The 94095-nt window shown below is 44.2% G+C and carries 84 protein-coding genes; 45 read left to right on the top strand and 39 right to left on the bottom strand.

Features of this window, described 5'->3' with window-relative positions; translation table 11 throughout:
- The 5 genes from VTH8203_RS04985 to rlmM all read left to right on the top strand — a co-directional run.
- A partial coding sequence (locus VTH8203_RS04985; RefSeq protein WP_167385790.1) for a transposase occupies positions 1-196 on the top strand: 196 nt, incomplete at its 5' end.
- 417 nt (positions 197-613) lie between these two features.
- Entirely contained in the window at positions 614-1522 is a 909-nt protein-coding gene (locus tag VTH8203_RS04980) for a transcriptional regulator GcvA (protein ID WP_096992672.1), read from the top strand.
- The gene (locus VTH8203_RS04975; RefSeq protein WP_096992671.1) at positions 1515-2138 is read left to right on the top strand and encodes an alpha/beta family hydrolase; all 624 of its coding nucleotides are present in this window, start codon (positions 1515-1517) and stop codon (positions 2136-2138) included. Before VTH8203_RS04980 ends, VTH8203_RS04975 begins: the two co-directional genes overlap by 8 nt.
- Positions 2131-2547 (top strand): DUF423 domain-containing protein, encoded by a 417-nt coding sequence (locus VTH8203_RS04970; protein WP_096992670.1) that lies wholly within the window; start codon positions 2131-2133, stop codon positions 2545-2547. The genes VTH8203_RS04975 and VTH8203_RS04970 overlap by 8 nt, the downstream gene beginning before the upstream one ends.
- Entirely contained in the window at positions 2544-3635 is a 1092-nt protein-coding gene (gene rlmM, locus VTH8203_RS04965; protein ID WP_096992669.1) for a 23S rRNA (cytidine(2498)-2'-O)-methyltransferase RlmM, read from the top strand. The genes VTH8203_RS04970 and rlmM overlap by 4 nt, the downstream gene beginning before the upstream one ends.
- A gap of 14 nt (positions 3636-3649) precedes the next feature.
- Here rlmM and xni read toward each other — a convergent pair whose 3' ends face one another.
- From xni to queF, 5 genes are all read right to left on the bottom strand, one after another.
- On the bottom strand, positions 3650-4432 hold the full coding sequence (xni, locus tag VTH8203_RS04960; RefSeq protein WP_096992668.1) for a flap endonuclease Xni: 783 nt from the start codon (positions 4430-4432) through the stop codon (positions 3650-3652).
- A 63-nt stretch (positions 4433-4495) separates the two neighbouring features.
- Positions 4496-5857: a nucleotide 5'-monophosphate nucleosidase PpnN gene (ppnN, locus tag VTH8203_RS04955; RefSeq protein WP_096992667.1), complete on the bottom strand. Its 1362-nt coding sequence runs from the start codon at positions 5855-5857 to the stop codon at positions 4496-4498.
- 237 nt (positions 5858-6094) lie between these two features.
- Positions 6095-7663 (bottom strand): GGDEF domain-containing protein, encoded by a 1569-nt coding sequence (locus VTH8203_RS04950; RefSeq protein WP_167385789.1) that lies wholly within the window; start codon positions 7661-7663, stop codon positions 6095-6097.
- Positions 7664-7767: 104 nt separating this feature from the next.
- Positions 7768-10038 carry a tetratricopeptide repeat protein gene (locus VTH8203_RS04945; RefSeq protein ID WP_096992665.1) on the bottom strand — a complete coding sequence of 757 codons (2271 nt, stop codon included), beginning with the start codon at positions 10036-10038 and terminating at the stop codon, positions 7768-7770.
- Between the two features lie 28 nt (positions 10039-10066).
- Positions 10067-10912 (bottom strand): NADPH-dependent 7-cyano-7-deazaguanine reductase QueF, encoded by an 846-nt coding sequence (gene queF, locus VTH8203_RS04940; protein WP_096992664.1) that lies wholly within the window; start codon positions 10910-10912, stop codon positions 10067-10069.
- 109 nt (positions 10913-11021) lie between these two features.
- On the opposite strand from queF, the gene syd reads away from it, so the two are divergent.
- Both syd and VTH8203_RS04930 read left to right on the top strand, forming a co-directional pair.
- Entirely contained in the window at positions 11022-11567 is a 546-nt protein-coding gene (syd, locus tag VTH8203_RS04935) for a SecY-interacting protein (protein WP_096992663.1), read from the top strand.
- A 2-nt stretch (positions 11568-11569) separates the two neighbouring features.
- Positions 11570-12346, top strand: coding sequence for a Zn-ribbon-containing protein (locus tag VTH8203_RS04930; protein WP_096992662.1), 777 nt, complete (start codon positions 11570-11572; stop codon positions 12344-12346).
- Between the two features lie 85 nt (positions 12347-12431).
- Here VTH8203_RS04930 and VTH8203_RS04925 read toward each other — a convergent pair whose 3' ends face one another.
- Genes VTH8203_RS04925 through metN form a run of 3 tightly spaced genes read right to left on the bottom strand, consistent with a single transcriptional unit; the run spans position 12432 to position 14977 of the window.
- A complete protein-coding gene (locus tag VTH8203_RS04925; RefSeq protein ID WP_096992661.1) occupies positions 12432-13241 on the bottom strand; it encodes a MetQ/NlpA family lipoprotein in 810 nt (269 codons plus the stop codon).
- A 34-nt stretch (positions 13242-13275) separates the two neighbouring features.
- Positions 13276-13953, bottom strand: a complete 678-nt coding sequence (locus VTH8203_RS04920; RefSeq protein ID WP_096992660.1) for a methionine ABC transporter permease — start codon at positions 13951-13953, stop codon at positions 13276-13278.
- A complete protein-coding gene (metN, locus tag VTH8203_RS04915) occupies positions 13943-14977 on the bottom strand; it encodes a methionine ABC transporter ATP-binding protein MetN (protein ID WP_096992659.1) in 1035 nt (344 codons plus the stop codon). Before metN ends, VTH8203_RS04920 begins: the two co-directional genes overlap by 11 nt.
- Positions 14978-15176: 199 nt before the next feature.
- Here metN and gmhB point away from each other — a divergent pair, with 199 nt between their 5' ends.
- The 5 genes from gmhB to treC all read left to right on the top strand — a co-directional run bounded on the left by gmhB (position 15177) and on the right by treC (position 20494).
- Positions 15177-15728: a D-glycero-beta-D-manno-heptose 1,7-bisphosphate 7-phosphatase gene (gmhB, locus tag VTH8203_RS04910; protein ID WP_096992658.1), complete on the top strand. Its 552-nt coding sequence runs from the start codon at positions 15177-15179 to the stop codon at positions 15726-15728.
- Between the two features lie 96 nt (positions 15729-15824).
- Positions 15825-16193 (top strand): MliC family protein, encoded by a 369-nt coding sequence (locus VTH8203_RS04905; RefSeq protein ID WP_096992657.1) that lies wholly within the window; start codon positions 15825-15827, stop codon positions 16191-16193.
- Positions 16193-17140, top strand: a complete 948-nt coding sequence (treR, locus tag VTH8203_RS04900) for a trehalose operon repressor TreR (RefSeq protein ID WP_096992656.1) — start codon at positions 16193-16195, stop codon at positions 17138-17140. The genes VTH8203_RS04905 and treR overlap by 1 nt, the downstream gene beginning before the upstream one ends.
- A gap of 176 nt (positions 17141-17316) precedes the next feature.
- Positions 17317-18741, top strand: a complete 1425-nt coding sequence (gene treB, locus VTH8203_RS04895) for a PTS trehalose transporter subunit IIBC (protein WP_096992655.1) — start codon at positions 17317-17319, stop codon at positions 18739-18741.
- Between the two features lie 79 nt (positions 18742-18820).
- On the top strand, positions 18821-20494 hold the full coding sequence (gene treC, locus VTH8203_RS04890) for an alpha,alpha-phosphotrehalase (RefSeq protein WP_096992654.1): 1674 nt from the start codon (positions 18821-18823) through the stop codon (positions 20492-20494).
- A gap of 49 nt (positions 20495-20543) precedes the next feature.
- On the opposite strand, the gene VTH8203_RS04885 is transcribed toward treC, so the two are convergent.
- Positions 20544-21143 (bottom strand): YitT family protein, encoded by a 600-nt coding sequence (locus VTH8203_RS04885; protein ID WP_096992653.1) that lies wholly within the window; start codon positions 21141-21143, stop codon positions 20544-20546.
- Between the two features lie 348 nt (positions 21144-21491).
- Here VTH8203_RS04885 and glyA point away from each other — a divergent pair, with 348 nt between their 5' ends.
- Entirely contained in the window at positions 21492-22742 is a 1251-nt protein-coding gene (gene glyA / locus VTH8203_RS04880) for a serine hydroxymethyltransferase (RefSeq protein WP_096992652.1), read from the top strand.
- An 80-nt stretch (positions 22743-22822) separates the two neighbouring features.
- On the opposite strand, the gene VTH8203_RS04875 is transcribed toward glyA, so the two are convergent.
- From VTH8203_RS04875 to leuS, 13 genes are all read right to left on the bottom strand, one after another.
- Positions 22823-23152 carry a hypothetical protein gene (locus VTH8203_RS04875; RefSeq protein WP_096992651.1) on the bottom strand — a complete coding sequence of 110 codons (330 nt, stop codon included), beginning with the start codon at positions 23150-23152 and terminating at the stop codon, positions 22823-22825.
- A gap of 151 nt (positions 23153-23303) precedes the next feature.
- Positions 23304-24269 (bottom strand): lipoyl synthase, encoded by a 966-nt coding sequence (gene lipA, locus VTH8203_RS04870; protein WP_096992650.1) that lies wholly within the window; start codon positions 24267-24269, stop codon positions 23304-23306.
- 4 nt (positions 24270-24273) lie between these two features.
- Positions 24274-24915 (bottom strand): lipoyl(octanoyl) transferase LipB, encoded by a 642-nt coding sequence (gene lipB / locus VTH8203_RS04865; RefSeq protein WP_096992649.1) that lies wholly within the window; start codon positions 24913-24915, stop codon positions 24274-24276.
- Between the two features lie 175 nt (positions 24916-25090).
- Positions 25091-25369 (bottom strand): DUF493 family protein YbeD, encoded by a 279-nt coding sequence (ybeD, locus tag VTH8203_RS04860; protein WP_096992648.1) that lies wholly within the window; start codon positions 25367-25369, stop codon positions 25091-25093.
- Between the two features lie 143 nt (positions 25370-25512).
- A complete protein-coding gene (locus VTH8203_RS04855; protein ID WP_096992647.1) occupies positions 25513-26691 on the bottom strand; it encodes a serine hydrolase in 1179 nt (392 codons plus the stop codon).
- Between the two features lie 100 nt (positions 26692-26791).
- On the bottom strand, positions 26792-27592 hold the full coding sequence (locus tag VTH8203_RS04850; RefSeq protein ID WP_096992646.1) for a septal ring lytic transglycosylase RlpA family protein: 801 nt from the start codon (positions 27590-27592) through the stop codon (positions 26792-26794).
- A complete protein-coding gene (gene rodA, locus VTH8203_RS04845) occupies positions 27592-28713 on the bottom strand; it encodes a rod shape-determining protein RodA (protein WP_096992645.1) in 1122 nt (373 codons plus the stop codon). Before rodA ends, VTH8203_RS04850 begins: the two co-directional genes overlap by 1 nt.
- Positions 28710-30593, bottom strand: a complete 1884-nt coding sequence (gene mrdA / locus VTH8203_RS04840; RefSeq protein ID WP_096992644.1) for a penicillin-binding protein 2 — start codon at positions 30591-30593, stop codon at positions 28710-28712. The genes rodA and mrdA overlap by 4 nt, the downstream gene beginning before the upstream one ends.
- 11 nt (positions 30594-30604) lie before the next feature.
- Positions 30605-31075 (bottom strand): 23S rRNA (pseudouridine(1915)-N(3))-methyltransferase RlmH, encoded by a 471-nt coding sequence (gene rlmH, locus VTH8203_RS04835; RefSeq protein ID WP_096992643.1) that lies wholly within the window; start codon positions 31073-31075, stop codon positions 30605-30607.
- 4 nt (positions 31076-31079) lie between these two features.
- Complete coding sequence (rsfS, locus tag VTH8203_RS04830) at positions 31080-31397, bottom strand: ribosome silencing factor (protein ID WP_096992642.1); 318 nt, start codon at positions 31395-31397, stop codon at positions 31080-31082.
- A gap of 70 nt (positions 31398-31467) precedes the next feature.
- Positions 31468-32487, bottom strand: coding sequence for a DNA polymerase III subunit delta (holA, locus tag VTH8203_RS04825; RefSeq protein WP_096992641.1), 1020 nt, complete (start codon positions 32485-32487; stop codon positions 31468-31470).
- A gap of 19 nt (positions 32488-32506) precedes the next feature.
- A complete protein-coding gene (locus VTH8203_RS04820; protein WP_096992640.1) occupies positions 32507-33073 on the bottom strand; it encodes an LPS-assembly lipoprotein LptE in 567 nt (188 codons plus the stop codon).
- Positions 33074-33206: 133 nt separating this feature from the next.
- The gene (gene leuS / locus VTH8203_RS04815) at positions 33207-35780 is read right to left on the bottom strand and encodes a leucine--tRNA ligase (protein WP_096992639.1); all 2574 of its coding nucleotides are present in this window, start codon (positions 35778-35780) and stop codon (positions 33207-33209) included.
- 182 nt (positions 35781-35962) lie between these two features.
- Between leuS and VTH8203_RS04810 the strand changes: the two genes are divergently transcribed.
- On the top strand, positions 35963-36433 hold the full coding sequence (locus VTH8203_RS04810) for a zinc ribbon-containing protein (RefSeq protein ID WP_096992638.1): 471 nt from the start codon (positions 35963-35965) through the stop codon (positions 36431-36433).
- 95 nt (positions 36434-36528) lie between these two features.
- Here VTH8203_RS04810 and cysZ read toward each other — a convergent pair whose 3' ends face one another.
- Positions 36529-37287, bottom strand: a complete 759-nt coding sequence (cysZ, locus tag VTH8203_RS04805) for a sulfate transporter CysZ (RefSeq protein ID WP_096992637.1) — start codon at positions 37285-37287, stop codon at positions 36529-36531.
- A 162-nt stretch (positions 37288-37449) separates the two neighbouring features.
- Between cysZ and zipA the strand changes: the two genes are divergently transcribed.
- The 5 genes from zipA (at position 37450) to VTH8203_RS04780 (ending at position 43429) form a co-directional block, all read left to right on the top strand.
- Complete coding sequence (gene zipA, locus VTH8203_RS04800; protein WP_096992636.1) at positions 37450-38436, top strand: cell division protein ZipA; 987 nt, start codon at positions 37450-37452, stop codon at positions 38434-38436.
- Between the two features lie 65 nt (positions 38437-38501).
- A complete protein-coding gene (ligA, locus tag VTH8203_RS04795; protein ID WP_096992635.1) occupies positions 38502-40505 on the top strand; it encodes an NAD-dependent DNA ligase LigA in 2004 nt (667 codons plus the stop codon).
- A gap of 480 nt (positions 40506-40985) precedes the next feature.
- Positions 40986-42149, top strand: a complete 1164-nt coding sequence (locus VTH8203_RS04790; protein WP_096992634.1) for a porin — start codon at positions 40986-40988, stop codon at positions 42147-42149.
- A 73-nt stretch (positions 42150-42222) separates the two neighbouring features.
- Positions 42223-43011, top strand: a complete 789-nt coding sequence (locus VTH8203_RS04785) for a DUF2057 domain-containing protein (RefSeq protein WP_096992633.1) — start codon at positions 42223-42225, stop codon at positions 43009-43011.
- Positions 43012-43036: 25 nt separating this feature from the next.
- On the top strand, positions 43037-43429 hold the full coding sequence (locus VTH8203_RS04780; RefSeq protein ID WP_158296055.1) for a MerR family transcriptional regulator: 393 nt from the start codon (positions 43037-43039) through the stop codon (positions 43427-43429).
- 513 nt (positions 43430-43942) lie between these two features.
- Here VTH8203_RS04780 and VTH8203_RS04775 read toward each other — a convergent pair.
- On the bottom strand, positions 43943-44740 hold the full coding sequence (locus tag VTH8203_RS04775; RefSeq protein ID WP_158296054.1) for a TraB/GumN family protein: 798 nt from the start codon (positions 44738-44740) through the stop codon (positions 43943-43945).
- A 584-nt stretch (positions 44741-45324) separates the two neighbouring features.
- Between VTH8203_RS04775 and VTH8203_RS04770 the strand changes: the two genes are divergently transcribed.
- The 3 genes from VTH8203_RS04770 (at position 45325) to VTH8203_RS04760 (ending at position 47259) form a co-directional block, all read left to right on the top strand.
- Positions 45325-46047, top strand: a complete 723-nt coding sequence (locus VTH8203_RS04770; protein ID WP_096992630.1) for an oligogalacturonate-specific porin KdgM family protein — start codon at positions 45325-45327, stop codon at positions 46045-46047.
- Between the two features lie 466 nt (positions 46048-46513).
- Complete coding sequence (locus VTH8203_RS04765; protein ID WP_096992629.1) at positions 46514-47014, top strand: hypothetical protein; 501 nt, start codon at positions 46514-46516, stop codon at positions 47012-47014.
- Between the two features lie 44 nt (positions 47015-47058).
- A complete protein-coding gene (locus VTH8203_RS04760; RefSeq protein ID WP_096992628.1) occupies positions 47059-47259 on the top strand; it encodes a hypothetical protein in 201 nt (66 codons plus the stop codon).
- A 44-nt stretch (positions 47260-47303) separates the two neighbouring features.
- Here the strand turns inward: VTH8203_RS04760 and VTH8203_RS04755 are convergent, their stop codons facing one another.
- Together VTH8203_RS04755 and VTH8203_RS04750 are read right to left on the bottom strand one after the other, a co-directional pair.
- Positions 47304-47753, bottom strand: coding sequence for a DUF411 domain-containing protein (locus VTH8203_RS04755; protein ID WP_096992627.1), 450 nt, complete (start codon positions 47751-47753; stop codon positions 47304-47306).
- A 58-nt stretch (positions 47754-47811) separates the two neighbouring features.
- A complete protein-coding gene (locus tag VTH8203_RS04750; RefSeq protein ID WP_167385788.1) occupies positions 47812-50541 on the bottom strand; it encodes a heavy metal translocating P-type ATPase in 2730 nt (909 codons plus the stop codon).
- A 163-nt stretch (positions 50542-50704) separates the two neighbouring features.
- On the opposite strand from VTH8203_RS04750, the gene gltX reads away from it, so the two are divergent.
- Positions 50705-52132, top strand: coding sequence for a glutamate--tRNA ligase (gltX, locus tag VTH8203_RS04745; protein WP_096992625.1), 1428 nt, complete (start codon positions 50705-50707; stop codon positions 52130-52132).
- 113 nt (positions 52133-52245) lie between these two features.
- Here gltX and dxs read toward each other — a convergent pair whose 3' ends face one another.
- From dxs to xseB, 3 genes are read right to left on the bottom strand one after another with little or no spacing between them, the layout of a single operon-like run.
- Positions 52246-54111, bottom strand: coding sequence for a 1-deoxy-D-xylulose-5-phosphate synthase (gene dxs / locus VTH8203_RS04740; RefSeq protein WP_096992624.1), 1866 nt, complete (start codon positions 54109-54111; stop codon positions 52246-52248).
- Between the two features lie 22 nt (positions 54112-54133).
- Positions 54134-55018, bottom strand: coding sequence for a (2E,6E)-farnesyl diphosphate synthase (gene ispA / locus VTH8203_RS04735; RefSeq protein ID WP_096992623.1), 885 nt, complete (start codon positions 55016-55018; stop codon positions 54134-54136).
- Between the two features lie 20 nt (positions 55019-55038).
- The gene (gene xseB, locus VTH8203_RS04730; protein ID WP_096992622.1) at positions 55039-55281 is read right to left on the bottom strand and encodes an exodeoxyribonuclease VII small subunit; all 243 of its coding nucleotides are present in this window, start codon (positions 55279-55281) and stop codon (positions 55039-55041) included.
- 343 nt (positions 55282-55624) lie between these two features.
- On the opposite strand from xseB, the gene pomA reads away from it, so the two are divergent.
- From pomA to VTH8203_RS04705, 5 genes are all read left to right on the top strand, one after another.
- The gene (gene pomA / locus VTH8203_RS04725) at positions 55625-56389 is read left to right on the top strand and encodes a flagellar motor protein PomA (RefSeq protein ID WP_096992621.1); all 765 of its coding nucleotides are present in this window, start codon (positions 55625-55627) and stop codon (positions 56387-56389) included.
- Positions 56390-56428: 39 nt separating this feature from the next.
- On the top strand, positions 56429-57373 hold the full coding sequence (locus VTH8203_RS04720) for a flagellar motor protein MotB (RefSeq protein WP_096992620.1): 945 nt from the start codon (positions 56429-56431) through the stop codon (positions 57371-57373).
- A 520-nt stretch (positions 57374-57893) separates the two neighbouring features.
- The gene (locus VTH8203_RS04715; protein WP_096992619.1) at positions 57894-59576 is read left to right on the top strand and encodes a type I secretion system permease/ATPase; all 1683 of its coding nucleotides are present in this window, start codon (positions 57894-57896) and stop codon (positions 59574-59576) included.
- Entirely contained in the window at positions 59573-60877 is a 1305-nt protein-coding gene (locus tag VTH8203_RS04710) for an HlyD family type I secretion periplasmic adaptor subunit (RefSeq protein WP_096992618.1), read from the top strand. The genes VTH8203_RS04715 and VTH8203_RS04710 overlap by 4 nt, the downstream gene beginning before the upstream one ends.
- A 19-nt stretch (positions 60878-60896) precedes the next feature.
- Positions 60897-62120, top strand: coding sequence for a calcium-binding protein (locus VTH8203_RS04705; RefSeq protein ID WP_096992617.1), 1224 nt, complete (start codon positions 60897-60899; stop codon positions 62118-62120).
- A 212-nt stretch (positions 62121-62332) separates the two neighbouring features.
- Here the strand turns inward: VTH8203_RS04705 and VTH8203_RS04700 are convergent, their stop codons facing one another.
- On the bottom strand, positions 62333-63646 hold the full coding sequence (locus VTH8203_RS04700; protein WP_096992616.1) for a hypothetical protein: 1314 nt from the start codon (positions 63644-63646) through the stop codon (positions 62333-62335).
- Positions 63647-63999: 353 nt separating this feature from the next.
- Between VTH8203_RS04700 and phaZ the strand changes: the two genes are divergently transcribed.
- The 3 genes from phaZ (at position 64000) to thiI (ending at position 68227) form a co-directional block, all read left to right on the top strand.
- Positions 64000-64872 carry an intracellular short-chain-length polyhydroxyalkanoate depolymerase gene (gene phaZ / locus VTH8203_RS04695; RefSeq protein WP_208617717.1) on the top strand — a complete coding sequence of 291 codons (873 nt, stop codon included), beginning with the start codon at positions 64000-64002 and terminating at the stop codon, positions 64870-64872.
- 54 nt (positions 64873-64926) lie between these two features.
- Positions 64927-66474: an alpha/beta fold hydrolase gene (locus VTH8203_RS04690; RefSeq protein ID WP_096992614.1), complete on the top strand. Its 1548-nt coding sequence runs from the start codon at positions 64927-64929 to the stop codon at positions 66472-66474.
- A gap of 304 nt (positions 66475-66778) precedes the next feature.
- Positions 66779-68227, top strand: coding sequence for a tRNA uracil 4-sulfurtransferase ThiI (thiI, locus tag VTH8203_RS04685; RefSeq protein ID WP_096992613.1), 1449 nt, complete (start codon positions 66779-66781; stop codon positions 68225-68227).
- A gap of 88 nt (positions 68228-68315) precedes the next feature.
- Here the strand turns inward: thiI and VTH8203_RS04680 are convergent, their stop codons facing one another.
- Complete coding sequence (locus VTH8203_RS04680) at positions 68316-69083, bottom strand: DUF1853 family protein (RefSeq protein ID WP_096992673.1); 768 nt, start codon at positions 69081-69083, stop codon at positions 68316-68318.
- Between the two features lie 84 nt (positions 69084-69167).
- On the opposite strand from VTH8203_RS04680, the gene VTH8203_RS04675 reads away from it, so the two are divergent.
- Entirely contained in the window at positions 69168-69926 is a 759-nt protein-coding gene (locus VTH8203_RS04675) for a Nif3-like dinuclear metal center hexameric protein (protein ID WP_096992612.1), read from the top strand.
- Between the two features lie 75 nt (positions 69927-70001).
- On the opposite strand, the gene VTH8203_RS04670 is transcribed toward VTH8203_RS04675, so the two are convergent.
- Entirely contained in the window at positions 70002-71291 is a 1290-nt protein-coding gene (locus VTH8203_RS04670; RefSeq protein WP_096992611.1) for a citrate synthase, read from the bottom strand.
- Between the two features lie 395 nt (positions 71292-71686).
- Here VTH8203_RS04670 and sdhC point away from each other — a divergent pair, with 395 nt between their 5' ends.
- The 8 genes from sdhC to sucD all read left to right on the top strand — a co-directional run bounded on the left by sdhC (position 71687) and on the right by sucD (position 81282).
- Positions 71687-72079 (top strand): succinate dehydrogenase cytochrome b556 subunit, encoded by a 393-nt coding sequence (gene sdhC / locus VTH8203_RS04665; RefSeq protein ID WP_096992610.1) that lies wholly within the window; start codon positions 71687-71689, stop codon positions 72077-72079.
- Complete coding sequence (gene sdhD / locus VTH8203_RS04660) at positions 72073-72420, top strand: succinate dehydrogenase, hydrophobic membrane anchor protein (protein WP_006074263.1); 348 nt, start codon at positions 72073-72075, stop codon at positions 72418-72420. Before sdhC ends, sdhD begins: the two co-directional genes overlap by 7 nt.
- Entirely contained in the window at positions 72421-74187 is a 1767-nt protein-coding gene (gene sdhA, locus VTH8203_RS04655; protein ID WP_096992609.1) for a succinate dehydrogenase flavoprotein subunit, read from the top strand.
- Between the two features lie 15 nt (positions 74188-74202).
- Positions 74203-74913: a succinate dehydrogenase iron-sulfur subunit gene (locus VTH8203_RS04650; protein ID WP_096992608.1), complete on the top strand. Its 711-nt coding sequence runs from the start codon at positions 74203-74205 to the stop codon at positions 74911-74913.
- A gap of 102 nt (positions 74914-75015) precedes the next feature.
- A complete protein-coding gene (sucA, locus tag VTH8203_RS04645; RefSeq protein ID WP_096992607.1) occupies positions 75016-77826 on the top strand; it encodes a 2-oxoglutarate dehydrogenase E1 component in 2811 nt (936 codons plus the stop codon).
- A 28-nt stretch (positions 77827-77854) separates the two neighbouring features.
- A complete protein-coding gene (gene odhB, locus VTH8203_RS04640; protein WP_096992606.1) occupies positions 77855-79060 on the top strand; it encodes a 2-oxoglutarate dehydrogenase complex dihydrolipoyllysine-residue succinyltransferase in 1206 nt (401 codons plus the stop codon).
- Positions 79061-79243: 183 nt separating this feature from the next.
- Positions 79244-80410 (top strand): ADP-forming succinate--CoA ligase subunit beta, encoded by a 1167-nt coding sequence (gene sucC / locus VTH8203_RS04635; protein ID WP_096992605.1) that lies wholly within the window; start codon positions 79244-79246, stop codon positions 80408-80410.
- Positions 80410-81282: a succinate--CoA ligase subunit alpha gene (gene sucD / locus VTH8203_RS04630; RefSeq protein WP_006074269.1), complete on the top strand. Its 873-nt coding sequence runs from the start codon at positions 80410-80412 to the stop codon at positions 81280-81282. The genes sucC and sucD overlap by 1 nt, the downstream gene beginning before the upstream one ends.
- 59 nt (positions 81283-81341) lie before the next feature.
- On the opposite strand, the gene znuB is transcribed toward sucD, so the two are convergent.
- Both znuB and znuC read right to left on the bottom strand, forming a co-directional pair.
- Complete coding sequence (znuB, locus tag VTH8203_RS04625) at positions 81342-82127, bottom strand: zinc ABC transporter permease subunit ZnuB (RefSeq protein ID WP_096992604.1); 786 nt, start codon at positions 82125-82127, stop codon at positions 81342-81344.
- A complete protein-coding gene (znuC, locus tag VTH8203_RS04620) occupies positions 82124-82906 on the bottom strand; it encodes a zinc ABC transporter ATP-binding protein ZnuC (RefSeq protein WP_096992603.1) in 783 nt (260 codons plus the stop codon). Before znuC ends, znuB begins: the two co-directional genes overlap by 4 nt.
- A gap of 81 nt (positions 82907-82987) precedes the next feature.
- Between znuC and znuA the strand changes: the two genes are divergently transcribed.
- Both znuA and VTH8203_RS04610 read left to right on the top strand, forming a co-directional pair.
- Positions 82988-83875 (top strand): zinc ABC transporter substrate-binding protein ZnuA, encoded by an 888-nt coding sequence (znuA, locus tag VTH8203_RS04615; RefSeq protein ID WP_096992602.1) that lies wholly within the window; start codon positions 82988-82990, stop codon positions 83873-83875.
- Between the two features lie 309 nt (positions 83876-84184).
- Positions 84185-87526, top strand: coding sequence for an AraC family transcriptional regulator (locus tag VTH8203_RS04610; RefSeq protein ID WP_096992601.1), 3342 nt, complete (start codon positions 84185-84187; stop codon positions 87524-87526).
- Here the strand turns inward: VTH8203_RS04610 and VTH8203_RS04605 are convergent.
- Genes VTH8203_RS04605 through VTH8203_RS04595 form a run of 3 tightly spaced genes read right to left on the bottom strand, consistent with a single transcriptional unit; the run spans position 87523 to position 90070 of the window.
- Positions 87523-88461: a 5-oxoprolinase subunit C family protein gene (locus tag VTH8203_RS04605; protein WP_096992600.1), complete on the bottom strand. Its 939-nt coding sequence runs from the start codon at positions 88459-88461 to the stop codon at positions 87523-87525. The genes VTH8203_RS04610 and VTH8203_RS04605 overlap by 4 nt on opposite strands.
- Complete coding sequence (pxpB, locus tag VTH8203_RS04600) at positions 88446-89144, bottom strand: 5-oxoprolinase subunit PxpB (protein WP_096992599.1); 699 nt, start codon at positions 89142-89144, stop codon at positions 88446-88448. Before pxpB ends, VTH8203_RS04605 begins: the two co-directional genes overlap by 16 nt.
- Positions 89141-90070, bottom strand: a complete 930-nt coding sequence (locus tag VTH8203_RS04595) for a 5-oxoprolinase subunit PxpA (protein WP_306346031.1) — start codon at positions 90068-90070, stop codon at positions 89141-89143. The genes pxpB and VTH8203_RS04595 overlap by 4 nt, the downstream gene beginning before the upstream one ends.
- Before the next feature lie 371 nt (positions 90071-90441).
- Here VTH8203_RS04595 and VTH8203_RS04590 point away from each other — a divergent pair, with 371 nt between their 5' ends.
- The 3 genes from VTH8203_RS04590 to VTH8203_RS04580 are packed head-to-tail and all read left to right on the top strand — an operon-like array spanning position 90442 to position 93166.
- Entirely contained in the window at positions 90442-90672 is a 231-nt protein-coding gene (locus VTH8203_RS04590; protein ID WP_096992597.1) for a FeoA family protein, read from the top strand.
- Complete coding sequence (feoB, locus tag VTH8203_RS04585) at positions 90669-92939, top strand: Fe(2+) transporter permease subunit FeoB (protein ID WP_096992596.1); 2271 nt, start codon at positions 90669-90671, stop codon at positions 92937-92939. Before VTH8203_RS04590 ends, feoB begins: the two co-directional genes overlap by 4 nt.
- Positions 92936-93166 carry a FeoC-like transcriptional regulator gene (locus tag VTH8203_RS04580; RefSeq protein WP_096992595.1) on the top strand — a complete coding sequence of 77 codons (231 nt, stop codon included), beginning with the start codon at positions 92936-92938 and terminating at the stop codon, positions 93164-93166. Before feoB ends, VTH8203_RS04580 begins: the two co-directional genes overlap by 4 nt.
- A 52-nt stretch (positions 93167-93218) precedes the next feature.
- Here the strand turns inward: VTH8203_RS04580 and VTH8203_RS04575 are convergent, their stop codons facing one another.
- Positions 93219-93722 (bottom strand): YqhA family protein, encoded by a 504-nt coding sequence (locus VTH8203_RS04575; RefSeq protein WP_096992594.1) that lies wholly within the window; start codon positions 93720-93722, stop codon positions 93219-93221.
- Positions 93723-93907: 185 nt separating this feature from the next.
- Positions 93908-94095: transposase (locus tag VTH8203_RS04570; protein WP_279627165.1), on the bottom strand; the 188-nt coding region annotated here is incomplete at its 5' end.

Genomic DNA, 94095 nt, shown 5'->3' with positions numbered 1-94095 from the left:
CAAAGAAGGCATCTGTAACTTTGCAAAGTATGACCGACTAACCAGCTCTATAATCGAGGCTGGCAATGTATCAATAGGATTGTTGCGTAGAAGAGCTCGCGGGATAAGAGATACCGAATACTTCAAACTGAAGATTAAACAGCTTTCAGTACCTGAGGTAAGTTCAATATTATACCCTTCTGTCAAGCTCATCTAAGCGGAGAAGAGCCTGTAATCCTAATCTGATAGATTAACGATTAGTTCTACTATTAATAATAATGTAATAAACGGTCGCCAGTGGCGGCCGTTTTTTTATGCAAGAGTTTCGAATAAAACGCAGACAAAAAAACACCGCCATTTAGGCGGTGTAAGAAAATTTGACAGACAGGTCAAAATACGGGAAGTACACACATCAACTAGGGGATAACTAGCCAAAGTGTGGTGGTAGAATCTACCTAACTCGAAAATCGAGATTGCAAACACAACATCGCAAGCGCAAGTCAATTGATTCTAAAGAGAATCAAGCCGTTCAGACCCGCGTTTGCGGGATGAAATATAGAATTTCTCTGGCTGTTCGGCAATGGACAATTTATAATGTTTCAGATTAAAAAAACTAATGCTTTAGAGAGTCGCTATGTCTAGACGTTTGCCCCCCCTAAACTCGCTAAAAGTTTTCGAAGCTGCAGCGCGCCATTTGAGTTTTACTCGTGCAGCGGAAGAACTGTTTGTAACCCAAGCTGCGGTCAGCCATCAGATTAAAGCCCTTGAAGAGTTCTTGGGATTAAAACTCTTCCGTCGCCGCAATCGGTCATTGCTATTGACTGAGGAAGGGCAAGGTTACTTTCTCGATATTAAAGATATATTTACCTCTTTGGCTGAAGCAACGGATAAAGTACTGGAGCGCAGTGAAAAAGGGGCATTGACCATCAGTTTGCCACCGAGTTTTGCGATTCAATGGTTGGTACCAAGACTTGCGGACTTTAATGACCAAGAGCCTGATATTGACGTACGTATTAAAGCCGTGGATATGGACGAAGGCTCGTTAACCGATGACGTGGATGTAGCCATTTACTACGGCCGAGGTAACTGGCCAGGTTTGCGCGCTGACAAACTCTATCAAGAGTTTCTCGTGCCGCTATGTTCTCCAGCGTTATTACTTGGTGTGAAACCGTTAGACAAACTGTCTGATTTATCTCAGCACACCTTATTGCATGATACCTCCCGCAAAGATTGGAAGCAGTTTGCGAAACAAAACGAAATTGATGGTGTCAATGTTAACCATGGCCCGATCTTCAGTCACTCTACTATGGTATTACAGGCTGCGGCTCATGGTCAGGGGATTGCACTGGGCAACAATGTATTAGCGCAACCAGAACTGGATGCAGGGCGATTGATTGCTCCGTTTGATGAGGTGTTGGTGACTAAAAACGCGTTTTACGTTGTCTGTCATGAAAAACAAGCCGATATGGGGCGTATTGCGACTTTTAGAGATTGGATGTTAGCTAAAGCACAAAGTGAGCAAGAGGAACTACTGGATGAATAAAATTGTGTTTGATGGCCCGGAAGATGGCCCGCTATTTTTGTTTGCTCACGGTGCTGGCGCTGGAATGGACCATGAGTTTATGCAAGATGTGTCGACTCGATTGGCAGAAAAAGGGGTGCGTGTGGCTCGCTTTAACTTCCCTTATATGGAGAAGCGCGCGCTAGATGGAAAAAAACGACCACCAGATCGTGCCCCTAAATTGTTAGAGGCGATGACCGCGGTTATAGAGGAAGTTGCTGACGGTCAGCCGATAGTTATTGGTGGTAAGTCGATGGGAGGCCGTATGGCGTCCATGCTTTCCGAACACCCTATGGTGAAATCCATCGCCTGCCTTGGTTTTCCATTCCACCCTCCCGGTAAGCCAGAGAACTATAAAGGTGCTCATTTAGCGACGATAGAAAAACCAATCCTTATTATTCAAGGTGAACGAGATACGTTTGGAAAATTTGAAGAGTTTGAACAGTTCGAGTTTTCTAATCAGGTGTCTAGCAGCTTTATTCCTGATGGGGATCATAGCTTTAAACCGCGTAAGTCTTCAGGGTTTACGGAAGCTCAAAATCGGCAGTTAGCGGTGGATCGCTTGGCGTTGTTTATCAAGGGGATATCGGATGTCTAGTCGTCTTTTGGTCATTATCGCTTCTCTTTCTGGTTTCCTTAGTGTTGGACTAGGTGCGTTTGCCGCCCACGGTTTGAAAAAACTCCTTTCACCTTATTTAATCGGTGTGTTTGAAACCGGTGTGACCTACCAATTTATTCATAGTCTGGCCATTTTGTTGTGTGCACTGTTGGCGTTCATCGCTGGCAATTCGAATGCTAGAAAGGCATTTCATCGTGCAGCGATTTGCTTTATCATCGGCATCCTTTTCTTTAGCGGTAGTCTGTACGCCTTAGCGCTAACTGGGGTGAAGTGGTTTGGGCCTATCACTCCTATGGGCGGCGTGATGTTTATGCTAGGTTGGTTATTCCTTGCCTATGCTGGATATCAGATGACTGACGAAACAACCAAAGATGGAGTCAATCAGTGAAACAAGTAATGCTTTATTGCCGCTCTGGATTCGAAAAAGAGTGTGCAGGTGAGATTCAAGACAAGGCGAATGCGATAGAAGTCTTCGGCTTTCCTAGAGTTAAGAATAACTCTGGCTATGTAATATTTGAATGTTACCAAGCAGGCGATGCAGATAGATTGATTCGTGAAATTGATTTTCAGTCACTGATTTTTGCTCGTCAAATGTTCGCCATTGCCAGTGAGCTAGAGTCACTCCCAGCAGAAGACCGTATTACTCCGCTTCTCGAGTCACTGGAGTCCATCGAGTCGTTTCCTCGTTGCGGTGATTTACGTATTGAGACCCCAGATACCAATGAAGCGAAAGAACTACTTAAGTTCTGCCGTAAGTTCACGGTACCGGTTCGTCAAGCGATGCGTGGTAAGGGCTATCTGTTCAATAAAGAGCACAGCAAGAAGCCAGTGCTGCATATTTGCTTTATTCGTTCTGGACACTGTTTTGTCGGTTACTCCTATCCAGAAAACAGCTCAGCGTTTTTCATGGGTATCCCTCGTCTTAAGTTTCCTGCTGATGCGCCAAGTCGCTCAACATTAAAGCTTGAAGAAGCATTCCATGTCTTCATCCCGAAAGAAGAGTGGGACACTCGATTGGCATCAGGTATGTGGGGTGTTGATTTAGGTGCTTGTCCAGGCGGTTGGACGTATCAATTAGTGCGTCGTTCGATGTTTGTTCATGCTATCGATAATGGCATGATGGCAGACAGCTTGATGAATACGGGGCAAGTTAAGCATCATCAAGTCGATGGTTTTAAGTTTGAGCCGCCACGTAAAAATGTCACGTGGTTGGTGTGTGATATGGTGGAGAAGCCAGCTCGGGTTGCTCATCTGATGGGTGAGTGGTTGATACGTGGCTGGGCCAAAGAGACTATCTTTAACCTCAAGTTACCAATGAAGGGTCGCTATGATGAGGTTCTTCAAGATATTGAAAACCTTAAGATGTTCTTAATCGAAAACAAGGTGAAGTTTAAGCTTCAAGCTAAGCACTTGTATCATGACCGTGAAGAGATCACGGTGCACATTCAAGTGCTATCCAACATCTCACCTCACTAAAGCGTGTTGAGGGCTTAAGACTGAGTGCTTGAGCCCTCAAATCGAATATCCTGTAAATTAAAGCCTAATTCAATGTCGGTTTTGAGTGCCGCAACCTGCTTACACTTTCTTGCCATTTCAATATGCTCATCCAACTTTTTGCGGTATTTGGCCGCCAATGTTTCTGAGGCATACGCCGACTCAATATCTTGGAATTGATTGAGGATTTCCTTCGCTGCCTTAGGGCCTATTCCTGGCACACCTGGCACTTGAGATGAACTGATCCCGGTTAACCCCCAATAGTCGGCAAGCTGCTCAGGTTTGACACCAAACTCTTGTTCAATAAACGGAGCATCTAGCCAACGGTGTTGGAAGTAATCACGAATTTGTAACGTTGGCGAGAGTATCTGGCAATAGCCTTTGTCAGTCGAAATAATAGTGACAGTCTTGTTGTGGCTGGCCACTTTGACCGCTAATGTGGCTACCAAGTCATCAGCCTCATCGCCCTCTGACAGCAAAGAATCGATACCTAATTGCCACCATGCATCCTGAATCTTCTCCAAGCCATTGAACAAAGGCTCGGGCATAGGTTTACGGTTTTGTTTGTATTCTGGAAGAAGCTCAGCTCGCCATCCTCGGTCTTGTTCATGGTGATCAAAGACCGCGATGATGTGCGTCGGGTTAGCCTCATTTAAAATGCGATGTAAGGTTCTTGAGGTGGTTTGAATGGTTCTGTCGATATCTGTTGGGTCGGGTTGAACCGCATGTACTCGGCGGATGAGATTGAGTGCATCGATAATAACGAGATGAATTGACATAAATTTAAGGCCACTTGAGAACGTGGCCTTATTGTAAATAATCTTCGGTTGAGTTTCAGTGTTTTATTCGCCGTTAGCGATTCGGTAACACGGCACATATTCCGAACCAGGTAATTTCATTCGCTGCTGCGCTACGAAATCGCCTAACAGTCGGTCCATTTTTCTCATTAACGCCTTATCGCCGTCAATGATAAACGGCCCATGTCTTTCGATCTCTTTGATACCTTCCGCTTTTACATTACCGGCGACTATTCCTGAGAATGCTTGACGTAACGTCGCAGCAAGGTTTTCTGGTCGCTGATTTAGATGTAAATCGAGTTCTGCCATATTCTCATGAGTTGGGTCGAATGGCAGCTGGAACTCCGGCTCAATATGCAATGACCAGTTGTAGCTGTAGGCATCACCGGTTTGTTTGCGATGTTCTTTCACTTTAGGCATCGCTTGCTTCATGATTTGTGCGGCTTTCTCTGGATTATCGATGACGATCTGATAATACTTGGTCGCTTCCTCACCCAACGTTGAACGCACAAACTCATCAATTGAGCGGAAGTAGGCTTCGCTCTCTTTTGGCCCTGTGAGGACGATAGGCATAGGTTGGTCGGCGTTCTTAGGGTGCATCATGATACCAAGGATATATAACAACTCTTCTGCCGTACCTGGGCCGCCTGGGAAAATAATGATGCCGTGGGCAATTCGAACAAACGCTTCTAAACGTTTTTCAATGTCAGGCATGATGACCAGTTCATTGACGATAGGGTTTGGTGGCTCTGCCGCAATGATTGATGGTTCGGTTAGACCAAGATAACGTTGCTCGGTATAACGCTGTTTGGCATGACCGATGGCAGCGCCTTTCATCGGGCCTTCCATGGCGCCAGGGCCACAGCCAGTACAAATATTAAGCTCTCGCAGACCAAGCTCGTTACCAACCTCGCGAGTGTATTGGTATTCGGTCGGATTGATGGAGTGTCCGCCCCAGCAGACGATTAAGTTAGGCTCGATACCCGGAATCAAGGTGCCCGCATTACGCAAGATACCAAACACTAAGTTGGTGATATGAGTAGCGTTGGTCAAATTCAATCGCTGACTATCGGCTAAATGCATGTTGACGTAGACGATGTCGCGAAGCACTGAAAAGAGGTGTTCTTGGATACCTTTGATGATTTGGCCGTCCACGAACGCATGTTCCGGCGGATTGGTTAATTCGAGCTTGATGCCTCGCTCACGGCGCATCACATTGACATCAAAAGTTTGATACTTGTCGAGCAGCTCTTTTGAGTTATCGGTATGGCTGCCTGAGTTGAGCACTGCTAGCGTACAGTTTCGGTAAAGCTGGTAAAGGTCACTAGAAGCGGTTTTTTTAAGACGCTCTACTTCTAGCTGAGACAGCAGATCCATACTCCCAGCAGGGCTAATATGTGTGATCATAGGCATTTCCTTTTCTAGAATCGAAAGCGATTGGTGTCTCGCGACTGTCTTTATTTATGGGTAGAAAGCTCAGAATCAAATATCAGACAGTGGAGCAATCGCCTTAGTTATTCATGTTGTTATAGTTATTGGCTGTGAGTTTAGCTGCGATCACATGGTGCGGTTAACTACACAGACAACTATTAGATTAGCAAATGTGAGGCAAGTTTCTATAACTATTTGAAAAATATAAGAGGTCTAAGGTTTCCAAGCCAATTGGTTAGGGCCTAACTTTTGAGTATGAGCAATGGTTTTGTGCAAACGCTCAAGGACTTCATCAGGGGTGTCGTTATGGCTAAAGGCTGTGCTTGCGGCTGATAACGTGATAGTGATCAGCTTATCACGGAATTTAAAAGGTAAGTTGCTGATTTTATTTTGTATTTCTCTAACTTTTGCTTGGCAATGTGCTTCATTTTGCTCAGGCATAATCAACACAAACTCTTCGCCAGAGAAGCGAGCAACTGTATCGGTTTTTGCAACGGTGCTTGAAATAGTTTTAGCGATAATTTTCAGAGCCTTGTCTCCAGCACTATAGCCGAAGTTATGGTTGATGCTCTTGAATTTATCGATATCAAAGATAATGACCCAAAGCGGGTGCTGATTTTTAAGCCAGCGACGATATTCGATCTCAAGTTTATCCAGCAAAGCAGTGCGGTTGTAGACCTTAGTTAGAGGGTCTAGCAGCATGCGCTTCGATTGATCTTCTAGACGGCGTCGATAGTCTTGCGTTACATCGTAAAGGGACTCAAGTTGGTTGTTGCTGTGCGTCATTCTATCTAAAAGAGCTTGTTCTCGCGCTTCGGCATGTTGCAATCGCTCGGTTAGCGACGCGAGCTGAGCAAACAATGGATTCATGGTTCGCTTAGCGTCTTCTGCATCTTGTAAGTTTGCGAGGCGATGTTGACCTGTTGTTACTAAGTCACTGAGCTCTTTACTCATTATTTGACGCTGTTCGTAGTAGATCTGATTCTGGTCGAGGTTTTGAGCATGACTTCTCAATGAAGAAGACAGGGAGGTATTGACTCGCTCCAAGAATTGCTCGGAGGTGCGACGCTCGTACTTGGTGGCGTCGATAACCAAACGTAATACTTGCAGTGTCAGCTCAAGTAGGTTGTTACCTGAAGCATCAGTAAGTAGCTTAGAACGAATCTCGAACAGTTGCTCGCCGGGCTCTCCATCAAAATCAAGCTCGGTAATTAAGTTTTGCAGCTCATCACCCAACGTGAGTAACAAGGCCGCATCCGCACTGAACTCAGGTTCTTTGGTCATTAAGGCTGAATTAGAGGTGATGATCTTAATCGCGCGTTCATAAATGGCTAGAAGCTTTACCGCGTTGTCGGTCAATTTGAGCGAGTTAGGGTCGTTATAGGCGAGGATCGCACGTAAATCACGTTTGATTTGCGCAGGAAGTCCAGAGACACGCTGTAATGTTTCTCCGCTGCGTTGGGTTTGCTCTTCCAGTGAGTTGTGTTGTTTTTCCATGGTAACTGCCTTTTGACCGATCAGGCGATCCAAAATTGCAAACTTAGGCACCAAGCTACTGATGTCTTTGTTATGCTCTAACTCATGGCGTAATTCAATCAATTTTTCGTCAATTCGCGAGTGCGAACCGATATGGGCATGGCTAAGCGTAGCAATAAATCGTTTGAGAATAGTTTGCTCGCGACGAGATTTCAGCGATGCGTCACGTTGAGCAACACGTAATTGCTCCAACTGCATTCTAAGCTGGTGGAGATTCTCCATTGTCTCGCTATCCTGTGAGCCCATAAATCCTATAAAAATAAACTAGTTGTCAAACTTATTGAAGTATTGATTGATAATATCAAAAAACATCACAACGTCACGTAATCTTGCATTCAAGTGCAGGATTTTTACTCACTAGTCAGTATTTTTTTGAACCCGTCCTCATTCTGAGAGGATGAATGGACTTTTATTAGTCCTTGTTTTATCGCGGTTCGACACGCTTGTCGGATATCTTCAGTTGCCAAACTGGCAGCAGGAGCGTTGTCTATCGCCTTTAAATAGACCCAATGACTCTTACTTTCTTTCATACTAACGTCTCGCGCCATATATGTAGCGATGAGTAAGATATCCAACAGTTCTTTGTCATTAATAGCCGTGTAGGCGCGTGGCAAAAACGGATAATTAGCCATACCCACGCGGACGATGCGATTGATGTGTCGATTTGGCTCAAATTCATCTACCCAGCTTTGAATTTCTTCAAACAAACTCTCAGCAGTGCGAGGCTTAATACTCGGTTCGATATAAAGCAGGTTAGCGTCTGAGAAATGGTAAATACGTGCAGGGTTCTCTATCTTGTTGCGAATAAACTCACCAAATGCACGTTCCAATTCCAAGCCTGATTTATACCCGTTTTGGAGGTACATGTTTCTTAGGAATGGCAGGTCTATCATGACAAAGCGAAGGCGGTCACTCAGGGGCTCGTGAATAAGCTCCCCAACTTGCCATTGTTCGAAATGGCTTTGAGTACGTAGTAATGAACTTGGTAATTTGGCGTTCAGTAGACGTAGATTTGGTAAACCGGATCGAGCATGAGAAAACAGGGTATCATTAAGCTCCTTAAGTTCCGCTTTATTACGTCGGGAAACATAGAACAAACGAAATGCTATAAGAGCTATGACGGACAGAGCAAAGAATAGACCCAAAGCGACTTTTTGGAATTTCTTTTGCTTTTCTAGCGCTTCTTTCAGCTTCTGATCTTGGGCTTCGTAATGCAGACCTTGTTCGACAAACTGCTTTTGTTTTCTAAAGGCATCTTCGCTGATTTGGTTGAGCTGATCTTGTTGGTGAATACGTAGCGAATTTGCTTTCTTGATTTCTGCTAACGCTTCTTGGTAATGACCTTGTTGCTCATAGCCCAGTGCAAGTAATTGGTGCGCTTGCTGTTCAAGCGACGTTTGGTTAAGTGATCTGCTTAGCTCAAGCGCTATGGTTGCGTGTTCGATCACTTTATCTTTTTTTCGTTGTTGGTACGCCAGACCTGCGTAAAGCAGCGCAGCGCGTGCTTTGAGTGCCGGATAATCGGCATAGCTGAGCAAGCTTTCTGCCCGGGTCAGGTACTGCTCGGCTAGCGGATAGTTATAGAGCTGCAAATAAGTCGATGCCAAGCTAATGCGAATATCGATCACTTTCTCAATGTTTTTATCTGTTGCCTGATGATCGATAACATTGAAGTAATGAACCAAGGCTAAATTGTATTTCCCTTGAAGAAAATAGATATCGCCCATGAGTTTTAGCACGTCAGCTAAGATCGGTGCTTCAGGATAATTCCCGTAAAAGTCGGCCGCTTGTGATAAGTGCTCAAGAGCTTTGTCTAAAACCCGACGCTGCATGAATAGTTGTGCTAGAAGCTGATTAATGTGGGCTAATTGATCGCTGCTATTTAGCTCGATGGCAGTCCAGTAGGCTAATAGCAGTTCGGATAGTGCCTCGTTATAACGTCGGTAACGAAGAAAGTGCTCCCCATAAGCGGTATGATATTCAACCGCCCACTTTGATAACTTAGCTTGAGGGATGAACGCATTCGCCTTCTGATACATATGATTGGCGAGCTCGTATTCATTTTCTGCCGACGCTATCTCAGCTTGCAAGATCTTAATGCGATAACTGGTACGATTGGCAATGCTCTGTCCCTTACGGATGGTTTCAAGATCGTTCTCAATATGTCTGAGTGCATCCAGTGCCCTTGCCCCTTCGCCATCGCTAAGCCACAATAGGCGTGTGTTGAGGATACGAACATCCAGCTCTAAAAACAGTAGATGATATTGCTTCGTTATGGCTTCGGCTTTATCCAAGCCCTGCAAGGCTTCACGGACGCGACCTAAGTTGAATTCAGCTTGAGAAGCGATGATCAACGCGTGCACCGTACTAATGGGGGTTCGAATGCGTTGGTCGGTATCGTCGCGGGACAAGTTAGGTAAGCGATCATCATTGGGCTCTGATAAGCTTCGATTTGTTAGATAGTCATTGGCGATCTCTAGCGCTTTGCTAGGCTCTATCTCGACCCACTTATCCGCTTCAACCAGAATGGGAGAAGTAAACGAGGAAGAGGCGTTTGCTAGTACTAGATGACTTAAAAGTGCTGCAAAAACCCCTAATACAACCCAAAATTTAGAGCCCATGAATGTGTCCATTTCCTGAAGTTAGAGGTTACTGTCTTGCCATACGAGCATTATGCTCAGGAGCCTGATGTTGATTTGAGCGATAGGGATTAATATCCAAGCCACCACGACGTGTATATCTTGCATACACGGTTAACTTAGTCGGGTTATAGTATTGCATCAAATCCGTGAAAATTCGCTCAACGCATTGTTCGTGGAACTCGTTGTGTTCACGAAATGAAACCAAGTAGCGCAGCAGGGCCTCTCGGTTAATCTTGGCGCCTTGATATTGTATTTCAACACTACCCCAATCAGGTTGGTTGGTGATCAAACAGTTCGATTTAAGCAAGTGACTATGAAGGGCTTCTTCGACCACTTCATCACCCGCTGCTCCTTTAAGCAGTTCTGCATCAAACTCGTAGTTATCGATAGTAATATCTTGGTCATCAATACAGTCACCTGCCATACCCACAATCTTACTGTTTTCGAAATCGGCAACCGGAATCAATGTAACGCTGACGGTTTCGCCAGCGCAGTTTGAGAGGTCTGTGGCCAACGTCGTTTGTACTTGTTCCCAAGAGTCAAAGCGTGTTTGGTTGTAGCTGTTTAAGTACAGCTTAAATGACTTGGATTCAATAAGGTTGGCGCTGGTTGCTGGAATGGAGACTTCACCGATCGCAACTTGAGGTAATCCCTTTGCGTTGAGCCATGAAATTTCATACAAAGTCCAAATATCACACCCTTGGAATGGTAATGTGTCTCCAAGCTCAAGGTCATCACGATTTAAGCTTCTTGGTACCGGTTGCAGTAAACTGGCATCGTAGTGATTGGCGTACTCGGTTTTTTGACCAAGGGTGAGACCTGAAAGCTCTTTAGCGTTGGAATATTTGCTCATAATTGTGTGATATTTCGATTAGAATAAGCTGAATTTTACGAGATCCCTGAATCGCTGTCATCCTTTGTCGCGGCAAAAGGCGTTACAAGCAAGGGCAACCGGAGAGAATATGAATCAAAGTGTACAACAAGCTTTGGAGGCGTTTTCAAAACGCTATCAACAAGCATGGCAAGAAAAACATCAAACGCTTCCTGCAAGTGAAGAACTGCATGGATTGGTTTCACCATGTATTGATAGCAAAGACGAACAACAGGTTTATTGGACATCTTGCCTTCGTGACACTCCTGAAATGCTTGAAAATATAGAGCAAGGGATCGAGTTAGGCCTTCATGATGACATCAAAGCGTTCTATGGCCATCAATACAGTGCAGATATGGAGGCGACGTGGCAGGGTAATGAATTGACGTTACTTCAAGTTTGGAGTGACGACGATTTTACTCGCTTGCAAGAGAATATTTTGGGCCATTTAGTCACACAAAGAAGGTTGAAACTTAAGCCTACGGTGTTTATCGCTGTCACTGATGCTGATATGGATGTGATTTCAATCTGTAACATCACTGGAAATGTGATTCTTGAGCGTCTAGGGACTGACAGACGAGATGTTGTGGCCGATGATATTGCCACCTTCCTTGATGGATTGGAGCCGAACGTTTAATTATGTATGTCGTTGAGCTTCATTTTGAGTGTTTTGATAACACTACGATCAGTGCCGTAGAAAAAGGCATTAATAGCCTGATGGATGCGCTGCGTTATAACGGCCAGGTCTTAGGTCGTGAATTTCCAATCGTCATGGGAGAAGGGGAGTTTTTTGTTCGAGCAGTGTGTCCTGAGCAAGAGAGCCTGCACCCCAAGCACCATTCTGATTTTGTCAAAGTCTGCCTAAAGCGGTTATCTGATGCTTGTTTGTTGGCACCTAAAGTACGATTGTTAGGGCGTGATATTAACTCAGAGCAAGCAGCGGAAGAGGAAGTACCGAGTTGGCAGGTGCTTTATACTACCTATGTGCATACTTGCTCTCCACTTCGCAGTGGTGAGACTTTATTGCCTATTCCGCTCTATCGAAATCCTCCCACGTTAAATGGCGATCATAAATCGGTCATTAAATGGCAAACTGAATGGCAAGCTTGTGATGAAATTCAGATGGCGGGTGGATGTAAAGCGGAGCACGCGGCTTTGCGAGAGTTATCGGACATTGGTAGCGATATTTTCCGCCGCGGTTGGGATATTCGTGGACGTATTGAATACATCACGCAGATTCCGACCTATTACTATCTCTACAAAGTAGGCGGGAAAGATCTAGCAGAAGAGCAAGCGCGGAAATGTCCTAAATGTGGTGGTGAATGGTTACTTGATGAGCCTCTGCATGACATTTTCTATTTCAAATGCAATGCCTGCCGAATTGTATCGAATATCTCTTGGGATCATCTGAAGTAGAACCGTTTGCATTCAGGATGTAGAACGTAAAAAGGTTGAAGCGAGATGCGTCAACCTTTTTTGTATCTGAGTTAAAAGCGAATGATTACCAGCCTTTAACGACACCACCTTTGAAGATGTCAGAAGCCGCATTGTAGACTTCGTCAGTTTGGTATGCTTTTACGAAGTTTTGTACGTTCTCAGCGTTTACGTCGTCCTCACGTGCCACGATGAGGTTTACGTATGGAGACTCTTTGTCTTCAACGAATACACCGTCTTTTTGAGGAGTCAGGTCAATGGAGCTGGCATAGGTCGTGTTGATGACAGATAGAGCAACGTCATCCAGTGAACGAGGTAACTGTGCAGCATCTAGCTCGACGATAGTGAGGTTTTTTGGGTTACTTTCAATGTCACGAACAGTCGCTAATAGGCCAACACCATCACGCAGTGTGATTAAGCCTTGCTGCTCAAGCAGTAATAGTGAACGACCTAGGTTAGTGGGATCGTTTGGTACTGCGATGCGAGCGCCATCTTCGATTTCATCCAAAGATTTTACTTGCTTTGAGTAACCTGCAATTGGGTAAACGAATGTGTTACCAGCGATAGTCAGCTTGTAATTACGGTCAGTCACTTGTTGATCTAAATATGGCTTGTGTTGAAAAGCGTTAATATCGATGGAGCCATCATCTAGCGCTGCGTTTGGCGTTACGTAATCGGTAAAGGTAACGAGTTCCACATCGAGGTTGTATTTTTCTTTAGCGACTTTTGCAGCTACTTCGGCTACTTGCGCTTCTGCGCCCGCCATGACACCTACTTTGATTTTGTTCGTGTCGGCTTCTTTCTCACCACAACCCGCTAGAACCAGCGCCGATGCCGCGGCTGCGATTGCAAGTAAATTCTTAACATTGAATTTCATGACTCTCTCCTTGTTATAAACCTAAAACTTCAATTTATCTGTGGTCGACACGGAGTACGATGGTATCGCCAATCGACTGAATAATTTGCACCAAAACAATAAGCATGACGACAGTAACAGCCATGATAACTACGTCATATCGGTGGAATCCGTAACGTATTGCGACATCACCAAGACCACCGCCACCCACTGTGCCAGCCATTGCTGAGTAGCTTACAAGAGTTACTAATGTGATTGTCACTGAATTGACAATAGTCGGTAATGCTTCAGGAAGCAGTACTTTAGTAATAATTTGATAAGGCGTCGCTCCCATAGATTGTGCGGCTTCCACTAGACCTGTTGGTACTTCAAGCAAGGCCCCTTCGATCAAACGAGCAACAAATGGAATGGCACCCACTGTTAATGGAACGATAGCGGCTGTTGTGCCGATAAAAGTGCCAATTAGCATTTTCGTCACTGGAATAATGGCGACCATCAATACCAAGAATGGCACAGAGCGACCTACGTTTACGATAGCGCCTAGCACACGGTTTAGGCGTGGATTTTCAAGCAACCCACCTTTTTTAGTGGTATGCAGTATGACCCCTAAAGGAATACCGACAGCAAAGCCAACAATACCAGCCACAGCGACCATGTAGAGTGTTTCCCATGTGGCGCCAAGTAGTAGGTTACTATTAAGTGATAGCCATTCAGAGACAGTATTAAAGGACATAACCAAGCACCTCTACTTTTACATTGTGATCGCGAAGGTATTGGATGGCAGCATTATCATCGCTTTCATTACCGAATAGCTCTGCTACCATCATTCCGAATTTAACCCCACCGGCGTAATCAAGATCTGAACTGAGAATGCTCACATCTATATTGTATTTGCGTGCTATTTGCGTCATCAGAGGAGCATCGACGGTTGCTCCGGTGAACTCAAGGCGAACTAACGGGTAACTGCCTTCAACACGCTCATTCTGTAAGCGAACTCGGTAATCTTCTGGGATAGAAAGGTCGAGTGTGGAGCGAATAAACTCGTGCGCTAACTCAGTTTTAGGATGAGCAAAAATGTCACCTACCGTGCCTTTCTCGACAAGGCGGCCATCACCAATAATCGCGACTTCATGGCAAATGCTTTTGACCACATCCATTTCATGTGTAATGAGCAATATGGTGATCTTGAGCTTACGGTTAATTTCTTTAAGCAGTTCAAGAATAGATTGAGTCGTTGCTGGATCAAGGGCACTTGTGGCTTCGTCACAAAGGAGTACTTTCGGATCTGAGGCCAATGCACGAGCAATAGCAACACGTTGCTTTTGTCCACCACTGAGATTCGCCGGATAGGTATCGCGTTTATCAGCAAGACCAACGAGCTTGAGCAGTTCTGAGACTTTGCGTTCGATGGCCGTTTTAGCTTTGCCTGCCAGCTCAAGAGGTAAGGAAACATTCTCAAACACCGTACGCGACGAGAGAAGGTTAAAGTGCTGGAAGATCATACCAATGTTGCGGCGAGTTTCACTAAGCTCAGACTTAGAGAGCTTAGTCAGATCAATGCCATCAACAATCACTGAGCCAGACGTTGGTGCTTCTAACATGTTAACACAACGGATAAGGGTACTTTTTCCTGCGCCGGATGAGCCAATCACACCAAAAATGGTGCCTTCCGCAATGTGAAGGTTAATATCAGACAAAGCGTTGATTTCCTTTGTCCCCTGATAAAACACTTTGTTTACCTGATTAATTTCGATCATCTAAGCAACCTAAATCTAATGAGTAGCATAAAAGTTTGAACTCCGTCTCAATTGATAGAAGATGCTATGGGTTTCACTGATTTGTGTCAATAGATATTTTTACGTCTAGACGTCTAAACGGCATTTTCATAGTGATGTGGATATAAAAGCATGTAATAATTCATGTCATTAGCACTTATCTATAGCAAGAGAGTAACCTGTGGCAAAACCGGCTGTGTTTTTAGACCGTGATGGCGTTATCAATATCGATCACGGCTATGTAAGCGATGAGCATGATTTCGAATATATTGAAGGCGTGTTTGAAGCAACTAAAAAGTTGCAAGAGATGGGCTACATGTTGGTGCTTGTTACTAACCAGTCTGGCATTGCGCGTGGCATGTTCTCAGAAGATCGCTTTTTGTCTTTAACTCAATGGATGGATTGGAATTTCTCTGATAATGGTGTTGAGTTTGATGGTATTTATTATTGCCCTCATCATCCTGAGCATGGCGTAGGTGACTACAAACAAGATTGTGACTGTCGCAAGCCAAAACCGGGCATGTTCATTTCAGCAAGAGATTTTCTCAAAATAGACATGGCTAAGTCCGTGATGGTGGGTGACAAAGCAGAAGATATGATGGCAGCAGAAGCAGCAGGTGTGGGGACTAAGATTTTAGTACGTACAGGTAAACCTGTTACTGAGCGTGGTGAATCTGTTGCGACCGTGGTACTTGATAGTATTCGCGATGTACCTGCTTATCTGGCTAAATAGCGATCTTTGCAACGATCCATGGTTGCAAAAAGCGATTGTTACAAAACGATAGTTACAAAGCGATAGTTACAATAAGCGTTAGCTTAGAAAGGAGAGATGATGTTTTCAATTGTGCAAAAAACGTTATTGCTTGTTCTCACAGTGAGCGGATTAGCCGCGTGCAGTAGCAATGGTCAAACGCAAGCCGACACGAGTCGTTATCATGTACTGCAGTATCAGTGTGATAATCAAAGCTTCCAGGTTACACAACTTTCTAGTGAACAAATTTTATTGTTAATCGACAATACTGAGTATCAGTTACAGCGAGTTCGTTCAGCTTCTGGTGTGCGTTATGCCCTAGACGGAGAGTCACAAGAAGATTCGAATATTGAACTGTTCAGCAAAGGGCGAGAAGGCATGCTGACAATGAATGGTCAGACGGATAAATCTTGCCAAATGATCACACGCGGTATTCCTCAAGGCTAATGAGTAAAAAACTGACCATACTTGATATTGCGAAACTATCGGGAGTCGGAAAATCAACCGTCTCTCGTGTTTTGACCAATGATCCCAAAGTAAAACCTGAGACACGCGAGAAGGTGGAGCGCGTCATTGCCGAGCATGGCTACGTTCCGTCTAAATCAGCACAGTCAATGCGCAGTGGCGGAACTCAGAAAGTCATTGGTGTGATCATTTCGCGCTTAGACTCTCCATCTGAAAACAAAGCCGTCAGTAGTATGCTAAAGGTCCTTTATGGGGCTGGCTACGATGTGGTGATCATGGAAAGTCAGTTTGATCCCTTAAAGACGAACGAGCATTTGAGTGTTTTGCGAAAGCGCAACGTTGATGGTGTGATTGTGTTTGGCTTTACCACATTAGATCTTGATGTTGTGGCGAGTTGGGATGAGAAGGTCGTGGTGATTGCGATGGATACCGATCGAGTATCGTCGATCAACTATGACAATGCAGGGTTGATCCAAGCTGTTCTGGATAAGCTTAAAGCTCAAGGCGTCAGCCAACTTGCATTTATTGGTGTGGATCCCAATGATAAAACGACAGGGTTAGCTCGTTTAAACGCTTATCAAGCTTGGTGTGAAGAGCAGCAACTGCCAATTTGCTTCCGCACTGGAGCGCTTCATCACGAAAGTGCCTACTCGTTAGTGGATGATGTCGTGACTGACTCTTTGCAAGCGATTGTTTGCGCAAGTGATACTCTAGCGCTCGGTACCATTAAACGTTTACAAGAGTTGGGAAGAGAAGACATTATTGTCACAGGTATTGGTGGCAATGAGCTACTGTCGTTTTTATTTCCCAATATCTACAGCATTGACCCTGGCTATCACCAAGCCGGTGAAAAAGCGGCTAACTTATTGATTAAACAATTAAAAGGCGAAGCCATCGTCTCTCATCTCACCCAAGAAGCTATCTATTAGTCGCGTTTTAACCGCTATTCTTATCGTTTTCTATTGATGCATTTCTCTACGATTATTGTGATCACTCTCAATCTATGGTAATGTTCCCATTTAGCGCGTTACGGTATTATTCATACAATGAGACACATGGACGTCTGTTATCCAACGTCTCTATATCAGTAAAAGGTGTACATACGATGAGCAAGATAGCGAAGCAAGACATTGCAGCCATCATCGAAGGAGTCGGCGGAGCCGATAACATTGCCAGTGTTAGTCACTGCTTAACTCGTTTGAGATTTGTCCTCAACGAGACAGCGAAAGCAGATAAGGCCGCACTAGAAAACTTAAAAGTTGTTAAAGGTTGCTTTACAAATGCTGGTCAATTCCAAGTGGTCATTGGTACTGAAGTCGATGAAGTTTATAAATTGCTTATAGACATGGCAGGCAAAAAAGCCGCATCTAAAGACGATGCTAAACTCGCTGCTCGCCAAAATATCAACATTCTCGAGCGTGGTATCTCGCACTTAGCCGAAATTTTTGTTCCTCTTTTACCTGCGATTATCACTGGTGGTTTGATTCTTGGTTTCCGAAATGTGATTGGTGACATTCGCATGTTCGATGGCAAGACGCTGGTTGAAATCAGTCAATTTTGGGCCACTGTTCACTCGTTCTTATGGTTGATTGGCGAAGCTATCTTCTTTTTCTTACCAGTCGGTGTGTGTTGGTCGACAGTCAAAAAGTTGGGAGGCACACCAATTTTAGGTATTACTTTGGGTGTGACTTTGGTGTCACCACAGTTAATGAATGCCTATTTAATTGGTAAGCAAGCACCTGAAGTCTGGGACTTTGGATTGTTCGTGATAGAGAAAGTCGGTTATCAAGCTCAGGTTATTCCTGCCATGCTAGCCGGTGTTGCTTTGGCTGTCATCGAAACTAACCTTAAGCGTATCGTCCCAAGTTATTTATATCTGGTTGTGGTGCCTTTCGTTTCGATCATTTTATCTGTGATTTTAGCGCACGCACTTATTGGCCCATTTGGTCGTGTGTTGGGTGATGGCGTCGCTTACGCTGCTAAAGCTGCGATGACGGGTGACTTCGCAGTTCTTGGTTCTATGGTATTTGGCTTCCTATACGCACCACTTGTGATAACGGGTATCCACCACACGACTAACGCCGTTGACTTACAACTCATGCAAGATCTTGGTGGTACACCAATCTGGCCTTTGATTGCCTTATCAAACATTGCTCAAGCTTCTGCTGTTGTTGGCATCATCATTATTAGTAAGCGCGAAGGTGAACGAGATATCTCTGTGCCTGCTGCGATCTCTGCCTATCTAGGGGTAACAGAACCAGCAATGTACGGTATTAACCTGAAATACAAATTCCCGATGTTGAGCGCGATGATTGGCAGTGCACTTGCTGCAGCAATTTGTGGTAGTGCTGGCGTAATGGCAAATGGCATCGGTGTTGGCGGTCTACCAGGTATTCTTTCTATCCAACCTCAGTATTGGATGGTGTATCTCATGGCAATGTTAGTAGCAATAGCGGTGCCGATTGTGTTGACTTTGTTCTTGTATAAACGCGCTCAGTCAAAAGGTGAGCTAGAGCTTGCAAGCGCATAATTCCCGCGTATTAGTGGCTCAATTTGAGCCACTGTTTTCTTTTTATTTCTTTTTGTATTGGTAAGTGAGATTGAAATCGATGAGTCAACAAGACTGGTGGAAAACCGCCACTATTTATCAAATCTATCCGAAGAGTTTTTGTGACAGCAGCGATAAGGGAATGGGGGATATCAAAGGCATTACCTCAAAGCTCGACTACCTTGGACTACTCGGTGTTGATGCTATCTGGCTAACACCAGTGTACGCCTCTCCGATGATTGATAACGGTTACGACATTGCTGACTATTACGCGATTAACCCTGATTTTGGCTCGATGGAGGACTTTGATGAACTTTTAGAGCAAGCTCATCAAAAAGGCATTCGCATCATCATGGATATTGTAGTGAACCATACATCCACACAGCATGAATGGTTTCAGTCGGCTTTGGGAGACAAGCAAAGCCCTTATCGTGATTATTATATCTGGAAACCTGGTCGTAATGGCCAAGCTTCAAACAACTGGCAGTCAAAATTTGGTGGTTCTGCATGGGCGCTAGATGAAGCGACCGATGAATACTATTTGCACCTTTTTGCTAAAGAGCAGGCCGACTTGAACTGGGAGAACCCTGCGGTTCGAGAAGACGTGAAACGTGTGATTGAGTTTTGGGCGCAAAAGGGCGTGGATGGTTTCAGGCTAGATGTCATTAACCTGATTTCAAAGCAACAAGATTTTGCTGATGATCATATTGGTGATGGCCGCCGCTTTTACACTGATGGCCCTAGAGTGCATGAATATTTGCAAGAGATCAGCGAAGCGGTATTCCAAAAGTATGGGTCGGTGACGGTTGGTGAAATGTCTTCGACAACCCTTGAGCATTGCCAGCAATACAGTGCATTAGATAATAAAGAGCTGTCGATGGTGTTTAACTTCCATCACTTGAAAGTGGATTATCCAAACGGAGAGAAGTGGACCAAAGCGGATTTTGACTTTGCCCAGCTTAAGCAGATTTTCAATCACTGGCAAACGGGGCTCAATGGCAAAGGTTGGGGAGCGCTGTTTTGGTGTAACCATGACCAGCCACGTATTGTTAGCCGCCTAGGCAATGACACTCGTTATCACAATGAATCGGCAAAAATGCTCGCAGCCTCTGTTCATTTGATGCAAGGAACGCCATACATATTCCAAGGTGAAGAGATTGGCATGACTAACCCGGGCTTTACCGAGCTGAGTCAGTATCGTGATGTAGAAAGTTTGAATATGTACAAGCTAATGGTTGAAGAGGGTACAACGTCTCATGATGAGATGATGGCTATCTTACAGCAAAAATCACGTGATAACTCTCGCACACCAATGCAATGGAATAGCAATACTAATGCAGGGTTTACCTCAGGAACCCCTTGGATTGGTATCGCTGAAAATTACCCAGAAATCAATGCTCAGACGGCGCTGCAAGACCAACAATCCGTGTTTTACTTCTACAAGGAACTTATCCGTCTTCGCAAAACAGTGCCTGTGATAACTGATGGTAGTTATACTGATATGTTCCCAGAACATGAGCAGGTGCACGGTTATCTGCGAGAAAACACAGACACTATGTTGCTGTGTCTCAATAACTACTTTGGAAAAGAAACTGAAGTCGCTCTGCCTGAGTCTTTTGTTGCGCTAACAGGGCAACAAATCTTGAGTAACTATGGTCTAGAAGGGACAGTAACGCTTGACAAAAAAATGGTCATGAAGCCGTATGAGACGGTCGCTATTTTGATTAACAAGTAGTAAATCTTGCCCTTCGCTAAATTGAGAGGAAAGCGAAGGGCTTCGAGGTTTAACCGTAAGTCACCACGTAGCGCGTAGGCTTATGGTTCATCGCAAGAACAAGGTTTAGCATCACGGCCCCTAAGATGGAGGTCATAATAACGCTCGGCGAAACAAAAAAGAACGATGCAATCAGAATCGAACAATCAATGGCCATTTGCGTTTTCCCTACTGAAATACCGAACTTGTCTTGAATAAACAGGCAAAGCACATTGAACCCACCAAGACTTGAGCGATGTCGGAAGAGAATCAACATACCGAGTCCCATCAACAAGCCGCCAGCAATGGCACAATAAATATCGTTAATATGATCCAGTGACACTACGCGATACATATTGTCCGTAATAACAGAAACTAAAGCACCAGAAATAGCGCTGCTTGCTGCGAAACGTTTACCAAACCGTTTCCACGCTAAAAGGTAAAATGGTGTGTTGAACGCAAAATACAGTGTGCCGAAAGAGACGGGCACAAACTGGCTGACAAGAAGTGCTAGTCCTGTAGTACCACCGGTCAATAGTTGAGCGGACTGGAGCAAGAAAATACCTTGAGCCACAATAAATGTGCCAGTCAGTATTGCCATCCAATCTTCTCTGCGTGAGTGTTTTTGCATCAGTTAAAAATTCTTCTTAGTAATAATCGCTGCAATAGTATTGAAAAGATGATCTTTTCGGTAGCTTGAAGGCGAAATTTACGGTAAACCTATGTAATTCAAATTTTACACTGTGTAAATGGAATTATTGACACCTAGTGTACTCATTGTCGTACTAATTGAGGCGCCCATGATGATACCTAAGGTTCACTATGAGAAAACTGCATGAGAAATTTCCAATTTTCTCTTTATGACATAGATCAAATTATGTATGATGCAAGTCATCAAATGTGGTGACGAAAACGTTTGCTTTTGGTCATTGTGTGGTTTTTTTGAAACTTTCAGAACAATCTGAGTCAGGAGATACAGATGCTTAAGCGTGATATGAACATCGCTGATTACGATGCGGAGCTATTTGCAGCTATTCAAGAAGAAACCCTTCGTCAAGAAGAGCACATCGAGCTTATCGCTTCGGAAAACTACACCAGCCCTCGCGTAATGGAAGCGCAAGGCTCTCAGCTAACAAACAAATATGCTGAAGGTTATCCGGGCAAGCGCTACTACGGTGGTTGCGAGTACGTCGATAAAGCAGAAGCACTGGCTATTGACCGTGCGTGTGAGCTATTTGGTTGTGAGTATGCGAACGTTCAGCCTCACTCTGGCTCTCAAGCGAACAGCGCAGTTTACATGGCTCTACTTAACCCTGGCGATACCGTTTTAGGTATGAGCTTGGCTCACGGTGGTCACCTAACTCACGGCTCACCAGTTAACTTCTCTGGTAAGCACTACAACGTGATTCCTTATGGTATTGATGAAGCTGGTCAAATCAACTACGACGAGATGGAACAGCTTGCACTAGAGCATAAGCCAAAAATGATCATTGGTGGCTTTTCTGCATACAGCCAGATCGTAGATTGGGCACGCATGCGTGAGATTGCCGATAAAATTGACGCGTATCTGTTTGTTGATATGGCGCACGTAGCGGGCCTTATCGCTGCTGGTGTCTACCCAACACCTGTTCCTCATGCACATGTTGTGACAACCACGACACACAAAACACTAGCGGGCCCTCGCGGTGGTCTAATCCTGTCTAACGCAGGTGAAGATATGTACAAGAAGTTGAACTCAGCTGTGTTCCCTGGCGGTCAAGGTGGTCCTTTGATGCATGTTATCGCTGGTAAAGCGGTAGCGTTCAAAGAAGCCATGGAGCCTGAATTTAAAGAGTACCAAGCTCGCGTGGTTAAGAATGCTAAAGCGATGGTTGCTCAGTTCCAAGAGCGTGGTTACAAAATCGTATCTAATGGCACTGAAAACCACCTGTTCCTTGTTGATCTAATTGACAAAGACATTACAGGTAAAGAAGCTGACGCAGCACTAGGCGCAGCTAACATCACGGTAAACAAGAACTCAGTACCTAACGACCCACGTAGCCCATTCGTAACATCTGGTATCCGTATTGGCACTCCAGCGATTACTCGTCGCGGCTTTACTGAAACGGACGCAACTGAGCTTGCTAACTGGATGTGTGATGTACTAGACAACATCAACGATGAGTCAGTGATTGAAGCGACAAAAGTTAGAGTACTAGAGATCTGTAAACGCCTACCTGTTTACGCTTAATAGATTTATCTAAGAAATAATAAAAGCGAGCTTTGAGCTCGCTTTTTTGATCTTGTATCCGTTTAAAAAGTAAACGCTAGCTACTTGTTGATATTCAGTAAAGTTCCAGATTTACACTTGAACGAATAGTACTTGCGACTTTCACTAAATTGTCCCAAGCCTTCACCATTACAGTAATCAATATTAATGTCACGCATGATATCCAGCGTTTTCTCGCTGTTCAGTGCGAATTTAGCGCCGTCTTTACAAACGATACGAACTCGACCATCGTCGCTCACCGAGTATAGATTTACCTCGGTATTACACAGCTCAAATGACGCCTCTAAGTAGTTGTCTTGTTGCGTATTCTGCGCACAACCACCAATAATAGTAGCGGCTAAAATAGGCAGACTAACTTTAAGTAACTTCATGCTACATCCCTGATTGAATCTTATTTTTATTTAATCCTACCTAAATATCGCGAAATTGCGAGTATGAGATTGTCATCTTGGCGAGTTTTCTTAAAAAAACACGGATGGCTCTAAGAGCGAATCCGTGTTTAACAAGCAAAGAAAAATAGAATTACTTAATTTCTACGCCTTGAGCCTGTAGGTCTGCATGATAAGAAGAGCGAACAAATGGCCCACATGCAGCGTGGGTAAAGCCCAGTTCCAACGCAATTTCTTTTAGCTCATCAAACTCTGATGGTGGCACGTAGCGCTCAACAGGTAAGTGGTGACGACTCGGCGCTAGGTACTGACCAAGCGTTAGCATAGTAACACCGTGCTCGCGAAGATCTTTCAGTACTTCTACGATCTCTTCTTTCGTTTCACCTAAGCCCATCATTAGGCCCGATTTTGTTGGGACATCAGGGTGCATCTCTTTAAATTTCTTGAGCAGTTGCAGTGACCACTTGTAGTTTGCACCAGGACGCGCTTTACGATACAGACGAGGAGCGGTCTCTAAATTGTGGTTGAAGACATCGGGTGGGTTGTCTTTCATCGCCTCAAGCGCAACATCCATACGACCACGGAAATCTGGGACCAGTGTTTCAATACGGATTTCTGGGTTAAGTGCGCGGATTTCACGGTTACAGTCAGCAAAGTGTGTCGCGCCACCATCACGAAGATCATCACGGTCTACAGAGGTCACGACGACGTACTTAAGCTTCATGTCTTTGATGGTTTGTGCCAACTTCTTAGGCTCTCCGGCTTCAGGCGCGTTAGGGCGACCATGGGCGACATCACAGAAAGGGCAACGACGAGTACAAATGGCACCAAGAATCATAAATGTTGCCGTACCGTGATTGAAGCACTCCGCTAAGTTAGGGCATGACGCTTCTTCACAAACAGAATGCAGATCATTTTTACGCATTGCGGACTTGATATCCTGAATGCGCTGGCTGTCTGCCGGCAGTTTGATCTTCATCCATTCTGGTTTACGAAGGATTTCTTTTTGCTCAGTTGGCATGTTCTTCACTGGAATCAGTGCCATTTTGTCAGCGTCACGGTACTTAACGCCTTTTTCCATTTGGATAGGTTTGCTCATCGTCTTATGCTTCTTCGCTGAATTCTACTTGCTCGTAATCAAGTATTGTTATGAGTGCTTTGATTAATTGGTCTTCTACGACGGACACTTGCTGTGGACCGCCTAATTGGCTGACCTGAACCATTTCCATGCCGGCATAGCCGCAAGGATTAATTCTTAAGAATGGGGTGAGATCCATATTGACGTTGAGTGCCAGTCCATGGAAAGAGCATCCTTTTCGGATACGTAAGCCCAACGAACAGACTTTTTTATTGTCGACATAAACCCCAGGAGCATCGGGTCTCGCTGCTGATTCGATATTGTATTCTTTGAGTGTCTGAATCACGAGGTTTTCAATGTGAGTTACCAACTCTCGGACACCAAGTTTCTTGCGGCGCAAGTTAATAAGAAAATAGGCGACCAATTGACCAGGGCCATGGTAGGTAACTTGTCCGCCACGATCACTTTGAACTACGGGAATATCACCAGTGTTGAGTAAGTGCTCAGCTTTACCTGCCTGTCCTTGGGTGAAGACAGGGTTGTGTTCTACTAGCCAAACTTCGTCACGCGTTTGCTCAGTGCGATTATCCGTGAACTCATGCATTGCTTTCCAGACTGGCTCATAGTCTTTTCTACCAAGCTTTCTTACAACTAGTTGATTTTCCACTAATCGCTCCGCTACCACTTAATAAAGTATTCGCATTATAAACATGTTGGTGGTTTTGAACTACCAATAAATAACGAATTATTAACGACTGACGGTGTCAATGTGGCTAGGTTTCTGATATTTAAAAAGAAAGCAGCCTAAGCTGCTTTCAAAAAAAATTTAAAATTTAAAACTTTTATAGAACCATACGAACAATATCGATATCACCAAGCTCTTTATACAAGGTTTCTACCTGCTCGATTGAGGTGGCAGTAATGTTGATTGATACTGCGTGGTAGTTACCTTTTGCGCTTGGTTTGATAGTTGGGCTGTAGTCCCCTGGCGCGTGGCGCTGGATTACTTCCACTACCTTTTCAGGAAGTTCTGGCTTAGCGTAACCCATCACTTTGAATGTAAAAGAGCAAGGGAACTCTAGTAGGTCTTTGAGTTTTGCATCAGAGTTGATGGTCAACATATTAGGGACTCCAAAAAATACCAATTCGTTATAACGATGCGAATAGTAATGCCTTATGTGGATGATCTCAAGCCAACAAAAATTAAAGCCGCACAATGCGGCTTTACTGAGACTTGATTACGGTTAACTCAAGCGTTAGCGTCTTAGAACAAACTCTTGAAAAGTAATACGATGTAATCCCATAAACGACTGAACAGGCTACCTTCTTGAACATTCTCAAGAGCAAGTAGTGGATATTCAGCAACATCTTCGCCGTCTAGTTGATAGTATAGCTTACCAACGACATCGCCTTTAGATATTGGTGCTTCAAGTTGTTTTTCAAGTACGAAGCTGGCTTTTAAATTCTTAGCTTGACCACGTGGCAATGTGACGAAAGTATCTTGGTCTACACCAAGCGCTACGGTATCTTTGTCACCCATCCATACTTTTTCTTCCACAAAGGTTTCATTCGCTTTGTGCGGGTTAACCGTTTCAAAGAATCGGAAGCCGTAGCTTAGTAGCTTTTTGCTTTCTGATTTACGTGCATTCGCACTCTTTGTACCCATCACAACCGCGACTAAACGCATTTTGCCTTCGGTTGCAGAGCTGACCAAGTTATAGCCAGCCTGACTGGTATGGCCGGTTTTGATACCGTCAACGTTCATGCTCTTATCCCAAAGCAAGCCATTGCGGTTGTATTGAGTAATGCCGTTGTAGGTAAATTTCTTCTCGGCGTAAATACGGTACTCGTCTGGAACGTCACGAATCAGCGCGCGACCAAGGAGTGCTAAGTCGTACGGAGTAGAGTATAAGTTAGGGTTGTCTAAGCCATGAACATTGGCAAAATGAGAGTTGTTCATGCCAATCGATTTTGCCCATGCATTCATCAAATCGACAAACGCATCTTCTGAACCTGCAATGTGCTCTGCCATGGCGACACAAGCATCATTGCCAGATTGGATGATGATGCCTTTATTCAATTCAGCAACGGTAACTTTTGTACCTACTTCGATAAACATCTTCGATGAATCAGGGAAGTTTTTTGCCCATGCATTTTTACTGATGGTCACTTCATCTTCTGGCGTGATGTTACCGCGCTTTAGTTCTTGGCCGATAACATAACTGGTCATCATTTTTGTCAGGCTTGCTGGGTGAAGTTGAGTGTTCATCTCTTTTTCAGCAAGGACTTTGCCTGAATTGTAGTCCATCAAAACGAAGCCTTTCGCTGCGATTTGAGGTGCATCCGGCATAACAACAGGAGCCGCAGAAGCAGAAGTTGCTGCTAAAGTTGCGGTAAGAGCGATGGAAGTTAGAAGTTTCATAGAAGGTTTATTCTTATTCATTTGAATACAATTTTTGTTTGTTGTCCGTATATTAACAGAACGGTCCAGGCAAACTAGATAGCTTACACTAAGTAACAACCGTTATTTATGTCAATGATGTTTACATTTTTTTGACGAAAGCTGAGGAGTAGCCAATCTTTTTCACTTGTTCGAGAACATCTTGAGTCTGCTTATAGTCTTTGAATGGACCTAGCATCAGACGGTAGTTGCTATTAATAGGTGTTAGAAATGTATCCACTGCTAGCTTTTGACCGAGTTCTTTCGATAAAGTTTCGATGCGATCTTTATGCGGAGAGGCCGCAACTTGTATCGTGTACTCAGGGTGCTTTTCTGCTTTGTGCTGACTGGTTGAGCGCTCAACAATGATGACTTCAATTTCAACGTTTGCTGTACCCGTCTTAATGACATCCAGTTTTTTCGCCGCCGCGTAACTTAGGTCAATGATTCGTCCCTCATGGAAAGGGCCACGGTCATTGACGCGCACGATGGTTTCTTTGCCGTTGTTTAGGTTGGTGACTTTGACATAGCTGGGTAACGGTAAGGTTTTATGCGCAGCTGACATCGAGTACATATCATATACCTCACCATTTGAGGTCAAGTGGCCATGAAATTTTTTACCATACCAAGAAGCTTGGCCACGCTCTTTAAATCCGGCTGGATCTTTAATCACCTTGTAGCTTTTTCCTCGCAAGGTGTAATTTTTGTTACCGCCTAAACTATAGGGCTCATATTTGGGTTGAACGCCTTCGATGTGGTCAACGGAGATAGGACTTGAAGGCGCGACATCATCGGCTAACTCGTAGCGACTATCGGATGATGAACAACCAGCCAGGGCGACCAATCCTACTGTAAAGCAAAGCAATGCCTGATAGTGACGGTAGTGGGAAGAAAATCGGTTCATTACGTTGCCTTTGAAAATGCCTTTCTGTGCGTGTGAATAGACATTAGGATGCCGAAACCAGCCATCAGGGTCACCATTGAGGTGCCACCATAGCTGACAAGAGGTAGAGGTACACCTACCACGGGTAATATACCGCTTACCATACCAATATTTACGAAAACGTAAACAAAAAAGCTAAGCACGATACTGCCTGCCATCATTCGACCAAATGCAGTTTGGGCTGAACTGGCCAAATATAAGCCACGCCCAATGATGAACAGATACAGAGTCAGGAGGAGCAAGATGCCTATCATGCCCCATTCTTCGGCGATGACGGCAAAAATAAAGTCAGTATGCCTTTCTGGGATGAACTCAAGTTGTGATTGAGTGCCTTGCATCCAACCTTTTCCACTAATGCCCCCAGAGCCGATGGCGATTTTACTTTGAATAATATGATAACCGGCACCAAGTGGGTCTGACTCTGGGTCGAATAAGGTTCTAACGCGGACCTTTTGGTATTCACGCATCAAAAAGAACCATAAAACCGGGATAAACCCGCCAAGTGCGACCATTGCACCAATGATAATTTTCCAGCTAATACCAGCAAGGAAGATAACAAAGATCCCCGAAGCCGCAATCAGAATGGAGGTCCCTAAGTCGGGTTGCTTTGCAATGAGTATGGTTGGTACAAACACCATCACCAGCGACATGACTAGCGTTTGAAAAGTAATCGGTAGTGAGCGTTTACCTATATACCGGGCAACCATCAGAGGCACTGCAAGTTTGAGTAACTCAGATGGCTGGAAGCGAATAAACCCAAGATTAAGCCACCTTTGCGCGCCTTTGGAGGCTTCCCCGAAAAACAGCACCCCCAACAAGAGCAAGACACCGATAAAAAACATGAAAGGGGCCAGTGATTCATAGGTTCTTGGTGATATCTGAGCGAGCACAATCATCACCGCTAGCGCTAAAACCATGCGCATGGCCTGTCGGTCCATCATTGCCAAACTTTGTCCACTTGCGCTGTACATCACCACAAGACCAAAGCCCATTAACGCCAAAATCCCTAACAGTAATGGCAAGTCGATATGGAAACGTTCGAATAGAACTCTATTTTGTCCGGTTGATGGATCAAATCTCATTCTTCTTCACTCTTTTCGTCTCGAAGGGCTAAGTCAAACAGCTGTCGCACTACTGGCGCGCCGTTTGAAGAACCGCCACCCGCGTTTTCTAGAACAACCGTCACCACCACTTCTGGCTTTTTGAAAGGGGCAAAACCTGTAAATAAGGCGTGGTCTTTCAAGTGCTCTTCTAGCTCTTCGGCGTTGTACTCTTGGTCTTGAGCTAGGCTAAAGACTTGAGCAGTACCAGACTTACCACCAGATTGGTAAGGCATGTTCTTAAAGGCACGTCTTGCGGTTCCCTTAGGGCCGTGGTTTACCAAACGCATCCCTTCAAGCGCAATATCCCAGTAGCTTTCTTTCACACCAGTAATGGGTGGACGAGAATCAACTTCTGCCATGGTTTGATGTTCAAAGCTATCCCCATTATCAATTGTTGCACGTAATAGATGAGGAGAAAGTACTTCACCATGATTAACGAGTACGGATGTTGCTTTGGCAATTTGCATTGGAGTGGCTGTCCAGTAACCCTGACCAATACCTACTGGAATCGTATCGCCTTGATACCATGGCGTTCGGTGACGAGCCATTTTCCATTCTCTTGTTGGCATATTGGCTTTACTTTCCTCGTAGATATCAATACCGGTATAGTCACCAAAACCGAACATCATCATCCATTTGGATAGCCTGTCTATGCCCATGTCATAGGCGATTTGATAGAAGAAAGTATCCACAGACTCTTCAATAGCTTTGAGAATATCGACCTTACCGTGACCCCAACGAAGCCAATCGCGGAATGGGCGAGTTTTCGAATTTGGAATGCGCCAATATCCTGGGTCATTCCGCGTTGTTTGCGGTGTAATGACCCCTTCTTGAAGTGCACCTACCGCAATAAAAGGTTTTACTGTGGAAGCTGGTGGATAAATACCAAGCGTTGCACGATTCACTAACGGACGGTTTTTGTCTTCGAGCAACGCTTTATACGCTTTACTAGAGATACCGTTAACAAAGGCGTTCGGATCGTAGCTTGGGCTTGAAACCATCGCAAGGACGCCATTGTCATTTGGATCTAATACGATCGCAGAGCCACGACGTCCCGCCAACAGCTTATGGACCTTAAGTTGCAACTTGATATCGAGGTTTAACACGATATCTTTACCAGGAATTGGTGGCACAAATTTCAACGTGCGTAGTACACGACCGCGGCTGTTCACTTCTACTTCTTGATAGCCCGCCGTACCATGTAGAATTTCTTCGTAGTAGCGTTCTATACCTAATTTACCGATATCACGCGTGGCTTGGTAGTTCGCTTCTCTTTCTTCACGCACAAGACGACGCATATCGCGATCATTGATTCGCGATACGTAACCAATTACGTGGGTTAGCACATCACCAAAGGGGTAGTAACGCTTCAGGCTTGCTGTTATCTCGACGCCAGGAAACTTATGTTGATTGACAGAAAATACAGCCACTTGCTCTTCTGTTAGTTGAGTGAGCAGCGGGATAGACTTGAAGCGACGCGTGCGCTTTCTATCTCGATCAAACGCTTCAATTCGATCTTCAGGAATGTCTAAAAATTTGCGTAGTCCTGCAATGGTTTCATCCATATTTTTCACCTTTTCAGGGGTGATTTCTAAGTTGAATACCGGACGGTTTTCCGCCAGCAGGATGCCGTTTCTATCGTAAATAAGGCCGCGATTAGGTGCGATTGGCACCACTTTTATGCGGTTGTCATTCGAACGAGTCTTGTAGTCTTGATACTGATTAACTTGAATATTGTAGAGGTTTGCAACAAGTACTAGCATCATGGAGATGATAAATACAAATGCAACAACAGCACGGCTTTTGAACAGCCGTGCTTCTGCCTGATGGTCCCGTATCTGGCTACGTTTACGTCTCATCACTTGTAGGCTTACTCTCTATGGTAAGGATGGTTTGCAGTAATTGACCAAGCTCGGTAAAGGCTTTCTGCCATTACAATTCTCACGAGTGGGTGAGGTAGAGTAAGCGCGGAAAGGGACCAGCTTTGGTCGGCAGCAGCCTTACAAGCTGGAGCAAGTCCTTCAGGGCCGCCAATCAAAATAGAAACGTCACGTCCATCAAGCTTCCAACTCTCGAGTTGTTCCGCAAGTTGTGGGGTATCCCATTTTTTTCCAGGAATATCTAATGTCACGATGCGATTGCCTTTTGGAACCGCGGCCAACATTGCTTCCCCTTCTTTTTGTAAGATGCGGGCAATATCAGCATTCTTACCTCGTTTGCCCGCAGCAATCTCTACCAGTTCAAGTGGCATATCATGTGGGAAACGACGTTTGTATTCTTGAAAGCCTTCTTCGACCCATTTCGGCATTTTTGTACCGACAGCGATGAGTTGGAGTTTCAACGTATTAGCTCCAAAGCTTTTCTAATTGGTAAAGCTCGCGGTGTTGTTCTTGCATAACATGCAGCATGGTTGAACCCATGTCGAGAACGACCCATTCGCCTTCTTGTTCTCCGTCAACACCAAGAGGCTTCATACCTGCTTTCTTTATTTCAGAAGCAACATGATCGGCAATTGAAATAACATGTCTTTTGGACGTACCAGTGCAGACAATCATAAAGTCAGTCACGGTTGACTTACCTTCAACATCAATCGTTACGATGTCTTGTGCTTTCATATCGTCGGCTTTGTCGGCTAGAAATAGTTTCAACTCTTCGCGTTGCAAAAGATTTTCCTCGTTGTTCTTAAATAGGTTGAGCGAGATAGCTCAATTGACCCGCAATTATACCACGAATTTATGGATGTAAAGACAGGCTGCTGTCAGTAGCGCTAAGATTGAGCGTTAGCTGGTGTAGAAAGGGCCATGGACTCATCTCATACTGGGTCTTTACTTGGACCTCAATAGAAGCGAGTAGTTGCATGGCTGGTTTTAATCGCGTTGCGGTCAGTCGCTGCAGCGCCGCGCTATAAAGTGGTTTTTTATTTTGCCATATTCTAAAGCTATCAAAGACTTGGCTAAGCGAAGATTGGCTTAACATCTGCTGCATTTTTATCAGCTGTTGCAATTCTTTTTGTATCGAGCGTAATAAGATAACCGCCTCAATACCTTCAGCCTCTAGCTGCGACAAAATCCGGTTAGCACGTTTGGGCTTTCCTTCTAAGATCGCATCTATCCAATGGAAGACCGTAAAATGGTTATGGCGACTTAGTGACTCTTGCACTCGAATTAAGTTGAGTTGTCCATCTGGGTAAAGTAGTGACAGTTTTTCTAAGCTCTGAGAAAGGGCAAACAAGTTACCCTCGTGCCATTGGCAAAGTAGCTGTACCGCCTCGCCATCAGGCGTTAATCCTGAAGCATGACATCGTCTCATCACCCATTGCGGCAGATGTTTTATATCTGGTGCGTTGCAGCTGACCAAACAACCATTTAATGCTTTGAACCATTTTGCAGACTCTTGAGCTTTCGTCAGCTTGCTTCCGCTGATGAGGACAACGATATCTTCGTTGAGATGCGCTGAAATTTCTGATAATTGCTTGGCAATCGCAGCACTAACACCTGATTCAGGAATAAATAGCTCTATGATTTGCTTTGACGAAAACAGACTCAGTGCTTGAGTACAATCATAAACATCATTCCAATCGAGTGCGCTATCCACTGAGAAACGATAGTGCTCCTCAAAGCCTAACTGTCGAGCTTTAGCGATAATTAAATCGCGGCTTTCTTGAACAAATAATGGTTCGTTACCAAAAATAAGGTAGCAGCCATGCCACTGACGAGTCAGTGTTTCTACAAGGCGGTCGGCAAATACTCTCACGTTGCTTTACTCTATGGCACTAGGGTTGTGACGACGCTGGAGTGTCAGATTTAACGGTCTTTTGTTGCGCTTCGTATTGCTCAATTTCGGTTTTTAAACGTGCCATTTGACGCATCATTTGTTGGGCTGAGAAACTTCTCATTTCATCTTCAATCAGCGATCTTTCTTCAGATTTTGCCAATGCTGATAGAGGGTTATCTAAGTAACTACGTGTGATTTGCGCAGAGAAGTCTTTGGAACCAAGGCCGGGTACGGTAACGCGATAAGTGACGACATAAGTTAATTCTTTTTCTGCCGCTCTCGTGTTTTGATACAAAGACAGCGTGCGGTCACTGATTGACTCACCGGTAATGTGAAGGTTTGGAATATCAGGTTGAGGTTTAACGATCTCAATTTTGCTTAATCGCAGTTGCTCTTTTACCAAACGGGTGATTTTGCCATAGGGATCAAAGCTGGTGACGGATATTTCTTTAATACCTTCGGGCACATTGTACTCGCCACGTAGGTGGAATCCACATGCGGTGAGTAAAGTCGATAAGAAGAGGACTAAGCTGAGTTTTGCTGTTTTATTTTTTAATAGGCGCATAGTGATCGCAGACTCTGTTAAAAAGGCTTATGTGAGTTCCAGTGATTCGGGAAACTTAAATAAAACTTTTGCTAGGTTGTAAAAGAGTCGCGAAGTCTCCTTCGCGACTCTTAATATCATAAAGAGAACGGCATTAATTAGCTACAATATTCAGTAGCTTACCAGGTACGTAAATCACTTTACGGATGGTTTTTCCGTCAATGAATTTCGTTACGTTCTCATCGTTTAGACCAAGCTCTTCAACTTGCTCTTTCGTAGCGTCAGCGGCCACAGTCAATTTAGCGCGAAGCTTACCGTTGACTTGAACAACGATGAGTTTTTCGTCTTCAACAAGCGCTTTCTCATCAAATGTTGGCCAAACGGCGTTATCTATATCTGCATTGCCTAACGCTGCCCACATCTCAAAACAGATGTGTGGAGTAATTGGGTAAAGCATAGCAACGACAGCATTTAGTGCTTCATCTAAAATGGCACGATCTTGAGCGTTATCTTGAGGCGCTTTCGCAAGCTTGTTCATTAGTTCCATAATGGCAGCAATTGCTGTGTTAAACGTCTGACGACGATCAATATCATCCGTTACTTTGGCAATAGTCTTATGAACATCACGGCGCAGAGCTTTCTGATCGGTAGAGAGAGCTGAAACATCGACAGCCTCTGCAGTGCCTTTTTCTGTATGCTCTTTTACAAGCTTCCAAACACGCTTAAGGAAACGGTTAGCACCTTCTACACCAGACTCTTGCCACTCTAGCGTCATGTCGGCTGGTGATGCGAACATCATAAATAGACGTACGGTGTCAGCACCGTATTTGTCGACCATCTCTTGCGGGTCAATACCGTTATTCTTAGACTTCGACATTTTGATCATGCCCGAGTGCTCTACGTCACGACCTTGATTGTCTGTTGCTGAAGTAATGCGGCCTTTACCGTCACGTTCAACTTTTACATCAGTAGGTGCAATCCACTCTTTTGTACCTTTTTCATTAGTATGGTAGAAGGCGTCAGCAAGCACCATACCTTGGCAAAGTAGTTTCTTGAATGGTTCGTCTGAGGTGACATAACCAGCATCGCGAAGCAATTTGTGGAAGAAACGAGAGTACAGTAAGTGCATACATGCGTGCTCGATACCACCGATATATTGGTCTACTGGTAACCAATAGTTCGCTTTTTCTGGGTCCAAAATGTCGTCAGCTTGCGGAGAGCAGTAACGCGCATAATACCAAGATGACTCCATAAAGGTGTCAAAGGTGTCTGTTTCACGTAGTGCAGGTTCGCCGTTGAACGTCGTTTTTGCCCACTCTTTATCTGCTTTGATTGGGCTAGTTACGCCATCCATCACCACATCTTCTGGAAGGATCACAGGAAGTTGCTCTGCTGGAACTGGATGAACTTGGCCATCTTCAGTCGTGACCATCGGGATTGGTGCACCCCAATAACGTTGACGAGATACGCCCCAGTCACGTAGACGGAAGTTGACGGTTTTGTGTCCTTTACCTTCGGCTTCTAGCTTGGCAGAAATGGCATCGAATGCCGCTTGGAACTCGAGTCCGTCAAATTCACCTGAGTTAAATAGAACACCTTTCTCCGTGTAAGCCGCTTGTGAAATATCAAGCTCGCTATCGTCAACAGGTTTGATCACAGGAAGGATGTCTAGGTTGTACTTAGTGGCAAACTCGTAGTCACGCTGATCATGACCCGGTACCGCCATAACAGCGCCTGTACCGTAGTCCATTAAGACGAAGTTAGCGACAAACACTGGTACTTCACGACCATTTAATGGGTGAATTGCAGTTAGGCCTGTTGCCATCCCTTTCTTTTCCATCGTTGCCAATTCAGCTTCGGCAACCTTGTTATTCTTACATTCATCGATAAATGCAGCTAACTCTGGATTGTTTGTAGCGGCAGCCGTTGCCAATGGGTGACCTGCTGCGATACCCACATAAGTAACACCCATTAGAGTATCTGGACGAGTTGTATACACTTCTAGGTCTTGGTGGCCTTGCACTTCAAACTTAAGCTCGACACCTTCAGAGCGTCCAATCCAGTTGCGCTGCATGGTTTTTACCATTTCAGGCCAACCATCAAGATTATCTAGATCGTCTAAAAGCTCTTGAGCATAAGCGGTAATTTTGATGAACCACTGAGGGATTTCTTTTTGCTCTACTGGAGTATCACAGCGCCAGCAGCAGCCATCTTCAACTTGCTCATTCGCTAGAACAGTTTGGTCGTTAGGACACCAGTTAACAGATGATGTTTTTTTGTACACCAAGCCTTTTTCGTAGAGCTTGGTGAAGAATTCTTGCTCCCAACGGTAGTACTCTGGAGTACATGTTGCGAACTCACGATTCCAATCGTAGCCAAAACCGAGCAATTTAAGCTGGTTTTTCATATACTCAATATTTTCATAAGTCCATGGAGCAGGTGCGGTGTTGTTTTTCACTGCAGCGTTTTCAGCAGGCAAACCAAAAGCATCCCAACCAATTGGTTGCATTACGTTTTTGCCTTGTAGACGTTGGAAACGAGAGACCACATCACCGATAGTGTAGTTACGCACGTGACCCATATGCAGTCGTCCACTTGGGTAAGGGAACATAGACAGACAGTAGAATTTTTCTTTATTTGGGTCTTCACTTACAACAAAAGTTTTATTGTTGTCCCAGTGCTGTTGAACATCACGTTCAATATCTTGCGGGTTATATTGTTCTTGCATCGATGATTTCCGGTTATCATGGAATTTGTGATTTCTGTTACCACAGAAACTATTAGATCGTCATAGAATACCTAAAGGAAGCTCGGTCAACAATAGTCAATATCCCCTTCGTCGGGGATGACACGGTGTACTTAACGGTTATTACTACTCGTTCTGCTACTTTGGTGAATATAGGGGGATGTATGCCTAAGCGTAAAGCCAGTTATGAAGAAATGATTGAAGATGTGGTGGACAACCTTAAACACAGTCCTGAAGAGCTACAGCATGTACTTGAAAAGTCGGGGCAAGTGGTTGAGGCTGCCAACGATATGACTAAAGACGAAATGGCATTAATCTCTGCTTACGTCAAATCAGATTTAAAGGAATTTGCTGAAAATTATGAAGAGAGTAAAAGTGGCCCATTTTATCTGATGATTGCCAATTCAATTTGGCAAGGACTACTTGATATTACCGATAAAACAAAAGTGGAGTGGGTTGAGCTGTTTCAAGACCTCGAACACCAAGGCGTCTATTCCTCTGGTGAAATGATAGGTTTAGGTAACTTAGTGTGTGAGCAGTGCGGACACAAAACAGAATATAACCATCCTACGACCATTTCTCCTTGCACCAAATGTGGCCATAAAACCTTTAGTCGTCAGCCACTAAAACCATAACGTCGCGTTAGAGCGAACGTAGAGATCGTATTGATAAGATACGGTCTCTACATCAGGATAACTTTAATGCTCTTGGTCTAGTGACACTGCAATACTTACTGGTATTGCGGTTTGAATTCTTGTACCCACATCGCGGTAGCGCCGCATACCGATACAGGTACAATGAACAGATTCAGTATTGGTATTGTGGTAAAGACCGAAACTAGCATGCCAAAACTGTATGCTTTTCCCTGTTTTTGTTTCATCGACATACGCATATCGTTGAAGGGTATTTTGTGGTTATCAAAAGGATAATCGCAGTATTGTATTGCGAGCATCCAAGCGGTAAAAATAAACCAAAGGAATGGTCCTATAGTTTGACCAAGTGCGGGAATCAATAATAGCAGAAATAAGCCAATAGCCTTGGGTAGGGTGTACATTAGCTTACGCCATTCACGAGCCATGATTCTAGGTACATCCTTGACTACACTCATTAGCCCTTCTTCTGATACCTTTTGGCCTGTCAGCATTTCTTCTACTTTTTCGGCCAATAGTCCGTTAAACGGCGCTGCAATAAAATTGGCCAACGTACTAAAGAAGTAAGAAAAAGTCGCGAGTATTGTCAACGCTAGCAAAGGCCAAAGAACGTAGCTAAGCCAAGACAAAAACTCAGGCAAGTAGCCTAGCCAGCCTTCAATCCAGACATTTAGATGGGAGAAAAGGTAATACATGGCTGAACCAACTAACACGATGTTAGCGAGTAATGGAAGCAACACATAACGACGTATGCCGGGAGTAAAGGCGATTTGAAAACCTTGATGAAAGTAACCGAATCCGGTCTTGGCTTTGTTCAAAATATGTTTCCTTTTTACCATTTGCTACAGTTGATTCTTAGCGACTATATCAAAAAAGACTTAAGGAAATCACAAACTTCTTATACTAAGGTGTTCTAATAGTCTATAGAGTTTTGGTAAAGTAGAGCGAGTTGAGGTGTGTTCACCTCTTTAAGGACTATTTTTTAACGTTGAGAGCAAACAATGCAGGAATTGCGATTCGTACTCATTATTGTCGGTGCCCTAGCTATCGCGGCGCTGCTGTTCCATGGCCTTTGGTCTAGTAAAAAAGAAGGACAGAAGAAGTTCGGTGACAGGCCGTTAGGAAAGTTGGATGACAAAACTGAGCAAGAAGACGAATACATTGCGCCAGAAGACGATTTCGAAATCATAAGAAAGACGCGTAATGAGCCTGATTTCGGTTTGAAACAACAATCAACTTATGACCCGCTGGATGATGTATCGAGTCATTCGGAAAAGAGTTTCGATCTTGAAGACAGCGTCGTTGATGAACCTAACGTTGCACAGGAAGCAGAAAAACCACAAGTCTCTTCGCTGTCGGAAGATAATGAAGAAGAGTTACCCTCTTTTTCTGCGAAATCTGATGAAGAATTTGAAAAACTGGAACCTCAGTTTGATCTCAATAAAATCGATGATGTGGCGGAAGAGCTCGAAAGCAAGCCTGAGCCTATCGTATCATCCAATCTGGCGTCAGCGCCAGAACCAAGTGCCCCAACACCGCCTGAAACAGAGCCTCAAGAGCCAGAAATGCAAGTCATCGTGATGAACGTACACTGTGCTGGCTCGGAAGAGTTTATTGGCACTAAATTGTTTGACAGTATGCGTCAAAATGGGCTTATTTATGGTGAAATGGATATTTTCCACCGTCACGCAGACTTGTCTGGAACCGGTAAAGTATTGTTCAGTGTCGCCAATATGATGCAACCAGGCACACTTCAGCACAATGATCCTGCAACCTTTACCACCAAAGGTATCTCGTTCTTCATGACTTTGCCTTGTTTTGGTGAAGCTGAACAGAACTTCAAACTGATGCTAAGAACAGCGCAACAAATTGCAGATGATCTCGGCGGTGATGTTCTTGACGATAACCGTAAATTGATGACGCCGACAAGGCTCGATGCTTATCGTAAACAAATTCAAGATTTTAACGCGGCGAAAGCCAGCGTATAGTCTTCCACTTAGTTAGAGAAAAGGCTCCTCAGGAGCCTTTTTTATCCGTACGACCAAGGTATATCATGTCGCAACAACGATTAAATGAACTGAAAGAGCAACTTCACTATCATGGCGTGAAGTATTACGTCGAAGACCGTCCTGAAATTCCAGATGTCGAGTACGACAGATTGATGCAGGAGTTGCTTGCGATTGAATCAGCACATCCAGAGTGGGTCAGCGTTGATTCACCAAGTCAGCGAGTCGGTGGGTTACCACTGGACAACTTTACTCAAGTAAAGCACGAAATTCCTATGCTTTCGCTTGATAACGCTTTTTCGGACGACGACTTAGACAGCTTTAACAAGCGTATTTGTGAGCGATTAAACCGAACCGAAATTGGCGCTTATTGCTGTGAAGTGAAACTCGATGGGTTAGCGGTGAGTTTGCTCTATGAAAATGGAGTGTTGGTTCAAGCCGCAACGCGAGGTGATGGTACGACGGGGGAAAACATTACTGAAAATGTGCGTACAATCAGTGCGATTCCCCTGAAGTTACAAGGCAATGATATTCCAGCACGCATCGAAGTACGTGGCGAAGTCTTTATGCCAAAAGCGGGATTTACCAAACTGAACGAGTTGGCGGCTAAAAAGGGTGAGAAAGTATTTGTTAACCCAAGAAATGCATCAGCAGGGAGTTTGCGCCAGCTGGATTCTCGAATCACGGCAACGCGTCCTCTGAGCTTTTACGCATACAGTCTAGGGGTGGTAGAAGGGACATCGCTTCCAGCCAGTCATTATGAGCGCTTTCTTAAACTGAAAACGCTGGGCTTTCCAATGGGACCTGAAACGAAGCGCGTTAGTAATATTGAACAAGTTAAAGCCTATCATAAGGCGATACAAGACAAGCGTGATGATCTTGAGTACGAGATAGATGGTGTCGTCATTAAAGTGGATGATATTGCGCTTCAAGAACAATTAGGGTTTGTTGCTAGGGCACCTCGCTGGGCTATCGCCTATAAATTTCCCGCTCAAGAAGAGATTACGGTACTAAACGCAGTCGATTTTCAAGTTGGGCGTACGGGGGCTATTACGCCAGTTGCTAAACTAGAGCCAGTGTTTGTTGGTGGTGTGACGGTGAGTAATGCCACCTTGCATAACGCCGACGAAATCGAGCGCCTGGGAGTGAAAATTGGAGATAGTGTTATTATTCGCCGTGCAGGTGATGTCATTCCGCAGATTGTTTCCTATGTTCCCGAACGTCGACCTGTCGATGCGAAGGCGATTGTATTTCCGCTAGAGTGTCCTGTGTGCGCTTCTATGATAGAACGCATTGAAGGAGAAGCCGTAGCGCGCTGTACTGGTGGGTTAGTGTGTCAAGCGCAGCGTAAAGAAGCGTTGAAACACTTTGTATCTCGTAAGGCTTTAGACGTTGATGGTCTTGGGGAGAAAGTCATCGAGCAGTTAGTCGATAAGGAAATGGTTGAAACACCAGCCGACCTGTTTAAGTTATCTGCAGGACAACTCACTATCTTAGAACGCATGGGGCCTAAGTCGGCACAGAATGTCGTGAATGCTCTGAATGTTTCAAAACAAACAACGCTTGCTCGATTCTTATATTCTCTAGGGATTCGAGAGGTAGGGGAAGCAACCGCGGCCAACCTATCAGCCCATTTTAAAACGTTAGAGAAGGTGATGAATGCCAGTCATGAGCAACTCATCGAAGTACCAGATGTTGGTGACATTGTGGCTAAGCATATTAGGTTCTTCTTTGCCGCTGAATCAAATCAAACAGTTATTGAAGCCTTGATCGCTGCGGGTATTCATTGGCCAGATGTCGAGGCTCCGGCTGACAATGTTCCACAACCGCTAGCGGGTAAGATCGTGGTATTAACAGGCTCATTATCTCAATTAAACCGTAATGATGCCAAAGCAGCACTTCAAGCTTTAGGGGCAAAAGTTACCGGAAGTGTTTCTAAGAAAACGGACATCTTATTTGCGGGTGAAAACGCAGGTTCTAAGCTCGCAAAAGCACAAGAACTTAATATTGAAATTAAAACCGAAGATGACTTAATCGAATTAATAGGTTAACTGTCTGTCGAATCTTAAAAGAGCTCCTATATGGGGCTCTTTTTTTGCGAGTAAGTTCAAATTAGAAGTTGAATGTACGGTGGATAGTAAAAGCAACTTTCTAAAAAGCACTTTTTTATTTAATTTCTTTAAATAAAAAAGTCATGCGAGCTACATCACTAATTCTGAATGTCGTTAATTTTTAAGTTATTGAAAATTAACGATGTAAAGCATTTTATTCTTGCTCTGATTAAAAAATAAGATCTTCATCAATAAGCATGATGAAAGTTTGTTGTGCGTCATATTTTTCTTAACGTAATTGATTTTGAAATTGATAATTTTCTCCGCGAAGTTAGTCTTGTGGGTATGGATACACAAGGTGTAGACAGGAAAATTAACCAGTCTATTTGGTTAAATAAATAAGGAAGTATTTCACCCTTCGGCGGCCAACTTAAGGGTTAAATATAAAAAACAGCTATATCCATTTTTAGGAGTTATTCCATGGAAAAAATGTTTAGACGCACTCTTATCGGTGCAGCAGTGGCGTCAATGGTATCCTTCTCAGCAATGGCTGATGAGGGGGCTGGTGGTCAAGTTGGTATCAACTCTGATTTTGATGTTGAGGTGTATGGGGTTGCCGCGATATCTGCGGTGAATTACAACGTTACTGATAACAAAGATGACAGTGCCGGTTTTGCGATTGAAAACGAATCTCGAATTGGTTTTCGAGCGTCTGGTGACATGACAGATAGTATTCGAGTGACTATGCAGATTGAGTCTGGTTATGTTGATAACACGGACTGGGCACATGGTGGAGTTTCTGGTGGTGTGCTCGGTTTCCGTGATACCTTCATCGGCTTATCTGGCGACTTTGGTAATGTACGAATTGGTCGTGTATTAACACCACTTTACGAGATCGTTGACTGGCCATTCTCAAACCCAGGTCTTGGCTCAGTGTTTGACTGGGGTGGTATTAATGCTCACTATGATCGTCAATCGAACCAAGTACGTTATGATTCACCAAAGTTTGGTGGGTTCACTTTTGCAGCTTCAGTCGGTCGTGATGACAACGCCAATGGTGGTGGCGCTGCGACACGTGATGCTTATTTTGCTGGCGCGAATGCACGTTACGCATTTGAAAAAATAACACTAATGGGTGCCGTTGAAACTGGAAAACGCCCAGGAAGTACCACCCCTGAATCATGGCAAATTGCGCAAGAAGCAGGGACTGATGACAATGGTGATGTGTATAATCCAGGTGACTCCTATTATACTAAAGCTTCGACCACTGCTGATACGGATACTTTAGCGTATATTGTTGGTTTCGAGGCGGCTCTACCAGCTGGCTTTGGGCTTGCCGCTGCTTATAAAAATGAGCAGTTGAAACAAAGTGGTGTAACTCACGACCAAGGTTCATATTCGGTAATTGGTCAATATTGGAATGGTCCAATTGGATTTAAATTAGGTTATGCTGCTAACCTTGACTCGAAAAAAGGTGGAGTTTCTCAGGATGACGCAGAAAGCACCATCTCTGGCCAGTTGATGGCAGTGGTTAACGGTTTTGTCCCTTATGTACGTGTTGCTCAACGCACAACGAATATCAAGGATAGCACGGACAATCGTTCAGATATCGTGACTCGCGTGGGTCTTGAGTACGGTTTCTAAGCGTTATAAAAATAATCATGAGATTGAGCATTAGCTATTTTAGCTGATGCTCTTCTTGTCAAAGGAGAGAAATATGTTCAGAAGTCTTGTAGTAGTTATTTCGTTGTTGTTAGGAGCGTGTTCCTCTCTTGATTCAGATAGCGACTTTTCTCAGTCTGTAGAAACAGTGGACTATAAAGGGGGGCAAACTCGTGTAGTTGGTAAAACCTACACACCAGAAACCATCTCTAGTAACGGTGGTGATATCGTCAAATCACAAGTGGTTGTAGTGCTAAATAGCAAAAACAGTCAACCTAATGAGCTCGCTGGTTTTGTTAATATGGAGGTAACGTATTTTAAATCGTATAACGAGTTTGAAAAAGCTTCATATTTAGGTAGAACCGTTGATCTTATCCCTATTAAACCCTCTACAAGCACATGCTCAGAGCACTGTACAACGTCCCAATATTTTTCTTTCCCAATCGACAAAGCAGCGGTCGATAGTATCGATAGGGGCGACTTCGAATTTGAATTGATAACTAACAGTCGTTATGAAGTTACCTTTACCATTGCGTCGGGCTATATGAAAGCGCTACGTAATGAAATGGAATCCCAAACCCAAAATACGGGTATATTAGCGTCACGTGTTATCGTCAACGACAATCAATCAACATCAAAATCATTAGAAATGATTCAGTATTGGTATGAAAGAAGTACCGATCAAGATCGAGAGAAGTTTATTGATTGGGCGGTGCAAAATCGTAAAAATGGTAATGCTGAAGAGACATTTACATCACAACCTGCACAAATGATGCAATATTGGTACAATACCGGATCTAAAGAAGAGCGCCAACAAGTCTTGGGTTGGGTGCTCTCGCTATAACGAGTGATAGCTCGGGGGAGTGGAAGTGAAGATAGGTCAGGTTTCAGAAATTACAGGATTAACGACCAAAACAATCCGCTTTTATGAGGAACGGCAAATTATCTCCCCGCCAAAGCGAACAATTAATGGTTACCGCTTTTACACGGATGAGCATGTACGTGAGCTAAGTTTTATTTCCAACGCAAGGAAGGCAGGCTTTTCTCTCGATGAATGTCAGTATTTGTTATCGCTGGAAAAAGATACTCACAGAAGGAGTGAAAGCGTTCGACAATTTGCATCAGACAAACTGCTAGATGTTCAAAACCAGATTGAGGCGTTGAAAAAGGTTGAGAAAAGGCTGGCTGAGTGGATAAAGGCATGTCCAGGTAACGAGCAAAGTTATTGCCCTATCATAAATAAGTTGAAAAAGGGGGGGTAACTACCCCCCCTTGCCTACTCATCGCTATTAGTATCTAGCGCTACCATTGGCTAATTGGCAGTATAGTTGCTGTGTTCTCACAACGTTGCCATCAGGTAAAGTGCACTGTACGGTGTACCCTAACACATTTCCTGATCCGTTATGGTTTGATGCTGTCGCTGTAATTGGTAGTGACAAAGCTAAAGTTGCAAAAAAAATAGCTATTTTCATGATTTCGTCTCCATTTTTTCTGATAGGATCTTCTAAATGCAAACTTAGTATGGTATAGGCTCATCGAATAGCAAGAAAAAAAGATGGGCTAAGATAGGCTACGTTGATCTCGATCATTACGATAAAGGTTTGAAACGCAGTTTCTGTATTGAGTTGTTTGACGGATATTGGCGAGATAATGCGGCGCTAACGTTAGGGCGGATCTTAAAATGTGATGTCACGTATTCACTGTCGCGCAAACCATAACACGCACCACCTTTAGTCGAGAGCAATGACGATTTTCATTAATATAAGAGAGGCTTCCTAAGAGTCAGATGAAGTAGAGCAATGAGCTCTACTTGGGGTCGACATCAGAGAAATGTCGTAGCCTAGCTGTCTAAGTAACTCAATGACACTGTGTTCACCAACAAGGTGCATTGCTCCCACTGCAACAAAATAGGTGCCGACTGGGTAGTCTTGACTTAAAACTTTTACCCAACGCTCATTTCGCTCAAAGATAAATGATTGATAAAAAGCTTCATTATAGGTCACTGTTGCTAACACTGCCTCGAGGTTCTTTATGTCTCCCATACGCCAAGATTCGACTAAGCATCGGATACTTGCTTCACTATCTGACCACTCTTGGAGCGTTTGTTTCAGCATAGCTAATCCATGATCAGGCTGAGTGACGAATAAATCGATTTGAAATTGTAAGGTCTCTAATCCCACTATTGGTAATTGATGAGTGTTTGCCCAACGGACAAACTGCATATCAATGCTGAACTCAGGTTGGTAGTTAAGAGATTGGAATTGCCATTGCTGTAAGGTGAGTGCTGCTTGCCAAGGTGGTAAACTCAATATTGTACTTGGGACTAGGGAAGCCTGTTTGATGATTGCAATCAATGCTGCCAAGTGTTCCTCGTCTAACATTTGCTTAGCGCTTGGTTGTGGCTTTTGTGGGAAACGCACTTTTTCATTTAAACGCGTTTCAACGATCAGACTATCTGCCTGGCTCAAAGCTTCTGTCACTTTTCTAGAAAATGGGTCGAGTTTAGTATCCCCAACATGAATTGTTCCCATAAGATAGAGGCGTTGTTCCCCTTTATCTGCTTGCCAAAGCAATGGCTCTGCATTAGAACAAAGTGAAACCAATAACAAAAGACCGGTAAATGAGGGCCTCAAGTAATTTATCACTGTATGAGCCTGAATATCTCTAGGCAATTTATCCACCACTGTCTGAACTAGGGTTGTGTATCCAGACTATCACAATTTAGGGGGGTACAAACGACAACATTGATAGATAGATTCACCATGTTGGGTTGTTTTTTTATCGAACCAACTATTTTTTTAATGCGAATTAAACACTGTTTTAAATCTAAAATCACGTTTGATATCACGATTTTATAAGACAATTTTGAGTCTAATGATGGTATTTACGACATTTTCTCTATCACATTGGCTTTTTAAACATTGTTTTTGTGATTTTTGTCATAGTTAATTTTAATTGAGTTATTTAGGGTTCTTTATTTTTTTATTTAAACATATGATTTTAAGGGTTTTATTTTTTTTGTTGTTTTTTATTGTGATTTTGATCACTGTGGAGAGGTGATTATTTGTCAGCGCGAATTAAATCTAGTTATAGTGTGCCCAAGCCAAACGGCAGCAACATAAGCTGCTTAAAAACTAAAGCATACATAGGTGTTACAATGAAAAAAGTTCTCGCTCTTACTGCTCTTGCAGTTGCATCAACTAGCGCTTTCGCTGGCTCGTCTTACGTAACGGGTAATGTTCAGTTTCACGATTCATATTTACAAGGGTCAAAGCAAACTTCGACACTAGAAGCGGGTCATACGTTTGACTCAAATACAACGCTTTTAGTTGAATTTGATGCTATTCCTTTAGGGAAAACGCAAACACCAGAGGCGGGCAAGAAAGGTCCTCTACCAGCTACTACTTTGGGCATAGAGCAGGTGTTTAACGCAACAGACCACCTTTGGTTTGCAGCAGGTTACCACCACTTGATTCAAGACGGTGAAACGATTCAATACCGTCCACTAATCAAGATTGGCTATAACTTCGATAATGGTCTGTCTTTGAGCAACCGTACTCGTATGCACATCAACAACCAACTCGATGGTCAGACCCGCAGATCAGATAGCGATGTTCGTTTAGATAACAAAATTGCTTATCAGTTTGCAGACCAACCACTTGCACTTTCGTACAACAACGTATATGTGGTTGCAGGTGATAAAGATGCATTCGGTCACGATAAAGTAAACACGATGGATCATGAGCTTCGTGCAACTTGGACTCGTGACGGTGTACAGCCATATTTTGAGTTCCGTAGCCAAGCTCACGGCCTGAAGAATGCAGACGGTGGCAGTGCTGTAAACAACGCTGTTGTATTCGGTGCTTCTTACGGTTTCTAAGCGACGCAAAGATTGTTAAGATTTCCATATTTGGGGCTCCGTAAGGAGCCTTTTTTTATCTTTATGATTTGATGAGCTCGATTGGCGATTTAGGATGAGATACAACCGGCATTTTTCAAGATAGTTGTCATCATTCGCTTATTTATAAAGACCACTTCAATAACCTGAACTTGGTCCAGCACTTTAGTTAGTTTTAATAAATTTGGTTTTTGCTCAGGTAATTTTACCTTTCTCGTTTTAGGCTGATTTTTGGTCGAACTTAGTGTTTTTTCAGACCAGAGTATGTGATCTTCACACGGTTTGCTTACATCGCTAGATATGAGAGGCTCTATTTCATTGATTTAACGTTATTTGTCTGATTTTTGGACAATTTTTATCTTACAAAACGATGACTTTGTAAAGATTTGCTATAGGGGATGGTGGTAAGGAAGATGCAGGCTCTTCCACACTATTTAGGATCCAAACTTTGCGTCATACATCGTTGTTATTATTAGCCTTAGGTTCTAAGGCCGCATTTGCGGCATCATCTTATATTGAAGGACATATTCAATTTAATAGTACGTATCTTTATGATTCAAAAACCACAGCTAAGATGGCTGCTGGTCATACTTTCGATACAGATACGACCGTTAAATTCAAAATTGAAGATATTGCAATTGGAGCCACACCGCACAGCGATAGGCACCACCATCACGATATGTATTATGGACATAGCGTCAGGGCACCCTTGCTGACATTAGGTGTGGAACAAAGGTTTCAGATGTCAGAGAGTTTTTGGTTAGGGGCGGGCTATAACCATTTAATGCAAGTAGGTGAAACGGTGCAATACCGACCGTTGTTCAAGATAGGTTATGACTTTGAGCAAGGGCTATCCCTAAGTCACCGCACGCGAATAGAAGTGTATGCCCAGAACGACCGCTGGGAGAATAAGCCAGCTACGGATTATATCGCTTTGATAATAAAATAGCGTATGCCTTCCAAACACATCCAGTGAAGGTGCACTATAACAATGTGTACCATGCTATTGGGGCTTATACGCCTTATTATCCATATTCAGATAATGCAATGGATAATGAGTTTAGACTCACACTAACGAAGTATGCGTTTCAGCCTTATTTTGAATATAAGAGCCAAGGTGAGTTCAAAACATCACGTTATGGGCGTGGAGTAGCAAACAGCGCATTTTTGGTCGGTGGAACCTATAACTTCTAATAACGAGAAGCGCCATAGTGATTACTATGGCGTTGACCTATGGTTTACATATTGTATGCACGGAAGCTGAAAACTTGGCCTTTTTCGTCATAGGCATAAACATGATAAGGGTCTTTCTTATCACCATATTCCATACCAGGAGAGCCAACAGGCATGCCCGGAACGGCAAGACCTTTTGCGTTCTTAGGAGGATTATCTAGGAATGCTTTAATGTCATCGGCTGGAATATGGCCTTCGAACACATAATCGCCAATAACCGCAGTGTGGCAGGAAGCGAGTTCCGGCTTGATGCCTAGCTTTTCCTTAATAGGGTTCATATTTTTATGCTCTTCAACCGTGACGTTAAATCCGGCATCCTCCATATGTTTAACCCAGTCTTTGCAGCACCCACAATAGGGTGATTTGTAAGTGAGCATATCTGTGGCAAACGCCGAGCCTGTCACCATTGCAAACGACAATGTTGCCAGTTTGAAGAGACGTGTTTGCTTTGACATATTGATTCCTTATTGACGAGTAACTATTGGCTTAAAAATCGTTAAATTGTGACGAAAATTAGCCTTTATATTGAAAGTTTCTGAGTCTATTCGCGTTGCTGACAACGGTAATAGAAGACAGGGCCATTGCTGCTCCGGCAAAAACAGGGCTGAGCAGGAAGCCAAATATTGGGTAAAGAATCCCAGCGGCAATGGGAATCCCTAACGAGTTGTAAATAAACGCACCAAACAGATTTTGCTTGATATTCTTCACCGTAGCTTTGGATAAAGCGATGGCGTAAGCGACAGTGGCTGGGTTACTGTTGAGTAAGGTCATTGGCGCACTCTCAATCGCGACGTCACTTCCTGATCCCATAGCAATACCAACATCAGCTAGCGCTAAAGCAGGGGCATCGTTAATACCGTCACCTACCATAGCGACATGACCAAATTTGGCTCTGAGCGATTCGATATGCGCGGATTTTTCATCAGGTAGAACTTCAGAAACCACTTCATCAATACCCAGTTGTTTACCTATAACGTCAGCAACATGGCGGTTGTCACCAGTAAGCATGACGGTGTGAATACCTTGATGTTTTAACGACGCTACCGCAGAGGCTGTCTCTGGTTTTAGATCATCGGCAATCGCAATGACGGCGACGGCACTATTGTCAACGACAACCACGACAGGTGTAGCAGCGAGTTTTGCTGCGGCATCGAGTCCGTTTTGAATTGGTGCTACATCGATGCTTAACGTTTGTACGTGATTAAGAGACGCAATGGTCACGTTTTTACCATCGACAATCCCTGTTACCCCTTTACCTTTCAGGTTTTCAAATTGTTGTGGTTCACTAACTTCAATAGCAGTCCAATAGCGAGTAACCGCTTTAGCTAAAGGGTGCTCAGAGCGTTTTTCTAATGGTAATACCATTCGCGCCAGAGCTTGCTCTGTCATATTTGGCGCAAATACTCTTTGTACCGAAGGCTGACCCATTGTCATGGTGCCTGTTTTGTCGAACACGACAACGTTCACTTTACTCAGTTTTTGCAACGCATCAGCATCCTTAATTAACACACCGGCTTGAGCGGCTTTACCTATTCCAACGGTGATAGATAACGGTGTGGCAAGGCCTAAAGCGCATGGACAAGCAATAATCAACACTGTGGTGGTAACAACAAGCATGTAGCTCGCTTTGGGTTCTGGACCAATGAAGAACCATACCGCCGCCGCGACTATGGCAATCACTACTACAACCGGGACGAAGACGGCTGAAATAGAGTCGGCTAGTTTCGCAATTGCAGGTTTGCTACTTTGCGCTTCTCGGACCAAATTAATAATGCGAGACAACATGGTGTCAGCGCCTACCCCAGTTGCTTTGATCACCAAGCTACCGTCAGTATTTAACGTACCGGCAGAGACGAAGTCATTGATGTCTTTGGCAGCGGCAACGGGTTCTCCAGTAAGCATTGACTCATCTATATAACTGTGACCTTCAACCACTTCGCCATCAACAGGCACTTTTTCTCCTGGCTTTATTCTCAGAAGCATCCCAAGGTTAATATCCGATACCGCTATTGATCGGTCCTGACCATTGATAATGGCAGTTGCATAGTGTGGTTGCAGATTCATCAATGCTTGCAGCGATTCATTGGTCTTAGATTTGGCTTTCGCTTCAATGTAATGACCGAGGGAAATAAGACCGACAATCATTGCACTCGCTTCAAAATAAACATGCCGAGATTGATGTGGGAACCAACTTGGCTTGATGACCACTAACATAGAATAAAACCATGCTGCGCCAGTACCTAAAGCGACCAGTGTATCCATAGTGGCGCGTTTGTGCTTCAGCGCTTTATATGCGTTGACATAAAAGTCACGACCTGAGGTAGCGAGCAGCCATAGACACACAACACCGATAACCCCCCAAGCCATCTGGTCAAGAGGGTTGCGGATCATCATGTTCCCGCCTAAGACCCCCCACAACATTAATGGTGCACCTATCGATAATGCAATGATGGTATGTTTTTTCTGCTTAGCTTGATGAGCTAATAGCGTTTGTTGCTGTTGGCTCTGACTTGCGGCTAGATCTTGAACCAATTCAGCCTGATAGCCGGCCTCTGAAACGGCTTTAAGCAAGGCACTATTGATCGTTTCAGCGGTTTCACTACTTATTACCATCGCGCTCTGTTCGGCAAGGTTGACTCGAGCACTTTCGACACCATCTACGTTAGCCAGAGCTTTTTCTACTGAGCTAACACAACTGGCACATGTCATTCCTTGAATAAGGTAGTGAAGACGATGACTTCCTTCAACCAGTGGTAAATCTGTCTTTGGCGCTGTGACTGTTGACTGAGGGCTCGTTGATTCAGAATCGGTGGTATTGGTTTGTGGCGTAGAGTCTGCTTCACTAATGGTATCGATGTCCACTGATTCTGCCTGATAACCAAGCGCCTTGATGCTGTCAATGATGGTTTGCGGATCGACTAATGTTGCGATAAGCAGCTCGTTTTTTGACAGCGCAATAATGTCACTGTTATCGAATAAATCGAGTTGAGCGCGCACCTTAGCGACACATTTACCGCAGTTCAGACCCGATAACTTGAAATGCCACATTGGTGTAGCTTGGTAGTTAAGCGATTGAACGATATCAATAATGTCTTTGGTATCAGATGGTGTCATAACAACCAGCCGTTCTGTAGTCAGTGTTTCTACATCAATAGATAGAGAAGAGGCATTGAGTGCTTTTTTCAGCTTATTCACGCACCCCATACAGGAAAGTCCTGAGAGTTTTAGCGTTATGTGATTCATAAAACACCTCGAATATGAGTTTGACTATTACTAACGATAAACCTTACCGCAAGGGTAAGGTCAAGCTATTGATTGTAGATTTAGCTTAAGGTGATAAAATAGCGCCCAAATTTGCAACGCACGATGACAAGCATCGTGCGACGTTGACAACAAGGTACATTCGATGACGGTTAAAACACGTTTTGCTCCTAGCCCAACAGGCTATCTTCATGTCGGTGGTGCACGTACTGCACTCTATTCTTGGCTATACGCTAAAAACCAAGGCGGTGAATTCGTTCTGCGTATCGAAGACACCGATCTAGAGCGTAACTCACAACAAGCAGTGGACGCGATCTTGGAAGGTATGCAGTGGATGGGATTGGAATGGGACGAGGGTCCGTATTTCCAATCTAAGCGTTTTGACCGTTACAACGAAGTGGTTGATCAGCTATTAGCAGAAGATAAAGCATATAAGTGTTATGCATCCAAAGAGCTGCTAGAAGAGATTCGTGCAGAACAAGAAGCGAACAAAGAAATTCCGCGTTATGACGCTAACCACCCAAAAATTGTTGCGGCTAATGCGGCAGCAAAAGATGGCGATCCATGTGTTATCCGTTTCCGCAACCCAAAAGAAGGCAGTGTAGTATTTGATGATCAGATCCGTGGTCGTATCGAGATTTCTAACAGCCAAATGGATGATTTGATCATCCGTCGTACTGACGGTGCACCTACGTATAACTTTGTAGTTGTTGTGGATGACTGGGATATGGGTATTACTCACGTTGTTCGTGGTGAAGATCATATCAACAACACGCCTCGCCAAATCAATATTTATGAAGCACTTGGTGCGCCAGTACCAACGTTCGCACACTGTGCAATGATTTTAGGTGATGATGGCGCAAAATTGTCTAAGCGCCACGGCGCAGTATCAGTAATGCAGTACCGTGATGAAGGTTATTTACCAAACGCCTTGAACAACTATCTAGTGCGACTAGGCTGGTCTCATGGCGATCAGGAAATCTTCTCTCAAGAAGAGATGATCAATTTCTTCTCTTTGAATGCCATTTCGAAGTCAGCCTCTGCGTTCAATACTGACAAACTAAACTGGTTGAACAACCACTACATTAAGACTTCTGAGCCAGAATATGTGGCGAAGCATCTACAATGGCATCTTGATGAGCAGGAGCTCAACACAGAAAATGGTCCTGCAATTACTGATGTGATTAAACTCGTGGGTGAGCGTTGCAATACATTGGTTGAACTTGCTCAGCAAATTCGTTACTTCTACGAAGACTTCTCTGAATTCGAAGCGGGCGCAGCGAAAAAACATCTACGTGGTGTTGCGAAAGAGCCGCTAGAAGCAGCGTTAGCGAAAGTAGAAGCTTTAGAAGAGTGGACGACGGACAACATTAAAGATCAAGTCATCACAGCAGTTTGTGACGAGTTAGAAATTGGCATGGGTAAAATCGGTATGCCTCTTCGCGTTGCTGTAACCGGCGGTGGTCAATCACCATCTGTGGATGCGGTGATGGAACTGGTTGGTAAAGAGCGTGTGATTGCTCGCATTAAGATGGCGTTAGCATTTATTGCAGAGCGTGAAGCGAACGCTTAATCGCGGTTGCTAGGCGATATCAAAAAGACTGCAATCCTTATTGCGGTCTTTTTTTATTGCTGAAGAAACAAAAAAGCGGCCTAAAGCCGCTTTAAGTGTGAAAATGAGTCAGGTTATTTCACCAGATAGTCACGAATGGACTTTTCAATCCCTGTCGCATCCAGTCCAAGTTCAGCGTGCAGTTCATCTTGAGTGCCTTGGGCAACGAACTTGTCAGGAAGGCCTAGGTTAAGAACTGGCTTCATTAACTTCTCACGCATCATAAACTCAATAACACCAGCGCCAGCGCCACCGGCAATTGCGTTTTCTTCTAACGTGACAATCACATCGTGGCTGTCACACAGCTCTCGAACTAGCGCTTCATCTAGCGGTTTTACAAAGCGCATATCGGCAACGGTTGCATTGAGATTTTCCGCCGCGACAAGCGCGTTATCTAAGAAAGTACCGAAAGATAAGATGGCCACCTTACTGCCTTGACGGGCGATGCGGCCTTTACCAATTTCTAGCGCAGTAAATACCGCTTCTGGTGTTGTTCCATTGCCACTACCACGCGGGTAGCGTACGGCACTTGGCCCATCATGAATATGACCTGTGTAAAGCATCTGACGACACTCATTCTCGTTACTCGGTGCCATGATGACCATATTAGGAATACAGCGCATAAAGCTTAAATCGAACGCTCCTTGGTGCGTTTGACCATCTGCACCGACTAACCCAGCACGGTCGATCGCAAACATCACAGGGAGATCCATAATTGCGACATCGTGGATCAGTTGATCATAGCCGCGTTGCAGAAAGGTGGAGTAGATCGCAACGATCGGGCGATTTCCCGCGATGGCCATACCGGTAGCCAGTGTCACGGCGTGTTGTTCGGCAATAGCAACGTCGAAATACTGATTCGGGTACTCTTTTGAGAAGCGAACCATACCTGAGCCTTCACGCATTGCCGGAGTAATCGCCATTAGCGACGGATCTTTAGCGGCCATGTCGCAAAGGAAGTCACCAAAGATCTTTGAATAGGTTGGCTTACTTGAGCTGCTTTTCGGCAAACAAGAGTGCGAAGGGTCGAATTTTGGTACGCCGTGATAACCAATAGGGTCCTTTTCGGCAGGCTCGTAGCCTTTACCTTTTTTGGTCATAATGTGTAGGAACTGCGGACCTTTGAGCTCACGCATGTTCTTTAGCGTTTTGACCAATTCATTGACATCATGCCCGTCAACAGGGCCGATGTAATTAAAGCCTAACTCTTCAAACAACGTGCCCGGAACGATCATGCCTTTCAGGTGCTCTTCAGTTCGACGAACTAGCTCTTTAATTGGCGGTAATCCGGATAGCGCTTTCTTGCCGCCTTCGCGAATAGAGGTGTACAGACTGCCAGATAGCACTTGAGCCAGATGGTTGTTAAGCGCACCAACGTTCTCTGAGATAGACATTTCATTGTCATTCAAAATGACAAGCATATCTGGATGGACATCACCCGCGTGGTTCAGTGCTTCAAACGCCATTCCAGCAGTAATCGCACCATCACCAATAACGCTCACGACTTTCCGGTTTTTACCTTCTTTCGCAGCGGAAATAGCAATGCCAAGCCCGGCGCTGATAGAGGTGGAAGAGTGACCCACAGACAAAACGTCATATTCACTTTCTTCACGCCAAGGGAACGGATGTAGACCATCTTTTTGGCGAATGGTCGACAGCTTCTCTCGGCGTCCGGTCAAAATTTTGTGTGGATAAGCCTGATGGCCCACATCCCAAATCAGCTGATCAAAAGGCGTGTTGTAAACATAATGTAGGGCAACAGTTAATTCAACCGTACCTAGTCCAGAAGCCAAGTGTCCGCTTGACTGGCTCACAGAGTTTAACAAATACGTTCTTAGCTCTTCACAAAGCTTCGGAAGTGATTCTTTCGGCATCAAGCGAAGTTCTTCCGGTGTATTTGCTAATGTCAGTGTTGGATATTTTGAAATATCAAGTGTCATAGTGTTAGCGCTTTAATTGTGTTTAGTTGTTGCGCTCGATGACATATCGGGCGAAATCTTCGAGTAATTGAGTATTGTAGGGGATAGCCTCTAAAGCACAAAGTGCTTCTTCAAAAAGCTGCGCTGCTTTTTGTTGAGCCCCTTCTAATCCTAGCAAAGCTGGATAAGTACTTTTGTTTAATTGAACGTCAGAGCCTTGAGGTTTACCTAGAGTTTCTGTGTCACCCACGATGTCTAGGATGTCGTCTTGGACCTGAAACGCCAAACCGATAGCGTCTGCATATTGTTCTAATTGCGGTAGGTATTGCACACCTTTTTCGCCAGCAGCTAATGCACCGAGCTGCACCGCACACTTGATAAGCGCCCCAGTTTTGTGCCTATGGATGCGTTCAAGATGCTCTAAAGTGACCTGTTGATTCTCTGCTTCTAAATCGAGAGCTTGTCCAATACACATTCCCGCAGCGCCCGAAGCATGAGCGAGCTTCTGTACCATAGTAATACGTTGCTCATTAGCAAAGGGTGCTAATTCACCTTCAGATAATACCGTGAAGGCGAGTGTTTGCAGAGCATCCCCTGTGAGAATCGCCGTGGCTTCGTCGAATTGAATATGGCAGGTTGCTTGACCTCGGCGAAGTTCATCGTCGTCCATTGCTGGAAGATCGTCGTGAATCAGCGAATAAGCATGAATACATTCAATCGCGGCTGCTGGAGTATCCAATTGTGCTTTAGTGCAACCAAAGATTTGTCCGGTGGCGTAAACGAGAAAAGGGCGAGCGCGTTTGCCACCGAGTAGCAAGGCATATCGCATTGCCTCTATTAATCTTTGTTGCTGAAAAGGATAGTGGTCGAGCCAAGCGTCCAGTTGCTCGTTATTGCGCTGTTGATAAGACTTTAAAGCCTCAATCATGGGGATACTCACTTTTGGTTCTATTCTTCTGACGGGGAGAAGTCTTCAAGTTCTGCGTCATCATCTTTTGCTAATAGGATGCTGACTTTTTGTTCTGCTTCAGTAAGCTTATGTTGGCCTGCACGAGCTAAGGCGATACCACGTTCAAATTTCTTTAAGGCATCGTCCAGTGCAAGGTCACCATTTTCTAGTTGTTCGACAAGCATATCAAGCTCGTCTACTGTCGCTTCAAACGACATGTTCTCTGGTTTTTTCGTCGCCATAACTTACTTGTTTTATCAGAAATGTTCGAACGTTACATGAGCCGTAACGGATGGTCAAACTAATGGTGTCAAAAATGTAACCAAGATGCTTTCCACGTGCTGTTTCTGCTACAAAATTGTTCACCTACATGGATCTCAAAATACTGGAAGATATTGTTTTCTTGTGATTTCTTAAGCAGATAACTCAATCCAGTGCTTCGAAAAAGGAAATTTGTGATTTTAAGGTCATAAATTACTTAAAGATATGAGTATACGGTCGATAACCTGAATATAACGCGATAGACTCGTGCGGTTATTCTAGTTCGTCAATAATCATTGATGGCAATTATTTATGGGGTGTTGAGTGGATTTAGCAACGCTAATTGGTCTCATTGGTGGGGCCGCTTCAATCATTATAGCGATGGTGCTTGGTGGCAGCATCATGACGTACTACGATACTACGTCGGTTTTCATCGTGATTGGTGGTTCGACATTCGTGGTTTTAATGAAGTTCACTCTTAGCCAGTTCTTCAGCGCGACCAAGATTGCTGGTAAAGCCTTCATGTTCAAAACGGATGAGCCAGAAGACTTGATCGCCAAAATCGTTGAGATGGCAGATGCTGCGCGTAAAGGCGGCTTTCTTGCGTTGGAAGAAATGGACATTCAGAACAGCTTTATGCAAAAGGGTATTGATCTGTTAGTCGATGGCCATGACGCTGAAGTGGTGCGTAATGCGATGCAAAAAGACATTGCGCTAACCGACGAGCGCCATGTGAAAGGCGCCGGGGTGTTTAAGGCGTTTGGTGAAGTCTCTCCTGCGATGGGAATGATCGGTACTCTAATCGGTCTCGTGGCGATGTTGTCGAACATGGACGATCCCAAGTCGATTGGTCCTGCTATGGCGGTGGCGCTATTGACGACGTTATATGGCGCAGTTCTCGCCAATATGCTTTTCTTCCCTATTGCTGACAAACTCGCATTGCGTCGTGAGCAAGAAAAACTCAACCGTCGATTAATTATGGATGGTGTCTTGGCGATACAGGATGGCCAAAATCCTCGTGTGATTGATGGCTATTTGAAAAACTACCTCAATGAAAGCAAGCGAGCCTTTGATTTGGATGGTGAGTAATATGGCTATCCCACATATTAAGTTGTTGTAGGAGGGGAAGTGGAAGAGGAACAAAAATGTGATTGTCCGCCACCTGGCCTTCCTCAATGGATGGGGACATTTGCTGATTTGATGTCGCTACTAATGTGCTTTTTTGTACTTCTACTGTCATTTTCCGAAATGGACGTACTCAAGTTCAAACAAATAGCGGGTTCCATGAAGTTTGCTTTTGGCGTGCAAAATCGCCTTGAAGTGAAAGATATTCCTAAGGGGACAAGTATCATCGCTCAAGAGTTTAGACCGGGGCGTCCCGAGCCGACGCCTATCGATGTCATCATGCAACAGACAATGGATATAACTCAGCAAACTCTTGAGTTTCATGAAGGTGATTCCGACCGAGCGGGTGGTAACCAGCGGGATGATGGCAAGATGACGGGCGGTCAAACGGCAGAAAGGACACAGAAAAACCAGATTGGTAGTGCTTCCTCTCAAAGTGACCAAGAAAGTGACGATCTGGATAAGCTAGAAGAGATCATAAAGAAAGCACTGCAACAAGAAATCAAACAAGGTTCGGTTGAAGTTGATAATCTCGGTCAACAACTGGTTATCCGGATTCAAGAAAAAGGTGCGTTCCCTGAAGGTTCAGCATTTTTACAACCCAAATTTAGACCGTTGGTTCGTCAGGTCGCGGATTTGGTCAAGGACATTCCTGGTCAAGTTCGCGTATCTGGGCATACTGACAACTTACCGCTGGATTCTGAGCTGTATCGCTCTAATTGGGACTTGTCTTCTCAGCGAGCGGTCTCCGTGGCTCAAGAAATGGAGAAAGTGAAAGGTTTCTCTCATCAGCGTTTGCGAGTTATTGGCGTTGCAGATACTGAACCATTAGGACCAAATGACACTGAGCGACAACGAGCGCGTAACCGCCGCGTTGAAATTAGCATCATGCAAGGTGAGCCTGTATATACCGATGAAGTACCGGCAGAGGGGGAAATAAGCCGTTGAGCAGACAGATATATCGACATATTTGATTCGAAAAAATTTAGGAAAATTTACGAAAGAAAACATCCCCAAATCATGACTGCCTACTAAAGAGAAAGCCTAGGTCTATATTAGCCTGGGCTTTATGAGCAGACAAGCGTGGCAGCAACGGTTTCATCCCGTCAATATTGCTATTCTTGACACTACGTTAAGTGCAGCATACAACATGCCAATAACTTCAAATCTGCAGATTTTTTTAGTAATTGCGATTGACTTATTGTTATTTTGCAAATGCTATGCAACCTATCTTAAAGCTTGGACAGGCTAGTATTATTGATTCAAGTTTCTAGCACTTCATTCATAAGTTATTAACATAACCAGCTCGATTGTTTTTTTGAATTCCAGCTCTACAGATTCATTTCAGGCTGACAGGCGCATATTTCTATCAGGTTACAAAAATATATGTTGACCATATTCGATGCGCATAAACCTTAGATATTTACCTTACTTTAGATGAAGTTTTTAATTTCAATGGCATGATGTTATGGATAACAAAAGTCGTCAATATTTTTCTTTTAGCTTTACTTTAGCTGTATTTATTGCGGCAATTTCGATGGTCGTAAACGTATTATTTTTAGTCGTGCCGTTGTTTTCTATGCAAGTTTTTGATCGGGTTCTCACGTCAGAGAGTTATGAAACACTGACAATGCTCATCATCATTACATTTTTTTTCGTCTCAATACAATCAATTCTAGAATGGATAAGAAGCCAAATTACATTGCGATACGGGTATCGAATTCAAGAGTCTTGCAGTGCCTTGGCCTTTCACGCTTCTTTGAAGCAATCGTTGGCAAAGAACGCCATTCATAGTCAGGCATTATCAGACCTTGAGCGAGTTCGGGAAACGGTAGCATCACCGGGCATTTTTGCGCTCTTTGACGCGCCTTTTGTGCCTATATTTTTAGCGACCATGTATCTCATGCACCCGCATTTAGGTCACTTTGCTTTAGCTGGCGCTATTGTGTTGTTTGCTATTTCTTTGCTAAGCATGATAGTGACAAAGCGCCTGCAAGAGCGATCGTCAAAAAATAAAAATGTTTTTAATGCATTAACGAGTGACTGGTTAGGGAATGCGGAAATAATTAGTGCCTTAGGCATGAGCCAGAATTTAATTAGCAAGCGAAGTGATGAAGCGATTAACTCGACAGTAGATAAAGCGAATGCTGACAATTTGTTGAGAGGGATCATGTCGTTATCGAAATATATCAGAATGATGCTGCAAGTTGGGATTTTAGCGGTTTCGGTCTTGCTAGTGCTACAAAACGAAGTTGGAGCTGGAGTATTGATTGCCGCTTCTATGATCATGGCGCGGGTACTCTCTCCAGTAGAACAGGCGATTCATAATTGGCAACACTGGGTTGAGGGCTGGCGTTCTCATCAAAGGCTGAACGAGGTGATGGTGTCCTTAGAGCAAGATAGGGTAGAGCTACCAAAAATTAGCGGAGATATCAGCTTCGATAATGTGACACTGGGTCATCCTAATGTAGAAAAGCCGTTACTTGAAAATCTTTCGTTTCACATTCCAGCAGGAACGTCAGTCGCGATAGTCGGTACTAGCGGAGTAGGTAAGTCAACACTAGCGAAAGCAATACTAGGCTTGGTGGTTCCAAGGCTTGGTGAAATTAGAATTGATGGTGCGACATTAAATCAAATACAACGAGAACAGTTTGGCCATCAGGTCGGTTACGTTTCGCAAAATGGTAAGTTATTAGCCGGTACGATTGCTCAGAATATTTGTCGTTTTGAAGAAAATGCACTTTCGAAAGATATTGTCGACGCTGCTAAATTGGCAGGTGTGCATGAGATGATCTTGACCTTGCCGAATGGGTATCAAACATTGGTAGGGAGTTTGGGGGTTCGATTATCTGGAGGTCAGCAGCAAAGAATTGCGATGGCTAGAGCCCTTTATACCAAACCTACATTGTTGGTTCTTGATGAACCGGACTCAAGTTTAGATCATCAAGGACAATCGATGTTAATGAATTTCTTGGCGCATGCGAAGAACAAAAGTGTCACGGTGGTCGTGATCTCCCATCGCATTTCTATTTTGAAACATACGACGTTAGCGATTGCTTTAAACGGGGGAAAAATAGAAAAAATTGGTGCGACGGCGGAAATCCTTGGTCTCCCAAGCTCGAAAGTCGAATCGATTGGGAGTGCACTATGAAATTGCGGCATTCAGAATCATCACTCAGTTTTAATCTAAGTCTTTCTCCTTTTGTGTGGGCGGCTGGTTTAATTCTATTGATAGCGGTTGTTGGGGGCGGGGTTTGGAGCGCGCTTGCACCACTTCACTCAGCATCGTTAGCTCCGGGTAAGTTAGTTACAGAAGTTGAAAATCAGGCGGTTCAGCATCATTCAGGTGGCGTCGTTGAGCGGTTGCTGGTAAAGGAAGGCCAGAAAGTTCAACAAGGCGATTTACTGTTGGTGCTATCAGACCCGATATTGGCAAGCGAATTAGAACAGTTAAGTCAGATGCAGTTTACTATTCGGGCACGTCTTGCGCGTATCGAAGCAGAATTGACAGAACAAGCAATTGCATGGTCTGACGAGGATGAATTGACACAGGTTCAGCGACAAATTCGTCAAGACCAAGAAACATTGCTGAACCAAAACCGGTTGCTATTAAAGGAGCAATTACTAGCGATTCGACAGCAGATTATGCAAACCGAAAATGATCGAGACAGTTTTCAAGCTTGGCTAATTAGCGATGAGCAATCGTTGGTGCTTCTCGAGGAGGAGATTGAGGCAAATGCGACGTTATTAGATAAAGGCTATGTGTCTAAGGTTGCCTATCTAGAATTGAAGCGTGAGTATGCAAGCCTAATTGCTCGTATCGCAGAGCATAAGGCTCGTATTAAGCGAGCGCGCAGTATTATATCGGAGTTAGGCTCTCAACTTGAAGCGAAGAAGATAGGCTTTTTCAAGTTAGCACAAGAGCAAAAGCAAGAGTTAATCGCAGAACAACAAGCGATTATAGAGCAGTTGGTCGCGATTAATACCCTTAATGACAGAATTGAAGTACGCGCTCCTGTCAGTGGCGATGTGATTAATCTTGTGGTTCACACCCAAGGTGGGGTGGTGGCACCAACAAGCACCATTATGGAAATCGTACCCGATAACACGCGGGTTATTGCCAGTGTCAATATTCAGCCTAAAGATATTGAAGCAGTGTACAAAGGTCTCTCTGCGAATATTCGCTTAACTTCATACAGTTTTCGTCAAGTTCCAGCCGTCAGCGGGGAGTTAATTCATTTATCTGCGGACAGCATTGTTGATGAATCAACAGGCGCGCATTTTTATCAAGGAAAGATCGCACTTAATACGCTGGAATTATTGGATTTGGGCGTCGATCTTAAACCGGGAATGCCCGTCGAAGCACAAATAGTGCTGCAGCAACGAACCATACTCGATTACCTTTTATCTCCGTTACTACAAAGTATGGAGAAAGGGATGAGGGAACTATAACAGAAAGGGAGTAGCAAATATGAGTAACTATAACATTCAAATCGGCACAGAAAATTCAGACGCTATGAAAGGAAAAAGTGGCTCTGACTTCATCCGAGGTAAACAAGGTGACGACTTCATTCAAGGTACTAAAGGTGACGATATTGTAGAGGGCAATCGTGGTGATGATACTTTGCACGGTGGCAAAGGCAGTGATTTGTTATTCGGAGGTGTTGGTAACGATACCCTAATTGATTTGCAAGATGGTGATCCTGACACTTTCTCTATGCGTGTTTTCAAAGGTGGCGATAACACTATTTCTGGTTTCAATTTGGGTCAAGACAGTTTACAACTGGTATTTAATCGCAAAGATTATGTGCTCGAAAATGAAATTTACGCTAAGCGCTCGAATGACTCAGATAAAGACTTTTCTGCACGAGTAGAGAAGCTGGAGGGCAAATTAGATGCTCAGGTTGAGAGCGCGGTGAAGAAACTTGGTCTTGGTGATGAGGGTATAGAGAGCGCCGATGACTTCCTGGAACATGCAATGAACGAGGCTGTTATTAGCATCAGTGACGATGGTAAAGATTTGATCATTGATATGGAATTACTGCATGCTAAAAATGATAAAGATCTCGGAACAAGCATTACCTTCGATGATTTTTTTGTCAATAATGCCCAGCAAGGGGACTACATTGCAAGGTTGATTCAAGAAGGAAAGACCGAACTTATCCTCGATATGCTAACTAACCCACAGGACTTTACTACGGATGGCACTGCTAGTGATGAAACCCTCAGAGGTGACAGTGGGTTTGATGTGATCAATGGTGACGCAGAGGATGATAATCTTTATGGTGGTAAAGGGCCAGATGAGCTGTTCGGCAATGATGGCGATGACACCTTGTATGGCAATGAAGGCAACGACACCCTATATGGCGGTGACGGCAATGATACTCTTCATGGTGGTAAGCATAGTGATGTACTATTCGGTGGTAAAGGCGATGATACGTTAAACGGTGATGATGGTGATGATACCGTTTACGGCGATGCGGGTAATAATGTGGCTGATGGTGGTGCTGGCGAGGACGATTATGTTATTGAAGGTCATACCGGGTTCAAAATTACCGCTCTTACTGGTGAACAGGAAGGTTGGTATCAGGTTGAACGCTGGGATGAAGATAATCTCATAAGCACAGATCTTATTACCAACTTTGAAAATGTTGTTTCTAATGGTAATCATTATGAAATGGATTTTTTTAATTAAATATCAGCATAGCGATTAGAAGTGATGCTTAATGTAGCCTCAGTATTGGTCTGAGGCTTTTTTGTGGTATTTCTATTGCTTATTCGGTGGGGAAACTGCGCCTAATATGACAAACGAGAGGTGAGTTGGGGAACCAACTACCTCTCGTTGAAGATGCCTATGATTGTTATCGATGCTTGACTTGAGAATCAGTCTCGATAGTAATGGCGAGATTAACCAAACTTCACTCGAATCGTCGACATGACGGCCGTATCATTAATATCGCCGTCGGCGTAGCCCGCTCTGAGTTCAAAGGTGGTGCCTGGTTTAAATTCGTAGACAGCATTTAAATCATAAAACGTTGATTTGACTCCATCACGGAAGATGTCTGCGTTATACGTATCCATATCCATGTGGCCGACCGCGAACGTCAACTTTAATTTTTCGATTGGGGTCCAGTTACCGCGCATTCCAAATAACACACCATCTTTACCGCCATTCCCGTTGTAGTTACCAAATCCACCAAAGAATTCTGATCGAACTGGGTTGATGTCATTTCTAGGGTCGCTGTTGATAAGCATAGAGTAACTGTCCCAACCACGGCCAACTAAGCCGCCGTCACCCATTGCAGCAACTTGAGCTTGCAGTTGAAATCTGTTAACAATTTGGTAGCCACCTTCAACAAATCCTGACCAACTATTGTTCCCCCAAAAATAAATAGGAAGATCTTTATTCGCATCAGAAAGGATGACATTGGCTGCACCTTTTACCGAGAAATCACCAATGGTTTTGCTAAAGTATGGAGAAATATTATAGAAATAATGAGTATAGTAAGGGTTCGACACTTCGTTCATGAAGTCTGTTGCTTCAGAACCATCGAAATAAGCGGCTAAAATACCCCAGTCTAAGCCCTTATAGTTACCAATAGCGGCTAAAGAATACATACTTAGGTCGCCGGTAAACTCTTTGTTTCCCGCTGAGGCGGTCGAAAAGTCTTCCGCAAAACGTAAATCATAAATACCTAAGAATCCCACGTAACCACTATCTAGCATCATAGTTTTCATCGCTAGTATACGGTCACGACGGTCATCGGTAATATTAAAACCATAACCCCAGTTTGCTTCTTGTCGGCCAACTCTAAATAACCAAGAATTAATACCGCTATATTCAAGGTAGGCTTCGTCTAACGATAAAGAATCGTTGTTGACACCATCATTATAATTTGTTCCTGAGCCGCCAGAATGACGTCTATCACCAGCCCAGTTATAGAAGCCTAAAAATCGAGTTTTAATTGCCCAACCAGTTTCGTCATACATGTTTATACCAAGACGAACCCGTGTTAGCACGCCGCTTTTATCTTCAGGCAGAACTAATGGGTTATTATCTTCACCATTGCTTAAATGATAGCCTTTTACAGCAGCATCTGCGTTAAACTCTAGTTTTCCGATACCATCAAAATTAAAGGTAGCTGCTTGAGCTGACATTCCGAACAAGGCTAACGAACACATTAGCGCTGAACGTGATAAGCAAAACCGGTTAACAACCATTTTAACCACTCCATTGTTGTTTTATTGCTTGAATTTTGTCTGATTCATTATGATTGCTATATATCCAGGTGACCTCAATATACGTAATTCAGAGAGAGTGACAGGGTATAATGCTATTACACACGTTATGAAACCATGATAATATCAGCTTGTAAGTCATCATTTCTGCTTATTAATAGGTGTCGATAACATCTGGATAATATATGAATAATGGAAAATTTATTATCTCGATTTACAGAATTCTGTTTTTCATTTTGTGCATAATTCGGTTTCTAATTAGTGATTAAACTAACATTCCTTGACTAGGCTATCTATTAGTATCACCGCAATTTATTAAGTAATTAGGAATGAAAATGTATAACAAGGTAACATTAAGCAATAGTGAGTCGATTGCGTATATTGATCGAGGTCAGGGAACAACATTGCTATTACTTCACGGCAATATGACATCTTCGAAGCATTTGGAGCAATTTATTAACACTCTGCCTAATAATATTCGAGTTATTGCACCTGATATGCGTGGATTTGGCTTGTCGTCATATCGAAAGCCGATTGACTCACTTAGTGAACTTTCAAGTGATATTAATGAATTAATGCAACTGCTTGATATCGATAGTTTTGCTGTTGCCGGATGGTCAATGGGTGGCGGTGTTGCGATGCAAATGGCATGTGATTATCCTGAGAAAATTACCCACCTGATACTCATTAGTAGCATTGGTACTGCGGGCTATCCATTAAGAGCCAATTTTGGTCAAGGTGAACTGCTCACAAGCAAGGAAATGATCTGTCAAGATGCGGCTATTTCTACGGTTGTTTCGGCTTTTAAGCATAAAGATAAAACCTTTGTAAAACAGCTTTGGGATACGGCCGTTTATAACCATAAAAAACCCGAGGAATTTTACTATTCGCAACTCATCGATGATGTCCTCACTCAAGTAAATATTGATAATGTGTATTATGCGCTATCGAGGTTTAATATTTCTAACAAAACAAATGGTATTGTAGATGGTAATAACTTACTAACTAGACTGAAGGCTCCTGCATTAATTTTACATGGTGAGTCTGATTTGGTTATTCCTTTGATAACCGCTCAACAAACCAATGAAGAACTAACCACGCTAGGTATAAGTATAGATATTCATGAGTGCTCGGATTCAGGACACTCACTCTTTATTGATCAGCCAGAATATCTTTGTAAGAAAATATCAGATTTTTTGATAGGTTAATTTAAAAATATTTTATTTATATCTCTCTAGAGAAATAGTTCAAGGAAATAATAAATGAATAAGCCAACTATCGCTACCTTATCGTCGCTGTTGTTATTTGGGTTATTATCAGGCTGTGCGCAACAGCAGACTTACCCTTTACCTGAAATGAAAGCACTGTCGGTCGAGCAACAATGTACTCAGAGCTTTTGGCTCGACTGTGTCAATTATCCTTTTCCAGTCAAGTATGCCACTGTCCATGATGGCAAAGATATTGAATGGCAAATTGCCTATATGGATGAGTATTTAGGTCAAGATCCATCACCGCCTGTTGTGGTGCTCATCCACGGTAAAGGCATGTACGCGGGCTATTATGCGGAGCTTATGCGTGACTTGTTAGCGCAAGGCTACCGTGTGATTGCTCCAGATTTACCTCATTACGGAAAATCCATACCCGGTAATCTAGATAATCCTATTACTCGCTCTTTGGATGATACTCGTGTCGCAATACATGACTTATTAAGTAACGAACTTAACATCGATAAAGCGCACTTCTTAGGACATTCGATGGGGGCACAGTGGGTGCTTGGCTACACGCTGAAGCATCCAGAGATGGTGGATAAAATAGTCCTAGAAGCGCCAGGTGGGTTAGAAGAGTTCTCAACGGCACCTTTTTTCAGTCCTAACCAGGCGGATTCTTATGACAACTGGTACAAAATTTGGGGTAGTACAGTAACACTGGAACAACAAAAAACACCTGAAGACATCGCATTATTTAACTATTTTAAAGCTAAGAACCCGAAGACTGGAACCATAATGGAGTCATCGTCTGGTTATTTCTTAACGGAAACACCAATGACAGAGTACATTACGGATGTTCGTCAATTTATGATAGATAATAGTCGAGACGAGTTTGAATCTTGGACTAAAACGTATATACGCGATATTTATTCAATGGGAGCGGAAACGTTAAAAGAAGATCCAAAGAGTTTGGTAAAACAACTTGATCGTATTAGCTCGCCTATATTTGTGACCTATGGTGAAAAAGAACCGTTTATTCCTACGACTGTCTTTAGTAATAACCAAGATCTCCGTTGGGATATTGTCAAGCCTCTTCATGATAGATTATCGGAAGCGGGGAACGTGCCGACCGTCGTTATTTATCCAGAAGTTGGGCACTTTATCCACACCGATATTGCTGAGCAATTTAACCAAGATGTGATTCGTTTCTTAGGCGGTAAATCTAACGACAATGCGGAAGAGGTTGCGAAATATCAAGCGCCTATAGTCACTCCGCCTCAAGAGGTTATTGCGTTTTTCGACAGTTTCAAAGCGGCCATTCTAAGTCAAGACAAGGCGCGTATCGCGACGTTCTATGCGGATGATTTTGTTGAAAATGGCTACGATAAATCTAGCTTCCTAGCCATACTATATAGCCAACTGAAGAACGTTACGGACTATAAGGTGTCGCTAGTGAAATTTGAACAAGATAGCGCGATTACCGATGAGTATTTTGTCGAAGGTATGGTGGATGTTGGGGTGATGAAAGTACCGTTTAAGCCTGGTAGTAAAGTCAGAAAAACCGAACAAGGATGGGTATGGTTAGGTAACCGAAAATCATAACGTGTAACCCTTTTGCCCCAGCGCTCGGCTGGGGCTTTTTTCTATTTCTTGTTTCAAAGCACGATACTTAAACTTAGAGCTTTAGCAGTACAGAGCAAAAATCGCGGTTCAGACGCTGCTCGACGGCGGTGATTGCAACACTCGCATCTTAATTGCGTAAAGTATATACTTGCGCCCCAAACTGTCTCTTGTCCGCTTAAGTCTCAAACTTGGTATGATGAGATGGCTGAGTTTGTACTACAGTTGATATTAGTTACCTATACTGTCGCGTTAAGACAGCATTGCAACGAGATGTGAAAAGACTATGAGATTTATCGTAAAGCCCCATCCAGAGATTTTTGTAAAAAGCGATTCAGTGCGTAAGCGCTTTACCAGAATCTTAGAGTGCAACCTGCGAATTATTATCCAACGCCGTACTGAATCTGTAGCGGTATATAACCGTCGTGATCACATTGAAGTGAATGCTAACTCTGATGAGTACTATAACGAAGTATTGGAGATCTTAACCCATACGCCAGGTATTCATCACGTGCTTGAAGTTCAGCAATCAGACTTTGCTGATATGCACGATATTTATGAGCAAGTATTGGAACTGAATGGCAGTCGTATCGAAGACAAAACGTTTGTTGTCCGTGCTAAGCGTCGTGGCAAACATGATTTTACGTCAATTGAGTTAGAGCGCTATGTTGGTGGTGGGCTGAATCAGGCCGTAGAAAGTGCTCGCGTTAAATTGTCTAAACCAGACGTGACAATCAATATTGAAGTTGCCAACGATAAGTTGAATCAAGTGATCGCTCGCCATAAAGGTCTAGGTGGTTTCCCTCTTGGAACTCAAGAGGATGTGCTGAGCCTTATCTCCGGTGGTTTTGATTCTGGTGTGTCGAGTTATCTGCATATCAAACGTGGTTCAAAAACTCACTACTGTTTCTTTAATCTTGGCGGTCCAGCGCATGAGATCGGTGTTAAACAAGTCGCGCATTACTTGTGGAACAAATACGGTTCTTCTGCAAAAGTGAAGTTTATATCGGTAGACTTTGAGCCGGTTGTTGCTGAGATTCTTGAAAAAGTTGAAGACGGTCAAATGGGCGTCATCCTCAAGCGTATGTTTATGCGTGCTGGTGGAATGCTTGCTGATAAGTTTGGCATCGAGGCATTGGTGACCGGTGAAGCGTTGGGGCAAGTATCGAGTCAAACGCTGACCAACTTACGTCATATTGACGGGGTTACGGATACCTTAATTCTTCGTCCACTGATCAACTGGGACAAAGAGGATATTATTAATCTTGCTCGTGAGATTGGTACGGAAGATTTCGCTAAGACGATGCCAGAATATTGCGGTGTGATTTCTCGAAAGCCGACAGTGAAAGCGGTGAAAACTAAGCTAGAAGCAGAAGAAGAGAAATTCGATTTTGCGGTTCTTGAGCAAGTGGTTCACGACGCTCGAATGATGGACATTCGCGATATTGAGAAAGAAAGCCAAGAGCAAACGCAGGAAGTGGAGCAAGTTCAAGCGGTTGAGCAACACGCTGTCGTGCTTGATATTCGCAGCGCGGAAGAAGAAGAGGCGAGTCCGTTAGAACTTGATGGCGTTGAAGTTCAACACCTTCCATTTTTCAAACTGGGCACCAAGTTTGGTGATCTAGACCAATCGAAAACCTATCTGTTGTACTGTGATCGTGGCGTGATGAGCCGTCTACAGGCGCTGTATTTGCAGGAACAAGGTTTTAACAATGTGAAAGTGTATCGACCTTAAGGTTCTCCTTATCGCGATAGATTGGTCACAATGTATAAATGGGCTCCTTTGGGAGCCTATTTTTATGTCTATTAATGACCATTTGATGTTACATGCTGCTTTGTGGCCAGTCGTTTGGGACGACAAACCAAAAATGGCCGGTGTCAGATTGGCAATGAATAAAATGGGGCGGTAATTCAGTGACAGGAGATTTGCCTTTGGCAGTTAGCCCGGTAGCCCAAAGTGGTTTTGTTAACAGATAGACGGGCTCGTTGATTTTATCGAACTGACTTTGATAGCACCAAAATCCGGTCACTCTCTTCGGGTTGATTTTTAAACCAAGGCAGTATTCGGGAATCGTTGGGTTTTCGAATGGGTTGATATAAAGCCGACCTTGCATTAGCAAGTGTTGAGTGATGTCTTCAAAATCTGGGTATAGAGATTGAAACGCTGCTGTGCGCGTCATCATTAATTGATGTTCAAGCATACGATGCAATTTTTTGTCCAGTCTATCCTTGGCATTTGGTCCGTACCAGTAGCCATCTTTGAGCAAATAGAATTTGATAGCCACTTCCCAGTGTTCAATTTGCTGGGTCGTGAGGTTCTCAAGTACAAAGTCAATTGCGCCAATGGTGCGGTTATCTTGTTGTAACTGTAACTCCTCAGCAACAACGCGGTAAGGGTGGCTAGCTTCAAATTGTCGACGACATAGCTCTTGATATAAAAAACCAAGTCTAGGGTTTCCTTCATAGTCGGAATGATCGCTAGTGGTTAAATCGCTAGAGGAAATAGGGAAAGAAGGGGCTATTCGATGGTCATTCATCACTAGACTGGGACTGGTCCTTATCCACGATGAGAATTCCTTTATTATATTCATGTTCATGTGCTTGCGTTTTCCTTTCGACAACCTTAGATTAAATTGTTATAACCACGAAAATCAAGAAAATGCTCAGGAAGTGCTATGAACAACTTACAACTCGAAGCGGTGCTTAATGACAAGTTGTCGCCTCAACTGATTAAAGATTACAGCCCGAATGGATTACAAATTGAAGGCACGAGTGAGATCAAAAAGATGGTAACAGGTGTCACGGCTTCACAGGCCCTCATTGATTATGCGGTTTCAGTTAATGCAGATGCTCTGCTGGTTCACCATGGCTATTTCTGGAAAGGCGAACCAGAACCTATTCGAGGAATGAAAGGTAAGCGTATCCGTACCCTTATTAAGAATGACCTCAATTTGTATGGCTATCATTTGCCCTTGGATATTCACCCTGAACTGGGTAACAATGCGCGATTAGCAGACTTGTTGGGGATTGAAGTGATTGACGGACTAGAAGGTCATCCTCAATCGGTTGCCATGTTTGGCAAATTGGCCAACCCGATGTCAGGTGAAGCTTTGGCCCAGAAAATTGCTCAAGTGCTAGCGAGAGAACCGCTTCATATCACACCAGATCAAGCAAACAAAATGATTGAGACTGTTGGTTGGTGTACAGGTGGTGGACAAGATTATATTGAGCTTGCCGCGTCAAAAGGTCTGGATGCATTCATCTCTGGTGAGATCTCAGAGCGTACGACTTATACCGCACGCGAACTGAATATTCATTATTTTGCTGCGGGTCATCATGCGACAGAACGGTATGGCATCAAGGCTCTCGGTGAATGGTTAGCATCGGAGCATGGTCTCGATGTCGAGTTCATTGATATTGATAATCCAGTATAAACAACAAATCCAATAAAAAGAGCAGCGTTAGCTGCTCTTTTGTTTCTAGATGTTGTGTTTGTTGTGATTATTCTGCTATTCACGCTCGTGAAGCGGTTTGAAATCACGCATCTCTTCACCAGTATAAAGCTGGCGAGGACGACCGATACGGTTACTCGGATCGCTGTGCATTTCATTCCAGTGAGCAATCCAACCGACCGTACGAGACATCGCGAAGATAACCGTAAACATAGAGACAGGAATACCAATCGCTTTTAGGATGATACCTGAGTAGAAATCTACGTTGGGATACAATTTCTTCTCAACAAAGTACTCATCTGAAAGTGCGATACGCTCTAGCTCCATGGCTACATCGAGTAGCGGGTCTTTGATGTTTAGCTCTTTCAGTACTTCGTGACACGCTTCACGCATTACTGTGGCACGTGGGTCATAGTTTTTATAAACACGGTGACCGAAGCCCATTAGGCGGAATGGATCGTCTTTGTCTTTCGCACGCTCTATGAACTCAGGGATCTGGTCAACAGAACCGATTTCTTCAAGCATACGCAAACAGGCTTCGTTTGCACCGCCGTGAGCAGGTCCCCATAGAGACGCGATACCAGCTGCGATACACGCAAACGGATTAGCACCCGATGAACCAGCAAGACGCACGGTCGAAGTCGAAGCGTTTTGTTCATGGTCTGCGTGTAGCGTAAAGATCTTATCCATTGCACGTGCAACGATAGGGTTCACTTCATATTCTTCACATGGGTTGGCAAACATCATGTGTAGGAAGTTTTCCGCATACGTAAGGTCGTTGCGAGGGTAGATAAATGGTTGACCGATGGAGTACTTGTAACACATCGCTGCCAGTGTCGGCATCTTAGAAATCAAACGATACGCTGCGATTTCACGGTGGGTATCATTATTGATGTCTAAAGAGTCGTGGTAGAAGGCTGCAAGAGCACCTACGACACCACACATTACGGCCATTGGGTGAGCATCGCGACGGAAACCGTGGAAGAAGCTCGCGATTTGTTCATGGACCATGGTGTGACGTGTAACGATTTGCTTAAAGCTCTCATATTCTTCTCGTGTCGGGGCTTCACCAACGAGAAGGATATAGCAAACTTCCAAGTAGTCTGCATTGTTAGCTAACTGATCGATTGGGAAGCCACGGTGTAGGAGTACACCTTTGCCGCCGTCGATGTAAGTGATTTGAGATTCACAAGATGCAGTGGCAAGAAAACCTGGGTCAAAAGTAAAGTAACCATTGGCCCCAAGTTTACGAACGTCAAGAACTTCCGGTCCGATTGAACCTTCCATAATTGGCAGTTCGATTGGCGCTTGACCTTCAACATGAAGGGTCGCTTTCTTATCCGCCATAACAATCTCCTTTGTTTATTATTTAATCCGTCCAGGATGTTTGTGTGCCAATTTTTTACTTCGCTTCGTAGTTAAAGTCAATTTTTAAACGGTGATGTGTGCACTTGTTATGATTTTTTATAGAAAAATGGTTAAAAATCTGTTCTGTGTAGCATATTTTGTTACACCAATTGTATTAGAATGTTGCCAGCCGTATAGTTGCGGTGAAATTGTTGGTCAAATCCTTATAAATTCTAGGGTACAAACCGAGGTGAGGTGGTTTTGAACCTTAGTGTGTTAACATTATTGTTACAATTATCTCTCTTGTAACACGAATTTATTGTTAACTTTATGTTAACTTTTGAGGCTTACGGACCAAAATTTATTCATAACAATAAATGGCTCAATGGAGCTGAGTGAGCAAGCCCGTGAAAGAAAGAAAGTCCAGACCTGTTAATTTAGATTTGCAGACAATTCGCTTTCCGATCACAGCAATCGCTTCCATCCTGCACCGTGTGTCGGGTGTGATTACGTTTGTGTCGATCGGTATACTTCTTTGGTTACTATCCAAATCACTCTCTTCTCCGATTGGTTTTGCAGAAGCCGCTGACATCGTCGATGGTTTCTTTGTGAAATTTGTCCTTTGGGGAATTTTGACGGCTTTGGCGTATCACATTGTTGGTGGTGTGCGTCATTTGATTATGGACCTAGGCTATTTTGAGGAGCTCGAGTCGGGCACCAAAAGCGCTAAGGTTGCCTTCATCGTGACAGGTGTTCTGTCGCTGCTGGCTGGAGTATTGGTATGGTAAACAACGTCTCAACATTTGGTCGTAATGGCGTTCACGATTTCTTATTGATTCGTGCTACCGCTATCATTATGACCCTTTATACGATTTATCTCGTGAGCTTCTGCGCGTTTGCAGGAGACATTTCCTACGTATCGTGGACCAATTTCTTTGGTGGTACTTTCACCAAAGTCTTCACTATGTTAGCGCTAGCTTCAGTGCTGATTCATGCGTGGATTGGTCTATGGCAAGTTCTTACAGACTACATCAAATGTGCCAAGCTTCGTGGTGCGCTGCAACTGACTTTCATCGCAGTGCTTCTTGGTTACTTCTTCTCTGGTTTCTTTATTCTGTGGGGTGCGTAAGTGTCTATTCCAGTTCGTGAGTTTGATGCCGTAGTTATCGGCGCTGGTGGTGCGGGCATGCGTGCTGCACTACAAATTTCAGAGCAAGGCCTATCGTGTGCATTGCTATCCAAAGTTTTTCCTACTCGTTCACATACAGTATCCGCTCAAGGTGGAATCACGGTTGCGCTAGGAAACTCGCATAAAGACAACTGGCAGTGGCATATGTATGACACTGTTAAAGGTTCTGACTACATTGGCGACCAAAACGCTATCGAGTATATGTGTAAAAATGGTCCTAAGTCGGTTATTGAGTTAGAGAAAATGGGCCTACCTTTTTCTCGTTTTGAAGATGGTTCTATCTATCAACGTCCGTTTGGCGGTCAGTCTAAAGAATTTGGTGGCGAGCAGGCGGCGCGTACTGCAGCTGCGGCTGACCGTACTGGTCACGCTCTTCTTCATACCCTTTATCAACAAAATATCAAGCATAAGACGACGATCTTTTCAGAGTGGTACGCGCTTGATCTAGTAAAAAACCAAGACGGTGCGATTCTTGGTTGTACTGCGTTATGCATGGAAACGGGGGAGATTTGTTACTTCAAATCTAAAGCCACTATTCTAGCAACAGGCGGTGCAGGTCGAATCTATGCATCCACTACCAATGCTCACATCAACACGGGTGATGGCGTGGGTATGGCGTTGCGTGCAGGCGTTCCTATGCAAGACATGGAAATGTGGCAGTTCCACCCAACGGGTATTGCTGGTGCTGGTGTACTGGTAACAGAAGGTTGTCGTGGTGAAGGTGGTTATCTTCTTAATAAAGATGGTGAACGCTTCATGGAGCGTTATGCGCCAAACGCAAAAGACCTTGCTGGTCGTGATGTCGTTGCTCGCTCAATGATGATTGAAATTCGTGAGGGTCGCGGCTGCGATGGTCCATGGGGTCCACATATTAAACTGAAATTGGATCATCTAGGCAAAGACGTACTTGAGTCGCGCCTTCCAGGTATTTGTGAACTATCTCGAACGTTTGCACACGTTGATCCAGTGAAAGAGCCAATCCCTGTTATTCCAACGTGTCACTACATGATGGGTGGTGTACCAACGCAAGTTTCTGGTCAAGCGATTAAACAAGATGCCTCTGGAAACGACCTTGAAGTACAAGGCCTATTTGCTTGTGGTGAAATTGCTTCGGTATCGGTTCATGGCGCTAACCGTCTTGGTGGTAACTCACTGCTTGACCTCGTGGTATTTGGTCGTGCGACGGGTCTTCATCTAGGTGAAACTTTGGCTGCGCAAACAGAAGCTCGTCCAGCAACGGAATCAGATATTGAAGAGTCACTGGCACGTACTATGCGCTGGGAAAACAGCACTTCAGGTGAAGACCCAGTTCAGATTCGTAAAGATCTACAAACTTGTATGCAAAACAGCTTCTCGGTATTCCGTGAAGGCGATGCAATGGCAACAGGTCTAGAAGAGCTAAAAGTGATTCGTGAGCGTCTGCAAAATGCACACCTTGCTGATAAGTCTTCAGAATTTAATACCCAACGCGTTGAGTGTTTAGAGCTTGATAACTTGATGGAAACGGCATTCTCTACAGCGGTTGCAGCTAACTATCGTACAGAAAGTCGCGGAGCACATGCTCGCTTTGACTACCCAGAGCGTGATGATGAGCAGTGGTTATGTCACTCTATCTACAATCCGGAAACTGAACTGATGAGCAAGCGTGATGTGAATATGACGCCGATTTATCGTGAAGCTTTCCCACCGAAAGCACGTACGTACTAGAGGGAGGACCAGACTATGAAACTTAATTTCTCTCTATACCGTTACAACCCGGATGTAGATAAAAAGCCTTATATGAAGGCATACACGCTCGACGTTGATGAAGGCTCGGACATGATGGTGTTGGATGCCTTGATTCTTTTGAAAGAGCAAGATCCAACGTTATCGTTCCGCCGTTCTTGTCGTGAAGGTGTTTGTGGCTCTGATGGCCTCAACATGAACGGCAAAAATGGCCTAGCTTGTATCACGCCACTGTCAGCTCTGGAAGGAAACGAGATTGTAATTCGTCCACTTCCTGGGCTACCAGTAGTTCGTGACTTGATTGTCGATATGACTCAGTTTTATGATAACTACGCGAAAGTTAAGCCGTTTCTTATTTCGGATGGTAATTTACCACCTTCGCGTGAAAATCTGCAGATGCCAGAAGAACGAGCGCATTTGGATGGATTGTATGAGTGCATTATGTGTGCATGTTGTACGACATCTTGCCCGTCATTTTGGTGGAATCCAGATAAATTCATCGGACCGGCCGGTCTACTTGCCGCGTACCGTTGGTTGATCGACAGTCGTGATACTGCAACAGACGAACGCTTATCAAATCTTGACGATGCATTTAGCGTTTTCCGTTGTCATGGCATCATGAACTGTGTCAGTGTATGTCCTAAAGGATTAAACCCGACAAAAGCAATTGGCCACATCAAGTCAATGCTTGTGAACCGTTCGGTGTAACAAATAATAAAATTGCCGGCTCGACCTTTAGTAAGAGCTGGCTTCTACTAGCTCGGCGTAGACCGAAGCATACGTGAAAACTACTACTGGTTAAGGGAAAATATGCACAATGGTGTGATGAAGGCATGGCTCGAGTCTTCACACTTGGCAGGCGCCAATGCAACGTACGTAGAAGACCTCTACGAACTGTATCTAAGTGATCCCGATCAGGTAAGTGAGGAGTGGAGACGTGTTTTTGAAGGGTTGCCTGTGCAACCTGACGATGTGGTTGAACAACCGCATTCACGTGTCCGTGATTACTTCCGACGACTCGCTCAAGAAACAAAGCATTCAAGTGTTCAAGTAAGTGACCCCGAGGTCGATGCTAAACAAGTTAAAGTACTGCAGCTGATCAATGCTTACCGCTTCCGCGGTCACCAAGCTGCTCACCTAGATCCTTTGGGTCTATGGGAACGTCCAAACGTTGAAGAATTGGAACCCGCTTTCCATTCTCTGACGAAGGATGATCTGGATGAAACATTTAATGTTGGCTCTTTTGCTATTGGGCAAGAAAGCATGACATTGCGTGACCTCCATAAGGCGCTGCAAAAAACCTATTGTGGCTCCGTTGGTGCAGAATATATGCACATGACCAATACCGCACAAAAACGTTGGATCCAGCAGCGTTTAGAATCCGTAGTCGGTCAGCCCTCCTTTGATATTGAACATAAACACACTTTCCTTGAAGAACTGACGGCGGCAGAGGGTCTTGAGCGCTATTTAGGTGCCAAATTCCCAGGTGCGAAGCGTTTCTCTCTAGAAGGTGGTGATGCCCTTATTCCAATGACCAAAGAACTGATCCGCCATGCTGGTAGCAAGGGGATGCGTGAAGTTGTAATTGGTATGGCGCACCGTGGTCGTTTGAACATGCTGGTCAACGTCTTGGGTAAGAAGCCACAAGACCTATTTGATGAGTTTGCTGGTAAGCATGACGAAACATGGGGTACTGGTGATGTTAAGTACCACCAAGGTTTCTCAGCAGACTTTGCAACGCCAGGTGGAGATGTGCATTTAGCTCTAGCATTTAACCCATCTCACCTAGAAATCGTTAACCCAGTAGTTATTGGCTCAGTGCGTGCGCGTCAAGATCGCTTAAGTGACCGTCATGGCAGTATGGTACTGCCGATTACTATTCACGGTGACTCTGCAATTGCGGGTCAGGGTGTCGTAGCTGAGACGTTTAACATGTCTCAAGCTCGCGGCTTTAAAGTAGGCGGCACCATTCGTATCGTTGTGAATAACCAAGTTGGTTTTACCACATCCAACCCTCGTGATACTCGTTCAACTATGTATTGTACCGATATCGCGAAGATGGTTCAGGCACCAATTTTCCATGTTAACTCTGATGATCCAGAAGCGGTTGCATTCGTTACCCAAATTGCACTCGATTTCCGTAATGAGTTTGGCAAAGACGTGGTGATTGATCTCGTGTGTTATCGCCGTCATGGTCACAATGAGGCAGATGAGCCAAACGCGACTCAGCCTTTGATGTATCAGAAGATCAAAAAACATCCGACACCACGTAAGCTATATGCAGATGTTTTGATTGAGCGTGGAGAAAGTGATATTGAAACCGCTACGCAGATGATCAATGAATATCGTGACGCGCTAGACCGTGGTGAAGTCGTCTGTAAAGAGTGGCGTCCAATGGCACTTCACTCTGTTGACTGGTCACCTTATCTTGGTCGCGACTGGGATGAGGCATGGGCAAGTCAAGTAGAGCGTGATCGTCTGGTTGGTCTTGGTCAAAAACTTGGTCAATACCCAGACAGTCATAAGCTACAAAGCCGAGTCAACAAGCTTTACAACGATCGTGCTGCGATGATGAGTGGCGAGAAAATGATCGACTGGGGTATGGCTGAAACGCTGGCGTACGCAACCCTTCTAGACGATGGCAAACGCATCCGTATCTCTGGACAAGATTCAGGCCGTGGTACTTTCTTCCATCGTCACTCGGTACTTCATAATCAAGATGATGCGAGTACATATATCCCGTTAGCGAATCTCCATGATAAACAGGGGCCGTTCCAAGTCTTCGACTCTGTGCTTTCAGAGGAAGCGGTATTAGCGTTTGAATACGGCTACGCAACCGCAGAGCCAAGCGGTCTAACAATTTGGGAAGCACAGTTTGGTGATTTCGCCAACGGTGCTCAAGTGGTTATTGACCAGTTTATCTCTTCAGGTGAGCAGAAGTGGGGCCGCTTATGCGGACTGACAATGCTTCTTCCACATGGCTATGAAGGTCAGGGACCGGAGCACTCGTCAGCTCGTTTGGAACGTTATCTTCAATTGTGTGCTGAACAAAACATGCAGGTCGTTATTCCATCGACACCCGCACAGGTTTACCACATGATTCGCCGTCAGGTAGTTCGCCCGATGCGTCGCCCACTGATCGTAATGTCTCCTAAGTCACTGCTAAGACATCCATTATGTGTGTCCAGTATTGAAGATTTATCGGAAGGCACGTTTGAGCCTGCGATCGGTGAGATTGATGATATCAAACCAGAAAATGTCAAACGCGTCGTATTCTGTTCTGGCAAGGTGTATTTTGACCTTCTTGAGCAGCGCCGTAACAACGACCAAGATGACGTAGCGATTGTTCGTATCGAGCAGCTTTATCCGTTCCCAATGGATGATGTAAGAGCGAAAATCGCCGCTTATACCAATGCGAAAGATTTCGTGTGGTGTCAGGAAGAGCCTCAAAACCAAGGTGCTTGGTACTCAAGTCAACATAACTTCCGTGCAGCTATTCCTGCTGGCGCTGACTTGAAGTATGCAGGACGTCCTGCGTCGGCTTCTCCAGCGGTTGGCTATATGTCAGTACACTTAAAACAACAGAAAGCGTTAATCTCAGACGCGTTGACTCTAGATTAAGAACTAGAAGTAAAAGGAAGACACAGATATGACAATTGAAATTCTGGTTCCAGACTTACCTGAATCAGTTGCAGACGCGACAGTCGCAACTTGGCACAAGAAACCAGGCGAAGCGGTAGCGCGTGATGAAGTTATCGTTGATATCGAAACAGATAAAGTAGTGCTAGAAGTGCCAGCACCAGACGCGGGTGTTCTAGAAGAAATTATTGAAGAAGAAGGTGCAACCGTTCTTTCGAAACAGCTGATCGCCAAGCTAAAACCTGGCGCGGTAGCGGGTGAACCAACAAGGGATACTACAGAGTCAACGGAAGCTTCACCGGACAAGCGCCATAAAGCCACTTTGACCGATGAATCAAATGATGCGTTAAGCCCAGCAGTCCGTCGCTTGCTCGCAGAAAATGATCTAACAGCAAACGATGTAAGAGGAACGGGTGTCGGCGGCCGTATTACGCGTGAAGATATCGAAGCGCATCTTGCTGCTGCGAAATCCGCGCCTCAGGTGGAAGCCGAAGCATCGGCTGCACCAGTCTTAGCTCGTAGCCAGAAACGCGTGCCAATGACTCGTCTTCGTAAGCGTGTTGCTGAACGTTTGCTAGAGGCTAAGAACAGTACTGCGATGTTAACGACTTTCAATGAAGTTAACATGAAGCCGATCATGGACCTTCGTAAGCAATACAAAGACCAATTCGAAGAGCGTCACGGTACGCGCTTAGGTTTCATGTCTTTCTATGTGAAAGCCGTTACTGAAGCATTGAAGCGTTATCCTGAAGTGAACGCGTCGATTGATGGCGATGATATTGTGTATCACAACTACTTCGACATCAGCATGGCAGTATCTACGCCTCGTGGATTGGTGACGCCAGTACTTAAAGATTGTGACACGTTAGGTTTTGCTGACATCGAAAAAGGCATTAAAGAACTCGCGATCAAAGGCCGTGACGGTAAGTTAACCGTTGAGGAGTTAACCGGTGGTAACTTTACTATCACAAACGGCGGTGTATTTGGCTCGCTTATGTCTACGCCAATCATCAACCCACCTCAAGCGGCTATTCTAGGTATGCATAAAATCCAAGATCGCCCAATGGCGGTGGATGGCAAAGTAGAAATTTTGCCAATGATGTATCTCGCTCTATCTTATGATCACCGTTTAATCGATGGTCGTGAATCCGTAGGTTTCTTGGTCACCATTAAGGAACTATTGGAAGATCCAGCACGCTTGCTACTTGATGTGTAATTAAGCGTTGCTTTTTAATTTGGATGTATAGACGTCCAAATCAAAGGGGGCTAGACTTGCTCACGTCTAGCTCCTTAGTAAGCCCTTAAGGCGACTCTAACGAGTACTCCTAAAGACGTATAACCGATACCGGTTTTATGGAAATAAAAAATCCCTCAGGGATATAACAAATGGAATCGCACAATGAATTTGCATGAATATCAAGCCAAACAGCTGTTTGCAGAATTCGGATTGCCTGTACCAGAAGGCTACGCATGTGACACCCCACAAGAAGCGTTCGAAGCCGCTGGTCGTATCAGTACTGAAAAGAAAGTAGTCAAATGTCAAGTTCACGCTGGTGGCCGCGGTAAAGCGGGTGGCGTTGAACTTCACGACACCAAAGACGGTGTTAAAGAGTTTGCTCAAAAGTGGCTAGGCAAAAACCTAGTGACTTACCAAACAGACGCCAATGGTCAGCCAGTAACAAAAATCCTAGTAGAAGAAGCATCAAATATTGCTAACGAGCTGTACCTTGGTGCTGTCGTTGATCGAGCTTCTCGTCGTATCGTTTTCATGGCATCAACAGAAGGTGGTGTGGAAATTGAGAAGGTAGCAGAAGAGACTCCTGAGCTGATTCATAAAGCAGCAATTGATCCATTGGTTGGCCCTCAAGCTTACCAAGGCCGTGAGCTTGCATTTAAGCTGGGTCTTGAAGGCGATCAAATCAAGCAATTTGTGAAGATCTTTATGGGTCTTGGCAACATGTTTGCACAGTACGATCTTGCTCTACTGGAAATTAACCCTCTTGTTATTACTGGCGAAGGCAACCTACTGTGCCTAGACGGTAAGATCAATATCGATTCAAACGCGCTTTACCGCCAACCTAAGCTTCGTGAAATGCACGATCCTTCACAAGAAGACGAGCGCGAAGCACATGCCGCACAGTGGGAGCTAAACTATGTTGCTCTTGATGGCAGCATCGGTTGTATGGTTAACGGTGCAGGCCTAGCGATGGGTACTATGGACATCGTAAACCTTCACGGCGGTCAACCTGCAAACTTCCTAGATGTTGGTGGCGGCGCGACAAAAGAGCGTGTTACAGAAGCATTTAAAATCATCCTATCTGACAGCAATGTGAAAGCGGTATTGGTAAATATCTTCGGCGGCATTGTACGTTGTGATCTCATTGCGGACGGTATCATCGGTGCGGTCGAAGAAGTAGGTGTTGAAGTCCCTGTAGTTGTTCGACTTGAAGGTAACAATGCGCCTCTAGGTTCGAAAAAACTGGCAGAAAGTGGTCTTAATATCATTGCTGCAAACTCGCTAACAGAAGCAGCGCAAAAAGTAGTTGCTGCAGCGGAGGGCAAATAATGTCTGTACTAATTAATAAAGATACAAAAGTTATCTGCCAAGGTTTCACTGGTGGTCAAGGTACGTTCCACTCAGAGCAAGCGATTGAATACGGCACACAGATGGTTGGTGGTGTATCTCCTGGTAAAGGTGGTCAAACTCACTTAGGTCTACCTGTATTTAACACCGTGCGTGAAGCTGTTGAAGAAACGGGTGCAACAGCATCGGTGATCTACGTTCCTGCACCATTCTGTAAAGACGCGATCCTTGAAGCTATCGATGCGGGTATTAAGCTTATTGTGACGATTACAGAAGGTATTCCGACACTTGACCTTCTTGATGTAAAAGTACGTCTCGATGAAGCTGGCGTAGTCATGATTGGTCCAAACTGCCCAGGTGTTATCACTCCTGATGAGTGCAAAATTGGTATCATGCCTGGTCACATCCACAAGAAAGGCAAAGTGGGTATCGTTTCTCGTTCAGGAACACTGACTTATGAAGCGGTAAAACAGACGACGGATGAAGGCTTTGGTCAGTCTACTTGTGTCGGTATTGGTGGTGACCCAATCCCTGGTTCTAACTTCATCGACATTCTTAAGCTGTTTGAACAAGATCCAGAGACTGAAGCGATCGTAATGATCGGTGAAATCGGTGGTACGGCAGAAGAAGAAGCGGCGGCGTTTATTAAAGATAACGTCACTAAGCCAGTGGTGTCTTACATTGCTGGTGTTACGGCGCCTCCAGGTAAGCGTATGGGCCATGCTGGTGCGATTATCTCTGGTGGTAAAGGTACCGCTGAAGACAAGTTTGCCGCATTAGAAGCTGCAGGCGTTAAAACGGTTAAGAGCCTAGCCGATATCGGTAAAGGTCTGCGTGAAATTACTGGTTGGTAATTCGACGTACAAAAAAGCCCCTGCCTTGAAAAAGGCAGGGGCTTTTTTGTCTCTGCAATTTAGGCTCTCGACGGCACCAACTGTGCAAGTAAGAAGAAGCTTGCAGCACTGATCACCACGGATGGCCCTGCCGGCGTGTCGTAAAACCAAGATAAACTCAGACCACAAAATACGGCGATGATACCAATAAACGAAGCGGTGATGGCCATTTGCTCTGGTGTCACAGTAAATTTTCGCGCAGTTGCCGCTGGTATGATTAGTAGTGAGGTCATGATTAACGCGCCAACGAATTTCATACCTATAGCGATAACTAACCCCACCATTAACATAATGATAAGACGCATTAGGTCGACGTTAACGCCTTCAACAGCAGCTAAATCTTCATTAACTGTAGTGGAGAGCAGAGGTTGCCAAAAGACAAACAGTAAGGCACTAATGATGGCGACTCCGGCATAGATATACACCAGATCTGTCGGTGATACTGCGAGTAGATCACCAAACAAATAGCTCATCAAGTCCACTCGGATGTTATCTAAGAAACTGACGGCAACTAAACCCAACGATAGCGCACTGTGAGCCAAAATACCGAGTAATGTATCTGTGGCGACCAGTCGTTGTTTCTGCAGTGTCACTAGGATGATAGCCAAAGCCATACAACAGACAACCAGAGCCAAATATAGGTTGATATCTAATAAGAAACCTAGCGCAAGCCCCATTAAGGAAGCGTGAGCTAATGTATCACCAAAATAGGCCATACGTCGCCAAACAACAAATGACCCTAAAGGGCCAGCGATTAATGCGATACCAATGCCTGCGATGATAGAAGGTAGTAAGAATTCGATCATGATGAATGCCCATGGTTGTGATGAGCACATTGTGACGCGTCACCTTTCACCGGCTCTCCGGACAAATCGTGATGATGATGTGTGTGCTGATGTTGATAAAAAGCCAGTGTCTCTTTAGTCGCACTGCCAAAGAGCGCGATGTAAGAGGGATGTTGAGTGATAGTTTGTGGGCTGCCTTGGCAGCAAATATGGTGATGTAAACAGATGACATCATCAGATTTTGCCATGACTAAATGAAGATCATGGGAAACCATAAAGACAGCGCAGCCAAATCGGTGGCGCAGAGTATCGATAAGCTCATAGAGATCAATTTGTCCCTGGACATCAACACCTTGTGCAGGTTCGTCTAAGACCAAAAGATCAGGTCGTTGCAGAAGCGCTCGCGCGAGTAGCACACGTTGGTTCTCACCACCGGATAATTGGTGCATGTTGCTCTTCATTAAATGTTGGGCACCAACGAGCGTTAAGGCATCTTGCCTTTCTTGAGCGCTGTATTTACCTGCAAGCGCAAGAAAACGTTCCACGTTTAGTGGCAGAGTGTCATTTAACTTGAGTTTTTGAGGAACGTAGCCAATTCTTAGTTTTTTGGCTCGGGTAATATCACCTTGAAAACGAGTTTGTAACCCTAGCAGAACTTTAACCAGAGTTGATTTACCAGCGCCATTTGGGCCGATAAGGGTTAAAATTTGGCCTTTGTTTATTGTAAGGTTAATATCGTCTAACACCTTACGTTTACTGAACTCGACGGTCACGCCGCTCAGTTTTATCAGCTCAGTCATGAATAGAACTCATTTGCAATTTCATATTGTTATAATGTAACATTTCGAATCATTACACGCTAGTAGACATTTAGAGGGCACATGTACCGTTACATTCCGATCTTGGCACTTACTACACTGCTTCCATTGAAATCGCAAGCATTTGAAGTACTCAATAGTATAAAACCGTTTGAGATGATATCTCACGAATTGATTCTAGATGATCAAACATCATCTTCCTTGTTAAGTGCGAACGCGTCACCACATGATTATGCCTTAAAGCCCTCTGATGTGAAAAAGTTAAGAAGCAGTGATTTGGTGATTTGGTTTGGCAGCGACCTTGAGAGTTTTCTAGACAAGTCGCTTGAAGGGAAAAGTAATGTACTTGAGATTCAAACCATTCCGGGCTTAGCGCTCAGAGAGTACGGGGATGAGGACGGACACGATCATGGCCATGAAGGGCATCATCACGGCAGCTATGACCCGCACGTATGGCTTGGTCCAGAGCAGTCAAGACAAGTAGCAAAAGCCATTACCGCTAAACTCATTGAGCTAGACCCTGATAATGAAGCTGGTTACGTGGCTAAGTTAAAAACATTTGAAACCAATTTAGATTCAACAGAGCAGACAATCCAACAGCAGCTGAAACCTATTCAGTCTGAAGGTTACTATGTATTTCACGATGCGTATGGTTATTTTGAAAGCTACTTTGGTTTGAATAATCTAGGTCATTTTACGGTGAGCCCAGAGCGTAAACCAGGTGCGAAGACGCTTATCTCGATTAAGACGATACTCCGAGAGCAAAATGTGAAATGTGTGTTTGCTGAACCGCAATATACACCGGCGGTGATTCAGTCGGTAACGCGTGGAACGAACACCTCAATCGGGACATTAGACCCGCTGGGAACAGATATTCAAGTGGCTGATGGCAGCTATTTTACTTTTCTGGAATCTATCTCGACCAACATTGTTGATTGTATGACGCAATAGTCGAGCTGTGCCCAATTAGTCAATTGCCAACCTTGAGATGTTGATTGTTTTTGAGTAACTATCGAAAACGACCAACATCTCAAGCGTGATCTAACAATCATTTATATGCGTGGAGTCACACTATTACTTTCCCTAACTAAATAAATCTATTAGATTGTCGATAATTATCGACGCAAATTAACTAGGTTTATTTTGATCCGACGTTTTCCTTACTCATTACTAAGTAGACGCCTGCAGCACCATCGATGCGGGAAAAGTAGGGATTGTTCGTCATATTTTTTTTCTCTTATTACCAAACTCATTAGCGTTGTGCTGTTTGGTTGGTATTCTGTCACTAGCTTCGCTGTTGAACTCCCTCCTATTTTCTACCCTTTGACACTTCAGACCGAAGGAAAATTTCTAGCAGCGAGACAGCTGTTCCCTGGTGAAGAAGGGGGATTGTGGTCTATCGATGTGCATGACAAGGTTCGCTTTTTTGATGGATACCGCTTCGTTGAACTGAGTGACGTGCCTTTTAATAGTGAGATCGTGACTTTTACAGATGGTCGATTTTGGTATGCGAGAGGCAATGAGTTATGGTCTCGATACCCTCTGGGTGAAGAGCGACGTTCATATCAAGTAGAGATTACCGATAGTATTCGCCGCGTTGGCCATAGCGAACAACGAGTTTGGTTTACTGATCAGAAACACCTCTACATCCAAGACCAAAAATCGCAACATTTCTCGCAAATTGAACTTGCTATGTTTGAGCGTTTTTACAGTGGTTCGAATATCGATGTCCAAGCGGTTTTAAACGTTAATGGCACTTGGTATTTGGGCACTAACGTCGGCGTGTTTCAATGGCATGATAAAATGCTATCACAGCTAAAGACCAGTCATCGAGGTAGGGTGACTCAACTATTCTATTCCAATTCTAGATACCAACTTTTGATAGGTTATGGTGCCGGAGTAGAGCAGTTTTCTTTGGAAACCAACGAGTCTCATTATCACCAACTTAATCGAGCTAAGGTCCTTACGCTTCAAGAGTCAACACGGTACTTTTGGGTGGGGACAGAGCATGGCTTATTCCTTATTGATAAAAATACCCAACGGATAGAGCGTGTACGACACAACATTAACGACAATTTCAGCTTGTCTGGAGACAAAATCTACTCGTTGGTGTCAGATCGAATGGATGGAATGTGGATCGCGACGGATAACGGCATACGCTATTTTTCCGAATATGGTGATTTATTTCGCCGCTATACCGTGTCCTTAGAGGATGAACTGCAGCGCGTTGAAGCCAAATTAGAAGTGATTGCCAACCCATTAGGTGGCTACTGGGTAATCACACCGTCGGCACTTTATTCTATTGACCTTAAGGGAATATCAACGTTGGTATTTTGGGGACGAGTGTCTTCGTTGACCCAACAGAATAAACAGTTATGGTTAGCGACAGATCGCGGGTTGTTGCTGTTGGATCTCGCTAAATATCGAGTCACACCTCTTCGACAAGATATCGATACTATCCCAACTCATGTTGACCAGCTTGCGATCGGCGCTGGAAAAACGCTTTGGTTGAGTGACGGATTAAGGTTAATGAGCGTTGATACCGAGACTCATCAAGTGACGGACTTTGGTCATGAGTGGGTAGTGAGTAAACACTTACCAGCAAAAATAACCGAAATCGACGTCGTCAATCCCAATCTTACTGTGGTGGGAACGGATCACGGTCTTTATCTGATTGAAGATGGTAAAAGCCACTTTATAAAGCAAAGCGAACCGTTTGGTAGCGTTATCGAGGTATCCTCGAGCAAAGAGCAGGTTTGGGTAGCTAGTGGTTACGGCGCTTTTTCGCTGTCTTTGCCAAACCGTACCTTTAGAACCTTGCCACTGTTTCATGACAATATTCGTCCTGTGTGCATCACTCAAGCCAATGACAATGTTTGGTTGATGACCTCAGCAGGCATTTCCGCTTACTCGTCTGAGGGTGATATCCGCAAATATTTCAGCGCACCTTATGGGTTAATCAATAATGAATTTATCAATGGTAGTTGCAGTTATAGTGACAAAAGCGGCGAAGTGATCGTCGGGTCGCACTATGGCATTGTTGAATTTAACTCAGAGCGGTTACTTGATGCTCAGTTGCCATCTCCTGAAGTGTTGGTATCAAAAGTGTTGATAAACAACCAACCCGTTCATCTGGGCGGTCTGGCGCGATTAACGCCAGAGGTTGAGTTCGGTGACTCTATAGCCCTGCAGTTAGGTCTCTGGCCGTTTACACAGGGCAAAAGTTTGATGTACCGAATTGGTGGCTCAGATTGGCAACAACTGCGAGGGCAGCAGCTAAACATTGATAAACCCAAACTTGGTAAGCAGCATATCGAAATTGCGGTTTCGGGCCAGCAGGATAGTACCAAAGTTACCGTGTTTGAGTTCAATGTTCTTACTCCATGGTATATGACGGGCTGGTTTTATGCGCTGTTAGCGGGGAGTTTTATCGGCTTGACGGGATTGTTCATTTACTGGCGTTCGCGCCGAATACAAGCAATGAACACGGCGCTAAAAACACAGGTGGCGCTAAAAACAGAGCAATTACAACACCAGAGTCGAGTGTTAGTTGGCAACAATCAACAGTTACGAAAGGCCTTTAATATACGTCATCATGTGCTCAAGGAGTTGACGGAACAAGCAATCAGTCATTCCAAACAATTTAAATTGGAGAACGCCAACTACGCCTATAAAGGGGGGAGCGCGAGTGACAGTTTGAAGAGTGTACGTGCTGTTTTTGAGGAAGATAATCAAAAACCGATGCTTTGCTCTGTGAAGCGAGTCATGAAGTTTACGTTGGCGGCCTGGCAAAAAGAACTCGATAGCTATGGTATCACCGTAGAGCTTGTTAACCATGCTAGTCGCGATGTTGTATTAGTTGATAGCTGTGATTTGGATATCATATTTAATTCGATTATAGCGAATGCAATGAGACGTCTAGTACGTGGTCAAACTCTCCGTATAGTGTTAGATGACGATAGCACCAAACTCAGTGTTTGTTTTGAAGACAGTGGGCTGCCATTGCCCAACTTTAGTGAAAGTCGTGCGACTCAACGTGATGACATCACCGTGAATCAACTGGACTTTAGTCCTAGCAGCCTTCCATTCCATATTCACCACTCTGGTGGGGAATTAAAACCGGTTGAACGTAATGGGCGAAATAGAATTACCATGCGTTGGACACTATCGGGTGAGGACTCGCTAACGAGTTCAAATGAAAAGAGGTCAAGAGCGAAACCGAATACAGAACTTGAGACGTCTGCGATTGAAGCAAAGAGTGATAAGTACGAAAGCTGGAAACGGCAAGTCACCCAATTAGTGTCCGCACATTTTAGTGATCCGGATTTCAGTACAGCATTGGCAGCGAAATCTTTGTTTATCTCCGAACGTAGTTTTCAACGTCGTTTTAAGTCGCTGTTCGGTGCGACATTTACTGATTATTTGACCGACGTGAGAATGGAAAAGGCGTGCGAGATGTTGCTGCAAGGTGAGAAAGTCGCGGATGTGGCGTTCTCATGTGGCTTCAATGACCCGTCATATTTCTCACAACGTTTCAAACTCTATTTTGGCTTACCTCCTTCCAAGTTTGCGTCCTTGGATGTGGAAGAAGCCGGCGATTAAAGTTCGAAAAAGTGGTAAAAAGCCCGTTGTTTTTGGCGTTCGACTTCGAGGTTCGTCAGCTGAAAACGAATATGATCGCCAGGTTTCAACTGACCCAGTTTGGGTAGATCTCTAAACGCAACCGTACCGAGTTTTTTGTAGCCACCTAAGGTTTGCCTATCCTGCAATAAGATAATGGGTTTCCCGTCGGCAGGAATTTGCACCGCACCACAGACAATCCCTTCAGATATAATGGACCCAATATTAGAGGACGAGCTTAAGGCGGTATTGCTGTTTTCAAGTCGTATCCCCATGCGATTGCTGTTGGTGGAGATGCGATAACGAGAAGATAGGATGTCCTGCACTACCTCCGCGGGTAATTGTTGATACTGAAAGGTTGGAATGAGCCTTAGCAAACACTCTGAATGGTAGTGGGGAATAACGGATTGAGGGGTGTGAATGAGCTTGGTTTGGTCGTTACTTTCTATCGTCAGTGTGTCGCCCACTGTAAGTGGCTTTCCCTCACCTAGCCCCCCTAGCTGGTTTCTCTCAACCGTAGCGACGCTACCTAAACATGAGGGTAACTTGAACGCTCCCCGCACTGACAGATAGGTTCTCAGACCTCTTCTTGGTACTGATAGATGCAGTTCATCTCCATCATTTAAGCGAAATGCTTGCCATTGAGGCAATGATATTCCTAAAGTGGCATTGATGGCTTGGCAATCGGCTCCGGTGAGCACACAATCAACTTGGCCAATCGCTCGTAGCTTTATACGGCCAAATACAATTTCCAAGCTTGGATTTTGCGATGGGTTACCTAACAGTTTTTGACCCCAGCAGTGAGCGTGGAGATCGCTGACCCCTCCTTGACTCAATCCAATGTGAGAACAGTGGTAGCGACCAAGATCTTGAATCGTAGTGTGGTGACCTTGATTGATCACTACCAACTTCGGCATATTTGACCTCCGAGACGAATAAACTCTTGTTGGTTAATGGCTTCGAAGCGAATCTTATCACCAATGCTCAATTTGCAGTGTTGTGGTTGTTTGGGGTTATACAGGTCAATAGGGCAGTTACCAATTATTTGCCACCCCCCTGGTGTATCTTGAGGATAAACGGCGGTTTGATTTTTAGCGATGCCAATACTGCCTTTTGGTACTCGGTGCCGAGGTGTCTCGAGCCTAGGAACTTGGATTTCGTCAGGAACTTGCGCCAAGAACGCAAACCCTGGAGCGAAGCCAATAGCACAAACCGTGTAGAGTGCTTCGCTATGTATTTGGATAATACGCGCTACTGATAATGACAGTTGATTTGCCATTATCGTTAAGTCTGGACCTACTTCGGTGGCATAGTAGGCAGGTAATGTTATGACCGATGATGCTAGGCCCGCGTCCGTGTGGTTGACTTTAATAGTTGTTATGAAATGACTGAGCTGCTGTTGATTGGTGCGTAAAGGATGATATTCCACCAGTAAACTTGTGTAGGAAGGGGTAAGATTCAGAATCGCTGTCCCAAACTGAGCTTGAAGACAGTCGCATAACTGGCGAATGGCACTGGGTAAGCTAAGCTCAACTTCCTTAGCAAAGTACACCATGAGCGCAGATTCAGAAACGGCGATTAGGCGCAGGTCGGGTCTCATGAATCACCTTGAGAATCAATAAGCGAGCGAATTGTCTTCGCCATATGAATGGATGCTTCATTATCGCCATGTACGCAGAGTGTTTGGGCATTTAATGTTAACGTTTGCCCGTTAATGGTCTCGACAGATTGGTGTGTAATCAGGGAAGACACTTGTTTGAGAATATCGGTGTCGTTGTGCAGAACCGCGCCATCAAGGCTTCGCGGTGCTAATAAACCAGATGCGAGGTAGCGCCTGTCCGCGAAGGCTTCGAATATCAATGTGGCACCATATTGATTCGCGAGTTCCAGAAGCTTTGCTGAACGGCAAGTCGCCAACACCATAACAGGAAGCTTGATAGTCGCTGACACGGTAAGCATACATTTAAGTATCTCGTCAGATTGCATCATGTCATGGTATAAAGCACCATGCGGCTTGAAATAACCGATGTTACTACCACGATATTCAGCCAGTGCCTTGAGCGCACCAATTTGATAAAGCATGGAGTGAATGAGTTCATTAGCGGTCATTGGAATTGAACGTCGACCAAATCCTTCTTTGTCTGCATAACCCGGATGTGCCCCTATTGTAACGCTATGTGTTACGCAGAGGTCGATGGTTTTTACCATGTTGTCGGGGTCTGAGGCATGAAAGCCGCAAGCGATATTCGCCATATCGAGTAAAGGGATCAGGGAAGCATCTTGCCCCATCTGCCAGCGGCCGAAGCTTTCTCCCACATCACCATTGAGTTTCAACATAGTGTCGAATTCCATTTGTTCATCTTGTTCTGAGTATGGGAAACAGAGTAATTGTTTACAAATCAGAAAAGTAGCTGTCGGAGGGAAGTTTGAGAGGCGAGTAAGAAAAAATTCGCGGCATAGCCGGGGGACCATACCGCGGGCGTCAATGACACCTTCGCTTGCTGCCGGAGTGATGCGGTTACCCACATCACCTCTGGAATTTCGATTAACAGGAGCAGGTTTGCTCTGTTGCTCTCAACTATAAGTAGTTCTACTTATTTTACTTATAAAAAAAACGGCAACTTATTATAAGAATCGCGCCATTGTTTGATATTTGGTTTATGTAATTGTTTTATAAGCCTTTTGTTTTTATTTGTCTTTTATTTCTGTCATTTCTTCGCCATGAAAAGTTGTATTCGTTTATGAAATTGACGTAATTGACGGACACATTTTGACAAATAATACAGTTGCAATCTGGTTAAAATTGATTTCACTCAAAGCGGTATGTTAGTTTTCAATTATAAAATTAGTGCTAATAGTAATATTTCTCATTACTAAACAGAAATCGGGTGAATCTAATGAAACTTGCAGAGCTGAAAATAGGTAGTAGTGGAAGAATCACTGCATTAAATGGATTGAACGACGATGTTCGTAAAAAGCTAATGGTAATGGGGATATTACCGAATACAGAAGTCAAGATGGTTCGTCGTGCTCCGATGGGCGACCCATTGCAAATTGAAGTACGTGGCGTGGCTCTTGCTATTCGTAACAATATCGCCAATGCCATTGAAGTAGAGGCCCACTCATGAACTACAAGATTTTAACGGTAGGTAACCCTAACAGCGGTAAGACGACATTGTTTAATGGCCTAACTGGAGCTAAGCAGCAAGTTGGTAACTGGGCAGGGGTTACTGTAGAGAAGAAAACCGGTCAATACCATCATCTTGGTGATCATTTTGAGTTAACAGATTTGCCCGGAATCTATGCTTTAGATAGTGGTAATGACGGTAATAGTATCGATGAATCTATTGCTTCCCGTGCGGTGTTAACAAACTCGGTGGATCTCATCATTAATGTCGTTGACGCGACTAGTCTTGAGCGCAGCTTGTACATGACACTGCAACTGCGTGAGTTAGGTCGCCCTATGGTGGTTGTACTCAATAAGATGGATGCACTAAAGCGAGAGAGAGTGAATCTCGATGTCGTTGCTCTTGAAAAAACATTGGGTTGTCCTGTTGTGACGTTATCTGCAACGGATAAAACACAAGTCAAAGTACTCAAAGACCGCTTGCACAAAATCGTAGTTCAAGGCGTTACACATGATGCACTTAGTATCAAGTATGACGATGCTATGGAACAGGCTATCGATAAAATAGCACCGATGTTTGAAGGCGGCGAAGTGAGTGCTCGCGCTTTAGCGATACGCGCTCTGGAAAATGATGTCATGGTACTCAATACGCTAAATGCTGAGCAGCGTGACTTAGTGCATTTATCGGTGAAACAAACTGGACTAGACATTGACCTTCAAGTCGCAGATGTTAAATACACTTTCTTGCACGAGCAGTGCAAAAAAGTTCGTCGTAGTGAAGGTAAATTAAGCCGCAGTTTTACTGAGCAAGTCGATGCCATCATTCTCAACAAATGGGTGGGTGTTCCATTCTTTTTTGTTGTTATGTACTTAATGTTCATGTTCTCAATTAATATTGGTAGTGCATTTATCGACTTCTTTGATATTGGTGTCGGTGCATTGCTGGTTGATGGGGGCCACTATTTGCTTGATAACCATCTTCCAGTTTGGCTTGTCACTCTTATCGCAGATGGTGTTGGTGGTGGTATCCAAACCGTAGCAACCTTTATTCCGGTTATTGCCGCGTTGTATTTGTTCTTGGCAGTACTTGAAAGCTCTGGCTATATGTCTCGCGCAGCGTTCGTACTAGATAAAGTGATGCAAAAAATCGGTCTACCGGGTAAAGCTTTTGTTCCTTTGGTTTTAGGTTTTGGCTGTAACGTGCCATCTATCATGGCGACACGGACATTGGATCAAGAACGTGAGCGAAAACTTGCTGCTTCAATGGCGCCATTTATGTCTTGTGGTGCTCGCCTTCCTGTTTACGCTTTATTTGCCGCAGCATTTTTCCCTGAAAGTGGTCAAAATATCGTGTTTGCTCTTTATCTGCTTGGTATTGTGGCGGCTGTATTTACTGGGTTAGTGCTAAAAAACACCGTATACCCAGGGTCAAGCGACAGCTTAGTAATGGAAATGCCAGACTACGAATTGCCTACGTTCCAAAACGTAATGATCAAGACATGGCAGAAGCTCAAGCGCTTTGTTTTAGGTGCAGGTAAGACCATTGTTGTTGTAGTGACTATTTTGAGTTTCTTAAATTCAGTCGGAACTGATGGCTCATTTGGTAATGAGAACACTGAAAGCTCAGTCTTATCGAAAGCCGCTCAAGTGGTGACACCTGTGTTTGCTCCAATGGGCGTTCAACAAGATAACTGGCCTGCTACTGTAGGTATTATTACCGGCATCTTTGCAAAAGAGGCTGTCGTTGGCACGCTAAATAGCCTATATACTTCTAGTGAAGCTGAAGATACTGAGTATGATTTGGTCGGTAGCTTACATGAAGCCGTAATGTCTATTCCGGATAACCTAGCAGGGCTAAGTTACTCTGATCCATTAGGTGTTGATGTGGGTGATCTGTCGGACAAGTCTGCCGTTGCAGAAGATCAAGAAGTAGACACGTCTATCTTTGGTAACTTGAAGGGGTTCTTTGTTACAGGTAACGCTGCATTTGCTTATTTGATTTTCATTTTGCTTTATACACCTTGCGTAGCAGCAATGGGGGCTTATGTGAGGGAGTTTGGTCAAAAATACGCTCGCTTTATTGCAGTGTGGACGATGGGTCTTGCCTATGGAAGTGCGACACTTTATTACCAAGTGACGCATTTTAGCGCCAGTCCAGTGACCAGCTCTGCATGGATCGCGGCGATACTGGTGGTCTACGCTCTGGTATACAAGCTGTTGAGAAGCGAAGGTAAAAAGCAAAATAACCTGGAGGCACAAACAGCATGATTTTGACTGAGCTCAAATCGTTTATTGAGACGCATCCTGGTGTGAGCCGGCACGATCTTGCAAAGAAATTCTCTATTAGTGAAGATGGAGTTGATGCGATGCTAGCGGTATGGATTCGTAAAGGTTCAATATCACGTATGCTCGATACAAACAAAGCTGATCAAGTGACACGCGTTCGTTATGCGATGAATGGCGATAATGGGTTGTCCGTTACCGTAACTATGTAGCGTGTCACCTAGAGTGAAGATACTAAATGGCTGCCCTATCGGGCGGCCATTTTTATTTGTGCTGACTGAGTCCCAATAGTTTAAGCCCAGCGCTAAGCATGAGAATCGCCGCGGGTAACACCAACATTTCCCATCGAAGTTGGTTGAAGTTTATTAAGACCAGCTCAAGAAACTTAACAAAGAGAATGATAATAATGACTTCGGCGAGTTTATTTTTTAAGTGCCCGATATTTGGCGTTTTTATCCAGCTGAGAGTGGTGCCAGTCTCTTCTGCCGACTTGTTCTTGATAAATAAGGTATACACACCATGGGAGAAGATAAACAGAACTAAGGCGACGAGAAAAGTATCCAAAGACTTAATGAGATAACTGATGGCAATATCAGCTCGGTCTAGATGCAATAATTCTGCTGGTGGCGCCGTATTGAACAGAAAAACTCCGAACGCATTGTACGTTTTTGCTGCTCCGATTAGGAACAATAAAACAGAACCTGCCATAGAGCCAATGATGGCAATCCAGCTTACATAACGGAATTGAACTAATAATCGTTTGGTCATGACTTGCTCCTATATTTCAACGAGGCAAGTTTATAAACAAATTAGATTCGTGATAATAATAGTATTTTATTAAAGATTATTACGATTATGTAATTATGCCTAGGATCTTTGCGCTAGCAGAGATCCTAGGCAGCAAGATTAGCGGTAAACTGGGCGTTAACAGAATAACTTAACCTGAGATCGGTTTAAGCCATCGCCATCAATCCTGTCTTTTCAGTGTTTGTGATGTTGAGTGATGGCTTTTCTGGTTTCAGACAGTAAGCGATTAGTCCGCCAAGTAAATTCAACATAAAACCATGTAAGCTGCGATGCCTTGAGTGCTCTATTTGAGATATATTCTTTAATTGGTCATTAATCGTTTCAATAATGAACC

The organism is Vibrio thalassae, from assembly GCF_900089835.1.
In the GTDB taxonomy this organism is placed as follows: domain Bacteria; phylum Pseudomonadota; class Gammaproteobacteria; order Enterobacterales; family Vibrionaceae; genus Vibrio; species Vibrio thalassae.
The sequence above is the reverse complement of the archived record's forward strand: the minus strand, read 5'-3'. Positions and strand labels throughout refer to the sequence as shown.

Excerpts from the sequence above, each read along its gene's own strand:
- VTH8203_RS04680 (WP_096992673.1), bottom strand. The coding sequence starts at position 69,083 with ATGAATATAATAAAGGAATTCTCATCGTGGATAAGGACCAGTCCCAGT.
- ligA (WP_096992635.1), top strand. The coding sequence starts at position 38,502 with ATGTCGCAACAACGATTAAATGAACTGAAAGAGCAACTTCACTATCAT.
- VTH8203_RS04885 (WP_096992653.1), bottom strand. The coding sequence starts at position 21,143 with ATGCAAAAACACTCACGCAGAGAAGATTGGATGGCAATACTGACTGGC.
- VTH8203_RS04820 (WP_096992640.1), bottom strand. The coding sequence starts at position 33,073 with ATGCGCCTATTAAAAAATAAAACAGCAAAACTCAGCTTAGTCCTCTTC.
- VTH8203_RS04925 (WP_096992661.1), bottom strand. The coding sequence starts at position 13,241 with ATGAAATTCAATGTTAAGAATTTACTTGCAATCGCAGCCGCGGCATCG.
- xni (WP_096992668.1), bottom strand. The coding sequence starts at position 4,432 with ATGTCAATTCATCTCGTTATTATCGATGCACTCAATCTCATCCGCCGA.
- VTH8203_RS04650 (WP_096992608.1), top strand. The coding sequence starts at position 74,203 with ATGAAACTTAATTTCTCTCTATACCGTTACAACCCGGATGTAGATAAA.
- xseB (WP_096992622.1), bottom strand. The coding sequence starts at position 55,281 with ATGGCGACGAAAAAACCAGAGAACATGTCGTTTGAAGCGACAGTAGAC.
- VTH8203_RS04750 (WP_167385788.1), bottom strand. The coding sequence starts at position 50,541 with ATGAATCACATAACGCTAAAACTCTCAGGACTTTCCTGTATGGGGTGC.
- VTH8203_RS04850 (WP_096992646.1), bottom strand. The coding sequence starts at position 27,592 with ATGAACCGATTTTCTTCCCACTACCGTCACTATCAGGCATTGCTTTGC.
- VTH8203_RS04700 (WP_096992616.1), bottom strand. The coding sequence starts at position 63,646 with ATGGTTGTTAACCGGTTTTGCTTATCACGTTCAGCGCTAATGTGTTCG.
- mrdA (WP_096992644.1), bottom strand. The coding sequence starts at position 30,593 with ATGAGACGTAAACGTAGCCAGATACGGGACCATCAGGCAGAAGCACGG.
- treC (WP_096992654.1), top strand. The coding sequence starts at position 18,821 with ATGAGTCAACAAGACTGGTGGAAAACCGCCACTATTTATCAAATCTAT.
- VTH8203_RS04755 (WP_096992627.1), bottom strand. The coding sequence starts at position 47,753 with ATGTCAAAGCAAACACGTCTCTTCAAACTGGCAACATTGTCGTTTGCA.
- VTH8203_RS04930 (WP_096992662.1), top strand. The coding sequence starts at position 11,570 with ATGTATGTCGTTGAGCTTCATTTTGAGTGTTTTGATAACACTACGATC.
- VTH8203_RS04705 (WP_096992617.1), top strand. The coding sequence starts at position 60,897 with ATGAGTAACTATAACATTCAAATCGGCACAGAAAATTCAGACGCTATG.
- ybeD (WP_096992648.1), bottom strand. The coding sequence starts at position 25,369 with ATGTTGACCATCAACTCTGATGCAAAACTCAAAGACCTACTAGAGTTC.
- VTH8203_RS04790 (WP_096992634.1), top strand. The coding sequence starts at position 40,986 with ATGGAAAAAATGTTTAGACGCACTCTTATCGGTGCAGCAGTGGCGTCA.
- VTH8203_RS04855 (WP_096992647.1), bottom strand. The coding sequence starts at position 26,691 with ATGAATAAGAATAAACCTTCTATGAAACTTCTAACTTCCATCGCTCTT.
- odhB (WP_096992606.1), top strand. The coding sequence starts at position 77,855 with ATGACAATTGAAATTCTGGTTCCAGACTTACCTGAATCAGTTGCAGAC.
- feoB (WP_096992596.1), top strand. The coding sequence starts at position 90,669 with ATGAACTACAAGATTTTAACGGTAGGTAACCCTAACAGCGGTAAGACG.
- pxpB (WP_096992599.1), bottom strand. The coding sequence starts at position 89,144 with ATGAGACCCGACCTGCGCCTAATCGCCGTTTCTGAATCTGCGCTCATG.
- syd (WP_096992663.1), top strand. The coding sequence starts at position 11,022 with ATGAATCAAAGTGTACAACAAGCTTTGGAGGCGTTTTCAAAACGCTAT.
- queF (WP_096992664.1), bottom strand. The coding sequence starts at position 10,912 with ATGAGCAAATATTCCAACGCTAAAGAGCTTTCAGGTCTCACCCTTGGT.
- VTH8203_RS04810 (WP_096992638.1), top strand. The coding sequence starts at position 35,963 with ATGCCTAAGCGTAAAGCCAGTTATGAAGAAATGATTGAAGATGTGGTG.
- glyA (WP_096992652.1), top strand. The coding sequence starts at position 21,492 with ATGCTTAAGCGTGATATGAACATCGCTGATTACGATGCGGAGCTATTT.
- znuC (WP_096992603.1), bottom strand. The coding sequence starts at position 82,906 with ATGACTGAGCTGATAAAACTGAGCGGCGTGACCGTCGAGTTCAGTAAA.
- VTH8203_RS04785 (WP_096992633.1), top strand. The coding sequence starts at position 42,223 with ATGTTCAGAAGTCTTGTAGTAGTTATTTCGTTGTTGTTAGGAGCGTGT.
- VTH8203_RS04715 (WP_096992619.1), top strand. The coding sequence starts at position 57,894 with ATGGATAACAAAAGTCGTCAATATTTTTCTTTTAGCTTTACTTTAGCT.
- VTH8203_RS04710 (WP_096992618.1), top strand. The coding sequence starts at position 59,573 with ATGAAATTGCGGCATTCAGAATCATCACTCAGTTTTAATCTAAGTCTT.
- VTH8203_RS04670 (WP_096992611.1), bottom strand. The coding sequence starts at position 71,291 with ATGGCGGATAAGAAAGCGACCCTTCATGTTGAAGGTCAAGCGCCAATC.
- ppnN (WP_096992667.1), bottom strand. The coding sequence starts at position 5,857 with ATGATCACACATATTAGCCCTGCTGGGAGTATGGATCTGCTGTCTCAG.
- sucA (WP_096992607.1), top strand. The coding sequence starts at position 75,016 with ATGCACAATGGTGTGATGAAGGCATGGCTCGAGTCTTCACACTTGGCA.
- VTH8203_RS04875 (WP_096992651.1), bottom strand. The coding sequence starts at position 23,152 with ATGAAGTTACTTAAAGTTAGTCTGCCTATTTTAGCCGCTACTATTATT.
- rodA (WP_096992645.1), bottom strand. The coding sequence starts at position 28,713 with ATGAGATTTGATCCATCAACCGGACAAAATAGAGTTCTATTCGAACGT.
- phaZ (WP_208617717.1), top strand. The coding sequence starts at position 64,000 with ATGTATAACAAGGTAACATTAAGCAATAGTGAGTCGATTGCGTATATT.
- dxs (WP_096992624.1), bottom strand. The coding sequence starts at position 54,111 with ATGACACTTGATATTTCAAAATATCCAACACTGACATTAGCAAATACA.
- thiI (WP_096992613.1), top strand. The coding sequence starts at position 66,779 with ATGAGATTTATCGTAAAGCCCCATCCAGAGATTTTTGTAAAAAGCGAT.
- VTH8203_RS04980 (WP_096992672.1), top strand. The coding sequence starts at position 614 with ATGTCTAGACGTTTGCCCCCCCTAAACTCGCTAAAAGTTTTCGAAGCT.
- VTH8203_RS04675 (WP_096992612.1), top strand. The coding sequence starts at position 69,168 with ATGAACAACTTACAACTCGAAGCGGTGCTTAATGACAAGTTGTCGCCT.
- gltX (WP_096992625.1), top strand. The coding sequence starts at position 50,705 with ATGACGGTTAAAACACGTTTTGCTCCTAGCCCAACAGGCTATCTTCAT.
- VTH8203_RS04920 (WP_096992660.1), bottom strand. The coding sequence starts at position 13,953 with ATGTCCTTTAATACTGTCTCTGAATGGCTATCACTTAATAGTAACCTA.
- zipA (WP_096992636.1), top strand. The coding sequence starts at position 37,450 with ATGCAGGAATTGCGATTCGTACTCATTATTGTCGGTGCCCTAGCTATC.
- VTH8203_RS04945 (WP_096992665.1), bottom strand. The coding sequence starts at position 10,038 with ATGGGCTCTAAATTTTGGGTTGTATTAGGGGTTTTTGCAGCACTTTTA.
- ispA (WP_096992623.1), bottom strand. The coding sequence starts at position 55,018 with ATGATTGAGGCTTTAAAGTCTTATCAACAGCGCAATAACGAGCAACTG.
- lipA (WP_096992650.1), bottom strand. The coding sequence starts at position 24,269 with ATGAGCAAACCTATCCAAATGGAAAAAGGCGTTAAGTACCGTGACGCT.
- VTH8203_RS04690 (WP_096992614.1), top strand. The coding sequence starts at position 64,927 with ATGAATAAGCCAACTATCGCTACCTTATCGTCGCTGTTGTTATTTGGG.
- VTH8203_RS04575 (WP_096992594.1), bottom strand. The coding sequence starts at position 93,722 with ATGACCAAACGATTATTAGTTCAATTCCGTTATGTAAGCTGGATTGCC.
- treR (WP_096992656.1), top strand. The coding sequence starts at position 16,193 with ATGAGTAAAAAACTGACCATACTTGATATTGCGAAACTATCGGGAGTC.
- VTH8203_RS04950 (WP_167385789.1), bottom strand. The coding sequence starts at position 7,663 with ATGGGCTCACAGGATAGCGAGACAATGGAGAATCTCCACCAGCTTAGA.
- VTH8203_RS04580 (WP_096992595.1), top strand. The coding sequence starts at position 92,936 with ATGATTTTGACTGAGCTCAAATCGTTTATTGAGACGCATCCTGGTGTG.
- treB (WP_096992655.1), top strand. The coding sequence starts at position 17,317 with ATGAGCAAGATAGCGAAGCAAGACATTGCAGCCATCATCGAAGGAGTC.
- sucC (WP_096992605.1), top strand. The coding sequence starts at position 79,244 with ATGAATTTGCATGAATATCAAGCCAAACAGCTGTTTGCAGAATTCGGA.
- VTH8203_RS04970 (WP_096992670.1), top strand. The coding sequence starts at position 2,131 with ATGTCTAGTCGTCTTTTGGTCATTATCGCTTCTCTTTCTGGTTTCCTT.
- znuB (WP_096992604.1), bottom strand. The coding sequence starts at position 82,127 with ATGATCGAATTCTTACTACCTTCTATCATCGCAGGCATTGGTATCGCA.
- VTH8203_RS04905 (WP_096992657.1), top strand. The coding sequence starts at position 15,825 with ATGATGTTTTCAATTGTGCAAAAAACGTTATTGCTTGTTCTCACAGTG.
- cysZ (WP_096992637.1), bottom strand. The coding sequence starts at position 37,287 with ATGGTAAAAAGGAAACATATTTTGAACAAAGCCAAGACCGGATTCGGT.
- znuA (WP_096992602.1), top strand. The coding sequence starts at position 82,988 with ATGTACCGTTACATTCCGATCTTGGCACTTACTACACTGCTTCCATTG.
- VTH8203_RS04605 (WP_096992600.1), bottom strand. The coding sequence starts at position 88,461 with ATGCCGAAGTTGGTAGTGATCAATCAAGGTCACCACACTACGATTCAA.
- metN (WP_096992659.1), bottom strand. The coding sequence starts at position 14,977 with ATGATCGAAATTAATCAGGTAAACAAAGTGTTTTATCAGGGGACAAAG.
- sdhD (WP_006074263.1), top strand. The coding sequence starts at position 72,073 with ATGGTAAACAACGTCTCAACATTTGGTCGTAATGGCGTTCACGATTTC.
- VTH8203_RS04770 (WP_096992630.1), top strand. The coding sequence starts at position 45,325 with ATGAAAAAAGTTCTCGCTCTTACTGCTCTTGCAGTTGCATCAACTAGC.
- VTH8203_RS04975 (WP_096992671.1), top strand. The coding sequence starts at position 1,515 with ATGAATAAAATTGTGTTTGATGGCCCGGAAGATGGCCCGCTATTTTTG.
- VTH8203_RS04590 (WP_096992597.1), top strand. The coding sequence starts at position 90,442 with ATGAAACTTGCAGAGCTGAAAATAGGTAGTAGTGGAAGAATCACTGCA.
- leuS (WP_096992639.1), bottom strand. The coding sequence starts at position 35,780 with ATGCAAGAACAATATAACCCGCAAGATATTGAACGTGATGTTCAACAG.
- sucD (WP_006074269.1), top strand. The coding sequence starts at position 80,410 with ATGTCTGTACTAATTAATAAAGATACAAAAGTTATCTGCCAAGGTTTC.